The organism is Saccharothrix sp. S26, assembly GCF_021390395.1.
Lineage (GTDB): Bacteria > Actinomycetota > Actinomycetes > Mycobacteriales > Pseudonocardiaceae > Actinosynnema.
The window spans coordinates 224541-334894 of the sequence record NZ_JAJUWT010000007.1 but is presented as its reverse complement, the minus strand read 5'-3'; the positions used below and the strand labels follow the sequence as shown (position 1 = coordinate 334894).

The window sequence follows — 110354 nt, the reverse complement described above, 5'->3', positions numbered from 1 at the left end:
TCGAGCAGCTCGCGCAGCGTGACGCCCATCGGGGCCTCGTACTGGCCGGGGCGCTCGACGTGGCCGGACAGCGAGAAGATCTTCGGGCCCGGCGAGCGCTCGCGGCCCATGGTGCGGAACCAGTCCGCGCCGCCGTTGACGATGTAGGGCACGCTGGCGATCGTCTCGACGTTGTTCACCACGGTCGGCGAGGCGTACAGGCCGGCGGTCGCCGGGAACGGCGGCTTGAGCCGGGGCTGGCCGCGCTTGCCCTCCAGCGAGTCCAGCAGCGCCGTCTCCTCGCCGCAGATGTAGGCGCCCGCGCCCGCGTGCACGACCACGTCGAGGTCGAAGCCCGAGCCGAGGATGTCCTTGCCCAGGTAGCCCGCCTCGTACGCCTCGCGCACGGCCGCGTGCAACCGCCGGATCACGTGCAGCACCTCGCCGCGCACGTAGATCGCGGCGAAGTTCGCCCGGATCGCGTACGAGGTGATGATGATGCCCTCGATCAGCGAGTGCGGGTCCGCCATCATCAGCGGGATGTCCTTGCAGGTGCCCGGCTCGCCCTCGTCGGCGTTGATGACGAGGTAGTGCGGCTTGCCGTCGTTCTGCGGGATGAAGCCCCACTTCATGCCGGTCGGGAAGCCCGCGCCGCCGCGGCCGCGCAGCCCGGAGTCCTTGCACTGCTGGATCAGCTGGTCCGGGTGGGCCTTGAGCGCCTTGCGCAGCGCCGTGTACCCCTCCAGCTGCTCGTAGGTCTTCAGCGTCCACGAGCGCGGTGACAGCCAGCGCTTGGTGAGGACGGGAGTTAGCTTGTCGACCACGTCGGCTCCCCTACCTACTTCTTCTCCGGCAGCGGCGGGAACTCCGCGTTGTCCGGCATGGCCGGCGCGGTCCAACCGCGTTCCGCGGCGATCTTGGCCCCGCGCACCGTCTCCGGCGCGGCCGACGGGCCGTCCAGGTCCGCCTCCCGGCCCTCGAAGAACCCGGCCAGTTGCAGCTCGGCCTGGCGGAAGTCGGTCAGCGGCGCACCCCGCGTCGGGTGGGGCTTCTCCCCCACCTGCAAGGACTTCACCAGCTCCAGCGCGCCCTCGGGCGTCTGGTTGTCGAAGTACTCGTAGTTGACCTGCAACACCGGGCCGAGGTCGCAGGCCGCCAGGCACTCGGCGTGCTCCAGCGTGATCGAGCCCGGCGTGCCCGGCTCGCCCGCGGTCTCCTCGTGGCCCACGCCCAGGTGGTCCTTGAGCTTGGCGTAGATCGCGTCACCGCCGAGCGCGGCGCACAGCGTGTTCGTGCAGACGCTCACCAGGTGCTCACCGCACGGGCGGCGCTTGTACATGGTGTAGAACGTCGCGACCGCGCTGACCTCGGCGTTGGTCAGGTCGAGCTGGTCGGCGCAGAACGTGATGCCGGCCTGGCTGACGTACCCCTCGACCGACTGCACCAGGTGCAGCATCGGCAGCAGCGCCGACCGGGACTGCGGGTAGCGCGCGATGATCGCCCGCGCCTTGTCCACGATCGACTGGTCGAACACACCGGTGTCGGCGACGTTCTCCGTCACCAGCCGCCGAGTCTCGACGGGGTCGAGCGCGGAGGCCTCGTAGACCTCTTCGGAAGTGCTCATCGGTCACAACCACCCATCACCGGGTCGATAGAGGCCACCGACGCGATGACGTCGGCGACCATGCCGCCCTCGCACATCGCGGGCATCGACTGGAGGTTCACGAAGCTGGGTTCGCGCACGTGCACGCGCATCGGCCGGGTGCCGCCGTCGGAGACGATGTGGTAGCCCAGCTCGCCGCGCGGCGACTCGATCGGCACGTACACCTGGCCCGGCGGCACCGCGAAGCCCTCGGTCACCAGCTTGAAGTGGTGGATCAGGGACTCCATGGACTGGCCCATGATCTTGCGGACGTGCTCCAGCGAGTTGCCCATGCCGTCCGAGCCGATGGTCAGCTGCGCGGGCCACGCGATCTTGGCGTCCTCCACCATGACCGGGCCGGGCGTGAGGTTGTCCACCGCCTGCCGGACGATCCGCAGCGACTGGTGGATCTCCTCCAGCCGCAGCCGGTAGCGGGCGAACGAGTCGGCCTCGTTCGCCGTGGGCACGTCGAACTCGTAGTTCTCGTAACCGCTGTAGGGCTCGACCTTGCGCAGGTCCCACGGCAGGCCCGCGGACCGCAGGATCGGACCCGTGATGCCCAGCGCGAGGCACGCGTCCACCGGCAGGTAGCCGATGCCCGCGAGGCGGTTGCGCCAGATCGGCTGGCCGGTGAGCAGCTTGTCGTAGTCGGGCAGCCGGGAGTCCATCACCGCGATGAAGTCCTTGATCCGCTGCTCCGCGCCCTCGGGCAGGTCCTGCGCCAGGCCGCCGGGCCGGATGAACGCGTGGTTCATCCGCAGGCCGGTCAGGAACTCCAGCAGGTGCAGGACCTCTTCGCGCTCGCGGAAGCCCGCGGTCATGCCGGTCAGCGCGCCCAGCTCCATGCCGCCGGTGGCCAGCGCCACCAGGTGCGAGCTGATCCGGTTGAGCTCCATGAGCAGCACGCGGATCGTCTGCGCCCGCTGCGGCACGGTGACGCCGAGCAGCTTCTCGACCGCCATGCAGTACGCGGCCTCGTTGTGCAGCGGGGCCAGGTAGTCCATGCGCGTCACGAACGTGACGCCCTGGGTCCAGTTGCGGTACTCGAGGTTCTTCTCGATGCCGGTGTGCAGGTAGCCGATGACGCTGCGGGCCTGGGTGACCGTCTCGCCCTCCAGCTCCAGCACCAGGCGCAGCACGCCGTGCGTGGAGGGGTGCTGCGGGCCCAGGTTCATGACGATGCGCTCGTCACCCGCGGCCTCGGCCAGCACCTCGTCCCAGTCGCCGCCGGTCACCGTGTAGACGGTGCCCTCGGTCGTCTCGCGCGAACCCGCGTACGCGTCGGGGTTCGACGTGGTGCGGTTGGCCTCGTAGGAGTCGCTGTCCCGACCGGCGCCGTCGGTGGCGGTGCCGGTGGTCACGTCGGAAATACGCTCGGTCATGAGTAGGACCGCCTCTGGTCTGGCGGGGGGATCTCCGCGCCCTTGTACTCCACCGGGATGCCGCCGAGCGGGTAGTCCTTGCGCTGCGGGTGGCCGTCCCAGTCGTCCGGCATGAGGATCCGGGTGAGCCCCGGGTGGCCGTCGTAGACGATGCCGAACATGTCCCAGGCCTCGCGCTCCTGCCAGTCCGCGGTCGGGTAGACCGAGACCACGCTGGGGATGTGCGCGTCGTCCACGTCGACCGCGACCTCCAGCCGGATGCGCCGGCGGTAGGTCATCGACGTCAGGTGGTAGACCGAGTGCAGCCGCTGCGGCGCGTCGGCGCCGTAGTCCACACCGGACACCGAGCTGCACAGCTCGAAGCGCAGCGCCGGGTCGTCGCGCAGGATGCGGGCCACGTCGACCAGGTGCTCGCGGCGCAGGTAGAAGGTGATCTCGCCGCGGTCCACGGTGATCTGCTGGACCGTGTCGGCGGGCAGGCCGCGTTCCCGGAGGGCGCCCAGCAGCTCGTCGGCGACCTCGTCGAACCAGCCGCCGAAGGGCCGCTCGGACGGCGCGGCGACGTGGGCGGGCAGCCGCAGGCCGCCGAAACCGGAGGTGTCGCCGGTGCCGGAGATGCCGAACATGCCCTGCCGCGCCTTGCCCGCGACCACGCCGCCGTGCGCGAGGTGCTCCTCGTGCTCGGCCTCGCTCATGCTCGCCGAGCTGAGCGCCTCGCCGTTGCCGGGAGTGCCCGCGCCGGGGGCCTGCTCGACCTCTTTGCCGCTGTTCTGACCGGCGTTGGTCTCATCTGGCATTGCCGCTCACTTCTTCGCAAAGCGCTGGGAGGACGGGATCAGGTCCGTGGTGCGGCCCGACTCGGCCAGCGCCGCGGCCCGGGTCGCACCCAGCGGCTCGTCCATGATCTTCGCGTGGATCTTGAGGATCGCGTCGATCAGCATCTCCGGCCGCGGCGGGCAGCCCGGCAGGTACATGTCGACCGGCACGACGTGGTCCACGCCCTGCACGACCGCGTAGTTGTTGAACATGCCGCCGCTGGAGGCGCACACGCCCATGGCGAGCACCCAGCGCGGCTCCGGCATCTGGTCGTAGATCTGCCGCAGGACCGGCGCCATCTTGTTGGTCACCCGCCCCGCGACGATCATCAGGTCGGCCTGGCGCGGCGAGGCGCGGAAGACCTCCATGCCGAACCGCGCGAGGTCGTAGCGCGGGCCGCCGGTGGTCATCATCTCGATCGCGCAGCACGCCAGGCCGAAGGTGGCGGGCCACAGCGAGGACTTGCGGGTCCAGTTGACCAGCTTCTCCACGCTGGCGAGCAGGATGCCGTTCGGGAGCTTCTCTTCGAGACCCACTTCGATCTTCCCCCTCAGTTCCAGTCGAGGCCGCCGCGACGCCACACGTAGGCGTACGCGAAGCCGACCGTCGCGACGAACAGTGCGATCTCCACCAGGCCGAACAGGCCGAGCCGGTCCGCGGAGACCGCGAACGGGTAGAGGAACACCATTTCGATGTCGAACAGGATGAACAGCATCGCCGTGAGGTAGTAGGCGACCGGCATGCGACCGCCGCCCACCACGGGTTGCGGTGACGGCTCGATGCCGCACTCGTAGGCGTCGAGCTTCGCGCGGTTGTAGCGGCGCGGGCCGATGTACGGCGCGGCCGTCACCGAGAACAGCGCGAAGGCCCCGGCGAGGACGAACATCAATACGAGGGGGAGGTAAGGGTCCAGCACTCTCCGTCGTCCTTTCCTCGCGTCACGGTGGTGGTGCACCGCTGACCGTTGCGCACCCTAAAGGGTGTTCTTGCGGCCTCCGGAGGTTAGGCGGGCCTAACAATCCGCAGGTCGCTTGTGAAACACTTCACAAGCCATCCCAGCCGGTTGTGAAGTGATTCACAAGACCTGAGGGCCAGTGTAGAACGTCACACACAGGCGTGACGAGCCCCCCTGCCATAGGCGCTGACCTGCACTTTTTCGGTGCAGATCAACAGTTGGGCGAGCCATCCGTGAACGGGACCACACCGAAAACGAAACAGCACCGTCCCGAAGGACGGTGCTGCGTCGGTTAGCGGAGTGCCGTTACGCCGTTGGGGCGAGTTTCGTCGCGGCGGTGATGATGCGGTCGAACGAGTCGCCGTCCTTCGGGTCGTAAAGGCCCGCGAGGAGCTTCAGGACCAGCCTCATCAGCGTCTTGCGCGGCAGCCCGTACTTCGTCGCCGTGCGCATCACAGTGGGGTTGCCGATGAGCTTGCTGAAGATGTTGCCGAGCCGGTAGTAGCTGCCCAGGGCCTGCTCGATGCGCACCGGGTAGCCGTGCAGCGCGCGCTCTCGGCTCGCGCCCTGACGCGCCAGCGCCTGCACCACGGTCTCGGCCGCGATCCGGGCCGACTCCATCGCGTAGCCGATGCCCTCGCCGTTGAACGGGTTGACCATGCCGCCCGCGTCACCGACGAGCAGCAGGCCGTCGCGGTAGTGCGGCTTGCGGTTCAGCCCCATCGGCAGGGCCGCGCCGCCGATCTTGCCGGTGGCGTTCTCCTCGCGGAAACCCCACTCCTCCGGGGTGCCGTCCAGCCAGCTCTTGAGCAACGCGCGGTAGTCCGTGGTGCCGTAGGCCTTCGAGGTGCTCAGGATGCCCAGGCCGACGTTCACCGTGCCGTCGCCCATGCCGAAGATCCAGCCGTAGCCGGGCAGCAGCACGTCGTTGGCGCGGTCCCACAGCTCCAGGTGCGACTCCAGGTAGTCGTCCTTCGTGCGGGGGCTGGCGTAGTAGCGGCGGACCGCCACGCCCATCGGCTTGGCGTCGTCCTTCTGGATGCCGACGCTGAGGGCCAGGCGGGCGCTCACCCCGTCGCAGGCCAGCACGATCGGGGCGCGGTAGGTGACCGGCTCCTTGCCCGGGCCCTGCTTGGCCTGCACGCCCACCACGCGGCCGCGCTCGACCAGCGCGCCCGTGACCGTGGTCTGCTGGTGCATCCGCGCGCCCGCGGCGACCGCGGTGTTCGCCAGCATCTCGTCGAAGTCCTGCCTCGGGCGCACCAGGCCGTAAGGCGGGAACGTGGCCAGCTCGGGCCAGTCCAGCTCCAGCGTGACGCCGCCGCCGACCACGCGCAGGCCGCGGTTGTGCAGCCAGCCCGCTTCCTCGCGGGTGTCGATGCCGAGGTCGATGAGCTGCTTGACCCCGCGCGGGGTCAGGCCGTCGCCGCACACCTTCTCGCGGGGGAAGGTGCTCTTCTCCAGCAGCACCACGTCCAGGCCCGCGCGTGCCAGGTAGGTGGCCGCGGTGGAGCCCGCGGGCCCCGCACCGACCACGATCACCTCGGCGTCCTCGCCTGCCTTGCGGCGGCTGGGAGTCGTCATCCCCGCTCCTTGTGCCCGTGTTCACAAAGTCCAGCGCGAGTCTACTTGCGGGTCGCTGAGGGCTTTGCGGGCTCGGCGCGCCGCGCGGGCGGCCCGTTAGGCGGGCGGTGCGGGCTTCGTGCCGCGGTGCAGCGCCACCATGCCGCCGGTGAGGTTCATCCAGGCGACGTCCTCCCAGCCGGCGCGGGCCACGATCTCGCCGAGCGCGCGCTGGTCGGGCCACGTGCGCATGGACTCGGCGAGGTAGGAGTACGCCTCCGGGTTGGAGGACACGAACCGGGCGATGAGCGGCAGGAGGCGCAGCAGGTAGCGCATGTAGACGAAGCGGAAAGGGCGGAAGGTGGGCGTGGAGACCTCGCACACCACGAGCCGCCCGCCGGGCTTGACCACGCGGGCCATCTCGCGCAGGGCGGCCTCGGTGTCGTTGAAGTTGCGCAGGCCGAAGGACACCGTGACGGCGTCGAACGAGTCGTCGGCGAACGGCAGGCGCAGGGCGTCGGCGGCGACCTTCGGCACCGGTCGGTGGGCGCCGCCCAGGAGCATCCCCAACGAGAAGTCGGCCGCCACGCACCACGCGCCCGACGCGGCGTACTCGACCGTGGACACCGCCGTGCCGGCGGCGAGGTCGAGCACCTTCTCGCCGGGCCTGGCGTCCAGCACCCGCCTGCTCCACTCGCGCCAGCGCCGGTCGAACCCGAGCGTCATGACCGAGTTCGTCCGGTCGTAGCCCCTGGCCACGCCGTCGAACATCTCGGCGACCTCGCGGGGGTTCTTGTCCAGACCTGCACGCGCCATGCCGGAAGCCTAAGTGACGCCCCCACCCCCCGCGCGCGAGTCCTACGCTCAGAACGCGAGTGTCCTACGTTCAGAACGCGTGAGTCCTACGTTCAGAACGCGAGAGTCCTACGTTCAGAACCCCCGAGTTGAACGCTCAGGACCGACCGGCGTGTTCTGAGCGTTGAATTCGGGTGTTCTGAACGTAGGACACTCGCGACGCGAACGTAGGACTCGCGCGGGGTCAGGTGGCGCGCAGGGCGGTCAGCATGCCCGTGACGGCGGCTTGCCACGGGTACTGCTCGGCGCGGGCCCTGGCCGCGGAACGGCGGGTCGGCTCCGGGTGGTCCAGCAGGGCCGTCACGGCACCCGCGAACGCCGGGGCGTGGTCGGGCACGGCGGCACCGCAGCCCGGCTGGACGATCTCGCGCAACGCGGACGAGGCGGAGACGACGACCGGGGTGCCGGAGGCCAACGCCTCGAGAGCGGCCAGGCCGAACGTCTCGTGCGGGCCGGGGGCGAGCGAGACGTCGGCCGAGGCGAGGAGGTCGGCGACGGCCGAACGCCGGTCGACGAAGCCCAGGAACGTCACCGGCAGCCCGGCGGCACGGCGTTCCAGCGCCTCGCGGCGCGGCCCGTCACCGGCGATCACCAGCCGCACGTCGTGCCCCGCCGCGTGCAGCTCGGCCGCCGTGTCGACGCTGCGCTCCACGTGCTTCTCCGGCGACAACCGCCCGCAGTGCACGAGCAGCGCGTCCGCGCCCCGCGCGAGGTCCGCCTTCAACGACCGGTCGTGCCGGGTCGGGGTGAACGTCCGCAGGTCGACGCCCAGCGGCACGCGCGCCACGTTGCGCGCGCCGATCCGGTCGAACTCCTCCCGCGCGAACTCCGTCGTGCACACCACCGTGTCGTAGGACGCCGCCATCCGCGCGTTCGCCCAGTCCGCCCCCTGCCGGGCCAGCGGCGGGGGCAGCAGGAACTGCTCCAGCAGCCGGTCCAGCCGCTCGTGCGAGATCACCACGCTGGGCACGCCGCGCTCCGCCGCCCACCGGCCCATCCCGCGCAACGTGAGCCGGTCCGACACCTCCAGCCGGTCCGGCGACAGGTGGTCCAGCAGCGCCCGCACGCGCCACGGGTCCACCGCCCGGTACCCGCCCGCGCCGGGGATGCGCGGCGCGGGCAGCGTGATCCGCCGCACGCCCGGCGACAACCGCTCGTCGGCGTGCGCCGGACCGGGCACGACCAGCGTGACCTGGTGGCCGTTGGCCGCGTAACCGCTGCCGAGGTGGTGCAACGCCGTGCGCAACCCACCCGAGCGCGGACCGTAGAAGTTGGCCAACTGGACGATCCTCATGCCGCGCGGCGCTCCGGCAGGTCCAGCACGGCCGCGTAGTGGCCGAGCAGCTCGTCGCACACCGCCGACCACGTCCGCCCGCGCACCCAGCGCCGGGCCGCCTGCCCGAACTGGCGGCGGCGCAACGGGTCGCCCAGCTCGACCACGGCCCGCCGCAGCTGCTCGTCGTCGGAGAACAGGTACCCGGTGTTCGGCCGCACGAGGTCGCGCGGCCCGCCCGCGTCCGGCGCGACCACCGGCACGCCGCTGGCCAACGCCTCCTGCACGGCCTGGCAGAACGTCTCGTGCGGGCCGGTGTGCACGAACACGTCCAGGCTCGCGTAGGCCGCGGCCAGGTCCGCGCCGCTGCGGAACCCGAGGAACGCCGCGCCGGGCAGGTCCCGCCGCAACCGCGCCTCCTCCGGTCCCTCGCCGACCACCACCAGCCGCACGCCCGGCAGGTCCGCGAGCGCCGCGAGCCGGTCCACCCGCTTCTCCGGCGACAAGCGGCCGACGTAGCCGACCAGCAGTTCACCGCCCGGCGCGAGCGAGGCGCGCAACGCGTCGTCCCGCCGGGAGGGGTGGAACAGCTCGACGTCCACCCCGCGTGCCCACCGGTGCACGCGCGGCACGCCGTGCTCCCGCAGCGCCTCCACGGCCCACGTCGACGGCGCGAGCGTGCGGTCGGCCTGGGCGTGCAGCCGACGCGTCCACCGCCACGCGGCGCGGGCGGTGAGGCCGAGGCCGTAGTGGCCCGCGAACCCGGCGATGTCGGTCTGGTAGACCGCGACCGTCGGGACGCCGAGCTTGCGTGCCGCGGACAGGCCGCGCGCACCCATCACGAACGGGCTCGCCAGGTGCACGACGTCCGGCCGGAAGTCGGCCAGCGCGGTCAGCACCTTGCGCGTGGGCACCCCGACGGGCAGCGAGCTGAACCTCGGCAGGTCCACCGACGGCACCCGCACGACGGGCGTGCCGCGATGGTGGTCTTCACCCGCGCCCGGCGCGACGACCAGCGCCCGGTGACCGTGCGCCCGCAGGTGGTCCAGCACCCGCAGCACGGAGTTGGTCACCCCGTTGACCTGGGGGAGGAAGCTCTCGGTGACGATCGCTACGCGCACGCCGATCACCCTGCGGTGCGAAGGACACGGCGGCGTGACACCTCGGCGAACGCCCGCCGAACTCCTCGCGTCGCGGTTGACGTTGGCCCCGGGTTCACCTGGAGTACGCGACTCGGTCACTCCGTGCGGTGACACTAGGTCGGCATGACCGTCTTGTCGTCCCGACCCGCGCAGCCCGTCGATCCCGGCCTGGTGTCGATCGCGCTGGAGGTAGCGGGCCGCCTCGCCAACGACGCGTCCGACGTGATCATGGCGACCGCGGGGCGCGGCGCGCGGCCCGACGACGACGCCTCGCCGTTCGACTGGGTGACCGACACCGACCGGACGTTGGAGCGGCACACGCGGCGCGTGCTGACGGCCGAGTTCCCGCGCATCCCGGTGTTCTGCGAGGACACCGACCCGGACGTGGCCAGCGACGCGGAGTTCCGCTGGGTGGTGGACCCTGTCGACGGGACCGCGAACTACGTCGCCGGCGTGCCGTGGTGCGCGTACAGCCTGGCGTTGGTCGACCGGTGGGGTCCGGTCGTGGGCGTGGTCGCGGACCCGTACCGGGCCCAGATCTACGCCGCCGCGCGGGGGCGCGGCATGAGGGCGAACGGGACGCCGGTGCGGCTGGGTGACCAGGCGGTCAGCTCGATCGTGTGCACGGAGATGACGCGGACGGGCCCGTGGCCGGGCATGGGCGAGTTCATCTCGCGGGCCGCGGTGGCGGGCACGGGCGTGCGCGTCCTGGGGTCGAAGGCCCTGGCCGTCGCCCAAGTGGCCCTGGGCCACGCCGCGGCCGCCGTGCTGGACAGCTACCACGAGTGGGACGTGGCCGGCGCGGTCGCCCTGGCCGTCGAGTCGGGCGCGGCGGTGCTGGACCGCCGGGGCGAGGACACCGCCCTGCCGGTGGACGGCCTGCTCGTCGCCATGCCGGAGGTCGCGGAGGAAGTCCTGTCCTGGTGGCAGGCGTCAACGGCTCGTTAGGCCGTTTGGCGGATCGCTCCTGCTGTGTATGCTCGGTCACGCCAGGCCCAGTAGGGTCTGGAAGTGAACCCGGTTCACCGTCCGGACGGTCGTTTGCCGGGTTTCGCGCTGTTCAGGGTCATCGGAGCCGGTGAACGCCCTCGATCAGCCCCGCCACCCGACGCCTCCACTCGCCACCTGCGCCGTAGCACCACGCGATCGCGTCGCTGGCCCACAACATGGGATCCTCGTGCGGGCGGAAGTGCTCGTGGTCGAGGGCGAAGACCTTGCGCCTCACCAACGCCAGCGTGTGGCGGTCGTCGGCGCCACGATCTCACCTCGCCGAGAGTCGCCCTCCTTCTTGAAGTGCAACCGGCGTTGTCCCGGCTTCACCTTGGCTCGCAAGGCGGTCCGCGCGGGATCGAGTTCCCGGGGCTGGGCATCACCACCGCGACCAGCTAGGTCGAGCCGCTGCATTCGGTCTAAACGTTGCCCAGGTGGGGCAGTTGTTGTTCCAGGACTTCCAGGTCCGTGCGGACCGCGTCGAGGGACGTCTGGTTCAGCAGGCGCAGGGCGGCTCGGCCCACCTCGTCCTCGAACGAGGTGAAGTCGCGGACCGCGGCGTTCAGGCGTTCGGTCACCGGGTGGTTCTGGTCGGCGTCCAGGGCGCGGCCCAGGTCGGAGAGGCGGCGGACGTCCGGCAGTTCGGCGGCGAAGCGGGCGGCGATGCGGGCCAGCCAGTCGCGGGCCGGGGACGGGGGGACGGTGGCCACGGCCGCGTGCACCCGGCGCACGGCCAGCTCGCAGCGGCCCGTCATCGCCGACCAGCGGTCGTGCTGCGGAGGTGGCGGCGGCACGGCCAGCGGCAGTGGGGGCGGTGGTGGGGGTGCCAGTGCCGGGCGTCGGCGGCGGACCGCGCCGACGAGCAGGCCCACCAGGGTGCCGGGCACGCCGCCCATGACCACGCCCACAATGCCGGACGCGATCAGGCTCACCGCCACGTTCACCTCGCCGTCCGGCGAGGACGGCAACGAGATGCCGAACATGATCAGAGCCGTCATCAGCGCCGTGCCGATGAGCAGTCCCCACAGCGCCGCTCGTGCCATGGGCCCCAATATGCCAGGTCAGGCGTCGTAATCCACGGTAACGGCCGAGCTGACGGCCACCGACTGGCACGTCAGCACGAAGCCCGCCTCCACCTCGGCCGGCTCCAGCGCGTAGTTCCGCCGCATCTCCACCTCGCCGGAGGTGACCAGCGCGCGGCACGTGCCGCACACGCCGCCCTTGCACGCGAACGGCAGGTCGGCGCGCACCCGCTGGGCCGCGTCGAGGATCGGCACGTCCGCCGGCAGCGGCACCTGCGTGGTCCGGCCGTCCAGGATCACGGTCGCCGTGGCGGCCGCGGCCGAGGACGGTTCGGCGCGGCGCGGCGGGGGCGGCGGCTCGTCCACGTAGAACAGCTCGTGGTGCACGCTGGACGAGGACACGCCCAGCGAGGCCAGCACGTCCTCCGCGTCACGCACCATCCCGTACGGCCCGCACAGCCACCACTGGTCCACGTCCGCCCACGGCACGACGGTGGAGAACAACGCCCGCAGCTTCGCCGCGTCCAGCCGCCCGGTGAACAGCTCGACGTCGCGCGGCTCCCGCGACAGGACGTGCACGAGCTGGAACCGCGCCGGGTAGCGGTCCTTCAAGTCCGCCAGCTCGTCGGCGAACATCACCGTGTCCGCACGCCGGTTGCCGTACAGCATGGTCACCGCGGCGCCCTCGGCCAGCACCGACGCGGCGATCGACAACGCGGGCGTGATGCCCGACCCGGCGACCACCAGGCCGTGGTGCGACCCGCCGGACGGGGTGAAGCCGCCCTGCGGCGGCAGCACCTCCAGCACGTCGCCGCGTTGCAGCCGGTCCACCATCAGGCTGGAGAACAGCCCGCCGTCCACCCGCCGCACGCCGATCCGCAGCGGACCGCCGGCGGGCGCGCAGATCGAGTACGACCGCCGCTCGTCGCCGTTGCGCACGGTCAGGTGCTGCCCCGGCGCGAACGCGAACTCCCCGGCCAGCGACGGCGGCACCTCGAACGTCACCGCGACGGCGTCGGAGCACAGCCGCTCGACCGACGCGACGGTCAGCTTGTGGAACACCGGCCGCGCCATCAGATCTCCTTCACTTGCTCGAACGGCTCGGCGCAGTCCGCGCACCGGCGCAGCGCCTTGCACGCCGTCGACCCGAAGCGCGACACCTCCGCGGTGCGCGGCGACCCGCACCGCGGGCACGGCACCCGCCGCGACGGCGGCGTCAGGTTCAGCGGCACGGGGCCGACCGCGCGCGGCCCCAGCCGGGACGGCGGCGCGATGCCCGCCTCCCGCAGCTTGCGCAACCCGTCCTCGCTGATCCAGTCGGTGGTCCACGCGGGCGACAGCGACAGCCGCACGTCGACCTCCGCGTACCCGGCCGCCAGCAGCGACCGCCGCAGGTCGGCGGCCATCTCGTCCAGCGCCGGGCAGCCCGAGTAGGTGGGCGTGATCGTCACCGACACCCGCCCGCCGGACTCGGTCACGTCGCGCAGCACGCCGAGGTCGGCCAGCGTGAGCACCGGCAGCTCCGGGTCACGGACCCGCGCGGCGACTTCCAGCGCCGTGCTCACCACTTCGCCCCCGGCAACGACCGGTGCAGGTGCTGCATCTCGGCCAGCAGGTAGCCGAACGCCTCGGTGTGCACGCCGTCGCGCCCGGCCAGCCCGTTGACCCGCGCCGCGGGCACGTCCGCGGGCCGGGTCAGCCCGGCCGCCGCCAGCACCTCGTCCAGCACACCGTCCACTTCGGACCGCAGCTCGGCGGGGTCGACCGCGACGCCGGCCAACCGCAGCTCCACGGCGTGCGGCGTGAACAGCTCCGCCAGGAACGGCCACACGCGCTCCAGCCCGGCCCGCACGCGCCGGTGCGACTCCTCGGTGCCGTCACCGAGCCGCACGACCCACTGGGCCGCGTGGTCGCGGTGGTAGGCCAGCTCCTTCAGGCCCTTCGCGGCCACGGCCGCCAGCACCGGGTCGGCACTGGCCCGCAGCCGCGAGTACTGCGCGAGCTTCCACGACGAGAACACCAGCAGCCGGGCCATCGTCGTGCCGAAGTCACCGCCCGCGAAGGGCCCGCACTCGATCTCGGCCAGGTGCACGTTGCGGAAGTCGCGCTCGTCGCGCAGGTAGGCCAGCGCGTCCTCGTCGCGGCCCGCGCCCTCGACCTCGCCCGCCCTGGTCAGCAGCATCCTGGCCTGGCCGAGCAGGTCGAGCGCGATGTTGGCCAGCGCCACGTCCTCCTCCAGCTCGGGCGCGCGGGAGCACCACTCGGCCAGCCGCTGCGACAGCACCAGCGCGTCGTCGCCGAGCATCAGGCAGTACGCGGCCAGGTCGGCGCGGTCGACGTCGGGCACCTCGCGGTCGACGCCGGCCAACGGCTCGGCGAACCCGGTGCCGAACGCCCAGTGCGCGTCCTCGTGGCCGTCGATCAGGGATTCGTAGGCGTTGTCGAAGCTCATAGGTGCGGCACGTCCTCGGGGATCTCGTAGAACGTGGGGTGGCGGTAGACCTTGTCGCCGCTGGGCTCGAAGAACGGGTCCTTCTCGTCCGGCGACGACGCCGTGATCGCCGCCGCAGGCACCACCCAGATCGACACGCCCTCGTTGCGCCGGGTGTAGACGTCACGCGCGTTGCGGACGGCCATCTCGGCGTCCGGGGCGTGCAGCGACCCGACGTGCACGTGGTTCAACCCGCGCTTGCCGCGCACGAACACTTCCCACAGCGGCCACGACGAGCTCATGCCACACCCTCCCGCACCGCGTGCTTGGCGGCGTGCGCGGCCGCCGCCGCGCGCACCCATTCGCCGTCCTCGTGCGCCTTGCGCCGGTGCGCGATCCGCTGCGCGTTGGTCGGCCCGTTGCCGCCGACGACCTGCCAGAACTCGTCCCAGTCCGGCTGGCCGAAGTCGTGGTGCCCGCGCTCGGGGTTCCACCTCAGCTCCGGGTCGGGCAGCGTCACGCCCAGCTTCCGCGCCTGCGGCACGGTCATGTCCACGAACTTCTGCCGCAGCTCGTCGTTGGTGTTGCGCTTGATGCGCCACTTCATCGACTGCTCGGTGTTGGACGACTCGGCGTCGGGCGGGCCGAACATCATCAGCGACGGCCACCACCAGCGGTTCACCGACTCCTGCACCATCGCGCGCTGGGCGTCGGTGCCGGACATCATCGTCATCAGCAGCTCGTAGCCCTGCCGCTGGTGGAAGGACTCCTCCTTGCAGATGCGGATCATGGCCCGCGCGTACGGCCCGTAGGACGTGCGGCACAGCGGCACCTGGTTGCAGATCGCCGCGCCGTCCACGAGCCAGCCGATCACGCCCACGTCGGCGTAGGACAGCGTCGGGTAGTTGAAGATCGAGGAGTACTTCTGCCTGCCCGAGATGAGCTTCTCGGTCAGCTCGCCCCGGTCCGCGCCCAGCGTCTCGGTCGCGGCGTACAGGTACAGCCCGTGCCCGGCCTCGTCCTGGACCTTGGCCAGCAGGATGGCCTTGCGGCGCAGCGACGGCGCGCGGCTGATCCAGTTGCCCTCGGGCTGCATGCCGATGATCTCGGAGTGCGCGTGCTGCGCGATCTGCCGGATCAGCGTCTTGCGGTAGCCGTCGGGCATCCAGTCGCGCGGTTCGACGCGCTGTTCGGCCGCGACGGTGCGCTCGAACTGTGCCTCCAGGTCCATGGAGGCGATGTTACACCTGGAGGCCGATTTACGGCATAACTGTCACAAGCCGCGGTGCCCGCCTGGTCGGCGCCTGCCGTTGCGGGCGCACCACCAGGCCAGGGGCGCGAGCACCGCCCACACCGCGAGCAGGAACGTGCCGACCGGCAGCAGCGCGAGCACGGCCGTCCGGCCGGCCACCCGGACCACCTCGGGGTCGGACGTGTCGTACTCGATGCGCACCAACTGGCCCGGCTCCAGCCCGTCCGGGTACAGCAGGCCCTGCGACGGGCTGTGCACCGCGCCGTCGGGCGTGGCGAAGCGCACCACGGTCCGCTGGAACGACACCGAGACCACCTCGGCGGTCGCCTTGCCCAGCCGCTTCTCGATCATCAGGTCGTCGCGCCAGCACGCCGCGACCAGGATCACCCCGATCAACGTGACCACCGCGCCCAGCACCACCAACGACCGGCTGACCAGGAGCCAAGCTTTGGGGCGGGCACCCGTCCGCACTGCGTCGTCCACCACAACGGAGCAGTCTAGGGCGGCCTCCGCGCCAGATCTCAGCGAAGAGTCCATACCCTCGACGCCGTGACCTCAGCTCCTGCCTCGCGGACCCGACAACGGCTGCGCGTGCACACCAGGCGCGTCGCGGGCGACAACCTGCTGGGCAGGCTGCCCGCGCCGACCGGTGCGCTGAGTTGGGTGCGCGACGGAACGGGCCTGGTCGGGTGGGGCGAGGCGGCCCGGTTCGAGGTGTCGGGGCCGGACCGGTTCGCCGCCGCCGACCGCTGGTGGCGCGAGTTCACCGACGACCTCGACGTCGACGACGAGCTCGGCGTGCCCGGCACGGGACCGGTGGCGTTCGTCAGCATGGCGTTCTCCGACCGGCCCGGCCACTCGGTGCTCGTCGTGCCGGAGGTCGTCATGGGCCGCCGCAACGGGTACGGCTGGCTGACCACCATCGGCGACAGCGGCAAGCGGCGGGTCGAGCCGGTGCGCAAGCCGTCGGAGGTGCGCTACAGCGACGGGCAGGTCTCCGTGACCGGCTACCGGGAGGCCGTGCGCGCGGCGGTGGAGCGGATGCGCGCCGGCGAGCTGGACAAGGTCGTGCTGGCGCACGACCTGCTGGCGGTCGCCGACATCGGCATCGACCACCGGTTCGTGCTGGAGGGCCTGGCCCGCCGCTACCCCGAGTGCTGGGTCTACGCCGTGGACGGCCTGATCGGCGCCACGCCCGAACTGCTGTTGCGGCGCAGCGGGTCCGTGGTCGACTCACGGGTCCTGGCCGGCACGACGTGGCCGCACGACGGCATGTCCGACGACGAGCTGGCCGACGCGCTGATGTCGTCGGGCAAGAACCGCGACGAGCACGAGTACGCCGTGGCGTCGCTGGTGCAGACCCTGCGGCCGTTCTGCGACACGATGTCGGTGGAAGGTCCGTCGGTGCTGCGGCTGCCGAACGTCTCGCACCTGTCCAGCGACGTCATCGGCACGCTCAGCGGCTCGCCGTCGCTGCTCGCGCTGGGCGAGGCGCTGCACCCCACGGCGGCCGTCGGCGGCACGCCCCGCGCGGACGCCATCGCCGTGATCGAGGAGCTGGAGGGCATGGACCGGGGCCGCTACTCCGGCCCGGTCGGCTGGATCGACGGCAACGGCGACGGCGAGCTGGGCATCGCGTTGCGCTGCGCGCAGGTCGACGGCCGCACGGCACGGCTGTTCGCGGGCTGCGGCCTGGTCGCCGAGTCCGACCCGGACTCCGAGGTCCACGAGGCGCACGCCAAGATGCTGCCCTTCCGGGAAGCCCTCGAAGGCATGTGACGCACCTCACCGGGACGGCCGAGGGCACCGCGGCCAACCGGTACGTGACCACAGCACTGGACAAACCACCCGACCTGCGCGGGCCGGACGTCACGGCCGCGTTCGCCGACCTGTTCGACGCGCACGCGCGGCAGATGCGCGGTTACCTGGCCGGCCGGGTCGGCGACGCGGCGGCCGACGACCTGGTCGCCGAGACGTTCCTGGTGGCGTTGAAGCGACGCCACAGCTACGACCCCGAGCGCGCGCCCGTGAAGGGCTGGCTCTACGGGATCGCCACCAACCTCGTGCGCGAGCACCTGCGCCGGGAGGCGCGCGGCCGGCGTGCCGGGCTGCGCGCGGTCGGCCGCCCCGAACCCGACCACGGCGGCGCGGTCGCCGACCGGGTCGACGCCCAGCGCCACACCGGACTGCTCGCCCGCGCCCTGGCGGACCTGCGCGACCCCGACCGCGACGCGCTGCTGCTCACGTCGTGGGCCGGGCTCACCCCGGCCGAGGTCGCCGCGGCGCTCGGCGAGAACGACAGCACCGTCCGCTCCCGGTTGCACCGGGTCCGCACCAGGCTCCAAGCCCTGCTCACCGAGGAGGACCGCGATGCGTGAACTCGACGACGCGCTCGACCAGCTCCACCACGACGTCCGCACCGCCGACGTGCCGCTGGACGCCGTGCGCGCCCGCGTCCTGGCCGCCGCGGCCGACTCCACCGGCCGCAAGCGCCGCGGCGGCACCTGGTGGCTCGCACCGGTCGCCGTCGCGGCCGCGGTGGCCCTGATCACCGGCGTGGTCACGACGGGCAACAGGAACGCCCCCGCGGCCGGCACGTCCCCCGACGCGCCGGTGAACGTCGAGCCGCTGTCCGCGCGGGAGTACCTGACGAAGGCGGCCGACGCGATCACCGCCGTCGACCAGCCGTTGGCACCCGGCCAGTACCGCTTCGTCGCGGTGCACGGGTGGTACTCGCACAGCGTGGTGACGGGCGACCCCGTCGGAGCGCCGGAGCAGCCCGGCGGCTACACGTACCTGGTCGAGTCCCGCTCCGGGACGTGGATCCCCCAGGACGTGACCGAGGAGTGGGCGACCCAGCGCATGTCGCCGGGGGGCGTGAAGTGGCTCGGCGGCACGGTGCCGCAGTCCGAGGCGCCGGTGCCGGAGCCCGACGCGTCCGGCGAGCGCCGCGGCCGGTGCGGGCTCTTCTTCCCCGAGTCCCAGCCGAAGAAGGTCTGCGCCGACCTGGAGGACCGGGACGACCCCGAGTTCTACACCCGGCTGCCCCGTGACCCGCAGGCGCTGCTCCAGTGGCTGCGGGAGTCCACGACCCAGGGCGGCGGCGAGCCGGCCGCGGTGTTCCACTGGGCCTTGCAGCTGCTGAGCACCGGCCTGGTCCCCGCCGACCTGCGCGCCTCGCTCTACCGGGCGCTCGCGCTGCTCGACGGCGTCACGGTCGCCGACGGCGCGGCCGACCTCGACGGCCGGGTCGGCGTCGCGGTCACCGTCGAGGACGTGCACGAGCGGCGCGAGCTGGTCGTGGACCCGGCCACCGGCGACTTCATCGGCGAGCGCACCGTCACCGGACCACAGCCGCACAAGTCCTACCTCGCACCGGGCACCGTGACGGGCTACAGCTCGATCACCACGAAGGTCGTCGACGGGATCGGCCGGACCGGCTGACCCGCGGAAGGGCCGCCCCACCACGAGGGCGGCCCTTCCCCCGGCTCAGTGCTGGTGACCCGCGAGCAGCTCGCGCGTCTCCTGGATCTTCTTGAACGACTTCGGCTCGGTCACGGCCGCGGCCCGCGCCGCGAACCCGGTCGCACCCGGCGCCACGGCCGGCTTGCCGGGCGTGAACAGCCAGGTCCGGAACAGCTCGTCGAGCTGCTTGCCGGACAGCCGCTCGGCGAACGCGATGAACTCGTCAGTCGTGGCGTTGCCGTTGCGCTTGGCCGCCGGCCACTCGCGCAGCAGCCGGAAGAACGCCTCGTCGCCGATCTCGGCGCGCAACGCGTGCACGGTCAGCGCGCCCCGGTCGTACACCGCGCCGTGGAACTGGTTCGCCGCGCCCGGGTCACCGGGCAGGACCTGCCAGAACGGGCTGTCGGCCGGGTAGGAGGCGTAGACGAAGTCCGAGTTCTCCTGCACCGTGCCCTCGCCGACGTGCTCCGACCACAGCCACTCGGCGTAGCTGGCGAAGCCCTCGTTCAGCCAGATGTCCTTCCAGCCCTTCACCGACACCGAGTCGCCGAACCACTGGTGCCCGACCTCGTGCGCCACCACGTAGGTGTTCGAGCCGCGGCGGAAGAACGCGGCGTCGTAGGTGGAACGGGTCTGGTTCTCCAGCGCGAAGCCGATGCCCGGCGTCGCCACGCCGCCCTGCGCCTCGAACGGGTAGGGCCCGAACTGCGACTCCAGGAACTCCGTCACCTCGGGCGTGCGCTCGATGCTGGCCACGGCCGCGCCGTAGTCCGCGCCGAGCCGCTCGGAGTAGGCGTTGAGCACCGGCTGGCCGTTCGGCGCGGTCGACTGGCGGATCTCGAACTGGCCGATCGCGATGAACGCCAGGTACGTGGCCATGGGCTCCACGTGCCGGTAGCGCCACCGGGTCCAGCCGTTGATCTGCTGGGTCGTGCCGCCGAACGTGCCGTTGGAGATCACCTCGACGCCGGTCGGCACGGCCACCGAGATGTCGAACTTCGCCTTGTCGGTCGGGTGGTTGTTGCTCGGGAACCACCACGGCGCGATGTCGGGCTGGTCGATCGCCAGCGCGCCGTCCGGCGTCCGCTTCCACGACGTGTAGCCGTCCACCGCGTAGGAGGAGGGCACGTCGGAGTACGTCACGACGACCGTGACGTTCGAGCCCTCGCGCAGCGTGCCGCGCGGGTCGACCACGAGTTCGCCACCGGACTGCGAGAACGCGGCGACCTTGTTGTCGACCCGGACGGAACTGACCTTCAACAGGAAGTCGAGGTTGAACCGGCTCAAGTCCTGGGTGGGTTTGGCCAGGATCGTCGTGGTGCCGGAAAGCGTGTCGCTCGCCGGTTGGTAGTTGAGCCTGATGTCGTAATGGGAAACGTCGTACCCGCCGTTGCCGGCATTCGGGTAGTAGGGGTCGCCGATGCCCGGTGCTCCCGGCTGGGCCGCCGTCGCCGTGCCGGCGAGGAGGAGCAGGGACGCCGCGGTGGCGGTACCGAGGGTCAGCTTCGCTCTCAGGGACATGCGGCGAAGCTAGTCGCGGCCCCCGGCGGGCTGTACCCCCGACGGTAGGATTTCGACTATTGGAATGCCGTTGACACTGCGGCCTTCAACCGCATGTGCAGATCGCGCAATTCGTGTCGGCGCGACCGGATTTCCACCACCCGGATTCCGCTGGGTCGGTCGAGCGCGCGTCTCAGCTCCTCCGGCGTCCTGGCTTCGGTGTGCGGCACGTGGTGCGCCGCGCACAGCGACGCCAAGTCGACGCCGTGGGGCGTGCCGAAGACGCGTTCGAAGGTCCGCTCGTGCTCCTTCGCTCCCTGCTCCAGCAGCGCGAAGATGCCGCCGCCGTCGTCGTTGAGCACCACCACGGTCAGGTCGGGCCGCGGCTCGCCGGGCCCGATCAGCAGGCCGTTGGCGTCGTGCAGGAACGTCAGGTCGCCGATCAGGGCGTAGGTCGGGCCGCGGGTCAGCGCGATGCCCGCCGCGGTGGACACGCTGCCGTCGATGCCCGCCACGCCCCGGTTGGCGTAGGTGCGGACGTCCCGGCGCGGCTGGGCGACCAGGTCGACGTCGCGGACGGGGTTGGACGAGCCGAGGAACAGGTTCGCGCCCGACGGCAGGGCGGCGACCAGGTCGCGCGCCACGTGCAGGCCGGTCGGCCACGCCTGCCCGGCCAGCAGGTCGTCCACCACGTCGGCGACCGCCTTGTCCGCGTGCTGCCACGCGGTCAGCCAGTCGTCGTCCACCTCGTGCTCGCCCAGCACCAGGTCGGTGGACGTGTGCGTGGCGGTGAACTGCGGGTCGGGCCAGTCCGGCTCGTCGGACAGCACGTGCACGACCGGGGTCCGCGCGATGAGCTTGAGCACGCCCCGCGACAGCGTGGCGCGGCCGACGACGACCACGGCCTGCGGTTGGAGGCGGTCGGGCAGCCCGCCCGCGTTGAGCAGCAGCGCGCCGTGGCGCAGGCCGTGCCCGGTCGGTTCGGCGATCACCGGCCAGCCGGCGCGTTCGGCCAGGTCGGACAGGTCTTGCTCGGTGTCGCCGACGATCACCAGGGTGCGCGGGCCGAGGTGGTCGGCGGCGTGCGTCGAGGTGGTCGTGCGGCGGGCCGTGCGGGTCCACGGCACGTCGAACGGTCGGCCGTCCAGGCTCTCCGGCCAGTCGTCGTCGCCGTCGGGCACCAAGGGCTCGCGGAACGGCACGTTGACGTGCACCGGGCCCCGCTCGCGCGCGGTGGCCACGGCGCGGCACACCAACGAGCGCCACAGTCCGTTCTGGTTCGCACGGCGTTCGGCGATGGGGAACTGGAGGGTGTCGATGCCGAAGATGCGCTGCTGGTCCACGGTCTGGCTCGCGCCCGTGCGGTACAGCTCGACCGGGCGGTCGGCGGTCAGCGCGATGACCGGGACGCCCGCGTGCCCGGCCTCCAGCACCGCGGGGTGCAGGTTCGCCACGGCGGTGCCGGAGGTGCAGGTCACGGCGGTGACGTCGCCGCTGCCCCGGGCCAGGCCGAGGGCGAGGAAGCCCGCGGTGCGCTCGTCCACGCGCACGTGCAGGGTGAGGCGTCCGGCCGCCGCGGCCTCGTGCAGGGCGAACGACAGCGGCGCGTTGCGCGATCCGGGGCTCAGCACGACGTGCCGGACGTCGTTGCGGATCAGCTCGTCGACGAGCACCCTGGCCTGCGCGGTGGACGGGTTCACCCGGACATTGTCGCTCAGCGCGCGACCAGGTGATTCCCCGCGCTGAGCCGGACCGCGCCGCCTCCCGGCCCGCGCGCGGGCATATTGTCCCTGCCGTGGCAGATCAGGACGTTTCCGAGCTGTTCGACCCCGCCCGCTGGAAGCCGGTCGAGGGGTTCGACTTCACCGACATCACCTACCACCGCGCGGTCGACCAGGGCACGGTGCGCATCGCTTTCAACCGGCCCGAGGTGCGCAACGCGTTCCGGCCGCACACCGTGGACGAGCTGTACCGCGCGCTGGACCACGCGCGGATGAGCTCGGACGTCGGGTGCGTGCTGCTCACCGGCAACGGGCCGTCCCCGCGTGACGGCGGCTGGGCGTTCTGCTCGGGCGGCGACCAGCGCATCCGCGGCCGCAGCGGCTACCAGTACGCGTCGGGCGAGACGGCCGAGACGATCGACCCGGCCCGCGCGGGCAGGTTGCACATCCTGGAGTGCCAGCGCCTGATCCGGTTCATGCCGAAGGTCGTGATCGCGGTCGTCCCGGGTTGGGCGGCGGGCGGCGGGCACAGCCTGCACGTGGTGTGCGACCTCACGTTGGCCAGCGCCGAGCACGCCCGGTTCAAGCAGACCGACGCCGACGTCGGCAGCTTCGACGGCGGCTACGGCTCGGCGTACCTGGCCCGGCAGGTCGGCCAGAAGTTCGCCCGCGAGATCTTCTTCCTCGGCCGCGCCTACACCGCCGAGGACATGCACCGGATGGGCGCGGTGAACGCGGTCGTGCCGCACGCGGAGCTGGAGTCCACCGCGCTGGAGTGGGCCAAGGAGATCAACGGCAAGTCGCCGACCGCGCAGCGGATGCTGAAGTACGCGTTCAACCTGATCGACGACGGCCTGGTCGGGCAGCAGATCTTCGCGGGCGAGACCACGCGCCTGGCGTACATGACCGACGAGGCCGTGGAGGGTCGCGACGCCTTCCTGGAGAAGCGCCCGCCGGACTGGTCCGACTACCCCTACCACTACTGATGATCACCTTCGAGCAGATGCGCGCCGCCCTGACCGGGGGCGGCCCGGTGGTGGCCCAGGACGGCGACCGCGCGCCGTTGCGCGGCTGGGAGACCTCGGCCGTGCTCGCGGTCTCCACGTCGGGGTCCACGGGCGAGCCGAAGACGGTGCTGCTGGGCGCGGACGCGCTCACCACGTCCGCCGAGCTGACCCACGCCCGCCTCGGCGGGCCGGGCAAGTGGCTGCTCGCCCTGCCGACCTCGCACATCGCGGGCATCCAGGTGCTGGTGCGGTCGGTCGTGGCGGGCGTCGAGCCGGGCGTGATGGACCTGGCCCCCGGTTTCCGCGCCGCCGACTTCGCCGTCGCGGCCCGGCCCGTGCTGGCCGAGCCGGGCAGGCACTACACCGCGCTGGTGCCCACGCAGCTCGCCCGCCTGGTCGCCACCGAGGGGCCGGGGCTGGCCGCCGTACGGCAGTTCGACGCCGTGCTGATCGGCGGCGCGGCCACGCCGCCCTCCCTGCTGGAGCGGTCACGGCGGCTCGGGGTGCGGGTGGTGACCACCTACGGCATGAGCGAGACGGCCGGCGGCTGCGTCTACGACGGGCTGCCGCTCGACGGCGTGCGCGTGCGCCTGGCCGAGGGCCGGATCGAGCTCGGCGGCCCCGTGCTCGCGCTGGGCTACCAGGGCGGCGAGCCGTTCGGCGAGTGGTTCCGCACCGGTGACCTCGGGCGGATCCGCGCAGACGGCACGTTGGAGGTGCTGGGCCGGGCCGACGACGTGATCATCAGCGGCGGCGAGAACATCGCGCCCACGCGGGTCGAGCGCGTGCTCGCGGCCCAGCCCGGGGTGCGGGAGGCGTGCGTGGTGGGGCTGGCCGACCCGGAGTGGGGTCAAGTGGTGGCGGCGGCCGTCGTGCCCGAAGATCCGGGTGACCCGCCCGACGCGGACGAGCTGTGCGCGGCGGTCGGCGACGTGGTGGGCCGGTTCGCCATGCCGAAGCGGGTCGTGTTCGTGTCGGAACTGCCGTTGCGCGGGCCGGGCAAGGTGGATCGGAAGGCGGTCGCTAGCTCGTTTGGGTGAGTTTCTGTCTTATTAGCAAGATTGTTGGTTGACAGCTAACCACGCCAGGCGATTGGCTCGGCTGCGCCGGGACGCGCGGCCCTGCCGCGGTCACCACCGCACCGCGCCGTCCGGACGAGGAGTGCTGCGATGACCAGGCGCTACCTGATACCGCTCGCCCTCGCCACCGTCCTGACCGCGGGACTCGCGGCGCCCGCCGCGGCCGCGGGCGAGGTCGGGTGGCGAGCCGATCTGTCCACCGTGGACGCCGACGACAGCGGCGTCACCACGCGCGGCGGCACGGTGCGGCTCGACCGCGCCGCGCCGACGCCCGCCAGCGCGCGGGCGGCCGTGCGCACCGGGTTCCTCCAGCTCGAACCGCGCACGCTCGACGTGCCGGTCAACGCCGTCGCCGCGACCGTGCGCAGCAGCGTCCCCGCCGGCGCGGAGGTCGCCGTGGACGTGCGCGGCGCGCTGGGCGACGAGCAGTGGACCGAGTGGGTCGAGGCGCGGCCCGACGCGCCGGCCGTGCTGCCGACGGCGGTCACGACCGTGCAGGTCCGGTTGGCGTTGACGGCCGAGAAGGTCTCGCCCGAGGTGAGCGCGCTCGACCTGCGGGCGTTCACCACGACCGCGTCCTCCGGCGTGGTCGCGCAGGCCGCGGGCCTGTCCTACCGGGTCTACGCGACCCGCGAGGGCCTGGTCGGCGGCACGACCGCGAACGGGCACGTGATCGTCAGCCGCGACCACTTCGTCGCCCTGCCGTCGCGGCGGGGTCTGTCGGCCAAGGCCACCGGCACCTACAGCGTGCGGGTGTGCGCCGCCAACGGCCGGTGCGAGTGGGCGCCGGTCTGGGACGTCGGCCCGTGGAACACCAAGGACGACTACTGGAACCCGTCGGCCACCCGGGAGATGTGGAAGGACCTGCCCCAGGGCAAGCCCGAGGCGCAGGCCGCCTACCAGGACGGCTACAACGGCGGCAAGGACCAGTTCGGCCGCGCCGTGGCCAACCCGGCGGGCATCGACCTGGCCGACGGCACGTTCTGGGACGGCCTCCAGCTGACCGACAACTCGTGGGTCACCGTGACCTACCAGTGGACCGGTTCCGGCCCGGCCGGCTTCGTCCGCACCGCGGGCGACCCGCTCAACGTGCGCAGCTCCGCGTCGTCGACCGCCGCGCAGGTCGGGCTGGCCGCGAACTACGCCCAGGTGCGGGTCGAGTGCCAGGTCACCGGCCAGTCGGTGACGGGCTCGCAGGGCACGTCGAACATCTGGTACCGGATCGCGGCGGGCAAGTTCGTCGCGCGGGCCTACGTGTCGGGCGTGTCGGGCGCCACGACCTGCTGATCTCGCGACCACCCGGGAGCGGGTCCCCGCGCACCATGTCGGAGGATGTCCGGCATGGCCACAGTCGCCCAGTGGGTATCGGGGACCCGCCCCCGCACGCTGCCGAACTCGATCGCGCCGGTGCTGGTCGGCGCGGGCGCCGCGCACCACATCGACGGGTTCGACCTCCGGTGGGCGGTGCTCGCGCTCGTGGTGTCGGTGGCGTTGCAGGTGGGCGTGAACTACGCCAACGACTACTCCGACGGCATCCGGGGGACCGACGCGAACCGGGTCGGCCCGTTCCGCCTGGTCGGGTCGGGCGCGGCCGACCCGAAGGCGGTGCGGACGGCGGCGTTCGCGGCGCTGGGCGTGGCCGGGCTGGCGGGGTTGGCGCTGGTGCTGCTGACCGGCCGGTACTGGATGGTGGCGTTCGGCGCGGTGTGCATCGCGGCGGCGTGGTTCTACACCGGTGGCCGCAAGCCGTACGGGTACTCGGGGCTGGGCGAGCTGGCCGTGTTCCTGTTCTTCGGCCCGGCGGCGGTGCTGGGCACGTTGTACGTGATGACCGGTGAGGTCACCGGCATCGGCATCGGCGGCGCGGTCGCGATGGGCTCGTTCTCGACCGGCGTGATGATCGCCAACAGCCTGCGCGATATCCCGACGGACGTGCGGGCGGGCAAGCGGACCCTGGCGTCCACGCTGGGCGACCGCGACTCGCGGCGGCTGTACCTGGCGCTGGTGTCGATCCCGTTCGTGATCACGCCGGTGATCGGCCTGCGGGTGCCGCTGGCCCTGATCGGCTTCCTGGCCCTGCCGTTGGCGATCATCGGCGCGCGCCGGGTGCTCAACGGCAGCAAGGGGCGTGACCTGATCCCCGTGCTGCGCGACACCGGCCTGGCGATGCTGGTGTGGGGCATCGCCGTGCCGGTCGCGCTCGTGCTGGGCTGAGCCGGGTTCACCGCTCGTTGCCCGCGCGGAACCAGTCGAGGTAGTCGGCGACCGCGCGTGCGGTGCCGTAGGCGGGTTCGTAGCCCGTGTCCTGCCGGAGGCGGGTGGTGTCGAGCCACGTCGGCCGGTCCGCGCCGCCGGTGGGCAGGTCGACCCGGGCGTCCGGGACGACGACCTTGATCGCGGCGATGATCTCGGCGTTGGACGTCGCCCGGCCCGAGGCGACGTTGTAGGTGCGGTGGCGCAGCCGCGGCGCGGTCTGCAGGAGCGCGATGGCGCGGGCGCAGTCCTTCACGTAGCAGAGGTCGAGCGAGTCTTCCGCGTGCGCCGGACCGGGCAGGGTGGAGAGGTCGGGCGTGGTGCCCTTCGCGGCGGCGCGGACGAGTTCGGGCGCGGCGAAGAACAGCGCACCGTGCGGGTCGCGCGGTCCCCAGATGCCGGAGATGCGGTAGTCGACGACCTCGATCCCGGTCTCCGCGGCCAAGTGCTCGTTGAGCAGCTCGCCGATCTTCTTGAACCTGGGGATCAGGTGCGGTGACGTCATCGGCAGCGGCAGGTCCTCGCTGAGCGCGCCCTCACCGGTGACGCCCGAGTAGACGCCGATCGTGCTCGCGACGCCCACGCGGGGCACGCCCCAGCGCCGGGCGGCTTCCAGGACGTTCAGCAGGCCGCCGAGCGCGGTGCGCGTGGCCTCCACCGGGTCGTCCGCGCCGGGCGGCCACGGCATGGAGCCCGCCAGGTGCACGATGCCGGTGATCCCGTGCCGGCTGCCCGCGTCGAGTAGCGAGGCGAGGTCGGTGATGTCGGCCCGTTCCACGACGACGCGCTCGCCGGCGAACTCGGCCGGCACGTCCGCGGCACGGCGCTGCACGAGCACGCAGCCCTCGCCCGCGTCGAGCAGCGCTCGCACGGTGTGCGAGCCGATGAAGCCCAGGCCCCCGGTGACCAGGATCATTCTCGTAGCCTTCCTGCCGTTCGACTGATTATCAGTTCTACTGACAATCAGACTAGCGATAGGATCGGCGCGTGGCAAGGACGGACGGGCCCGGCCCGGAACTGAGCGGGAACCTGGTCTACCTGCTCAAGCACGCGCACCTGCGGATGGCGGAGCTGCTCAACGAGGCGTTGGCGCCCCACGGCGTCGAGGGCCGTGAGCTGGGCGTGATGTTGGCGCTCGCCGGTCGGGCGCCGATGTCCCAGCAGCAGGCGGCGCAGCGGCTCGGCATCGACCGCACGACGATGGTCGCGCTGCTGGACGCGCTGGAGGGCAAGGGCCTGGTGTCACGTCACCCGGACGCCGAGGACCGCCGCCGCAACGTGGTCGAGCTGACCGAGGCGGGCCGCGAGACGCTCCGCCTGGCCGTGGCGGCGAGCGACGAGGCCGAACGCGCGTTCCTCACGCCGCTCACCCCCGAGGCCGCGCGGGAGCTGCGGGAGGCGCTGCACGCGGTCGTGTTCCCGGGGCGGGACGAGGACGCCTGACGTCCGGCTACCAGGCGTCCTCGGTGAACGAGATCGGCTCGTCGTCACGCGGTTCGGGCTTGGGCGGTGCCACGCGGGGTTCCTCACCGCGGCACAGGGCGGACAGGGCCTCGCGGTCCGCCTCCAGCGCCGCCTTCACGCCCCGGTCGTCGGCGGCCTCACCCATGAGCACCTGGCGCCAGCTCAGGTAGCCGCCCGCGATCCGGCGCTGCAACGCTCGCAACTCCGGCGACGCCGCGTTCGACTTCGCGTACTGCATCACCCGCCGCACGTCGTCGGCGGAGGGCTCGCGCCGCGGGTACCGCAGCTTCGCCGCCTCGCGCACGGCCTTGTCGGCGTCGGCGACCGACCTGGCCAGCACGTCCTCCGCCGTCAGCACCTCCGCCGTCCGCCACGCGCTCACCGCAGACCCCTTCCCACGTGCCGATCCCCGCTGCGACGCACGGCACGCGCCGCGCGTTCCCATGAAAGCAAGAATCAGCGGCCCCACACACCGGTCGAGCGGAACCTCTCCAGCGTGGCCAGGTGCGGCTGGAGGTCCATGCCCTGGGCGGCCACCCACTCGTCGTCGTAGTAGGTGTGCGCGTAACGCTCGCCGCCGTCGCACAGCAACGTCACCACGCTGCCGCGCAACCGGGACGCGCGCATCTCCGCGATCAGCTGGAACGCGCCCCACAGGTTCGTGCCCGTCGACCCGCCGACCCGCCGGCCCAGCACCTGCTCGACGTGCCGGATGGTCGCCAGCGACGCCGCGTCCGGCACCTTGTACATCCGGTCGATCACGTCGGGGATGAACGAGGGCTCCACCCGCGGCCTGCCGATGCCCTCGATGCCCGAGCCCCGCGTCCCGGTCAGCGTCGGGTCGCGGTCGCGCCACGCGTCGAAGAACACCGAGTGCTCCGGGTCCACCACGGCCAGCCGGGTGCGCAGCTTGCGGTAGTGGATGTAGCGGCCGATGGTGGCGCTCGTGCCGCCGGTGCCCGCGCCCACCACGACCCACTCGGGCTCGGGCGCGGACTCCATCGCCATCTGCTGGAACACCGACTCGGCGATGTTGTTGTTGCCGCGCCAGTCGGTGGCCCGCTCGGCGTGGGTGAACTGGTCCATGAAGTGCCCGCCCAGCTCCGCCGCGAGCCGCCGGGACTCGTCGTAGATCGCGCCCGGCTCGTCCACGAAGTGGCACTGCCCGCCCTGGCGCTCGATCAGCGCCACCTTCTCCTTGCTGGTGGAGCGGGGCATCACCGCGATGAACGGCAACCCGAGCAACCGCGCGAAGTACGCCTCCGACACGGCCGTCGAGCCGGACGACGCCTCGATCACGGGCGTGCCGCCGACGACCCAGCCGTTGCAGATCGCGTACAGGAACAGCGATCGCGCGAGCCGGTGCTTGAGCGAGCCGGTGGGGTGGGTCGACTCGTCCTTCAAGTACAGGTCGATGCCCCACTCCGGTGGGAGGGGGAAGTGCAGCAGGTGCGTGTCCGCGCTGCGGTTGGCGTCCGCCTCGATGATGTGGACGGCCTCGCACACCCATTCCCTGGTCCGGGAGCTGCATCGGTCTACCGAAGAGGTCACGCCGGCACGATAACTTCTGCGACGTGAACTCACTTCCGATCGACCTGCTGCGCGGCTGCCTGCTGGCCGGCGCGGTCGGCGACGCGCTCGGCGGTTCGATCGAGTTCGACCGGATCGACCGCATCCGGGGCCGGTTCGGGCCCGCGGGCCTCACCGACTACGCGCCCGCCTACGGCAGGCTCGGCGCGATCACCGACGACACCCAGATGACGCTGTTCACGCTGGAGGGCCTGCTGTTGGCCCGCAAGCGCGGCAGCGACCCCGTGCACGAGGTGCGGGTGGCGTACGCGCGGTGGCTGCGCACGCAGGGCGGGCCGGAGGTCAGACCGGACGGGTGGCTGCTGGACGTGCCCGAGCTGCACGACCAGCGCGCGCCCGGCAACACGTGCCTGACCGCGTTGCGCTCGGGCGTGCTCGGCACGGTGGACGCGCCGATCAACGACTCCAAGGGCTGCGGCGCGGTGATGCGCGCGGCCCCGGTGGCGTTGTGGTCCGACGACGTGCGGGAGGTGTTCGAGCTGGCCGTCGCGACCGCCGCGCTGACCCACGGCCACCCCAGCGGGTACCTGTCCGCGGGCGTGCTGGCGGTGCTGGTGCGGCAGGTGCTCGCGGGCGTGGCGCTGCGGCCCGCGATCGAGGTGGCCCGCGCCGAGCTGATCCGGTGGGACGGGCACGAGGAGCAGTTGTCCCTGCTGGACCTGGCCGTGGAGCTGGGCGTGGGCGGGGTGCGGCCGACGCCCGAGGTGATCGGGACGGCGTTGGGCGGCGGATGGGTCGGCGAGGAGGCGCTGGCGATCGCGGTGCTGACCGCGCTGGCCGCCCGCGACCTGGCCGACGGGCTGCTGCTCGCGGTCAACCACTCCGGTGACAGCGACTCGACCGGCGCGCTGTGCGGGAACCTGCTCGGCGCGCGTGACGGCGTCGGGGCCATCCCGGAGCACTGGTTGGAAGCGCTGGAGCTGCGCGACGTCGTCCAGCGCCTGGCCGACGACGCGGCGGACACCTTCGCCGACCAGGGCCGGTCCGGGCTCGACACGCCTTGATCTACATAGGTAGCATTGAGGGGTGGAACCGCTCGGACGCATCGGAGGGGCCACGGTCGACGTGCTGGGGGTGCTGCTCGGCAGCGACCAGCCGCGCTGGGGCCTGGAGATCATCAAGCTGACCGGGCGCCCGTCCGGCAGCGTCTACCCGCTGCTCGACCGCCTGGAACGGGCCGGGTGGGTCACCTCGTCGTGGGACGACGACAGCGAACGCCGCGGCCCGCGCCGCCGGATGTACGTGCTCACGCCCGACGGTGCCCGCGAGGCGGTCAAGGTGTGCGCGAAGAAGGCCAAGCCCGTGCCCGCCACCCGACCGGAGGTCGCCCGATGACCGGATTCACGACCCGACTCGCCCTGGCCGCGGTCCGGGTGGCCGCCGTGCTGCTGCCGCGCGGGCAAAGGGATCGTTACCGGGAGCAGTGGCGCGCCGACGTCGAGGGAGCGCGCGAGCTGGGCCTGGAACCGCTCGGCGTGGCGTTCGGCGCGATCCGGATCGCCCACCGCGAGCGCAAGCCCGTGATGCCGCCGGTCGGGGCGCTGGCGCTGGCCCTGCGGCTGCGCGAGAGCACGAACATCGGCGCGGTGCTGGCCGTCGTGCTGCTGGCCAACCTCGGCGGGGCGATCCTGCTGGTGGTGTAGCCGCTAGGCGGCGTCGCCGCGCAACTGGGCGCGCAGCTTCTCGCGCTCGGCGCGGCGCGCGGACTGCTTCTCCTCCAAGCCCTGCGCGACCCGCGTCCGCAGCCCCTTGAACACGAACATCGACAGCGGCAGCGCCACCACCACGCCCACGGCGAGGGCGACCAGCAGCGGCACGTTCACGAGCACGAGCACCGCGGTGGCCGCGGCGACCATGCCCAGGCGCGCGCAGATGTAGAGCGTCACATCACGACCCAGGTGCACGTCAACCAGGTTACGCGTCGCCCGCGGGCCCGGCCGCCGCGGTGTTGGGTCGGCCCTCGAACCGGGTGGACAGCACGACCGTGGTGCGCGTGCGCGCGACGCCCTGGATGCGCCGCAACCGGCCCAACGAGCGCTCCAGGTCGTCCACCGTGGCGACCCGGACCTTGACGATGAACGACTCGTCGCCCGCCACCCGGTAGCACGACTCGACCTCGACCAGCTCGGCCAGCGCGACGGCCAGCTCGTCGTCGTCCGCGGTGTCGGTGGGGTGGATGCTGACCAGCGCGGTCACGCCGAGGCCGACCGCGCTGGGGTCCACGACCGCGTGATAGCCGACGATGACGCCGGTGGCTTCGAGCTTGCCGACCCGCTCGTGCACGGCGGAGGCCGAGAGGCCCACCTTGCGGCCCAGGTCGGCGTAGGTGGCCCGGCCGTTCTCCCGCAGGGCGGCGATGATCTGGCGATCAAGAGCGTCCACCGGTCACAGGGTAGGCCCACCGACCCCGCCCGGGTGATGGGGCGGGGATGTCCGAACCGCACCCTTCGTCCCTTACTACCTCTTTACCATCACCCAAGCGTTCGAGTACCCGATGGGTGAGGTGCCACGATGCGTCCGGTACGTCTGTTCGCCATCGGGGAGGATGCCGTGACCGTGACGCAGGGACACCACGGGGAGCGCCTGCTGACGCCAGGTGAGGTCGCGAACCTGTTCCGGGTCGACCCGAAGACGGTCACCCGCTGGGCCACCGCGGGCCGGATCGGGTCGATCCGCACGCCCGGCGGCCACCGCAGGTTCCGCGAGTCCGAGGTCCAGCACCTGTTGTCCCAGCTGACCACGGAGGCGACCGAACCCGTTCGGCACTGAACACGTACACCTCCGGGACACGGGTAATCTCGTGGCAAAGGAGGTGGCGACCATGCTCTACCTGCTCGCGGTGATCGGTGCGCTCACCATCGCCGTGCTGCTGTGGCGTGCGTTCGGACCGGACCGGGTCGATACCGCCCCCAGCCGTCGTTTCGTGGCGCCGGACGACGACCCCGACTTCCTGCGCAAGCTCGGTGAGCAGCGCAAGAAGAAGCCGGACGACGAAGAGTGACGCGGAGGGGCCTCGTGGTGAGGCCCCTCGTCGCACGGGTCAGTTGTTCGGGAAGTCGTCGGCCACCGTGGCGGCGAGCTCCAGCAGCGCCAGCCGGGTGTCGGGGGCGAGCTTGTCCAGCTCGATCTCCGCGCCCTCCTCCAGGTGGCTGTCGAACGGGATGCGCACGACCGCGCGGCAGCGCTGGGCGAAGTGCGCGGCCAGCTTGTCCAGGTCGACCTTGCCCGAGCCCGGCCGCACCGAGTTGATCACCGCGACGGACTTCGCGACCAGGTCGCGGTAGCCGTGCGCGTCGAGCCAGTCCAGCGTCGCCGCCGAGGTCTGCGCGCCGTCCACCGAGCCGGACGAGACCAGCACCAACGAGTCGGCCTGGTCGAGCACGCCCTTCATGGCCGAGTGCATCAAGCCGGTGCCGCAGTCGGTGAGCACGATGTTGTAGAACAGCTCCAGCAGCGAGACCGTGCGCAGGTAGTCCTGGTCGCTGAACGCCTCCGACACGGCCGGGTCCTGCTCGGACGCCAGCACCTCGAGCCGGCTGGGCGACTGCGAGGTGTACGCGCGCACGTCGCTGTAGCGGGTGATCTTCGAGGCGTCGCGCAGCAGGTGCCGCACGGTCGCCGTGGTCTCCCTGGGCACCTTCAGCGCCAGCGTGCCGCGGTCGGGGTTGGCGTCCACCGCGATGACCCGGTCGCCGCGCAGCGACGAGAACGTCGAGCCGAGCGTGGTCGTCGTCGTGGTCTTGCCGACACCGCCCTTGAGGCTCAGCATCGCGATCTTGTAGCACCCGCGCAGCGGCTGGTTGATCCGGCTGATCAGCTCACGCCTGCGGATGTCCGCGGGGCTCTCGCCGAGGTTGATCAGGCCGCCGGTGACCGAGTGCAGCGTCTTGCGCCAGCCGGACTGCGGCGGTCGCTTCGCGCGCTTGATCAGCTGCTGCGAGGTGACGTCGCCCGCGGTGGCCCGCTGCGCCTGCGGCGGCTGGGGCTGGACGCTCTGCGGGAAGTTGTTGGGGAACCCGCCCTGGTACTGGTGCGGTCCCGACTGCCCGGGGCCGGGGTACGGGCCGGACTGCCCGCCCGACACCTGGTAAGCGCCGGACTGCCCGCCGGACACCTGGTACGCGCCCGACTGGCCACCCGACACCTGGTACGCGCCCGACTGCCCGCCGGACACCTGGTACGGGCCCGACTGCTGGCCCGCCACGGGGTACGGACCGGACTGCTGGCCCGCCACGGGGTACGGACCGGACTGCTGACCGGCCACGGGGTACGGACCCGACTGCTGGCCCGGCACCGGGTACGGCCCGGACTGCGCCGGGAAGCCACCCGACGGCGGTCCGGTCACCGGGCCCGACTGCGCCGGGTCGAGGTAGACGGTCTGGGGCTCGACGTAGTGGGCTCCCGATCCCGGCTCGACCTGGTAGCCGCCCGACTGGTTCGGGTTGGGCTGCTGCTGCCCCTCCGCTCCGGTCGGCTGCTGCCACGACGGCTCAGGATTCTCGTAGCGACCGGTCACCGCTGGGGTCCTCCCTGAGCGAAGCGGATCGAGACCTCCCCGACCCCACGCGTCCGACGGTAGTCGGCGACGAGTGGTTCCACGACATTGGGTGCGCGCTCGTCACGAGGCGCACCAACAGGTCCGCGCCACCGCCTGCCACGAGGTCTACGCCGATCACCCCACGCCGGCGTACGAGTGCAACCCAGTCGTTACGAGGTTGATGAAGAACAGGTTGAACACGGTCAGCGCGAAGCCGAGCGAGTTGATCCACGCGGCCGGGCGGCCACGCCACCCGGCGGTCGCCCGCGCGTGCAGGTAGGCCGCGAAGACGACCCACGAGACGAACGCCACGGTCTCCTTGGGGTCCCAGCCCCAGAACCGGCCCCACGCCGCCTCGGCCCAGATCGCGCCGCAGATGATGCCGATGGTGAACAGCGGGAACGCGAACACCGTGCTGCGGTAGGCGAGCCGGTCGAGCTGCTCGGCGTCGGGCAGCTTGGCGAACCGCGCCCGGCCCGAGGTCTTGAGCAGGTACAGCACGCTGGCGACGCCGGGCACCAGCAGCACGCCGCTGGACACCGAGATCACCGACACGTGCACCACGAGCCAGTACGACTGCAACGCGGGCTGCACGGGCGCCGCGTCGGTGTAGAGCACGGTGCCGCCGAGGAACATCAGGATCACGATCGGCACGAGCACGAAGCCGCCGAGCCTGCGCACGTCGAACGTGCGCGAGAGCACCAGCCACGTGACGACGGCCGCGAGCGTGAGCAGCGAGCCGTACTCGTACATGTTGCCCCACGGCGCGCGCTCGGTCGCGAGGCCGCGCAGCACCAGCGAAGCGGTCTGGAGCAGCGCGCCGAGGACGGCGAGCGCCACGCCCATGCGGCCGAGGCGCTCGGCGCGGGACCGCTCCGGCTTGGCGACCAGGCCGGGCGTCCACGTGCCGTCGGCCCGCGTGCCGCCCGCGGCGACCGCGCCGGCCAGCTCCCGGGCCTTGGCGGGACGGGCGAACGCGGCCTCGCACAGGTACAGCACCGCGGCCAGGAAGTAGATCGCCACGGCCGCGGCGTAGGTCCAGTCGCTGTAGGTCGCCAGGGTCGCGTTGACCGGCATCAGCTCTCCTCCTTGTGAGCGAGCAGGTCCCGGGAGAGGGCGTCGAACTCCTCGCCGTACCCGGCCTGATCAGTGCGCGCGAGGCCGCCGACCTCGACCACGGTACGCCCGTCCTCGCGCGGGCTCGCCCGCACCCACACGCGGCGGCGCTTGATGCTCAGCGAGACGCCCAGGCCCAGGATGACCAGCACCGAGAACACCAGCACCCACAGCTGCGTCGGGTCGTGCGACACCTGCAACGACACCCAGTCGCGGACGCCGTCGAACCGGATCACGGTGCCGTCGTCGAGGGTCAGCTGCTCGCCCTGCTTGAGGTTCTGCCTGGCGACCTTGGTGAGCTTGCCGTCCTTCACCATCTTCTGGTCGATGGAGAAGATGGACTGGCCGCGACCGGAGTCGGTGCCCAGGTCGCCGCGGTAGACGTCGATCGCGACCGCCGGGTCGTTCGCGGCGGGGAACGCGGAGTCCAGCAGCTCGCCCCGGAACGCGGCGGTCGGCGCGAGCAGGCCGGTGATCGCGAGCTGGCTCTTGCGGCGCTGCTCGGCGTCGGGGACGTTCGGCGGGTCGAACTTGGTCGCGCCCTCCGAGGCCAGCGTGACCAGGTTGACCGGCCGCCACTGGGTCGCGCCGGTGCGCGTCTCCCCGTTGGGGAAGGTGACCGTGAACAGCGGCGTGTAGCCGTGGCCGAGCAGGTAGACCCGGTCACCCGCGGTGCGCAGGGGGCTGTTGACCCGCAGCGGGTAGGGCCGCCAGGTGCCGGTGTCCAGGTCCGCGCCGGACTGGTACTGGATGGCCGCGTCGAAGCTCTCGGCCTGGCCGTTGTGCAGGAACTCGGCCTCGAAGTCGTCGACCCGCACGCAGAACTGGTTGAGCTGCGTGCCGTCCACGCGCAGGCCGGGGCGGAAGGTGTCGTAGTTGTAGACGCCCGAGTTGCAGAACTGGCCACCGTTGGCCTGCACGATGACCTGGCCCTCGTAGCCGAACATCTTGCCCAGCGCGAACGCGATCAGCAGGCCCAGCAGGGAGAAGTGGAACACCAGGTTGCCGGTCTCGCGCAGGAACCCGCGCTCGGCGCTGATCGTGCGGCCGCCGCCCGGCTCGTCGCGGGTGACCGTGCGCCAGCCCTTGAGCCTGCGTTCCGCGTGCTCGATGACGGCCTGCGGCGACGCGGTGGTGTCGGCCGAGGCGTGGTGCGGCATCCGGGCCAGGTTGCGCGGCGTGAGCACCGGCTTGGCCCGCATCTGCTTGAAGTACTCCCAGGTGCGCGGGAGCAGGCAGCCCACCAGGGACACGAACAGCAGCACGTAGATCGCGGAGAACCAGACGCTGGCGTAGACGTCGAAGAACTGCAACCGGTCCAGCAGCCGGCCCCACCAGCCGTTGTCGGCGATGTACTCGTCGACCTTCAGCGAGTTCAGCGACCGCTGGGGCAGCAACGCGCCCGGCATCGCGCCGAGGGCGAGCAGGAACAGCAGGGTCAGCGCGGTGCGCATGGCCGTCAGGCCGCGCCACGTGTTGCGCAGGAAGGCGAGGAGGGCGCTCACTACAACGGCAGTTTCAGGTCGTTGATGACGGCGTCGCGCAGCCAGCCGACGAACTCGCCCCACAGGCCGGTCACCAGGGCCACGCCGACGGCCATCAGCAGCACGCCGCCGAACACCTGCACCTGGCGGACGTGCGAGCGCAGCCAGCCGGTCGTGCGGACCGCCCAGCGCGCGCCGAGGGCGATGAGGATGAACGGCAGGCCGAGGCCGAGGCAGTAGGCGAGCACCAGCACCCCGCCGCGCAGGGTGATCGAGCCCACCTCGGTGCTGCGGGTCAGCGCGAGCACGCCCATCAGGGTCGGGCCGACGCACGGGGTCCAGCCGAGCGCGAAGACCCCACCCAGCAGCGGCGCGCCGAACAGGCCGGCCCTGGGCGTGCGGTGCAGGCGGACGTCGCGCTGGAGGGCGGGCACCAGGCCGATGAACACCAGGCCCATGGCGATCGTGATGACGCCGCCGATGCGCTGGAGCAGCTCGCCCTGGAACCAGAACAGGTCGGTCAGGCCGAGCACCACGAACGAGGTCAGCGCGAACACGACCGTGAAGCCGAGCACGAACAGCAGGGCCGCGCCCGCGACCCGCCAGCGACCCGACTTGGCCGCCTCGCCGTCGGTGACGGCCGGGGCGTCCGCGCCCACCAGGCCCGCGAGGTAGGCGAGGTAGCCCGGCACGAGCGGGACGACGCACGGCGAGGCGAACGAGATCGCCCCGGCCAGCATGGCCACCCCGGTCGCGAGCAGGATCGGGCCGGAGGTGGCCAGATCGGTCGGGTTCACGGGTTCAGCGTAGGTAGCCGCTCTTGACGCCGTGCAGGGGCATCCCTTATGGGCGACCCACGTCACAGGCGAGCGGTGATCCGGTCGGGGTCGTGGCAGGCCGAACGCCGTGCTCAGTTACCCGTCTCGGTGAATGGTTGCACCCGACTACCAACCCTTGTGGGCTAACAGGCCACTGCATAGCGTGACCGCATGAGCGCTCTCCGGCTCGTCCTGCCCGCGCCGGCCGTCGCCTTCGCCGTCGTCGCCGCTTCCCTGCCCGGCGCCGCCGCGGAGCCCGGCGGTCCCGGGGTCGAGTAGGTCGAGGTCTTCTCCCCGGACGGCACGATCGCGCGGACGCCCGTGCCGGTCGCCGTCGAAGCCTCGGCCACGCCGGGTGCGGTGGTCGCCGACGTGGTGGCGATCCAGGAGACCGGCGCGCCCGAGCAGCGGTTCGACCTGGTGTTCGTCGGCGACGGCGTGGACCACGACCCGACCCTGGGCACGGACCGCGACACCGCCCTCGACATGGGGTTCTGGTGCCAGGGCCGCGACCCCGAGACCGAGCGGCTGCTGTGCGTCAACCAGGCCAAGGCGGGCCGGTTCGCCGCGCTCGCGCCCCAGGCCGACCAGGTCATCGCGCTCGGCAAAACGGCCAAGTACGGCGGCGCGGGCGGTGGCGTGGCGACCGCCGCCGACGCGGACGACCAGGCCGGGCAGATCGCCGTGCACGAGCCGGGCCACTCGATCGGCGAGCCGGCCGACGAGTACGACTACCCGTACGACCGGTTCAGCGGCGACGAGCCGACCGAGGTCAACGTGCATGCGCGCGCTCGGCCGCGAGGTCGACCTCGTCGGCCGCGACGCGATGGTCGAGGCGTTCCGGGCGAAGGTGCCCGAGCTGCGGTGACCGCTACTCCGCGGCCAGCTCCTCGACCAGCGGCACCAGGTCGGACGCGATCACGCCGCCGAGGAACGCCGCCGCCACCCGGTGCTGCTTGTCCAGCACGAACGTGGACGGCACGGTGTTGGGCGGCAACCCGCGGAACGACAGCATCGCGCGGCCCGACTCGTCGTAGATCGACGGGTAGGTCAGCTGCCGGTTGGTCATGAAGTCCCGCGGCGACTCGGTCGAGTTCTCCTTGACGTCCACGCCCAGCACCTGCACGCCCAGCGGCCCGGTCTCGTCCTGCACCTTCTGCAGCTCGGGCGCCTCGGTCCGGCACGGCGGGCACCACGCGCCCCAGATGTTGACCACGACGACCTTGCCCGCGTAGTCCTCCAGCGAGATCGTCCTGCCGTCCTCCATCAGGCTCGGACCGGTCAGCCCCTTGATGCCCTTGCGCTCGTCGCCCTCGTAGCGCAGCTTCGTCTCGCCGTTGGGCGCGACGAGCTGGAACTCCGAGCCGGCCACCACCGCGTCGTCCCCGGTCGAGCAGCCGGTGACGAGCAGGAGCACGGCGGTGAGGCCGCCCAGGACCGCGCGTGCCCTCATGCCCCGGTCACCCTCGGGTTCGTCGCGCCGACCGGCTCGGTGTAGACCACCCGCACCAGCTGCTCGCCCTCGAACACCAGGCTCGTCAACGAGGCCAGCGAGCACTCGCGGCGGCGCGGGTCGTGCCACATCCGCTTGCCCTCCAGGAAGCGCCGCAACGTCCAGATCGGCAACTGGTGCGACACGCACACCGCCTCGTGGCCCTCGGCCACCGACCGGGCCCGCTGCACCGCGCCGAGCATCCGGTGCGCGATCCGCAGGTACGGCTCGCCCCACGACGGCCGGAACGGGTTGACCAGCTTCGGCCAGTGCCGGGGCGAGCGCAGCGCGCCGTCGCCGACGGCCACCTTCAGGCCCTCGAACTTGTTGTCCGCCTCGATCAGCCGCTCGTCGGTGGCCAGTTCGAGCCGGTGCGAGTCGGCGATCGGCGACGCGGTCTGCTGCGCCCGGTCCAGCGGGGAGGCCACGACGTGCGCGATGTCGTGGTCGGCGAGGTGCTCGGCCACGGTGAGCGCCTGCCGCTGGCCGCGTTCGGACAGCTTGAAGCCCGGCAGGCGGCCGTAGAGGATGCCGGTCGGGTTGTGCACCTCGCCGTGCCGCAGCAGGTGGACGACGGTTCGGCTCACCGGGTCGCCTCCGCGGCGGCGCGGGCGGCGTGCGGCAGGGCGTCGGCGATGACCTGGAAGTCGTCGTCGGTCATGGCCGCGTTGACGAACCACGCCTCGAAGGCGCTGGGCGGCGGGTACACGCCCCGGTCGAGCAGGGCGTGGAAGAACGGCGGGAAGCGCCACGTCTCGGCGGCCTGGGCGCCCGCGTAGTCGGTGACCTCGGCGTCGGTGAAGAACACGCTGACCAGGTTGCCGGCGAACTGGACGCGGTGCCGCACGCCCGCTTCGGTCAGCGCCGCGGTGAACAGCGCGCCCAGGCGGGTGGCGTTGGCGTCGAGGGTGCGGTAGACGTCGTCGGTGGCGGCGCGCAGCGTGGCCAGGCCCGCGGCGACCGCGACCGGGTTGCCGGACAGCGTGCCCGCTTGGTAGACGGGCCCGGACGGGGCGAGCTTCGACATCACGTCCGACCGGCCGCCGAACGCGGCCGCGGGCAGGCCGCCGGACATGACCTTGCCGAACGTGTAGAGGTCGCCCTCGACGTTCTCCAGGCCGTACCAGCCGGCGCGCGAGACGCGGAAGCCGGTCATCACCTCGTCCATGATCAGCAGCGCGCCGTTGTCCCGGCACAGCCGCTTCAGCTCGGCGTTGTGCTTCGGCGCGATCGCGCCCATGTTGCCCGCCGCCGCCTCGGTGATCACGCAGGCGATCTCGTCGGGGTTCTCGGCGAACGCCCGCTCGACGGCCTCGACGTCGTTGTAGGGCAGCACCAGGGTGTCGGCGGCCTGCGCGCCCGTGACGCCGGGCGAGGTGGGCAGGCCGAGCGTGGCGACGCCGGAGCCCGCCTGGGCGAGCAGCGCGTCCACGTGACCGTGGTAGCAGCCGGCGAACTTGACGACCTTGCGCCGGCCGGTGAAGCCGCGGGCCAGCCGGATCGCGCTCATGGTGGCCTCGGTGCCGGAGTTGACCAGGCGCACCTGGTGCACCGGCGCGACCCGGTCGATGATCTCCTCGGCCAGCTCGATCTCGCCCTCGGTGGGCGTGCCGAACGACAGGCCGTGCACGGCGGCCTCGCGGACGGCGTCGACGACCGCCGGGTGGGCGTGCCCGAGGATCATCGGGCCCCACGACGACACCAGGTCGACGTACCGGTTGCCGTCGGCGTCCCACAGGTGCGGGCCCTCGCCGCGCACCATGAACCTGGGCGTGCCGCCGACCGAGTGGAAAGCCCGTACCGGGGAGTTCACGCCACCGGGGATCACCGCCGCCGCGCGCTCGAACAGTGCCTGGGATCGCGTCGCTGTCACGCCGTCCAGTCTCACACGCCGGGTTCTTCGACCTGCTTCCGACCACGGGTGCGCACGGCGAGCACGGTCTGGCGCACGGCGTCGAGCAGCAGCACGCCCGCGAGCGTGACCAGGGCGACGGACCCGCCGATCCAGTTGCCCTTGAACCGGGTGGACTCCAGCGGCGGGTGGTCGGGCACGGGGTAGCTGTGGTGCACGACACCCCGGTCCCAACACCACACGGCCAGCGCCACGAGCAGCGCGACCAGCACCACCTCGCCGATCGCGATGAGCGCGCGTTTGGGCTGGTGCAGCGTCGGCGCGCCCGGTTCGGGCTCGGGTTCGGGCACGGTCTGGCTCTCGACGGTGGCCGCAGTCACGTCGGTCAGCTTCTCATGCCCGGCCCGGTCGTCAGCCCCGCGTGGCACCGCGCCCGTCCCCCCGTCCCGGATCGCGGTGGGTCAGCAGCTTCCCGATCCCGGCGCGGAGGGCGTCGGCGTCACGTGCCCAGCCCATCACCACCGTGCCGTCGGTCAACCGCAGCGGCACCGCTTCCGTGCCACGGGGCAGGGACCAGCCACCGCCGAGCACCTTCGCGCCCGCGCGCGGTTCGACCCCGTCGACGGCTTCCACGTCACGCAGCGGCAGCTCGTCCCGGCCCTGGTGCAGGGCGACGGGCGTGAGGCGGACGGCGTAGAGGCGACGGCGGCCCTGCACCCACAGGGCGGTGGGCAGGAGGAGGAGCAGTGCGACGAGCAGCCACAGCAGCGGCCGGGTCGAGCCGGTCAGCGCTTCCACGCCGAAGCCGAGCAGGGCGAACACCGGGCCCCACAGCAGCGGCCACCAGGACGTGCCGGGTTCGGCGTACAGGGTCGGCTGGTCCACTGGCGATCAGGTCCCCGAGAAGTACTGGCGGGTGCCGGGCAGGAAGGCGGCCGCGGCCGCGGCGGCGGGCAGGACCAGCCGCGCCACGATCACCACCCAGGTGAGCGCGCCCGCGTCGCCGTCGCGGGAGGCGATGATCGCGGCGGCGAGGGCGAGGACGCCGACGACCAGCGCACCGCCGCACAGGCCGAGCCGGGCGTGGTAGGAGCCACCGAGCAGCAGGACCGCGCCCCAGACGCACGCGATGGCCAGGCACGTGCTGGTGAACAACGCCATGATCGGGCCGAACCCGGCGATCGCGCCGTCCTCGGCGAGGGAGCGGGCGATCGAGCCGACCGGCCAGGAGAGGGCGGTCAGGATCCACAGGGTGAAGGAGGCGGTGACGGCGGTGGGGCGGACCCGCACGGCGGTGTGCTGGTCGACGGCGCGCATCTGGCCGGGGTACGGCTGGCCGGGGTACGGCTGGCCGGGGTGGATGTGAGCGGAGTACTGCCCGCCGGGATTCGGTTGGCCGGGGTAGACCTGGCCGGAGTACGGCTGGGCGGGATACGACCGGCCGGGGTCGGTCTGACCTGGGTAAACCTGACCGGGGTGCGGCCGGCCGGGGTAATGCCGGCCCGGGTCGGTCTGCCCCTGGTAGGTCGGGCCGGGGTGCGGCTGCCCCGGGGTGGTCTGGCCTGGGTCGGGCTGGTCCGGGTGCGTCATCTCGTCACCGCTCTGGCGTAGGCGTTCGACGCGGGCAGGTACATCGCCACGAACCCGAGCGCGCAGACGCCCAGGAACACCCAGGACCAGGCCACGCCCCACATCCAGTGCACGTACGGCAGGCCCCCGGAGGCGAACGCCAGCATCGCCAACAGCCCGAACGCCCCGGCGGGCAGGCTGAGCACGGTGAGCAGGACGCGCGCCCAGTTGCGACCCGAGCGGAGCTTGGCGGCGGCGATCACGAACGGCACGGCCGCCACGGCCAAGGCGAACGCGAACAGCACCGGCGTCAACCGCGCGCCCAGTTCCGCCTCACCCCTGCTCATCGGGGTTTTCCGGTCACGCGCGAGGTCGTCGGTCAGCGCGTCGAGCCCGGTGTAGAACAGGGCAGGCAGGACGAGCACCACGAGCGCGGCCCCCGCGATCCAGCACCACGACGCGACGGTGGTCGTGACCGGTCGGCGGGGCGCGAGGTCGGCCGGGTGCACCGGCGGCATGGGCGCGGGGAGCTGGTAGCCGGGAGGCAGCGGCGTGCTCGACCGCTCCTGCCCGGGCAGGTCCACGTGGTGGAAGGGCGAGGCGAACGGGTCCGGTTCGGGCATGGGTTCTCCGCAGGGTTCAGTGCTGCTTGACCCACTGTGCCGTACCGGGCAGCCACGTGAACGCCAAACCGACCGCGATCAGCAGCAGCGTCACGAGGTTCACCGCGCTGGCACCCGGCAGCACGATCCACAGCACGTGCAGCACGGCCACGCCGGTGAGCACACCGCGTGCCCACCGCCTGCCCTTGCGCAGCAACCACCCGAACAGGCCGTAGCCGATCGCGAAGGCCACGGCGACGACGGTCAGCTGCGTGAGCAGGCGCGGCACCTCGGCCGGGTCGTCGCCGGAACGCACGGCGGCCTGCTCCAGTCGGGCGCGGCCCAGCCACAGCACGACGTTCTCCAGCAGCAGGAACGCGCCGAGGGCGAACCACACCGCGACCGCGCCGCGCACCACCGGTGGCGGCTGCCCGGTCATCCGGCTCGCTTGGCCGAGTCGAAGTAGGCCTTCGAAGCGGGCAGGTACATCGTGACCACGGCGGCGGCCACGACCAGCACGATGATCAGGCCGACCAGCGAGAAGCCGAACAGGTGGTAGAGGAACACGGCCGCACCGATCACGGTCAGCGTGATCCGGGCCCAGTTGCGGCCCGCGCGCACCTTGAACGCGAAGAACGCCATCAGCGCGGCGAGCACGAGACCGATGATCACGAGGAACACCAGGACCGCGGTGACGGCCGATTCGAGCTGCTCCGCCGTGACGCCGGGCGTCGGGGGCGCCTTGCGGGCCTCTTCGATCGCCAGGTCGCGCTGGGTCAGCACCAGCACGGACGACACGACGAGCAGGACCGCGCCGGCCAGCCAGAGGAAGAACGACAGGCGCACTTCCTTGGGTTCGGGCACGACGGGCCGTCCCTGGCCACCGCCGTAGCCGGCCAGCTCCGACTCGCTCAACGGCGGCGGTGCCGGGGTGTACGGCTGCTGCGGAGGCAGGTGATCAGGGTCCTGTGGGGTCGTCACGGTTCAGAACGCTAGGGCGGTCGAGGTGTGCTGTCCACCGCGACGAGCGGCGGACAGCACATCTGTTACCTCAAGGTCAGCTGTGCTTGAAGTAGTGGTTCGAGTCGGACTTGAACATGAAGACGATCGCGCCGACGATCGCGACCAGCGACGCCAGCACCAGCAGGGCCGAGAGCACGCCCAGGAAGCCGAGCGAGAACAGGATCCCGAAGGCCAGCAGGCTGAGCAGGTTGCCGATGACGGCCAGGACGCCGAGCACGGTCAGCAGGATGCGGGCCCAGTTGGCGCCCTTGCGCATCTGCATCACGACCACGATCCACACCACCACGAGGACGAGGCTGAAGATCGTGGAGCCGTAGCTCGGCTCGGCCGCCGCACCGGACACACCCAGCGCCGCCGCGGTCTCCCGGGCCAGATCGCCCGCGATGACCAGGCCGATCAGGTTGCTGAGGATGCTGATACCGGCCGCGACGAGCCACAGCAGGTAGGCGGTGTCCACGGACTTCGGGCGGGCGGGCTGCCGCAGCTCGCTCTCGTTCAAGGGCGGGGCGGGCGGCGGGTAGCCGGGCTGCTGCGGCTGCCCCTGGTTGTACGGGTCATTCGGATGGGTCATGCCACGGACCGTAGGAGTGATGGGGCGTTCCGTCGACCGGTATTCACAACCCGTTAGCTACGGGCGGTGGCAGGTGCCTGACCGATCGCACTGATCGGAAGTACCGGGAAACTGATGTCTGGTACACCAGCGCCACGGCGGTCGCGTCGATCAGCATGGTGACCACGCCGAACGCCAGGTCGACACCGCTGACCACCAGGCCGAACGCCGCCGCGAACCCGGAGACGGCGGCCACCAGCCGCACCACGCCCAGGAAGATCCCGCCGGCGGCGATGACCGTGAGCACGATCCGGGCCCAGTTCTGCCCGGCGGCCATCCGGTTCGCCAGCACCGTGTAGACCAGGACCATCCCGACGCCGATCAGCAGGCCGAAGACGATCCCGCCGGTCGCGGCGGCGTCCAGCTCGTCCTGGCTCAGGGTCGGCTGCTGGGCGCGCAGCTCGCGGATCAGCATCTCGCGGTCGGCGAGCTCCACCACGAACCGGACCATGCCGAGGGCGGCGCTGAGGATGAACAGCCACCGGGCGATGTCGACCAGCTTCGGCGGCGTGGGTCTCGGCGGCTTGGCGCGGGCCGGGGTGGGCGAGGTCATCCGCGGTCCAGCCAGCCGGAGGCCTCGACGGCCCAGTAGGTGAGCACGATGTCCGCGCCGGCCCGGCGGATCGAGGTCAGCGTCTCCAGCACGGTGCGCTCGCGGTCGATCCAGCCGTTGCGGGCGGCGGCCTCGACCATCGCGTACTCGCCGGAGATCTGGTAGGCGGCCACGGGCACGTCGGAGACCTCGGCGACGGCCCTGACCACGTCGAGGTAGGGCAGGGCGGGCTTGACCATGACCATGTCCGCGCCCTCGGCGAGGTCGAGCGTGACCTCGCGGACCGCCTCGCGGGCGTTGGCCGGGTCCTGCTGGTAGGTCTTGCGGTCGCCCTGGAGCTGGGACTCGACGGCGTCGCGGAACGGGCCGTAGAGGGCGGACGCGTACTTGGCGCTGTAGGCCAGCACGCCGGTGTCGGCGTGGCCCGCCTCGTCGAGGGCGTTGCGGATGAACCCGATCTGGCCGTCCATCATTCCGCTCGGGCCGACCACGTGGGCCCCCGCCTCGGCCTGGGCCACGGCCATCTCGCCGTAGACCTCGAGGGTGGCGTCGTTGTCGACCGCGCCGTCGGGGGTCAGCACGCCGCAGTGGCCGTGGTCGGTGAACTCGTCCAGGCAGCAGTCGGACATCAGGACGGTCGAGTCTCCGAGCTCGTGGCGCAGGTCGCGCAGGGCGGCGTTGAGGATGCCGTCGGGGTCGGTCGCACCGGAACCGACCGCGTCCCGCTCGGCGGGCACGCCGAACAGCATGATCCCGCCGACACCCGCCTGGACCGCTTCGACGGCGGCTTTGCGCAGCGACTCGCGGGTGTGCTGGTAGACGCCCGGCATGCTCTGGATCTCGGTCGGCGCGGCGAGGCCTTCCTTGACGAACATGGGCAGGACGAGCTGGCGCGGGCGCACGGTGGTCTCGCTGACCAGGCGGCGCATGGCCGGCGTGGTGCGCAGGCGGCGGGGGCGGTGGGCTGGGAACACTGCGGGTACTCCCCTGTTGCTGCTGCTGCGTTAGGCAAGTCCGGCTCGATTTGACATGGGGCCCTTACGAGCACCCCAGGCAGGCCGTAGCCGGCAGGCCCGGCGGGGAAAAGCGTCCCGCCAGGCCCGGCGGCTCCGACCAGCCTAAGGCACTCGAACCCATGTCAAATCGGGCCTCGGTGGGGCGGTGCGGGTCCGTTGTGGCTCGGTTTCCGAGCCGGCGGAGCCCGCTCGGTCCCTTGTCAGGACCGGCGGAGGCGCTTGGTCTTGCGAGGTGGGGGCAGGGCGCCTTCGGCTCGCAGGCGGGCCGCGTGTTGGGCCAGGGCGTCGACGAGGGCGGGGACGTTGGCGTCCTCCGGTTGGACGTCGACGCGCAGGCCGAACTCGCGGGCCGTTTCGGCGGTCTGCGGGCCGATGCACGCCACCAGGGTGCGGGCGTGCGGCTTGCCCGCGATGCCCACCAGGTTGCGCACCGTGGAGGACGAGGTGAAGCAGACCGCGTCGAAGCCGCCCGACTTGATCATCTCGCGGGTGTCCGCGGGCGGCGGGGCGGCGCGGACGGTGCGGTAGGCGGTGACGTCGTCGATCTCCCAGCCGCGTTCCCGCAGGCCGGCGGCCAGGGTTTCGGTGGCGATGTCCGCGCGCGGGAGCAGGACGCGGTCCACCGGGTCCAGGATGTCGTCGTAGGGCGGGAAGTCCGCGAGGAGGCCCTCGGAGGACTGCTCGCCGGACGGGACCAGCTCGGGGATGATGCCGAAGCTGCGGACCTTGGCGGCGGTCGACTCGCCGACGCAGGCGATCTTCACGCCGGAGAACGCGCGGGCGTCCAGGCCGAACTCGCGGAACTTCTCCCAGACCGCGCGCACGGCGTTGGTCGAGGTGAAGACGACCCACTGGTAGCGGCCGTCGACCAGGCCCTTCACCGAGCGCTCCATCTGGGCGGGGCTGCGCGGCGGCTCGACGGAGATCGTCGGGACCTCGACCGGGATCGCGCCGTGGGCGTGCAGGCGGTCGCTCATCGCACCCGCCTGCTCCTTGGTGCGCGGGACGAGGACGCGCCAGCCGTACAGGGCGCGCGACTCCCACCAGGACAGCTTGGGCCGGTTGGCGACCGCCTGGCCGACCGTGACCACGAGCGGGCCGCCCAGGTCGCCCGCGTCGGCGGCCAGGGAGGCGAGCGTGGTGTCCACGGTGCGCTGGCCGAAGCCGGTGCCGTCGCAGGTCACCGCGACCGGGGTCTGCGGGGCCAGGCCGTTCTCCACCAGGGACGACGCGGCTTCGGCCAGGTGGCCGCCGGTGGCGTGGAGCACGAGCGTGCCGGGGGCCGCGGCCAGGCCGGACCAGTCCGTCACGCCGCGGACGTCGGCCTCGGTGTGGACGGCGCCCAGCGCGACACCCGCGTAGGCGGGCACGGCGGTGCCGGCGGGGACGCCGGGCACCACGTCGAAGGCGATCGTGGTCTTGGAGACGGCCTGCGCCTCCTTGACCACGGAGTCCAGGGTCAGCGGGTCACCGGCGACGAGGCGGACCACGGCGAGGCCGTTCTTCGCCTCGGCGACCAGGTCCTTCGCGACGTCGGCGGGATCGCCCACGGCGGGTCGCACCTCGACGCCGTCGGGTACCAGCGCCACCACCTCGGCCGGGACGTCCGGGTCCGTGACCACGAGCTCCGCCTTGTGGAGCAGGTCGCGGGCCCGGACCGTGAGCAGCCCGGTGTCGCCCGGACCTGAGCCGACGAACGCGACTCGGCCGGGGGTCTTGCGTGCGCGGGTCATCAGGGCACTCCCCATCAACTACGCCCCGCCGGCGACGCGGTGGCGTGGCCGGAGAGGTCGAGCAACTCGGCGGCCAGCGCGCGGCCGAGTTCCTCTGCTGCGGTCAAGTCACCGGTGGCGGACGCACGGAGGAGGTCGCCGTCCTCCGTCGCCATGACCCCGCGCAGGGACAGGCGGAGAACCACGGTCCCGTCTTCGGCGAGGTCTTCCACCACATCGGCCAGTGCGCCGACCGGCGCGCTGCAACCCGCCTCCAGCGCGGCCAACAGGGCGCGCTCGGAAGCGACAGCGGCCCTGCTGGCCGAGTCGTCCAGAGTGGACTGGAGGAGGTGCTCGGTGTCGACGTCGTCGACCCGGCACTCCACTGCGAGGGCGCCCTGAGCGGGCGCGGGGAGCATCTGGATGGGCTCCAAGGTCTCGGTGATCTCGGCCGTGCGGCCGAGGCGGGCGATGCCCGCGCGGGCGAGCACGACGGCGTCCAGCTCGCCGTCGGCGACCTTGCGGATGCGGGAGTCGACGTTGCCGCGCAGGGCGACCACCTCGATGCCCAGGCCGAGGGCGTTGAGCTGGGCGGCCCGGCGGGGTGAGCCGGTGCCCACCTTCGCGCCGGTGGGCAGCTCGCCCAGGGTCAGCCCGTCGCGGGCGACCAGCGCGTCACGCGGGTCCTCGCGGGGCGGGACGGCGGCCAGCGACAGGCGCGGGTCGCGTGCCGTGGGCAGGTCCTTGTACGAGTGCACGGCGACGTCGATCTCGCCGTTCGCGAGCGCGTCGCGCAGCGCCGAGGTGAACACCCCGATGCCGATCTCGGCGATGGGTGCGGACGAGCGGTCACCGGGCGTGGAGATCGTGACGATCTCCACGGTCGCGCCCGCGTCGCGCAGCGCGTCGGCCACGTGGCCGGTCTGCGCGAGCGCGAGGGCGCTGCCGCGGGTGCCGATCCTCAGGGTGCGGTTCACCGCTTCTCACCTTTGGGTTGCGTCGAATGGGGTGTGCTGACGGCGGACGGCGCCTGCGGGTCGAGCCCGAACAGCTCGCGCAGCGCCTCGGCGTACCCCGCGCCGCCCGGGGCGGCGGCCAGCTCCTTCACCCGCACGGTGGGGGTGTGCAGGAGCTTGTCCACCACCCGGCGCACGGTCTTGGCCAGCTCGTCGCGCACCGCGCCGTCCAGCTCGGGCAGCCGCGAGTCCAGCCGCAGCAGCTCGGCGTCGACGACCTCGGCGGCGCGCTTGCGCAGTGCCGTCACGGTGGGCGTGACCCCGGCCGAGCGCTGCCCGGCCAGGTAGGCGCGGACCTCCTCGGCCACGATCTCCGCCGCGCGCAGCGTGCCCTGCCCGGTCGGGGCGTCGGACAGCCTGCGCTGAAGGGTCTCCAGGTCGACCACGCGGACGCCGTCGAGCAGCGTCGCGGCCGGGTCGACGTCCTTGGGCAGGCCGAGGTCGCAGACGACCAGCGGCCGGTCCGGCGCGCGGTCGCCGATGTGCTCCGCGCCGACGACCGTGCCGACCGAGCCGGTGCACGCGAACAGCACGTCCGCCTCGGCGATGGCGTCGGTCAGGGCGTCCAGGCCGGTGGACGTGGCCCGCACGCCGTCCGCGCGCAGGGCCGCGGCCAGGCGTTCGCCGTTGGCGGCGGTGCGGTTGGCGATGACGACCTCGCCGATGCCCGCGCGGCGCAGGTGGGCGGCGGCCAGGCCGCCCATGGAGCCCGCGCCGACGATGAGCGCCTTGCGGTGCTCGAGGCCGCCGAGGGCGCGGGCCGCGTCGGCCAGGGCCTCGGAGACGACGGACGCGCCGGCGTGGTCGATGTCGGTCTCGGTGTGCACGCGCTTGCCCACGCGCAGCGCGTGCTGGGCCAGCTCGTGCAGCGTGCGGCCGACCACGCCCCGCTCGTCGGCGGCGTTGTAGGCGTTGCGCAGCTGGCCCAGGATCTGGGCCTCGCCGACCACCATCGAGTCCAGGCCGCCCGCCACGGAGAACAGGTGCTCGACCGCGGCGGCGGAGTAGTGCACGTAGAGGTGCTCGAACAGGTCGGCGGGCTCGGCGCCGGCCTGGCGGGCGAGCACCTCGACGACCTCGTTCATGCCGCCGTGGAAGGTCTCGACGACCGCGTACACCTCGACCCGGTTGCAGGTCGACAGCAGCACGGCCTCGGACACGCTCGGCGCCTTCAGCAGCTGGTCGAGCACCTTGCCCCGGTCGGTGTCGGCGACCGCGACGCGCTCCAGCACGGGGACGGGGGTGGTCCGGTGGGACAGACCGACGACGAGGACGCTCATGAGCGCACCACCGACCGGCTCGCTACCCGCACGATCACGGGCGAATCACCACCCCGTCCACACCGATGCCGTTGACCACGTCACCGGCGGCCTCGTCAGCCCGTCGCGCGACGTGGAACGACAGGATCTGCATCTCGACCGCCAGGTCGACCTTGCGCACTTCGACGTAGTCCGGCACTTGGAGCACGACGGGTGCGAAGTTCAGGATGCACTGGACTCCGGCGGATACCAAACGGTCGCAGACGGCCTGAGCTGCCTGGGGCGGTGTCGCGATGACCCCGATCGAGACCTCGCGCTCCGCGCAGACGGTCGTGATGTCGTCGATGTGGTCGACCGGGATGCCGCCTACCGGCACTCCCGTGAGGTCGGGGTCGATGTCGAACAGCGCGGCGACCGGGAAGCCGCGACTGGGGAAGCCGCCGTAGTTGGCCAGCGCGTGACCAAGATTACCGATGCCGACGACCGCGACCGAGTGCTTGCGGGTCAGGCCGAGGATGCGCTCGATGTGGCTCACGAGCACCTCGACGTCGTAGCCGACGCCGCGCGTGCCGTACGAGCCGATGTAGGACAGGTCCTTGCGGAGCTTGGCCGAGTTGACCCCGGCCGCGCCCGCGAGCTCCTCGCTGGAGATGGTCGTCACGCCCTGCTCGACCATGCCCGAGAGCACGCGGAGGTAGACCGCGAGCCGCGCCACCGCCGCCTCCGGGATCGCGCGCGCCCGTTCCCGGACGTCGGCGGGCGCTTCGGAGTTGGTGGTCCCCTGTGGGCTGGTCCCGGCCGGGCTGGTCCCTTGTGGGCGGGTCACGACACCGTCACCCTCGCCACGCTGAGCCGCCACGCTGGAACTCCTCGACATCCGTCGCACTGACCCGCCGGGTACCGCCACCAGCGGAGTGATGCACCCACCGTACCGCTTGTGAACGCTTGCACAAAGTTGACGACCGGACCCCGGACCCCGTGGGGTGAATTCGCGGTAGAACCCGTTCGGGTGATCTAGGAGACGGTGAAGAAGACGCTGTGCCAGCCCGTCGCGCCGTCCGGGACGGGCGCCACGCGCGCCTGCGGCTGGGTGACGCCGGCCCGGTCCGCGGCACGTGCCTCGATCGTGTGACCGCCCGGCGGCAGGTCGAGCTCGACGCGCCACATGCGCCACGTCGAGCCGCTCACGTCGTCGCCGAGCGTCGCGGTCCGCCACGGGCCGCCGTCCACCCGGACCTCGACCTTCGAGACGCCGGTGGGCTGGGCCCACGCGATCCCGGTGGCGACCACGCGGCCGGCGACGGTCGAGCCGCGTTCGGGTCGGTCGATCCGGGACATCAGCTTGACCGGGGCGTCCCGCGCCCACCCCCGGTCGAGCCAGTAGCCTCGCCTGGCCTCGAACGTGGTCAGCTCCAGGTCGACCACCCACTTGGTGGCCGAGACGTAGCCGTAGAGGCCCGGCACGACCAGGCGGGCCGGGAAGCCGTGCTCCAGCGGCAGCGGCTCGCCGTTCATGCCCAGCGCGATGAGCGCGCCCCGGTCCTCCTCCAGCACCACGTCGACCGGCGAGCCCGCCGTCCAGCCGTCGGCGCTGGTGGAGAACAGCTGGTCGGCGCCGTCGCGCACGCCCGCTTCGAGCAGGACGTCACGCAGCGGCACGCCCACGAAGTTCGCCGTCGAGATGTAGGGCCCGCCCACCTCGTTGGACACGCACACCATGGTGACCGTGCGTTCGACCAGGTCACGGCGGCGCAGGTCGTCGTAGCGGAGGGTGAGCTCGCGGTCGACCAGGCCGTGCACGCGCAGCACCCAGTCCTCCGCGCGCACGCGCGGCACGCTCAGCGCCGTGTCGATCCGGTAGAAGTCGGCGTTCGGCGTGATGAAGGTCGGGGTGCCCTCGGCGGCGAAGTCCGCGCCCGGCGGCACGGGCGGCGCGGGCGTGGCGGGTTCGAGCGCGCCGACCGCCCGCCGGGACGCCTCGACGTCCACCCGGCCGCCGGCGACCTGGCCCACCAACGCGGCCAGGCCCGTCGCGCCCGAGGCGACCAGGAACGCCCGGCGGCCGTCGGCGGTGCCCGCGGGGTGCGCGGCCCGGCCGTGCAGCCACCGGAAGACGGCCACCCCGGCGGCCAGGGCGGCGACCGGCGCGAGGACGCCCAGTCGGCCCAGGTCCGGGCGGTGCAGCACGGCACCGACGCCGAGCAGGCCCAGGACGACGGCCAGGACCGTGCCGGGCAGCGGCGAGCGCCGGGACAGCAGGCCCGCCGCGACGGCGACGCCCAGCAGCACGACCGCCATGCCGAGCAGCAGCACGAGCTTGTCGTGGGTGCCGAACGCGCGGACGGCGAAGTCCTTCACCGGTTGCGGCGTGAAGTCGATCGCGGTGTTGCCCACCGCGAGGAACGGCGAGGCCGACGGGCCGACCAGCGCGGCGACGAGGTGCCCGGCCGCCAGCGCGGCGGCCACGCCGAGGACTCCGACGAGGGCGGCGGTCAGGCGTGTCATGGGTCAATTCGACACCCTGGCCGGACCGGGCCGCCGAATCCGTAAGCGGCCGGTAATCGTCAGCGCAGGGCCGCGCGCAGGCGGTCCTCCTCGACCGACCAGTACCCGTGCTCCTCGCCGTCGACCAGGATCACCGGCACCCGGTCGCCGTACTCGGCGCGCAGCTCGCGATCGGAGTCGACGTCCTGCACGTCCCACGGCACGCCCAGCTCGCCGCAGATCCGCTCCAGGTCGGCCTTGGCCTGCTCGCAGGCGTGGCAGTCGACCCGGCTCATCAAGGTGACGTGGTGGCTCACGGTGTTCAGGCTAGGGGCAGGCGCAGCCGGGCCCGCGCGAGCTTGCCGGTCGGCGAGTGCGGCAGCGCGTCGGCGAACTCCACCACGGTCGGCACCTTGAACTTCGCCAGCCGTCCCGCGCAGTGGAACAGCACCGCGTCCTCGGTGAGCGCCGCGCCGGCCGCCGGCACGACGACGACCTTCACCGACTCGCCGGTCCGCTCGTCCGGCACGCCCACCGCCGCCGCCTCGGCCACGCCGTCCAGCTCGGCCAGCACCTGCTCGACCTCGTGCGGGTAGACGTTGAAGCCGTTGACGATGATCAGGTCACCCGCCCGGTCCACCAGGTGCAGGTCGCCGTCGGCGTCGAGGTAGCCGACGTCGCCGGTGCGGAACCAGCCCTCGGCGTCCGGGCCGTGCGCGCCGTCGGGCCAGTAGCCGCTGAACAGGTTGTCGCCCCTGGCCGCGACCAGGCCGGTGCCGGGCTCGTCCTCGTCCTGGTCCAGCGGGCGGCCGTCGGTGTCGACCAGCCGCACCTGCACGCCCGGCAGCGCGCGGCCGACCGATCCCGGCTTGGGCGCGCCGCCCGCCAGCGTCGTGGTCAGCACCGGCCCGGTCTCGGTCAGGCCGTAGCCCTCGTAGACGGGCAGGCCGACCGCGTCGCGCATGGCGTCGATCAGGCCGGGCGCCAGCGGCGCGGCGCCCGAGGTGAACAGGCGGACCGTGGCCAGGTCCGCGCGCAGCCGTTCGACGGGCTGGGCCAGGATCGCCGCGTACATCGGCGGCACGCCCACCAGCGTGCTCACCCGGTGCTCGCGGATCGCGGTCAACGCCTGGTCCGGGTCGAACCGCTCCAGCAGCACGGCCGTCGCGCCCGCGCCCGCGACCTGGAGCAGGCCGGGGCCGAGGCCGTAGACGTGGAACAGCGGCAGCGCGAGCAGCACCCGGTCGCCCGCGGTGACCGGTGCGGGCCGCAGCGACGCGCACTGCTCGACGTTGGCCAGCAGCGCCCGGTGCGACAGCATCGCGCCGCGCGGCGAGCCGGACGTGCCGGAGGTGTAGCCGAGCACGGCCAGGTCCTCGCCCGAGCCGATGGCGGCGAACTCCTCGCCGGGTGTCGCGGTCGGCGCGGGCAGCACCTCGACGTCCGCGCCACCGCCGTCGCCGACGAGCAGCTTCGCGCCGCTGTCGGCGACCAGGCGTTGCAGCTCGCGCGTCGGCTGGCCCGGTCCGGCGGGCACCAGCACGCCGCCCGCCCGCAGCACGCCGAACACGGCGACGCAGAACGCGATGCCGGTCGGCAGCCGCACGACCACCCGGTCGCCCGGCTCCACGCCCGCCTGGACCAACCGGTGCGCCTCGCCGTCCACCGCGGCGTCGAGTTCGCCCCAGGTGCAACTGTTCGCAGTCGTGACATCGACCAGGGCCACGTGATTGGGTCCACGGTGCGCGGAGGCGCGAACCAGGTCGGCGATGTTGCTTGCGGAAGCGGTCAACGTGACCTCCTGGTGAACCACAGCGGACCTCAGCGCAGTCTGTCACGCGCGGGCGGAGTCACGCAGTGCCTCCATCCGCGTCGCGGATTCGAGACCGGTTGCCGCTACCTACTACGGAGTAACAACACGTATGCTGCCGGCACGGCGACCCTGTGGAGGTGCCGCGAGCCGATGACCGCACGGGCACGCGAGAACTCCGTCCGAACCATCCGGACGCTCCGCTCGAGGTGGAGCGCGGGAGGGCAGTCCAGCACGATCGACAGCGTGGAGAGCAACGCGGCGGACGAGCCGTGGAACCTGGTCCGCGCCGCTCAGGGCGGCGACACGGACGCGTTCGGCGCGCTGTACGACCGCTACGTCGACGTCGTCTACCGGTACGTGCTCTTCCGGGTCGGCGACCGCACGCTGGCCGAGGACGTCACCAGCGAGACGTTCCTCCGCGCGCTGCGCAGCATCGGGTCGATCAGCTACCAGGGCCGCGACGTCGGCGCCTGGTTCGTCACGATCGCGCGGAACATCGTCTTCGACCACGTGAAGTCCAGCCGCTACCGGCTGGAGGTCACGACGGCCGAGCTGGCCGACAACCGCGAGGTCACGGACGGTCCCGAGCAGGAAGTGCTGACCGACGCGACCAACGCCGAACTGCTCCGCTGTGTCGCCCAACTGGGTGACGACCAGCGCGAATGCATCACCCTCCGCTTCATCCAGGGGTTGTCCGTGGCCGAGACGGCGGCGAGGATGGGCCGCAACGAGGGCGCGATCAAGGCCCTGCAACACCGAGCGGTGCGCCGGTTGGCCCAGCTGCTGCCCCCGTGGCTGCGGTGAGATCACCGTCGCACCACTCGTCACCCGCGTAACCCCGGGACCACCCGGTTCGTTGTCCGGGGCAGGATCGCTCGAAACGGTGCGGGATGGTTGGCCAAGCGGGATGGTAGGCAAAGGGATCACGCCGCTGCGGCGGCACAGGCAGCGCGAGCAGTTCGCCCGCGCGGTCGACGCGCATCCCGGTTCCGCGCCGGCCGAGGGCGACGAGTTCGCCGACGAGCTGGCCGTGGTGGCCCTGCTGCGGGAAGCCGCAGTCACGTCGGGCCCCGACGAGGCCGCCAGGGCACGCATGCGGGCCCGCGTCCTGGGCGCGGCCGAGCCACCGCCCACCAAGGTCGACCAGGTCGTGCGGGAGCGCCGCGCGGGGGCGCGCGGCCGATTAGCGGTAGCCCTCGCCGCGGCGCTGTGCCTGGTGTTCTCGCTGGCCGGCATGAGCCTGCTGCTCAGCCGGGACGCGTTGCCGGGCGACGCGCTGTACGGCGTCAAGCGCACCGCCGAGTCGGCCTCGCTCGGCCTCACCTTCGACGAGGAGTCGAAGGGCTACAAGCGCCTGGAGTTCGCCGCCGCGCGCGTCGCCGAGATCGAGACGCTGGTCGACCGGTACCGCGAGTCCGGCGGCGGACCGCTGGGCGGCTACCTGACCGCGCTGACCGACTTCGACGCCGACGCCGCGGCCGGTTCCCGCGTGCTGACCGCGCTCGGCTCGAACTCCGACCGGCGCGCCCTCGAAGGGCTGCGCGACTGGGCCGCGGCGCAGGCCACCCGGTTGACCGAGCTGCGCCCGTCGCTGCCCGCCGAGGCCGCCGACCGCGCCGGCACGTCGCTGGACCTGCTGACCCGCATCGCCGACCGCGCGTCCGCGCTGCACGCCCGCGCCGACTGCGTGTCCGTGACGTCGGGGCAGCTCGACCAGGTGGGGCCGGTGCCCGCGCAGGACGAGTGCGCGGCACGTCCCGTCGAACCGGGCTCGTCGCCGAGCACCCTGCCGCCCGTTCCAGGGACGACCACCGCCGACCCGCCCACCACGACCGGCGAGGCGCCGGGCGGCACGCGCGCGCCGAGCGGCGAGCCGGGCCCGGCGACGACGCCGTCGAACCCGGTCATCCCGCCCACGACGACTCCCGCCGGCCCGCTGCTGCCGCTGCCCACGCTGACCCTCCCGTCGCTGCCGCTGCCCAGCCTCGGCGGCTGATCGCTACCCTGTCCCCATCGGACCGCGGGAGGCGCTGACGTGGTGAAAAGGCGTGTGGTGGAGGGCTCGGCGGAACGGGAGCGGCGTGCCGCGCTGGCCGGCGAGGCCTCGGCCGAGGCCGCGCTCACGATCGCACCGTCCGGGAGCGCACCCACCGACCTCACCGCCGCCGCGTTCTTCGACGTCGACAACACCATGATGATGGGCGCGTCGATCTTCCACTTCGCCCGCGGGCTGGCGGCGCGCAAGTACTTCAAGAACTCCGACCTGGCCGGTTTCGCGTGGCAGCAGATCAAGTTCCGCGTCGGCGGCCGCGAAGATCCCCAGAGCGTGGCCGCGTCCCGCGAGCAGGCGCTGTCCTTCGTCGCCGGCCGGTCGGTCGCGGAACTGGTCTCGCTCGGCGAGGAGATCTACGACGAGCTGATGGCCGACCGGATCTGGGCGGGCACCCAGGCGTTGGCGCAGATGCACCTGGACGCGGGCCAACGAGTGTGGCTGGTGACCGCGACCCCCGTGGAGCTGGCTCAGATCATCGCGCGGCGCCTGGGCCTGACCGGCGCGCTGGGCACGGTGTCGGAGAGCCGGGACGGCATCTACACCGGTCGGTTGGTCGGCGACCTGCTGCACGGCCGGGCCAAGGCGCACGCGGTCCGTGCGCTGGCCGCGAAGGAAGGCTTGGACCTCCGGCGCTGCACGGCGTACTCGGACTCGGTGAACGACGTGCCGATGCTGTCCGTGGTCGGCACGGCGGTCGCCGTGAACCCTGATTCCGGGTTGCGCGAGACGGCTCGCAAGCGGGGCTGGGAAATCCGCGACTTCCGGACCGGTCGCAAGGCGGCGAAGATCGGGGTGCCTTCGGTGTTGGGGGCGGGGGCGTTGGCCGGTGCCGTGGCCGCGACTCTAGCTTACCGTCGTCGTGACCGGTGAATAACATTTCGAAGCTGTCGAAGATGTAAAAGCTTCAAAAGATCAAAAGCGTCCTCGCCGGACGGGCAGATCAGCAGGATGACCCCAACTACCCCGGAATGCTGCGGTTGCGTCGTGGGTCGGGTTTCGTGTCATCCCTGTATTGGGGAAGGGCATCGCGGCCGCACCGCGCCGGACGAGACTGAACCCCCGGACCCGCCGGCGACCCCCGATCCACTCCACTGGACGTCTCTGCCTCAAAAGTAGGGCTTCGTGTCATCCCGCCGACCTGGCGCAGCCCTACCGCACGTGTCAAGGGGGGCGCGGGTTCAGCTTTGCCTGCGGCCTTCACTGTGGGCCGCGCCCCCCTTGATACGTGTGGTAGCCCTTGTGGAGGTCGGTGGGATGACACGAAACCCGGACCCACGACGAAACAGGGACTTCCCGCCGTTGTTGGAGTCATCCTGCTGATCTGCCCGTCCGGCGAGGACGCTTTTAATCTTTTGATCTTCCAACCGCCGGGTCAGACCTAGTAGCGCCTCATCCGAGAAAAACGTTCCGCCGCTGCGTGAGCAACCGGTACAGGGTCTGTTGGATGGTCTCCCGCACCTGATCTGTCAGGTTGAACACCAGCATCGGGTCATCCGCCGCGTGCTCGCCGTAGACATCGGTCCGGATCGGCTCACCGAACTCGATGTACCACTTCGACGGCAACGGGATCGCGCCGAGCGGGCCCAGGAACGGGAAGAACGGGGTCACCGGGAAGTAGGGGAAGCCGAACAGCCTCGCCAGCGCCTTGATGTCGCCGATCTTCGGGTAGATCTCCTCGGCACCCACGATCGAGCACGGGATGATCGGCACGCCGGTGTTCAACGCCGCCGAGACGAAACCGCCGCGTCCGAACCGCTGCAACTTGTACCGGTCCTTGAACGGTTTGCCGATGCCCTTGAAGCCCTCCGGCCACACGCCGACCAGCTCGCCGGACCTGAGCAGCCGTTCGGCGTCCGGGTTGCAGGCCAGCGTCTGGCCCGACTTGCGCGCCAACGCGCCCAGCACGGGCGTGCGGAACACCAGGTCCGCGCCCAGCATCCGCAGGTGGCGGCGCTTCGGGTGGTCGGCGCGCACCGCGAACGCGGTCATCGTCGCGTCCAACGGCAGGGTGCCCGAATGGTTGGCGACGATCAGCGCGCCGCCCTCGCCCGGCACGTTGTGCATCCCGATGGTCTCCACCCGGAACCACTTCTCGTACAGCGGCCGCAGCGGAGGCATCAGGACGTTGTCGGTCAGGTCCGGGTCGAAGCCGAACTCGTCCACCTCGTAGTCGCCCTGGATGCGCCTGCGCGCGAACGCCAGCAGGTCGGCCAGCCGGCGCTCCCAGCCCGTCCCCTCCTGCTCGAGACCCTGCTCGACCTCGACCTCGGCCTCAAGCTCCCGCACCGGCTCGGGATCGGGCGCGGACGGCGGTTCGGGCACGGGAACCGGTCCGGGCGCCTGGCCCGCCGCGCCCGCCGCGCGCCGTCGTCGCGGACCCTCCCGGTCCGCACCGTGCAGCGGGATCACCCGTGCCTCTGCCACGCGTCCACCTCCTCGCCCGTCAGCGGAACCTGGCGGCCAGGTCGAGCACGCCCCGCTCGACCGACGCCACCAGCCCCGGGTCGATGACCGGGCGCAGCGCGCGCCCGCTCACGTAGTCGTCGAACGCCTGCTGAGTGGTCCACCTCGGCGTGAACCCAAACTCGCGCTTGAGCAGCGTCGTGTCCACCACCCGGCCCCAGTTCAGGAACCTCATCTGGTCCGGGGAGAAGTCCACGAGCCTGGCACCGCGGAAGAGCCGGCCCATCGCGGGCACGGCCGCGCTCGGCACGGGCAGGCTGACCCGGCCCGCCCGGCGGATGGCCTGCGACAGCATCAGCACGCCGTCACCGCCCACGTTGTACACGCCGGGCAGGTCGTGCAGCGTCGCCCGTTCCAGCACCGCCAGCGCGTCCTCGGAGTGCAGCAACTGCACCCTGGCGTCGTACCCCATCACCGTCGGCACGACCGGCAGGGCGAAGTACCTGGTGAGCACCGTGTCGATGCGCGGGCCGATGAAGTTGGTGAACCGCAGCGCGGTGACGTCGACGTCGGGCCTGCGGCGCGCGAACCCGCGCACGTAGCCCTCGACCTCGACCGCGTCCTTGGCGTACCCGCTGGACGGCAGGTCCTTCGGACCCATCTCCTCGGTGAACACCGCCGGGTCGCGCGAGCTGGAACCGTACACGGCGCTGGTCGACTTCACCACGAGCTTGCGCACGTGCGGCGACTTCTGGCACGCGGCCAGCAGCTGCATCGTGCCGATGACGTTCATCTCCTTCATCACGGTCCGCCCGGCCGGACCGGCCGGGTTCGCCGTCACCGACGCGTGCACGACCGTGTCGACGTGCGCGGTGGCGATGACCTTCGCGATGAGGGGGTTGCGGATGTCGGCCCGCACGAACTCGGCGCGGCCCATGCGGCGCGCCAGGTCGCGTGACGGTGGTTCGGTGTCCACGCCGAGCACGCGTTCGATGTCCGGGTTCGCCGCGAACCGCGCGGCGAGGTGACCGCCGAGGTAGCGGCTGCAACCGGTGACGAGGACGACCTTGGGCGCCATGCGACTCCCTGTGCGGGTGGTGCGACTCGACGATGCTAACCGGGATCCCGCAGCGGGATCGGCCGCGGAACGCGGTCTTGACGCAGGTCACCGAGGCTTTACCGGTGAATCACCCGGATGGCGGGATGACGGCGCACCGCCGGAGGAGGTCACCGCACCGACCGCCCGACGAGGACACCGCCAGTCCCGCGACCGTGACGGCCGGGGACTGGCGGTGTCGAGAACCCGCAGGGGCTACTTGCCGCGCTTCCTGCGCTGCACCCTCGTCTTACGCAGCAGCTTGCGGTGCTTCTTCTTCGACATGCGCTTGCGGCGCTTCTTGATGACCGAGCCCATGCGGGTTCCTTCACTACTAGACGTCGGGGTCTCCACGCGCCGGTGGAGACACCCGTCAAGTGGGCGCGCCGACACCAGGCACGAACGGCCTATGAGTTTACCCGGCTGCCCGGACGGGCCCTCACCCGGCGTCGAAGTAGGCGTTGCGCAGGTACTCGTGGACCGCCTTCTCCGGCACTCTGAACGACTTGCCCACGCGCACCGCCGTCAGCTCACCGGAGTGGACCAGGCGGTACACCGTCATCTTCGACACGCGCATCATCAGCGCGACCTCGGCGACCGTCATGAATCTGACTTGACCGAGTGACTTCTCCTCCGCAGGCATGGATCACCGCGTCCTTCGACACGCGTCGTGCCGTCGGCTTCCCCACCGACGGTTCGACACGCACGTGCTCCCTTGAGGGTAACGGGACGGGTGGGACTGGTGCGACGGCCAATGGCGGTATCAGTCCACCTCGTGGGCGCGTCCCAGTTCCACCGAACGGTCGCGTGCCGCCTCCAGCGCCGCGAGCATCGCCGCGCGCACGCCGTGCCGCTCCAGCTCCCGGATGGCCATGATCGTGGTGCCCGCGGGCGACGTGACGGCCTCGCGCAGGATGGTCGGGTGCTGCCCGCCCTCGTTGAGCATGGCGGCCGCGCCGACCGCCGACTGGATGATCAGGCTGCTGGCGAGGTCGCGCGGGATGCCGAGCAGGATGCCCGCGTCGATCATGGCCTCGACCAGGTAGAAGAAGTACGCGGGGCCGGAGCCGGACAGCGCGGTGACGGCGTCCTGCTGGTTCTCCGGCACGCGGGCGACCTTGCCGACCGTGGTCAGCAGCTCCTCGACCAGGTTCAGGTGCTCGTCGGTGGCGTACTCGCCCGCCGAGATGGCGCTCATCGCCTCGCCGACGAGCATCGGGGTGTTCGGCATGACCCGGACGACCGGCGTGTGGTCGGGCAGCCTGCGCTCGAACAGCGCCGTCGGCAGGCCCGCGCACAGCGACACCACGAGCGTGCCGGGCTTGAGCACGGGTGCCAGCTCGTCCAGCAGCGGTTCGATGTCCTGCGGCTTGACCGCGACCACGAGGACGTCGGCGCGCTGGGCGGCGCCGGGCACGTCCAGGCCCTCCACCCCGTACCGCTCGGTGAGGGCGGCGGCCCGTTCCGGGTGCTTCTCGGTGAACAGCAGGTCGTCGGCCTTGCGCCCGCCTTGCAGCAGCCCCGACAGCAGCGCTTCACCGATCTTGCCTGCCCCCAACACGGCGATGGTCGTCATGCGCCAAGCGTGCCACGGTGGCGCAACGCCGATACCGCAGGTACCCGGGTCAGGTCGCGGGCGTCAGCGCCAACTGCCGCGCCTGGCACACCAGCCGCCCGGTCGAGTCGATCACCACGGCGTCCTCGTCGAACCACTGCCCGTGCACCGCGCTGCACGACACCCGCACGCGCAGCCACCCCGGCGCGGGGTCGGCCCGCAGCAACGCCGTCAGCTGCACGGTCGGCGACCACCCGAACCGGCCCAGGTTGAACGTCACCGGCATCGTGATGTCCCCGGCGACCAGCGCGAAGTACGGGTCGGGCCGCTCGCCCAGCGGACGCGCCCACAGCCGCAGCACCAGCGGGTCGCCCACCCGCCCGTTGAGGAACCCCGCGCCCTTCTGGTCCAGCCGCACGTCGCACACCGCGCCCAGCTTGTACACGCCGCCGGCGCCCATGGACGCCAGGTCGATCGCGTCCGCGGGCGGCGCGGCGGGCATCTCCGGCAGGTCCGCGTAGTCCGGCGGGGCCGTCGGCAGCCGGCCGACCGTCACGGACGCCTCCACGCAGCTGCGCCCGCGCTGCTCCAGCGTCGACGTCACCACGGTCGCCGTCCGCCCCGCCTTGCGCACGTGGGTCCGCACCAGCGCGGGCCCCACCTCGGGCGCGCGCAGGAACTGCGAGCTCACCGCCAGCGGCGCGAGGTCGTCGGCCCCCGGCACGGCCGCCCGGGCGCTGTCCACCGCCGCCCGTGCCACCAGGGCCAGCAGGAAGCCGCCGTGCGGCTTGGGGCCGACCGTCCACTCGGCGGGCAGGGACGCGGTGTACGTGCCGTCGCCGAGGGGGCGGACCGCACTGGCTACCGAGAAGGACACGGGGCTCCTCACGAGCGGCTGACCAGCGAACGCAGGAAGAAAGCGACGTTGGCCGGGCGTTCGGCGAGCCGGCGCATCAGGTACCCGTACCACTGCCCGCCGTACGGCACGTAGACGCGCACGACGTGCCCCTCCGCCGCCAGGTGCCGCTGCTCGGCGGGCCGGACGCCGTAGAGCATCTGGAACTCGAAGTCGTCGACCGACTTGCCGTACCAGCGGGCGCGCTCGCCGATGATCTCGATCAGGCGGGGGTCGTGGGTGGCGAACATCGGGTAGCCGGAGCCGGCCAGCAGGACGTTGGCGCAGCGCACGTAGTTCAGGTCGACCTCGTGCGGGTCGAGGTGGGCCACCGACGGCGGCTCGGCGTACGCGCCCTTGCACAGCCGGACCCGCGTGTCGGCGAGCTCGCGCACGTCGTCCAGGGTGCGGCGCAGGTACGCCTGGAGCACCGCGCCGACCGACGGCCAGTGGCGGCGCAGCTCGGCGAGCACGCGCAGGGTCGCGTCGGTGGTGGTGTGGTCCTCCATGTCGACGGTGACCGTGGTGCCCGCCTGCTCGGCGGCGGCGCAGACGCGGGAGGCGTTGTCCAGGGCGAGCGTCTCGCCCAGGCCGAGGCCGACGGCGGACAGCTTCACGCTGACCTCGGCGTCCGCGGCGAGGCCGACGTCGTGCAGCTGGTCGAGCAGCTCCAGGTAGGCGCGCACGGTGCGTTCGGCGGTGGCGCGGTCGGTGGTGTCCTCGCCGAGGCGGTCGAGGGTGACGCGCAGGCCGTTGCCGATCAGCCGGCCGGCCGCGTCGATCGCGTCGGCGGTGGTCTCCCCGGCGACGAACCGGCGCACCACGTCCCGGCTGATCGGGGCGGTCGCGACGACCCGGCGCACCGCGTCGTTGCCCGCGGCGGCGAGGATCAACGTGCGCAACGGGTTCACGATCAAGACCCTAGCCGCTGACCGGCGCGGGAGCGGCCGCGAGTTCGCCGTCGGTCGACCCGAGCGTTGAATTCAGGGGTTCTGAACGTAGGACACACGCGTTCTGAACGTAGGACACGCGCGACGCGAACGTAGGACTCTCGCGTTCTGGACGTAGGACTCGCGCGGGGGTCAGAGGTGGAGGCGGGCGAAGAGGAGCGATTCGGAGAGCAGTTCGGCGCGTTCGGCGGCGGTGCGGGCGCGGCGGGTGTTGACCTCCAGCACGACCTGGCCGGTGAAGCCCGTGCGGGTCAGGTGGGACAGCAGCTCGGCGCACGGCTGCGTGCCCCGGCCGGGCACCAGGTGCTCGTCCTTGGGCAGGCCCGAGCCATCGGCCAGGTGCACGTGGGTCAGCCCTTCGCCCATGCGCTTGGCCAGCTCCATCGCGTCCACGTGCGCGGCGGACGCGTGCGACAGGTCCAGCGTGTAGTTGCGGTGACCGACGTCGGTCGGGTCGATCGACGGGCGGAACGCCGTGACCTGCACCGACCGCCCCCGGCCCAGCGGTCGCCGCACCGGGAACATGTTCTCCACCGCGATCGCCACGCCGCTGGCGTCCTCCAACGACGAGACCAGCTCGGCGAACCCCTCGGCGTAGCGCCGCTGCCACACGAACGGCGGGTGCAGCACGACCGTGCGCGCACCCAGGTCGGACGCCGCCTGGACGCTGCGCCGCAGCCGCTCGGCCGGGTCCGGCGACCACACCCGCTGGCTGATCAGCAGGCACGGCGCGTGCACGGCCAGCACCGGCACCCCGTAGCGCTTGGACAGCCGGTCGACCGCCTTCACGTCCTGGCTCACCGGGTCGGCCCACACCATGACCTCGACCCCGTCGTACCCCAGCTCCGCCGCCGCCTCGAACGCGGCGCCCGCGGGCTGCGGCCAGACGGCCGCGGTGGACAGGCCGACCGGGATCAACTGTTCACCAGCAGCATCGCCGCGGGCGACACCGTCACGATCAGCCCGACCAGCACGGCCAGGACGGTGGTCTGGAGGTCGTCCGCGCGGCGGATCTTGCGGACCATCATCACCAGGCCGACGGTCACCGCCAGCGCCACGACCAGCGCCGCGGGCGCGGCCGTGCGCCACAGGAAGTTGAAGCCCAGCCACAGCGCCGCGCCGCCGATCACGCCCGCCGCGAGCTGGCCGATCATGAGCAGCCACTCCTTGCCGGCGGAGCGGTCGGCGGGCCGTTCGTCGTCGAGGTCGTCGTCGAGGTCGGCCAGCCCGGCCGGCTCGTCGTCGTCGAGGTCGCGGCGCTGGAAGTCACGGCTCGGGTAGTCGTCGTCCTCGTCCTCTTCGTCGAGGTCGACATAGGGGTGGAACGCCGTGCTCTCCTGCTCCACCACCTCTTCGGGCTCGTCGTCGCCGAACCAGTCCTCGGCGGTCTGGTCGGGCAGCGGGTCGGGCAGCCGCGGCGGCGCGGGCGGCACGATCAGCACCGACTCGGTCGGCAACGACTCCAGCGGCACGTTCGGCGTCAGCTTGTCGGTGATGCGCGGCATCACCTCGGTGGCGGGCTCGCGCACCGGCGGCTTCACCGCGGGCGGCGCGCCGGGCGGCACGGGCCGCACGAGGTTCGAGCGCGACGGCTCGGGCTTGACCGGCGGCGCGGGCAGGCTGGGCCGGGACGGTTCGCCCTGGTAGTCGGCCACGACCGGCGGCACGACCCGGGTCTCCTCGGCGGGGTCGACCTCGGGCGCGCGTCTGCGCCCGGTCTCGGCCTTCTGCGGCGGCTCCAGCCGCGCGGGCGGCGGTTCCAGCCGGGCGGCGGGCGGCTCCAGCCGGGACACCGGCGGTTCCGGGCGCGCGGCGGGCGGCTCCGGCCGCGACAGCGGGGGCGGTGGCGGCTGGTAGGCGGTGCGCTCGGCGTCGACCGACCGCTGCCGCTGCGGCAACGGCGGTGGTGGTGGTGGTGGCGCGGCGGGCGGCGGCTCGGGCTCGTCCCGGATCGCGCGCAACCGACCGCTGTCGGAGTTGACGCGGTCGATGATCGCCTGCGGAGCGGTGTCCGAGGTCTCTTCGGCCCGGCGCCGTCGCCGACGCGGCGTCACCTCGCCGGAGCCCCCGCCGTACTGGGCGAGCAACTCCGCGACGGTGCGCTGGGTCTGCTCCGACTCGCTCTCTCGACTCATCAACTCCACCGTGCCCCGTGGCGGCCAGTCCGTCCAGTGTCACCCGTCCGGCGGGTGTGGTCCGGCGGGGTGTCCAGGTCCGAACCGTCAGTGTGGTCCAGCCGACGCAGGATGACACCTTCCCGCAGGGCCCAGGGGCAAATCTCCAGCTCGGCCAGTGACAGGGCTCGCATCGTGGCCTCCGCCACCAGAGCGCCCGCCACCAGCTGGTGAGCGCGGCTGGAGCTCACCCCTTCGAGCTCGGCCAGGTCGGCCGCGGACATCCGGGAGATGAACGCGATGAGCTGCCGCAGCCCCGAGTCGGTGAGCACGCGCCGCGCGCGCGGACCGGCCGACGACGGCGCCGCGCCGGTCAGCCTGGCCAGCGTGCGGAACGTCTTCGACGTCGCGACCACTCGATCGGGTGTACCCACTCGACGGATCTTCTTCGCCACCGGCGCCAGCTGGTCGGCCAGCCACTCGGTGGTCTCGCGCACCTCGGCCCGGGTCGGCGGGTCGTGGCGGAACCGGGTCCGGGTCAGCCTGCCCGCGCCCAACGGCACCGAGAACGCCTCCTCCGGCTCCTCGTCCACGCCGACCGCCAGCTCCAGCGACCCGCCGCCGATGTCCAGGCACAGCAGCCTGCCCGCCGACCAGCCGTACCAGCGGCGCACGGCGAGGAACGTGTACCGCGCCTCGTCCTCGCCCGACAGCACCCGCAGGTCCACGCCGGTCTCGGCGCGCACGCGCTCCAGCACGTCGGCGGAGTTGCCCGCCTCGCGCACCGCGGACGTGGCGAACGCCATCAGGTCCTCGCAGCCCAACCGCTGCGCCGCCGCCTTGGCGGCGGCGACGGCACGCACGAGCTGGTCGGCGCCCTCGCGGCCGAGCAGCCCGGCGCCGTCCAGCTGCTCCGCGAGGCGCAGCACGGACTTCTCCGAGCTCATCGGCGTCGGGTGGGCACCCCGATGAGCGTCCACCACCAAGAGGTGGACGGTGTTGGACCCGACATCAAGCACCCCGAGGCGCACGCGGTGCACCGTACCTGGTCGGGGTGGTCAGGATTCGAACTTGTATCCCAGTCCGCGCACGGTGACCAGGTGGCGCGGGGCCGACGGGTCGGGCTCGATCTTGGACCGCAGCCGCTTGACGTGCACGTCCAGGGTCTTGGTGTCCCCGACGTAGTCCGCGCCCCACACCCGGTCGATCAGTTGGCCGCGGGTCAACACCCGGCCGACGTTGCGCAGCAGGTACTCCAGGAGGTCGAACTCCTTGAGCGGCAGGCTCACCTCGGCGCCGTCCACGGTCACCACGTGCCGCTCGACGTCCATCCGCACCGGGCCCGCCTCCAGGACCTGCGGCAGCAGCTCCTCGGACTCGCCGCCGCGGCGCAGCACGGCGCGGATGCGGGCGATCAGCTCGCGCGCCGAGTACGGCTTGGTGACGTAGTCGTCCGCGCCCAGTTCGAGGCCCACGACCTTGTCGATCTCGCTGTCCCGCGCCGTGACCATGATCACCGGCACGGCCGAGCGCGCGCGCAGCTGCTTGCAGACGTCCGTGCCGCTCATCCCGGGCAGCATGAGGTCCAGCAGGACGATGTCGGCGCCGTTGCGGTCGAACTCCTCCAGCGCCTCCTGGCCGTTGGCCGCGAGCGCCGCGGTGAAGCCCTCCTTGCGCAGCAGGAAGGCGAGCGGATCGGAGAAGGACTCCTCGTCCTCCACGATGAGCACCCTGGTCACAGCTCTCCTCCGTGGTTGCCGCCCGCGCCGCTCGGCACGGGGCTCGCCAGCTCCTGCTTGGTCAGGTCCTGGGTGGGCTCGTCCTGGTCGGGATGAGCCGGGATGCGCAGCGTGAACGTGGAGCCGGTGCCCGGCAGGCTCCACAGCTTCACCTCGCCGCCGTGGTTGTTGGCGACGTGCTTGACGATGGCCAGGCCGAGCCCGGTGCCGCCGGTGGCGCGCGAGCGGGCCTTGTCGACCCGGTAGAACCGCTCGAACACGCGGGTCTGCTGGTCCTCGGCGATGCCGATGCCGCGGTCGGTGACGGCGATCTCCACGAAACCGTCCACGAGCTTGCGGCTGACCGACACGGGGCTGCCCGGCGGCGAGTACGCGACCGCGTTCTCCAGCAGGTTGCTCAACGCGGTGACCAGCAACGTCCGGTCGCCCTCGACCTCGAGGCCGCTCGGCTCGTCGGTGGTGATCTCGATGTCGGCGGACTCGGCGGACAGCTTCGAGCGGCTCAGCGCCTCGTCCACGACCACGTCGACCTCGACCCGGCTGAGCTCCGGCAGCTTCTCCGCGCCCTGCAACCGCGACAGCGCGATCAGCTCCGTGACCAGGGTGCCCAGCCGGGTGGCCTCCTGCATGATCTTGGCGCTGAACCGGCGGACCTCCTCCCGGTCGTCCGCGGCGTCCAGCACCGCCTCGGCCAGCAGCGCGAGCGCGCCGACCGGGGTCTTCAGCTCGTGGCTGACGTTGGCCACGAAGTCGCGCCGGGTGGCCTCCAGCCGCACCGACTCCGACTCGTCGGTGGCGTCGACCACGACGAAGCCCTCGGTCAGCACCTTGACCGTGGCGTGCACGGCCTGCGGCTGGCGGCCCTTGATGACCTCGAGCGACGACAGGTCGACCGCGATCACCCCGCCGTTGCGGCGGGCCATCTCGGCGGCGCGCCTGGCCCGGTCGTCCACCCGGTTGTTGCGCACCACGCCGAGCTCCTCGGCGCGGGCGTTGTGCAGCACGACGTCACCGAAACCGTTGAGCACGGCGATGCCGTCGGGCGAGGAGTGGACGACCATGGCCATCAGGTCGGCGACGGTGAGGCCCTTGGGGCGCGCCTCGCGGGTGCGTGCGGTGGCCCGCCCGGCGAGAAACGCGGTGCCGCCGATCAGCAGAGCGCCGATCGACAGGACGAGGTAACCCGTTGCGGTCACGAGCGCATCGTAAGCAGCTCAGCCGGGGTGCGGCCTAGTGCTCAGGCGTGGTTCGTGACTCCTGCGACACCGTCCGGCACCTAAGTTCTCCCGGCAGACGACCGGTGTTCACCCAATCGTGTCCAATTGAGTCAGGTCGTGTTCGGACAGGTGCAGATCGGCCGACGCGAGGTTCTCCTCCAGGTGACGCGTGGAGGACGTGCCGGGGATGAGGAGCACGTTCGGCGCGCGGTGCAGCAGCCACGCCAGGGCGACCTGGCGCTCGGTCGCGCCGTGCCTCGACGCGACCTCGCGCAGGGTCTCGTGCTGCACCGGCGTGAAGCCGCCGAGCGGGAAGAACGGCACGTAGGCGATGCCCTCGGCGGTGGTGCGGTCGAGCATCTTGTCGTCCTGGCGCGCGGCGACGTTGTAGAGGTTCTGCACGCACACCACGGGCGCGATCGCCAGGGCCTGGTCCAGGTGGTGCTCGTGGACGTTGCTCAGCCCGAGGTCGCGGATCAGGCCCTGGTCGCGCAGCTCGGCGAGCACGGCGAACGGCTCCTCGACCGACTCCGGGTCGTGCTCGCCGCCGATGCGGAGGTTCACCACGTCGAGCCGCTCCAGGCCGAGTCGGCGCAGGTTGTCGTGCACGGCCTCGCGCAGCTCACGCGGCTCGCGCGCGGGCACCCAGTCACCGTCCGGGGTGCGCCGGTAGCCGACCTTCGTGACGATGGTCAGGTGCTCCGGGTACGGGTGGAGCGCGGCCTTGATCAGCTCGTTGACCACGTGCGGGCCGTAGAAGTCGCTCGTGTCGATGTGGTCCACGCCCAGCTCGACGGCGCGGCGCAGGACGGCCTTGGCGTTCTCCGGGTCGGCGGGCGGGCCGAAGACGTGCTTGCCCGCGAGCTGCATGGCGCCGTACCCGACGCGGTTGAGGTTCAGCATGGTGTCCACGATCGCCGTCAGCGATCAGGCCCGCTGGGATTGGCAGCTTGCTGCCATGCTCGTTGACGTGGAGACGGTGACCGTGGTGCGCGGCGAGGCCGAGCTGTACGAGCGGACGGCGCACCTGTTCGCGGCGACCAGGACCGAGCTGCTGTGCGCGGCGAACGCCCTGCGCACGTGGATGGGCACGCACCCGCGCACCGGCATCGCGCAGCACCCGCCGGGCCTGCGGGTGCGCAAGCTGTTCCGGCTGAGCACGCTGCTCGACCCGAGGTGGGCCGACCACGCGCGGCACATGGCCGACCACGGCGCGGACGTGCGGGTGACCGCGCACGACGTGAACGAGACGATCGTGCTGGACGGCCGGGTGGTGATCCTGGCGGGCGACGAGTCGCACGGGCCGCGCAGCTACAGCGTGATCACGCAGCCGGAGGTGGTGCACGGCATCGCGTCGCTGTTCGAGGCGGCGTGGCGGGCGGGCACCGAGCTGGCCGTGCACGAGGCGCGGATGGCCGAGCTGCGGGCGTTCATGCCGGGGGTGCTGGACGCGTTGAACGAGGGCTGGACGGACGAGACGGCGGCACGCGCGCTGGGCGTGTCCCTGCGCACGTACCGCCGTCGCGTGGCGGAGCTGATGGCCGCCCTGGGCGCGTCGTCCCGGTTCCAGGCCGGGGCGCGGGCCCGCGAGCTGGGCCTGGTCTGACTACCGCCCCTGGTTGGCGACGGCCTTGATGGCGTCCGCCGCCGCGTCCGGGTCGAGGTACTCGCCGCCGGGCTTGAGCGGCTTCAGCTCGTCGTCCAGGTCGTAGCGCAGCGGGATGCCGGTGGGGATGTTCAGGCCCGCGATCGCCTCGTCGGAGATGCCGTCGAGGTGCTTGACCAGGGCGCGCAGCGAGTTGCCGTGCGCGGCGACGAGCACCGTCCGGCCGGTGCGCAGGTCGGGCACGATCGCGGACTCCCAGTACGGGATCATCCGCTTGACCACGTCCAGCAGGCACTCGGTGAGCGGCAGGTCGGGGCCGAGGTCGGCGTAGCGGGGGTCGCTGTCCTGGCTGAACTCGGTGCCGGGCTCGATCGGCGGCGGCGGGGTGTCGTAGGAGCGGCGCCAGAGCATGAACTGCTCCTCGCCGAACTCCTCCAGCGTCTGCTTCTTGTTCTTGCCCTGGAGCGCGCCGTAGTGGCGCTCGTTGAGCCGCCAGTCCCGGCGGACCGGGATCCAGTGCCGGTCGGCGGCGTCGAGGGCGAGGTTGGCGGTGCCGATGGCCCGCCGCAGCAACGACGTGTGCACCACCTCGGGCAGCACGCCCGCTTCGCGCAGCAGCACGCCGCCGCGCTTGGCCTCCTCCACCCCCTTCTCCGAGAGGGGGACGTCCACCCAACCGGTGAACAGGTTCTCCGCGTTCCAGACGCTCTCGCCGTGGCGGAGCAGCACCAGCGTTCCGACAGCCATGGGCGTCAGCCTGCCAGATGGACCGGCCGGCCTCACGCCGGTGGCAGGTGTGATCTTGATCGGTGCAGCCGAGCGGCCGGGTCGGGCCTCTCGCGGGCCCGACCCGAAGCCCGATCAGCCGCCGAGCGCGCCGCCGCCGAGGCCGCCGAGGCCGCCCAAGCCGCCGAGGGCCCCGCCGCCCAGGCCGCTGCCGAGGCCCGAGGTCGTCTGGCCCACCACCGCGCCGAGCGCCGTCTGAAGCGCGGCCAGCGGGCTGGTGCGGGGCACCTCGTCCATCGCGGACGCGTTGGCGGTCGGTGCGACGAGCAGGACGACGGCGGTGGCGCCGGCCGCGACGGCCAGCCTTCCGAGGATGCGCATGCGTGTGTTCTCCGATGTGTGATTCCGATTCGCACCCGACATGGTTGTGGAACGCGACCGGTCCGGCTCGCCGAGCAACCGGGATCAACACCATCGGGTGGCCCCGACCGCGCGCTCACCGCCGGGGCTCCCGCGAACCGCCTCAGGCCGACGCTCCCGCCTCCCGCGCCCGCGGGTCCTCGAGGGGGTTGTGTCCGGTGGGGCCGAGTCGATCGCGTGGGAGTCGGAGGGGCCGGTCTCACCGGGTGCCGATCCAGGAGTGGGACATCGTGCCGGGCAGCAACCGGGTCGCCACCGTGCAGGAGGCGTGCAGAAGGCAGGGCGCGTAGCGAGGCCCCCGGCGTGATCTCCGCCGGGGGCCTCCTTGTTCAGCCGTGGTTCAAGCGGCTCACCTGCGCCAACCCGTCACGTGATCAACTGGCCTCGCGGGCGCGGAGGTCCTTGCGCAGGATCTTGCCCGAGGCCGACTTCGGGATGGCCTCGATGAACTCCACGACCCGCACCTTCTTGTGCGGGGCGACCTGGGAGGCCACGAACTCCATCACGCCGGACTCGTCCAGCGCCGCGCCCGGCTGGCGGACGACGAACGCCTTCGGCACCTCCTCGCCCTCCTCGTCGCGCACGCCGACCACGGCCGCGTCCGCGATCTCCGGGTGGGTGAGCAGCAGGGCCTCCAGCTCGGCGGGCGGTACCTGGTAGCCCTTGTACTTGATCAGCTCCTTGACCCGGTCGACGATGCTGACCAGGCCGTCCTCGTCGATCACGGCGACGTCACCGGTGTGCAGCCAGCCCTCGTCGTCCAGCGTGGCGGCGGTGGCCTCGGGGTTGTTCAGGTAGCCCTTCATGACGTTCGGGCCGCGGCACCACAGCTCGCCGCGCTCGCCGACGCCGACGTCCTCGCCGGTGGCCGGGTCCACGAAGCGGCACTCCATGTTCGGCGCGATGACGCCCACCGTGCCGACGGAGATGTCGTCGCGGCCGTCCGGGATCGCGTGGCTGACCGGGCTCATCTCGGTCATCCCGTAGCCCTGCGAGACGCGGCAGCCCAGGCGCTCGGCCACGGCGGCGGCGAGGTCGACGTCCAGCGGCGCGGCGCCGGAGAAGATCGTGTCGATGCCGGACAGGTCGTACTGGTCGACCAGCGGGTGCTTGGCCAGCGCCACGGCGACCGGCGGCGCGATGTAGACGCGGTCGGTGCGGTGGTCCTGGATCACGCGCAGGAACTCCGGCAGGTCGAACTTCGGCAGCGTCACCACCGTCGCGCCGACGTGCAGGCCGTTGTTCATCAGCACCTGCATGCCGTAGATGTGGAAGAACGGCAGCACGGCCAGGATCTTCGTGTGCTCGCCGACCTTGAGCAGCGGCCCGCACTGGACGATGTTGGCGACCAGGTTGCGGTGCGTCAGCATCACGCCCTTGGCCCGGCCGGTCGTGCCGGACGAGTACGGCAGCACGGCCACGTCCTCGGCCGGGTCGATCGACACCTCCGGCGTCGGCTCGGAGTTCGCCAGCAGCGACGACAGGCTGGGGTAGCCCTCGGCGGCGTCGAGCACGACCACGTCGGAGATGCCCGCCTTCCGTGCGCCCGGCGCGGCGTTGGGCAGCAGCACGGACACCGTGAACAGCATCTTCGCGCCCGCGTCGGCGAGTTGGTGCGCCACCTCGTCCGCGGTGTAGAGGGCGTTGATGGTGGTGGCGGTCGCGCCCGCGCGCAGGATGCCGTGGAACACGACCGCGTAGTACGGGGTGTTCGGGCTGAGGATGCCGACCACGTCGCCCTTGCCGATCCCCCTGGCGGCCAGCGCGGCGGCCAGGCGGTCGACCGCGCCGGCCAGTTGTCGGTACGTCAGCGACGCGCCCGAGGTGCCGTCGACCAGGGCCACGCGGTCGGCCCGCCCGCCGAGGTCGGCGAACAGCAACTCGTGCAGCGTGACGTCCGGGACCACGACATCGGGGTACGGACTGCGGAAGACCATGCGGCTGCCTCATTCATCCAGGGGGCCGGGATCCCGCCATCGTGAGTCAAGCCACATTCCCGGTCAAGGCACGCTACAGCGTTACTTAACTCGGCTAAGAACACACGAACGGACTAGCGCCACCCCTTGTGGGGATCACCGGCGATCTGCCAAGTTGGCAGGGCCTCGCGGGTCGGCTCCCACGCACTCCGCTCGACCGGCGCGGCACCCTCCGCGGTTCGCAATCCCCCCGTCGGACCGCGGACCCGCTGGGAATCCCGGGCTCCCCCCGCCCGGATCCACCGCAGCGGGGACTGACGCGGGGCGGCTTGAACTCGCGACTCCCCCTCTCTCCCAAGCCGCTCCGCGCTCCCGCGCGATGTTGCTCTCAGTAGACTTTTCGTCAGGAAACGTCGCACTACCGGGTGTCACGACGTGCCGGCGGGCGCGGCCTTCCGACGCCGCCGCCACCACAGGAAGCCGAACAGCGGCAGCCCCAGCACCACCGCGAACGGCAGCACGGCACCCAGCACCACCAACAGCCAGGCGAACGCCTCCACCAGCGCCTCCCAGCCACCGGCGAACGCCGCCAGGAAGTCGTTCTCGTCCTCCACCACCGCCTGCGCGCCCACCCCGGTGATCACCACGGTCAGCGTCGACATGGCGACCTGGCCCTTGAGCGCCTCGTACCGGCGCTGCAACGACTCCAGCTCGGACTGCCGGTTGGTCAGCTCGGCCTCGATCTGGGTGATCTCGGACGTCGTCGTGGCGCGGTCGAGCAGCCCTCGCACCCGCTCCACGCTGGCCCGTTGGTTGGCCAGCCGCGCCTCGATGTCCACGACCTGCTCGGTCACGTCCTCGGTCTGCAGCTCGCGCTTGCCGACCTCGACGCCCTCCAGCCGGGCGATCGACTCCAGCACCGGGTCCAGCCGGTCACCGGGCACCTTCACCGTGACCGACGCCCGGTTGGTCTGCGACCTCTCCTGCGCCGAGTACCCGCCCTGGGCCATGACCAGGTCCTTGACCTGGGCCAACACCGCGTTGGAGTCCTGTGCCCGCAGCTCGACGGTCGCCGTGCGCACGAGCTGCCGGTTCTGCTGCGCCGACGTGCCCGCCTGCTGCGCCTCACCCGTGCCCGAGGACTCCTGCTTCGGCGGCGTGCCGCCCCGCTGCGCGTTGTCCTGCGCCGGCGCGTTCGCCACCGCCGGCAGGTCGGCCCCCGACCCCGACGAGTCCGCCCCGCACCCCGCCAGCGCCACCGCCGCGAAAGCGGCGACCACCAGCCCCACCCGTCTGCCCATGTGACCCTCCCTGGTTCGCGGTCACCGGTGGGACGGGTCGCGGGCTCACCCCCGTTGCGCCGGGGTGATCACGATTCGGACACCAGGTGCCGGAAGGCCTGGAGGTTGGCCAGCGACTCGCCGCGCGAGACCCGCCAGTCCCACTCCCGCTGGATAGCGCCGGCGAACCCCAGCTCCAGCAGGGTGTTGAAGTCGCCGTCCGCGGCCTCCACCACCTGCCCGAGCACGCGGTCCAGCTCGTCCGGCGTCACGGCGTGCAGCGCGACCCGGCCGACCAGGTAGATGTCACCGGTGGTGTCGATCGTGTAGTGCACGCCGTACAGCCTGGCGTTGCGCCGCAGCAGGAACCGGTACACCTCCTCGTGCGCCTCGTCCGGTTTGCGGCACACGAACGCCTCGACCACCAGCGCGTGCCTGCCGAGCACCAGCCAGCAGTTCGTCTGGAGCTTCTTCGTGCCGGGCAGGGTCACGAAGAACCGGCCCGGCTCCTTGTGCTCGTAGCGCAGCTCGCGGTCGTCGAGCGTCGAGCGGATCACGTCGTCCAGGCTCAAGCGAAGACCTCCTCGCGGAACACATCACGGGCCTCGGCGTACCCGGCGAGCAGTGATTCAGTCGTCCGGTCCCAGGAGAACCGCCGGGCGTGGCCCACGGCGTTGCTGGCCAGCTCCTCGCGGTGCGCGGGGTCGAGCACGATGCCCGACAGCACCCGTGCCCAGGTCCCGGCCTCGTGCCCGTCCACCAGCGCACCGGACACCCCGTCGCGCACGGCCACCGGCAGCCCGCCGACCGCCGCCGCGACGACCGGCGTGCCGCACGCCTGCGCCTCCAGCGCCACCAGCCCGAACGACTCGTTGTGGCTCGGCACCGCCACCACGTCGGCGGCCCGGTAGACCCGCGCCAACGCCTCACCGCCCTGCGGCGGCAGGAACCGCACCACGTCCGAGATCCGCAGCTCGGCCGCCAACCGCACCAGCTCGTCCGGCGTCTTCATGCCCGACCCGGACGGCCCGCCCACCACCAGCACCACCAACCGCGACCGCAGCCCCGGGTCCCGCGCCACCATCTCCGCCGCCGCGCGCAGCAGCACGTCCGGCGCCTTCAACGGCTGGATCCGCCCCACGAACGCCAGCACGAGGGACTCCGGCCGCAACCCCAACGCCGCCCGCGCCCCGTCCCGGTCACCGGGCGTGAACCGCTCGAGGTCCACCCCCGGCGGCACGACCAGCACCTTCGCCGGGTCCGCGTCGTAGAGCTTGACCAGCTCGGCGGCTTCGACGTCGGTGTTGGCCACGAGCCGGTCCGCCTCGGCGACGACCTGCTCCTCACCGATCACCCGCATCCGCGGCTCGGGGGTGTCGTCGGCCGCCAGCGCCAGGTTCTTCACCTTCGCCAACGTGTGCGCCGTGTGCACCAACGGCACCGCCCACCGCTCCCGCGCCAACCACCCGACCTGCCCGGACAGCCAGTAGTGCGAGTGCACGACGTCGTAGTGACCGGGCTCGTGCCGCGCCTCGGCCCGCAGCACGCCCGCCGTGAAGGCGCACAGCTGACCGGGCAGCTCCTCCTTGCCCAACCCCTCGAACGGCCCGGCGACGACGTGCCGCACCGTCACCCCGGGCGCGAGCTCGGCCACCGGCGGCAACTCCGACGACGTCGCCCGCGTGAAGATCTCCACCGCGATCCCCCGCCGCGCCATCCGCGTGGCCGTCTGCACGATGTAGACGTTCATCCCACCGGCGTCACCGGTGCCGGGCTGCTCCAACGGCGAGGTGTGCACCGACAGCACCGCGACCCGCTTCACCGGGAGACCTCCGCGACGAACCCGGCCAGGTCGGCGGCGAAGCGCTCCGGTCGTTCCAGGAACGGCACGTGGGCAACTCCGTCGTAGCGGCGCAAGTCGGCTCCGGGGATCAGGGCCGCCGCGTACTCCCCGGCGACCGGGTCGACCACCTCGTCGGCGGTGCCGTGCACCACCAGTGTCGGCTTGTCCACCGACTCCAGCACAGCGGCGCTGTCCACGTCCCGCCGGAACACCTCGCGCCGAACCCGCGGCGGCACCCGCAACGCCGTGCCCAGCATCCGCTGCACCACGTCACCACCCAACCCGGGCGCCTGCTCACGGCAGAACCGCGCCAACGCCGGCACCGCCACCTCCGGGTCTTCCGAGAACGCCGCGGGCAACGCCTCCCGCATCACCTTCCCGGTCCGGCCCCCGACCCGCTCGGGCCCGATCTCGGTGATCGCCCCGACCAACACCACCCCGTCGACACCCACGGTCCCGTGTACCCGCAGGTAGTCCGCGATCACCAACCCGCCGTACGACCACCCGACGAGCACCGCGGACCTCCCGACGTGGTCCAGCACGGCCTTGAGGTCCGCCGCCCAAGCCACCGACTCGCGATACCCGTCACCCACCACCTCCGACCCCCCGTGACCGCGCAGGTCAGGCGCGTACGTGCGCAAGGAGGGCAGGGGCGACCACACCTCCCCCGACTGCGCCCAACCGTGCACCAGCACGACCGCCGGCGCATCGACCGGCCCGGACTCGCGGACCGACAGCCGGACGCCCCCGGCCTCGAGGAGAGTGTTCTGCACGACCTACGACAACGCCCAGGTCATCCCATCGCTTCCCGAAGCAAGCGATTTCACGCCATCGCCCTCCACCAACCGGCCACAACGGACCCGGAACCAGCCCACCGAGGCCCGATTTGACATGGGTTCGGGTGCTTTAGGCTGGTCGAAGCCGGGAGTGCCCGTAAGGGCCCCATGTCAAATCGAGCCGTACTCTCCCCGGCCTCGACCCAACCCGAGCCCCCGACTCACAGCGCCGACATCGTCTTCCACTGCTCCCACGGGATCTGCCAGTCGTACCAGTCGTACTGCGCCGGCAACGTCGTGATCGCCCCGGTCACCTCCACCGGGTCACCGACCAACGCGCTGTCGTAGTACGCCTTGGCATCGGCCTCCAACAAGTTCGCGCACCCGTGCGACGAGTTGACCCGCCCGATGTTCCCCGCGTTGTCGTTGTTCTCGTGGATGAACTCGCCGTGGTTGGAGAACCGCACCGCCCACTTCTTCACCACGTTGGTGTAGCCGTACCGCGGGTTGTCGAAGCTCCACGAGTCGAACTTCTGCATCACCACGAAGGTGCCGTTCGGCGTGGTCAGCTCCGGGTCGTCGTCCTTGCCGAACGACGCCGGGTACGTGGCCACGGTCTGCCCGTCGCGCTGCACGACCAGCTGGTGCGACGGCGTGTCGATCTTCACGACCTGGTTGCGCCCGATGGTGAAGTCGCTGGTCACGTCCGCGCGCCCGTACGCGCCGCCGCCGTAGGGCACCCCGTACAGCTTCGCCTCGACGTGGATCCGGGTGTTCGCGGGCCAGTACTTCTCCGGCCGGTAGTGCACCTCGCGGGGGCTCAGCCAGGCCCAGCTGCCCTGCACGCCCGCCGAGTTGGTCACCGTCAGCGCCTTCTCCACCGTCGCCCGGTCGGCGACGTCGACGTCGAACTCGACCTTGATCGGCACGGCGACGCCCAGGGTCTGGTTGTCGCCGGGGAACAGCGTCGCGCGCACCTGGGACGCGGGGTTGAGGGTGGTGAACGCGCCCTTCAGCTCGACCGGCCGCCCGTCGGTCCCGGTCGCCCGGCCGGCGTAGGAGTAGGTCTTGCCGAAGCCGAGCGGCTCGGTGCTGGTCCAGGTCTTCTTGTCCTCGGAGAGCTTGCCGGCGACCGCCGTGCCCTCGGGGTTGGTGAGCGTGACCTGGTCGATCGCGCCTTCGGCCACGGTGACCTGCACCGGCACGTTCACCGGGGCGTCGGTGGCGCCGTCCGCGGGCGCGGTGGTGAACTTGGCCACCGGCGGGTTGTCGCCGCCGATCGGCTTCGCCGAGCCCTGTTCGACCTTCGCCGAGCAGCCGGCCACCAGGGCCAACCCGACCAGCAGCGCCGCCACTGCCTTGTGCACGTTCCGACCTCGCACGTTACGACCTCCTGATCGAAGGACGTCCCACCCGACCCCCGGTGCGAGTGTTCCGCGTCACACCTCGGGCCCGCACCTAGGATCGCCGGTGTGAACCGTCCTATCGCAGTCGTTACCGGAGCCAGCGCGGGGATCGGTGAGGCCACCGCCCGCAGGCTCGCCGCCGAGGGCTTCCACGTGGTGCTCGGCGCCCGGCGGGTCGACCGCCTCAAGGTTATCGCGGATGAGATCGGGGGCACCGCGGCCGAACTGGACGTCACCTCCGCCGCCTCCGTCGAGTCCTTCCTCGACGCCGTTCCCGCGGCGAACGTGCTGGTCAACAACGCGGGTGGCGCACGCGGCCTGGCCACCGTCGCCGAGGGTGACGAGGCGCACTGGCGGTGGATGTGGGAGACGAACGTGCTGGGCACGTTGCGCGTCACCAAGGGCCTGTTGCCGAAGTTGATCGCCTCCGGTGACGGGCACGTCGTCACCGTCACCTCGATCGCCGCCTACGAGGCCTACGACAACGGCTCGGGCTACACCTCGGCCAAGCACGCGCAGTCGGCCCTGCACCGCACGCTGCGCGGCGAGCTGCTGGGCCAACCGGTCCGCGTGACCGAAATCCTGCCGGGCATGGTCGAGACGGACTTCTCGGTGAACCGGTTCGACGGCGACGTCGACCGGGCGGCCGCCGTCTACCAGGGCGTCACGCCGCTGACCGCCGACGACGTGGCGGACGTGATCGCGTTCGCGGTGACCAGGCCGTCGCACGTGAACCTGGACCAGATCGTGCTCAAGCCCCGGGCCCAGGCGTCGGCCTCCCGCGTCCACCGGACGTGACCAGGCGAACCGCGGCCAGGTAAAGCGTGATCAACCGGACGTGATCAGCTCCACGTCCAACTGGTCGAGCACCGGGCCGATGGGGTTGGCGAACCCCCGGTCCGGGCTCCCGCCGCAGTACAGCCCGACCACCCGGTTCGCGTCGTCCAGCAGCACCGCGCCCGAGTCGCCGTGGTCGGCGAACCGGGGCGTCTCGATCCGGATCTGGTCGTGCAGCGTCCGCACGCCCAGCCCTACCCCGAAGTCCAGCGTGATCGCCGCGTCCGTGGACGCGACGACCCCCTCCGTGACCGCCGTCGTCCGCCCGCGCTTGCGCACCCGGTCGCCCACCCGCGCCAACGCCCGACCCGTGACCGGACCCAACCCGACCACCTCGGGCCGGGCGCGCGGGGTGGTCAGCATGATCGCGGCCGCGTCCACCCGCGACGACAACGCCGCCCGCGCCAACGCGCCGACCCGGTCGTGCACGGGGTGCCCTCCGTCGACCCGCGACGGGTGCACCATCGGGTCGCCGACCGCCCACGCGTCGTCCACGCACGCCACGTGGAACGACGTCAACGCCATCACCGCATGCCTGCGGCGCGGCCGGACCAGCGCGCCGAGCGTCCCGGCCACCACGTAGTCGTCGACCTCCGCGACGTCCGGCGGCACCAGCCGCACCGCCCGGCTCGGCCCGATCCCGATGCCGCCCGCCAGCGACTCGTGCCGCTCCGCCCCGCTCACGCCCTCCGGCGAGGCGATGGTGTGGTGCGGCCAGAACGTGTCCTCGACCACGTCGGTCGGCACGCCGAGCACGTCCGGCGGGATGCCGAACTGCGCGGCGGGCCCCTTGCGGCGGACGAACACGACGATCGCCAGCTCACCGGTCACCCGGCCGCCGACGGTCTTCTCGCCGAGGTCGACACCCACCACACCGGGCCGGCTCAGGAAGTCGTCCTCAACCAGCTTCTTGATCGGCCTGACGGCCGCGCGATCGTCGGGGTAGGCCATGACGACCTCCAACGGGTGCCTCTACCTCCATGAAACGCGCGGAGTGAGGATTCGTCACACGGCGTCACCCGTTCGGCCGGTCAAACACCTCCGGCCACCGCCTCAGCCGAGGTCGCAGCCCACCAGCACCGGTTCCGGGTGCAGCTCCACCCCGAACGCCGCCCGCACCCCGTCGCGCACCTCGCGCGCCAGCTCCAGCAGGTCCTCCGTCGACGCCCCGCCCCGGTTGGTCAGCGCCAACGTGTGCTTGCTCGACAGCGCCACCCGGCCGCCGGGCCCCCGGTGGCCGCGCCCGAACCCGGCCCGCTCGATCAGCCACGCCGCCGACAGCTTCGAGTGCCCGGCACCCGCCGGGTACGTCGGCACGTCCACGTGCGGCCCCAGCCGCTCCGCGATCCGGATCAGCACCCCGGCCAGCGTCGAGTCGTCCAGCATCGGGTTGGTGAAGAACGAGCCCGCGCTCCACGTGTCGTGGTCGGTCGCGTCGAGCACCATGCCCTTGCCGCGCCGCAGTTCCAGCACCGCCTTGCGGGCCGCGTCCGCGGGCACCCGCTCGCCCGGCGCGACACCCAGCACGCGGGCCAGCTCGGCGTAGCGGATCGGCGCGGACTGCCCGCCCGCGGTCAACGCGAACCGCGCCCGCAGCACCACCGCGTGGTCGGTGCCCTTCAGCACGCTCGTGCGGTACGCCAGCCCCAGGCCCTCCGCGGGCACCTGGTGCACCCGACCCGTGCGCCGGTCCAGCAGGTCCACCGACGTCAGCACCTGCGCCACCTCGACGCCGTACGCGCCGACGTTCTGCACCGGCGTCGCCCCGACCAGCCCGGGGATGCCGGACAGACACTCCAGCCCGCCCAGCCCCTGCGCCACGGCCTCCGCGACGACCGAGTCCCAGTCCTCGCCCGCCTCCACGGTCAGCTGCACGAGGCCGTCGCCCAACGGGTCGAGCCGGCGGCCGGACGTGCCGACCGCCACCACCGTGCCGGGGAAGCCCGCGTCCGACACGACCAGGTTCGAACCGCCGCCGAGCAGCAGCAACGGCTCGCCGTCGGCGTCCAGCGAACGCACGGTCTCGACCAGTTCGGCGGCTGTGGTGGCGCGCGTGAACCTCGTCGCGGGGCCACCGAGCCGCAGCGTGGTGCACTCGGCCAGCGGCACACGGGCACTGGAGGGCGGGGTGGTCACGACGGAGAACGGTAGCCTCCGCGACATGGCACGCCGCATCGAGCACCGAACCACGTCCCGCTGGCCCGCGCGGGACGTGTACGCAGCGCTGGTGGACCAGACGTACCTGCGCGACCGGCTCGCCGAGCTGGGTGGCAGCAACCCGGAGCTGGTCGCGTTCACCACCACCGACCAGAGCACGTCCTACCAGCTCAAGCAGGGCGTGCCCGCGGACAAGCTGCCCTCGGTGGCGCGCGGCCTGCTCGGCGGCGACCTGGTCATCGACCGCGCCGAGTCGTGGACCGAGGCGGGGTACGCGGGCACGGTCGAGGTGACGCTGAACGGCGTGCCGGGCCAGCTGGACGGCACCATCACGCTCGCCGACACCGCCGCGGGTGGGAGCGAACTCACCCTCACGGGTCAGGTCAAGGTGGGCATCCCGATCATGGGCGGCAAGCTGGAGGCGATGATCGCCGAACAGGTCGCCCTCCTGCTCGACAAGGAATCCGAGTTCACCGCCGAATGGCTCGCACGCCGCGCCTAGCCGCGGGCCGGGCGCGCGCGCTCGGCCTGCCCACGAGGGGCACCACCAACCCGAACCGCCTGCGCCGGGTCGACCGGTGGGTCGCGCACACCTACCGCGACCTGCTGGCCGGGCCGCAACCGCTGGTGGTCGACCTCGGCTACGGCTCGTCCCCGGTCACCACCGTCGAGCTGGCGGCCCGGCTGCGCGCGGTCAACCCGGACGTGCGCGTCCTCGGCCTGGAGCTGGACGCCGACCGGGTCGCCGCGGGCAAGGAGGTCGCCGACCCGCCGCTGCTGGACTTCCGGCGCGGCGGGTTCGAGCTGGCGGGCGCGCGCCCGCTGCTGCTGCGCGCGTTCAACGTGCTGCGCCAGTACACCGAGGTGCAGGCCGCCGAGGCGTGGGACACCATGGTCGGCCGGCTCGCCCCCGGCGGCGTGCTGGTCGAGGGGACGTGCGACGAGATCGGCCGCCGCTGCTGCTGGGTGGCGTTGACCTCCGACGGGCCGCGGACGTTCACGCTGTCGTGCCTGCCCGCCGACCTGGAGACGCCCGGCGACCTGGCCGAACGGCTGCCGAAGGCGTTGATCCACCACAACGTGCCCGGTGAGCGGGTGCACGCCCTGTTCGCCGAGCTGGACGCGTGCTGGGCGACGTGCGCGCCGTTCGCGCCCTACGGCCCGCGGGCCCGGTGGGTGGAGTCGGTGCGGTTGCTGGCCGAACGCGGCTGGCCCGTGCTGGACGACCGCAAGCGGTGGCGGTTGGGTGAGGTCACCGTGCCCTGGGAGGTCGTGAGTCCCTAGGCTGTGCGGAGTGGACCACGCCGATCTCGTGCAGCACCTGAGGACCGAGTACGCCGCGTTGCGCGCCGCCGCGGTGGCCGCCGGACCGGACGCGCCCGTGCCCACCTGTCCGGGGTGGACCGTGCACGACCTCGTCGACCACCTGGGGCGCACGCACTCCTGGGCGTTGCGGGCCCTGCACACGCCGGTGGACGCCGAGTGGCCCAAGCCCGACGACCGCCCCGCCGACTTCGACGAGCTGCTCGACTGGTGGGACAAGAAGTTCACCGAGCTCGCCGACGCCCTCGCCTACACCACGTCGAACACGCCCGCGTGGACGTTCACCGGGCCGAAGACCTTCGCCTTCTGGTCGCGCCGGCAGGCGCACGAGACCGCGATCCACCGGCTGGACGCCGAGCACGCCCGGCACGGCGCGGACGTGCCGTCGCTGCTGTTCGACGTCGAGTTCGCGGCCGACGGGGTGGACGAGTTCCTGACCCGGATGCTGGTGCGCGCCGCCCAGCGCAAGCCGGTCGAGCGCGCGGGCCGGCTGCTGTTCCACGCCGCCGACGCGGGCCGTGCCTGGGAGGTGCGGCTCACGCCCGGCGAGCCGCCGCAGGTCGGGCCGATCACCGGTGCGGCGACCGACGAGGACGCCACCGTGGCGGGCACCGCCGACGCGCTGTACCGGGCGGTCTGGGGCCGGCCGAGCGGCGCCATCACATCGGGTGACAGGTCACTGCTGGACGGGCTGCCGCGATTGTAGATACTTCCGGTCGTGCCCCTGCCTGAACGACGTTACGTGATCACCTTCGGCTGCCCCGACCGCACCGGCATCGTGGCGCGGATCTCCTCGTTCCTGGCCGAGCACGGTGGCTGGATCGTCGAGGCGGCCTACCACACCGACACGACCACCAACTGGTTCTTCACCCGCCAGGAGGTGCGCGCGGACTCGCTGCCGTTCGACGTGGACGAGCTGCGGTCGCGGTTCGCCGAGGTGGCGCGGGACCTGGGCGCGCACCCCGGGTCGTGGCGCGTCTCCGACTCCGGCGAGCGCAGGCGGGTGGTGATCCTGGTGTCCAAGGAGGGGCACTGCTTGTACGACCTGCTGGGCCGGGTGGCGTCGCACGAGCTGGACGTCGACGTGGCCGCGGTCATCGGCAACCACGCCGACCTGGCCGGGATCACCCGCGCGCACGGCATCCCGTTCCACCACGTGCCGTTCCCGGCCAACGACCCGGAGGGCAAGGCGGCGGCGTTCGCGCAGCTGCGGCAGCTCGTCGACGCCCACCAGCCGCACGCGGTGGTGCTGGCGCGGTTCATGCAGATCCTGCCCGCGGAGCTGTGCGCGGACTGGGCCGGGCGGGCGTTGAACATCCACCACAGCTTCCTGCCGTCGTTCGTGGGCGCGCGGCCCTACCACCAGGCGCACAGCCGGGGCGTGAAGCTGGTCGGCGCCACGTGCCACTACGTGACCGCGGACCTCGACCAAGGGCCGATCGTGGAGCAGGACGTGATCCGGGTCGACCACACCGACTCGATCAACGACATGGTGCGCAAGGGGCGTGACATCGAGAAGGTCGTGCTGGCGCGCGGCCTGCGCTGGCACCTGGAGGACCGCGTCCTGGTGCACGGCAACCAGACCGTCATCTTCTGACGAAACCCCGATCCGGGCGGATCCGGCGCACGTAGGCTGCGCCGGTGCGCACCGAGTACACCGACCTGGAGCAGGTCCGCGCGGCGACCGAGCTGAGGCACGCCGTCCTCGTCGGGCTCGACCTGGGCGAGGAGGAGCTGCGCGTGCCGATGGACGGCGCGCTGTTCCTTGGCTGCACGCTCTCGCCCCTGGCCCAGCGGCGTGCTGCGGCGGCCGGGGCGCTGGTGTTCCCGGCCATCCCCGACCTGCCCTACGACGTGTACCGGTCGCGGCTGTACACGCCGGCCGAGCTGTTCGCCGGGTTCGACCCCGACCGCCCGGTCACCTACGCCGACACCCCGGACGCCCTGATCTACCAGCACAGCCGCGCCCGGGGGCACAACCCGGACCCGCTGCACGCCCTGGCCGAACGCCTGCACGACCACGCGATCACCGAGGCGTTGGCCGACGCGCTGCCCGAACGGCCGGTCGCCGTGATGGGCGGGCACGCGCTGGGCCGTGACACCGACGGCTACCGGCGGGCCGTGGGGCTGGGCGCGGCGCTCGGCGAGGCCGGGTTCACCGTGCTGACCGGCGGCGGGCCGGGCGTGATGGAGGCCGTGCCGCTGGGCGTGCGCGTCGGCGTGGACGAGCCGACGTTGAAGGACCTGGCGAAGGCCCCGAAGTTCGGCGGTGACGCGGAGTCCATCGGCCGCTGGATCGCCGCGTGCCCGACCGACCTGCCCGGCTCCGACCCGTCGGGTTCGGGCAGGCCGCGCACGATCGGCATCCCGACCTGGTTCTACGGCCACGAGCCGCCGAACCCGGCGTGCGAGCTGCACGCCAAGTACTTCGCCAACTCGGTGCGCGAAGAGGGCCTGCTCACCGTCGCGACCGGCGGCATCATCTACACGCCGGGCAGCGCGGGCACCGTGCAGGAGGTCTTCCAGGACTACTGCCAGAACCACTACGGCTCGGTCGGCCCGGCCGCGCCGATGGTGTTCCTGGGCGAGCGGTTCTGGGTCGACGAGGTGCCCGCCGCGCCGCTGGTGCGGCGCCTGGCGGCCGGTCGTGAGGCCGAGCGCTGGATCCTGGTCACCGACGACGCCGACGAGGCCGTCGCGTTCCTGCGCGAGTACGCCGCCTAGCGGGCCAGGCCCTCGACCACCTCCGCGCCGGGCAGCTTCGCCAGCACCTCGCCGGGCACGAGCAGCTTGCTGCCGCGGATGCCGCTGCCGATCACCAGCTCCGGCGCGGCGGCGACCTCCGGCGACAGCAGCACGGGCCAGTCGGCGGGCAGGCCGACCGGCGTGATGCCGCCGTACTCCATGCCGCTGAGCGTCACCGCGTCGTCCATCGGCGCGAACGACGCCTTGCGCGCGTCCAGCCGCCGCCGGACCACGCCGTTGACGTCCGCGCGCGTGGTCGCCAGCACGACGCACGCCGCGTACCGGACGGTGTCGCCGCGCTTGCCCGCGACGACGACGCAGTTCGCCGACGCCTCCAACGGCGAGCCGTAGTGCACGCAGAACTCCGCCGTGTCCGCCAGCGCCGGGTCGATCTCCGCGACGGCGAGCCTGCCGCCGTCGGCCATCGACCGCAGCGCGGCGGCGACCGGGTCGGCCACCAGGTCCAGCCGGTCCAGCGCGGGCAGCGGGGTCAGGGTTCCTGCGATGGTCCACACACCGACCATCCTGCCGGCCGCGCTTGACGTTGACGTTGCGTCAACCCCTACCGTGGTCGGCACAGGGAGGGAGCACGGTCATGGCCTGGTCGATCGCGCAGGTGGCGCGGATGTCGAAGGTGACGTCGCGGACGCTGCGGCACTACGACGCGATCGGCCTGCTGGAACCGGCCTGGGTCGGTGACAACGGCTACCGCTACTACGAGCGGGAGCAGGTGCACCGGCTCCAGCGGATCCTGCTGCTGCGCGACCTGGGGCTCGGCCTCGACACCGTGGCGGAGGTCCTGGACGGGCGGCACCGGGCGGTCGACGTGCTGCGCGACCACGCGCGGTGGCTGGCCGCCGAGCAGGAGCGGCTGGCGAAGCTGGCCCGGACCGTCTCCCGCACGATCGAGGAGCTCGAAGGAGGTGAAGAGATGAAGATGGAGGAGCTGTTCGACGGCCTCGACGCGGACCGCCAGGCCCGCTACGAGGCGGAGCTGGTGCGGCGCTACGGCGAGGGGGTCCAGCAGCACGTCGACGAGAGCAAGCGCCGCATGAAGGGCTGGAGCAAGCCCGACGCCGACGAGTTCAAGGCGGAGTGGCAGTCCGTCGTCGCGGCCTACGCCGAGTTGTTCGACGCCGGTGTCGCGGCCGACGCGCCGCGGGCGCTGGAGGTGACCGACCGGCACCACCGGTGGATCCTGCGGGCCTGGACGCCCGACCGGGAGTCCTACACCGGCCTGGGGCAGCTGTACGTGGACGCGCCGGAGTTCAAGGCGCAGTTCGACGCGCACGCCGACGGGTTCGCCGAGTACGTCCGCGACGCGATCGCGGCGTACGCGGCGGCCAGGCTCTAGCGGGTCCACGGGGAGGTGCACATCCCCGTGGACCCCGGTCCGAGCTCGTCACGACCCGCTGGGGAGGTCGTGGAGCCCGAAGGCCTTGAGCGCCTCGCGGTTGAACGCGGGCAGGTCGTCGGGCTTGCGGCTGGTGACCAGCGTCCACCCGGCCATGTCGCAGACCCGCACCTCTTCGTCCGACCAGTCGCCGCCCGCGTTGCGGATGTCGGTGGCCAGGCTCGGGAACGAGGTCAGCATCTTGCCCCGCACCACGTCGGCCTCCACCAGCAACCACGGCCCGTGGCAGATCGCCGCGACCGGCTTGCCCGCGGCGACGTGCTGCTTGATGAACCTCACCGCGTCGCGGTCGAGGCGGAGGTTGTCCGAATTGGCCACCCCGCCCGGGATCACGACGGCGTCGTAGTCCATGGGGTCGGCGTGCGCGAACGGCACGTCCACGTCGAACGTGTCGGCCGGCGTCAGGTGGTCGTACGCCTGCACCTGTCCCAGCTTGGGCGCGAGCAGCCTCGGCACGGCACCGGCCTTCTCCACGTGCTGCCAGGGCTCGGTCAGCTCGACCTGCTCGATGCCCTCCGTGTCAACCAGGAATGCGATCCTCTTCTGTTCGGCCATGTGGTTCGGCTACCCGCGCAGGAAGTCGAGCAACCACCTTCTGACCTCACCGCGGTGGGTCAACCACGACGGCACGAGCTCCAGCCTGCCGTTCGGGAACGCGGCCGCGACCTGCTTGGCCACGTCCTCGGGGTGCAGCGGGTCCTCGGTCGCGCCGATCACCAGCACCGGTGCCGTGACGCGCGCCAACACCGCCCGGTCGGGCACCGCTACCTGGCCGGGCAGCTCGGCGAGCGCGCCGTCGAGCCGGGCGAACGCCTGCCGCCGTTGCGCCTGGTAGTCCGGCGGGCCGCCGACGGCGGTGATCGCCTCCTCGCGGCCCGGCATCCGGCGCGGCTCGTCCAGCACCGCGGGCAGCAGCAGGGCCACCCGGTCGAACGCGTCGGGTTCCTCGGCGAGCAGGGCCAGCAGCGCGCCTGCCGTCAGCGACACGCCGAGGGCCCGGGTCGCGCCGGTCTCGCGGGCGACGGCGCGCAGGTCGGCGGCGATGCGGCGGTAGGTCCAGTAGCCCTCGGGCGCGTCCGGCGCGTCGCCGTGCGAGGGGAGGGTGACCACGACTTTCGTGCCCGGCAGGCCGGAGGCGGGCAGGCGGGCCTCACCGGGTGTCGCGCCCAGGCCGTGGCCGACGAGCGTGACGGGCGCGCCGGAGCCGAAGCTCCGGTGCGTCACCACCGCGGGCCGCGCTGGACCTCGATCAGCCGGGGCCGGACGTCGACCACGTACACCGTGACCGCGACCAGCCCGGCGAGCCAGAACATGCCGCCGGCGGAGAACGGGTGGAACAGCAGCAGCGCGAACGCGCCGCCGCCGGTGATGCCGAGCCACGCGGGCTTGGTCATGCGCTCCGCCGCCGTGTAGGCGTCGGCGCGCTGCGAGAGCGCGTGCGCGAAGGCGAACACGCCCATGACCAGCGCGGCGTAGTACACCGCGAACATGACCCAGAAGTCCAGGTAGAGCGGACTGAAGGGCGGGAACGTTGGCAACACTCCTCCAGCCTACGTGCGCGACGCGCTCGCGGTACAGACGAAACGGGGCGTCCCTGGTGGGACGCCCCGTGACCGACGGTCACTCGGTGGGGTCGGCCGGCTTCTTCGCCGTGGTGGCACGGGTGGCCCCGGTCTTGGTCGGGGTCGCGGGCTTGGCGACCGGCTTGGCCGCGGTGGCCTGCTTGGTCGCGGCGGGCTTGCGCGGCGCGGCCTTGCGGGTCGTCTCGCGCACCTCGGCGGCGACCCCGCCGCCGACCTCGACCACGGTCTCGGCCAGCTTCTCGCTCGCGTCGTCCAGGTCGTCGGCAACCTTCTCACCGGCCGCGCGGGTGCGGCGCGAGACCTTGCCGAGCACGTCGTCGGCCAGCACGCGGGCGTCGGCGGCGGCGGCCTCGGTGCGCTTCTGCGCGGTCTCGACGGCCTCCTCGACCTGGTGCAGCGCCTTCTGCAGGCCCGGCTGGCTCTTCAGCTTCTCCAGCGCCTCCTCGCCGTGCTGGGCGAGGAACTGGTAGAGGTTCAGCGCGGACTGCGTGTAGGCGTCCACGACCTTGCGCAGCTCGGCCGGGTCCAGCCGGTCGCGCAGGTCCTTCTTCAGGTCGGCGGTCTCGGCGGCGCTCTTCGCCGACTCGGCGCGCTCGCGGGCCTTGTTCAGCGCCTCGATGACGGCCTTGGCGGCCAGGTCACCCGCGCCCAGGGCGGCCAGCAGCGGGGTGCGGGCGGCGGCGACGGCCTGTTCGCCCGCCTTGCGCAGTTCCTCGGTGGTGGGCAGGTTCGGCATGGAGATCAGTCCTCCGGTTTGGTCCTGGTGGCGGTGTTCTCCCGCCGGAACGACTCGTAGACGTCGAGCAACACCTGTTTCTGCCGCTCGGTCAGGTCGGGAGCGGTGACGATGGCGTCGGCGAGGGCGCCGCCCTCGCGCTGCTCCAGGATCCCGGCCTCGACGTAGAGCGCCTCGGCCGAGATCCTCAACCCCTTGGCGATCTGCTGCAGGATCTCCGCGCTCGGCTTGCGCAGGCCGCGTTCGATCTGGCTCAGGTACGGGTTGGAGACCCCGGCGAGCTTGGCCAGCTGCCGCAACGAGATCTTCGCGGTGTTGCGCTGCTGGCGGATGTACTCGCCGATGTCGCGGCCGAGATCGGCCACCGCCTCGTCGATGGACTTGTCCAACTTCGCGGCACCTCCTCGATCCGCTTCCGACCGTACGCGGAGGTGCTAGCTGTTGCAAGCGCTCTGCTAGCGACCGGCACGTGTGCTCGCCCACAGCGCTACGGTGGACGACGTGGACGTCGCGGCGGACCTGCGAGCACGGCTGGCCGAGTCGCTCGTCGCCGCGCGCGTGCTGCGCGACCCGCGGTGGGTCGAGGCGTTTCGCCAGGTACCGAGGCACGTCTTCCTGCCGGGGTTCTTCGTCCAGCGCCCGGACGGCGCCTGGGCGCCGGTGACCGCCGAGCACCCGGACCACCTCGCGCTGGTCTACCGCGACGAGGTCCGCGTGACGCAGCTCGACAACGACGACCGCGCGTGGCAGCAAGCACTCGCCACGGGAGCCGTGCCCGGGGTACCCACCAGTTCGTCGAGCATGCCGACGATCATGGCGATCATGCTGGAAGCCCTGGCCGTCGCGCCGGGGGACCGGGTGCTGGAGATCGGCACGGGCACCGGCTACAACGCCGCCCTGCTCTGCCACGCGCTCGGCGAAGAGCGGGTGACCTCGATCGACGTCGACCCCGGCGTGCTGGCGCGAGCCGAGGCGCGGTTGACCGCCGCCGGTCACCACCCGACGTGCGTCGCGGGCGACGGCGCGCTCGGGTACCCGTCGCGCGCCCCTTACGACCGGGTGCTGGGCACGTGCGCGGTGTCACGCGTGCCCGTGCCGTGGCTGGAGCAGACCGCGCCCGGCGGGCTGATCGTGACCACGCTGAACCGGCCCGTCGGCGCGGGTCTCGTCCGGCTGACCGTGCGGGACGGGCGGGCCACCGGCCGCGTGCTGGTGGAGGACGGTCGGTTCATGCCGTTGCGCGCGCACCGGCAGGCGTGGGCCGAGGAGGCGTTGTCGGCGGCGCTGACCGCGGAGCCGACGACGTCCCGCACGACGCTGCTGTCCTCGCGCACCGCGCTGGACCCGGCGAGCCCGTTCGAGTTCTTCGCCGGCCTGGCGCTGGCCGAGGTGGCGGTGGCGGGCGACCCGGTCCGCCTGGCGCACGCCGACGGCTCGTGGGTCCGGCACCGGGGCGCGGTCGTGGACCAGGGCGGTCCCCGCGCTCTTTGGGACCTCGTCGAAGACGCCTACCGGCAGTGGCGCGCGCTGGGCCGGCCGCGCCGCCACCAGTTCACCTTCACCGCGACCCCGACCTCGCAGCACTTCGCCCTGGACGGCACCACCCTGACCTGGCCCCTCCCGTGAGTCCTACCTCCAGCACCCGCGTGTCCTACGTTCAGAACGCGCGTGTCCTACGTTCAGGACCCCCGAGTTCAACGCTCAGAACGCGGCGGGCCGGTCAGTCGAGCAGTTCCTCCAGGAAGCTGCGCCTGCGGCGCGGCGGGTAGTGCGGGTCGTAGTACCCGGCCGGGTACACCTGCGGCGGCGGCGAGGCGGGCACCGTGCCCGGCGGCGGCTGGTACGGGGGCGGTGGGCCGACGGGCTGTGCGCCGGGCGGCGGCTGGTAGGGCGGAGGAGGGCCGGCCGCGGGTGGCACCGCGGCGGGCGGAACGGCGGCGGGTTGCACTGCGGCGGGTGGCGGCTGCTCGCCCTCGACCGGCGTCCTCTCGGCTGACGTCCCCTCGACCGGCACGGCCACGGTCGGATCGGCGGCGGCCACCGGCACGGGCGTCATGGGCACCGGGGTCATGGGCACCGGCGTCATGGGCACCGGCACGCCCTCCGGCCGGTACGGCTGCGCGTAGTGGGCCCGCTCGGCGGCGATGATCTGCTCCAACTCGCCGCCGTCCAGGAACACGCCCTTGCAGTTCTCGCACTGCTCGATGTGCACGGAACCACGGCTGATGGTCCGCATGAGGTCCTGGCATTTCGGACAGATCACGTCATCGAGGGTACGCACGACACAGGGGTGACCGTGTCACCACCAACAGTGATCGGTCAGTCATGATGCGGTGGTGTCCAGATTCCGCCAGCGGGCCGTGCTCACCGGGTGCGTGCTGGCCGCCGTGCTCGCCGCGGCCGGCCTGTTCGTCACCGACTACGGCATCGACCCAGACCTGTGGCTGATCGGCCTCGCCCTCGGCTTCCTGGCCCTGCTCGCCGCGCTGGACCCGTGGCTGCACCGCAGGCGCGCCGCGGGCCTGGCCACCGACGAGAACCTCGACGCCGCCGCGAGCGCCCTGTCCCGCGCCCTGCACGCCCAGTGGAACGAGGAGTGCCGCGCCCGCGGCCTGCAAGACCACCTCCTCGACCTGCACTGGAGCGCCGTGCGGGGCGAACCGGGCCACAGCGACGCGGTGGTCCGCGCGTTCCACCGCAACCCGCGCATGGTCTTCCTCGGCGAGCCCGGCGCGGGCAAGAGCACGACGGTGATGCTGCTCACCATCGGCCTGCTCGACCGCCTCGTGGACGGCCCGGTGCCGTTCCTGCTGCCGCTGTCGACGTGGGACCCGGAGGCGGAGGACGTCCGCACCTGGATGACCCGGCGGCTGTACGAGGACCACCCGGCGCTGCGCAACACCGAGCTGTACGGCAGCTACGCGGGCGACCTGCTGGTCGAGCAACGCCGGATCTTCCCGGTGCTCGACGGCCTGGACCAGATCCCGCCGCAACAGCGGGCCGACGCGCTCGATCGCATCAACCGCGCGTTCCCCGGTTCGCACCCGCTCGTGCTCACCTGCCGCACGGACGAGTTCGCCGAGACTGCCGCCGCGGTACCGAACGCGCAGGTCGTCGAGTTGCAGCCGCTGGACCTGGAGGAGGTCGCGGGCTACCTGCGGTCGGTGTCGGACCCGGTCACCGCGGCCCGCTGGGAGCCGGTCTTCCTGCACCTGCGCGACGAGCCGGACGGCCGGCTGGCCGAGGCGCTGTCCACGCCGCTCGCGGTGTGGTTGGCGGGCGTCGTCTACGGCTACGGCGAGCCGAGCGAACTGCTGGACCGCGCCCGGTTCCCCGACCGCGTCGCCATCGAGAACCACCTGGCGGACCTGCTGGTCAACGGCGCGTTCGGCGATCGGGGCGTGGCGCACCAGGCCCGTGCCAGCCAGGTCTGGCCACGGGAGAAGGCGGCCCGCTGGCTCGCGTTCCTGGCCGGCGAGATGCGTCGGCGTGGCGTGCGCGAGCTGGGCTGGTGGGAGCTGCGCCGCTCGGTCGGCGCCACGTGGCTGGCGCTGCTCGGCGCGATCGCGCTCGGCCTGATCGGCGGGTTCGGCGTGGCGTGGTTGATGGCGTACGCGAGCACGCCGAAGCTCGCGCCGATCACCGGCCTGGCCGCCGGGGTCGCGGTGGCGGTGGCGGCGCTGTACGCGTCCGGGCACCGCGTGCCGAAACCCAAGCTGGGCGTGTGGCGCAGCCTGGTCGTGGTCAGCGGCGTGCTGGGCACGGCGGCCGGCCTGGTGTTCGGTGCGCTGTACGGGCTGTCGGCGGGCCTGGTGGTCGGCCTGGGCATCGCGGTGGCGGTGGCGCTGCGGTTCGGTTTGGGCAGCAGCGCGGAGCTGAGCCACCCGTCCAGTCCCAAGTGGACGATGGCGCGGGACCGGATCGCGGTGTGGACGGGATCGCTGGTGCTGGCCGTGGTGTTCGGCGCGGCGGCCGGGCTGGTGTTCGGGCCCACGCAGTCCGGCATGGTCGGGCTGGGCCTGGCGTGCGGGCTGATGCTCGGCTTCACGTTGTCCGTGCTGCACCTGCGCTGGTGGTGGTTCACCGTGGCGCGGATCTGGTTGGCGATGCGCGGCAAGCTGCCGTGGGAGCTGATGGTGTTCCTGGAGGACGCGCGCAAGCTCGGCGTGCTGCGGCAGGCGGGCGCCGCCTACCAGTTCCGGCACGCGCTGGTGCAGGACCGGCTGGCGGGCGACCGCCCGTCCGCGGTGAGGTCAGACGCTGAGCTTGCGTAGCCGCGAGATCGCCTCGTCCAGCACCTCGTCGCGCTTGCAGAACGCGAACCGCACCAGGTGCCGCCACTGGTCGGGGTGGTCGGTGAACACCTGCACCGGCACCGCCGCCACGCCGATCCGCTCCGGCAGCTCGCGGCACAGCTGCGCGCCGTCGGTGAAGCCCAGCGGCCGCACGTCCGCGGTGATGAAGTAGGTGCCCTCGCTGGGCCGCACCGCGAACCCGGCGTCGGCCAGGCCGTCGGACAGCCTCGACCGCTTGTCCTGCAACGACGTGCGCAGGTCCTCCACCCAGCCCAGCTCGTGCCGCAACGCGTGCGCCACGGCCGGTTGGAACGGCGCGCCGCCCACGAAGGTCAGGAACTGCTTGGCCGCGCGCACCGCGCCCACCAGCTCCGCCGGGCCGCACGCCCAGCCGATCTTCCAGCCCGTGCAGTTGAACGACTTGCCCGCACCGGAGATCGTGACGGTCCGCTCGGCCATGCCGGGGAACGTGGCCAGCGGCACGTGCTCCAGGCCGTCGAACACCAGGTGCTCGTACACCTCGTCGGTGATCGCCACGAGGTCGTGCTCGACGCACAGCGCGGCCACGGCGGCCAGCTCGTCGCGGTTGAGCACCGTGCCGGTCGGGTTGTGCGGTGAGTTGACCAGCAGCGCCCTGGTGCGCGGGCCGATGGCGGCACGCAGCGCGTCGACGTCCAGCCCGAGCCGCCCCGTGCCCGGCTCCTCGACCAGGCCGACCGTGCGGCGGGTCGCCCCGGCCATCGCCACGGACGCCGCGTAGGAGTCGTAGTAGGGCTCGATGAGCACGACCTCGTCACCGGGCTCCACCAGCGCCAGCAACGTCGCCGCGATGGCTTCCGTGGCGCCGACCGTCACGAGGATCTCGGTGTCGGGGTCGTAGTGCGTGCCGTAGCGGGCCCGGTGCTCGGAGATCGCCTGGCGCAGCTCGGGCATGCCCGGCCCCGGCGGGTACTGGTTCAGCCCCGCGTCGATGGAGGCCTTGGCCACGTCGAGCATCCCGGCCGGTCCGTCGGTGTCCGGGAAGCCCTGCCCGAGGTTCACCGCCCCGGTGCGCGTGGCCAACGCCGTCATCTCGGCGAAGATCGTCGAGGTGAACGGCCTCATCCTGGTGACTAGCGCTGGTGCCCGCACAACGTCGAATCTTCACGGACAATGGCGGCGTGGAGCAACTGACCCCCGCTGACCAGCTCAAGCGCCAGGGCCTGCGCCGGATGAAGCTCGTGGCGACCGGCTTCTTCCTGGCCGCCACCGCGATCTTCCTGGTGGCCCTGCTCTTCGAGGACGGCGGCCCGGCGTGGGTCGGGTACGTCCGCGCGGCGGCCGAGGCGGGCATGGTCGGCGCGCTGGCCGACTGGTTCGCCGTGACCGCGCTGTTCCGCAGGCCGCTGGGCCTGCCGATCCCGCACACGGCGATCATCCCGACCCGCAAGGACAGCTTCGGCGACGCGCTGGGGTCGTTCGTCGGGACGAACTTCCTGTCCGAGGCGGTGGTGCGGGACAAGCTGCGCCGAGCGGGCATCGGGCGGCGGCTCGGCGAGTGGGTCGCCCAGCCGGAGCACGCCGAACGGGTGACGTCGGAGCTGGCGAACGTCGTGAAGGGCGCGGTGACCGTGCTGCGTGACGACGACGTGCAGGCCGTGGTGGAGCAGGCGCTGGTGCGGCGGTTGGTCGACCAGCCGTGGGGCCCGCCGCTGGGCAAGCTGCTGGGTCAGGTGCTCACCGACGGCGCGCACCACAAGCTCGTGGACCTGGTGTGCGACCGGGCGTACGACTGGGTGCGGGACAACTACGAGAAGGTCATGGGCGTGGTGTCGGACCGGGCCCCGTCGTGGTCGCCGAAGTTCGTCGACTCGCTGCTGGGCGACAAGGTCTACACCGAGCTGCTGAACTTCGCGTGGGCGGTGAAGACCGACGTCAACCACCCGATGCGGTTGGCGGTGGACCAGTTCCTGATCGAGTTCGCGTCCGACCTGCGCACCGACCCGGCGACCATGCAGCGCGCCGACCAGGTCAAGCAGCAGCTCGTGACGCACCCGGACGTGCAGCGGCTGATCGGGTCGGCGTGGGGCACGGCGAAGAAGATGCTGCTCGACGCGGCCGAGGACCCGTCGTCGGAGCTGCGCAAGCGCGTGCGCGAGGGGCTGGTCGCGTTCGGCCGGCGGATGGTGGACGACGAGTCGCTGCGCGCGAAGGTCGACGGGTGGCTCGAGAGCGCGGCGGGGTACGTGGTGACCAACTACCGCGACGAGATCACCACGTTGATCACCGACACCGTCGAGCGCTGGGACGCCGAGGAGACCTCGCGCAAGATCGAGCTGCAGGTCGGCCGCGACCTGCAGTTCATCCGCATCAACGGCACGGTCGTGGGCGCGCTCGCCGGCCTGGTGATCTACACCGTCGGCCAACTGGTGACCTGAGCGTTGAACTCACCGGTCGCGAACGTAGGACACACGCGTGCCGAACGTAGGACTCTCGCGCGAGTCCTACGTTCGGAACGCGCGTGTCGAGCGTTCAGGTCATGCTCAGCGCGCGGCGTTCCCGCCAGTTGCGCGCCTTCTCGCGGTTGCCGCACGTCTGCATCGAGCACCAGGTGCGCGAACGGTTGCGCGAGCGGTCGAAGAACGCCCACCGGCAGTCGTCCGCCTGGCAGATCTTGAACCGCTCCCACGACCCGAGCACGACCAGCCGCGCCGCCGCGCCGAGCACCGCGCCGAGGGCGTCGGTGGCGGACATCGTCGGCACGCCGTGGCTGAGGTCGACGCGGATGAAGCCCGCGACGGGGGTGGGATCGGGTCCGTCGTGCCGTTCACCCAGCGAGGCCCGCAGGCAGGTGCGGGCGGCGCGGACCTCGTCGGGATCACCCGCCCGGCCCAGGCCGCGTTCGGCGACCCACGCGCGCCAGGCGGCGGCGCTGTCCAGGACGTCCGTGCCGAGCTCGAGGTCTCGGGTGTTCAGGAAAGCGAGCAGCAGCTCCACATCGTGTTCCGCATCGCCGGCTCGACCCTGCGTGAAAGCCGCGTGGTCCCAGCCGGCCGCCAGACCAGTCACCCCTCCACTGTAGGCGTCGCCGACCCCCGATGTGGCGAAGTAACCGTCATACCACCGTGATCGGTTAGCCCGAGTGCCCGTTCGGACCAGTGGTCCCGCTGCGCCGATCGGGCTATGAACCCGGTGTATACACCGTGTGTATAGTCCCTCTCATGTCGATCGGACACACCCTGCTGGGCTTGCTCGAAAAGGGCCCCCGACACGGTTACGACCTCAAGAAGGCCTACGACGAGCGCTTCGGCCACGACCGCCCGTTGCACTACGGGCAGGTCTACACCACGCTCTCGCGCCTGCTGCGCAACGGCCTCGTCGAGGAGGCGGGCGTCGAGGCGGGCGACGGACCGGAGCGCAAGCGGTACGCCATCACCGACGCCGGCGTCACGGACGTCGAGCACTGGCTGGGCACGCCGGAGAAGCCGGAGCCCTACCTGCAGAACACGCTGTACGCGAAGGTCGTGCTCGCCCTGCTGTCCGGTCGCAGCGCCGACGAGGTGCTCGACGTCCAGCGCGCCGCCCACCTCAAGACGATGCGCGAGCTGACCAAGCGCAAGGCGGCGGGCGACCTCGCCGACCAGCTGATCTGCGACCACGCCCTGTTCCACCTCGAAGCCGACCTGCGCTGGCTGGAGCTCACCGCCGCGCGCCTCGGCCAGCTCAAGACGGCGGTGACGCGATGAGCGGCGACCCGACCACCGGCGCGGACGGGGCCAGGGCCCTGTTGGAAGCCGTCGACCTGCACAAGTCGTTCGGCCCGACGCCCGCGTTGGACGGCGCCGGCCTGCGCGTGCGCGCGGGCGAGGTGGTGGCCGTGATGGGCCCGTCGGGCTCCGGCAAGTCCACCCTGCTGCACTGCCTGGCCGGCATCCTCACCCCCGACCGCGGCACGGTCCGCTACCGCGACGTGGAGCTCAGCGCGATGGGCGACGGCGCGCGCAGCGAGCTGCGGCGCACGGACTTCGGGTTCGTGTTCCAGTTCGGCCAGCTCGTGCCGGAGCTGAGCTGCCTGGAGAACGTGGCGCTGCCGCTGCGGCTGGGTTCGGTCAAGCGCAAGGAGGCCGAGTCGCGGGCCCGCGAGTGGCTGGAGCGGCTGGAGGTCGCCGACGTCGCCGACAAGCGCCCCGGCGAGACCTCCGGCGGCCAGGGCCAGCGGGTGGCCGTGGCCCGGGCCCTGGTCACGGGACCGCGCGTGGTGTTCGCCGACGAACCGACGGGCGCGCTCGACTCGCTCAACGGCGAACGCGTGATGCAACTGCTGGTCACCGCGGCGAAGGAGACCAACGCGGCGGTGGTGCTGGTGACGCACGAGGCGCGGGTGGCGGCCTACTCCGACCGCGAGGTCGTGGTGCGCGACGGCCGGTCCCGCGAGATGGAGCCGGTCACGTGACGCGGTGGTTCACCGACCTCGTGCTCGGCGTGCGGCTCGCGCTGGGCGGCGGGCGCGCGTCCTGGGTGCGGCTCGCGCTCACCGGCGCGGGCATCGGCATCGGGGTGGCCGTGCTGCTGGCCGCCTCCTCGGTGCCGACGGTGCTGGCCGAACGCGCCGAGCGGCAGGCCGCGGTCGAGCCCGCGGGCGGTGAGCCCGCTGGTGGCGAGGCGGCCTCCGGCGACGTGCTGTACTCGACGTTCTGGAACACCACCTACCACGGCCGCTCGATCACGGGCCGGTTCGTGAAGGCGACCGGGCCGGACGCGCCGGTGCGACCGGGCACGTCGAAGGTGCCCGACGACGGCGAGATCTTCGTGTCGCCCGCGCTGGCGGAGCTGATGGCCTCGCCGGAGGGCGAGCTGCTGCGGGAACGGTTCCCGCAGCGGGTGATCGGCACGATCGGCCAGGACGGCCTGAACGCGCCGCAGGACCTGGTGTTCTACGCCGGTGACGCGAGCCTGACCGAGGACGCGGGCGACCCGATCAGGGCCTTCGGCGGCCAGCGGCACGACCGCGAGCTCGACCCGATCCTGTCCGTGCTGATCATGGTCGGCGTGGTCGCGCTGCTGTTCCCGGTGCTGGTGTTCGTCGGCATCACGACCCGGTTGGCGGGCGCCGAACGCGACCGCAGGCTGGCGGCGTTGCGGCTGGTCGGCGCGGGCGCGCAGCGGGTGCGGCGGATCGCGGCGGGCGAGGCGCTGCTGGGCGCGGTGGTCGGCCTGGCCGTCGGCGCGATGGTGTTCTTCGCCACCCGGCGGTTCGTGGCCGAGATCCAACTGCTGGGCGTCAGCGTGTTCGTCAGCGACCTGACCCCGACCGCGCCGCTCGCGGTGCTGATCGCCGTGCTGGTGCCGGTCATGGCCGTGGTGACCGCGGTCGTCGCGATGCGCCGCACGGTGATCGAGCCGCTGGGCGTGGTGCGGCGGACGAAGCCGGTGCGCCGGGTGCTGTGGTGGCGGCTGGTGCCGATCGCGCTCGGCGCGGCGGCGCTGCTGACGCAGGCGGGCGCGTTCGGCGGCACGGTGAGCAGCGGGTCCGCCGAGATCGTCATCTCCGGGATCATCCTGCTGCTGCTGGGCATCCCGGTGCTGCTGCCGTGGGTGGTCGAGCGCACCGTGGGCCGGCTGCGCGGCGGCGCGCCGTCGTGGCAGCTCGCGATCCGCAGGCTCCAGATGGAGAGCGGCACGGCCGCCCGCGTGGTCGGTGGCGTTGCCGTGGTCCTGGCGGGTGGGATCGCCCTGCAATCGGTGATGGCCAGCGCGGAGAGCCAGGTCATGGACCAGCCGGCCCCCGAGGTGGACCGGGGCCGCCTCACGGTCAGCCTCCAGCAGACGACGCCGGAGCTGACCGAGCAGACCCTGGGCCTGTTGCGCAGGTCGGTCGGCGTCGAGCGGGTGCACCCGCTGCGGACCGTGGCGTTCAAGTCGGGCGAGGACTACTTCTCGGCGACGGTCGGCACGTGCGAGGTGCTGCGGACGGTGGCGACGCTGCCGAGCTGCGCGGAGGGCGACTCGTTCCACGTCGCCTCGTCGTCGGGGCCGCGGGCCGGGCACCCGAAGGTCGACCCGGGACGGCCGGTCAAGGTGTTCGCGAGCGACCAGGAGCAGGAACCGAGCCTGCCGTGGACGGTGCCCGCGTTCACCGAGGTCGTCGGGCCGGAGGACGACCCGATGAAGGTCTCCGGGCTGATCGTCACGCCGTCGCTGGTGGCGGACCTGCCCGCCGAGGTGGGCTTCACCCGGGTGCTCGTGGGGGTCGACCCGGACCAGCCGGACATCGCCGAGCACGTCCGCAACGCCCTGGCCCCGATGACGTGGCGGGCCTACACGTCGTACTTCGGCGAGGTCGACGTGTCGGACCGGGTCAAGGAGTTCCAGAGCATCCGGCAGGCGCTGCTGGCCGGCTCGCTGCTCACGCTCATGCTGGCCGGGGCGAGCCTGCTCGTGCTCGCGCTGGAGCAGGTCCGCGAACGCAGGCGTCCGCTGGCCGTGCTGGCCGCCAGCGGTGTGCCACGTGGCGCGCTGGGCCGGTCCCTGCTCTGGCAGAACGCCGTGCCGCTGCTGCTGGCGCTGGTCGTGGCCGTCGGCGTGGGTGGTGGCCTGGCCGTGCTGCTGCTGCGGATCATCTCCCAGCCGATCGTGCTCGACTGGCCGGGCATCGGCGTGCTCAGCGCCGCCGCCGCGATGATGGTCGTGGTCGTGACCCTGCTGTCGCTGCCGTCCCTGCGACGGGCCACCGGAGCCCTCGGCCTGCGCTCGGAGTAGGTCGAGGCGGACGTCGCCGCCCCTGACGCCCCCAAGCCCGGGGCGGCGACGTCACCCGAACTCGGCCCACCGAAGCCACGCGACGGCTCCCCGAGACGTCTGAAGAGATGTGACCCCATTTCCGCACCGCCCCGACCACGTCGCCCGCACGGGTGGCCGCAGCGCCCGGGGCGTGGTCCGATGAGGTGGGCGGCCGACCTGGTCCTCGGCATCCGGCTGGCGGTCGGGGGCAGCCGGACGTCGTGGGCCAGGTTGGCGCTCACCGCCGCCGGCGTCGGCCTCGGCGTCACCGTCCTGCTGCTGGCCGCCTCGATCGGCCCCGCGCGGGAGGCCAAGTCGCACCGCGTCCAGGCCGCGTCCCTCGACCCGGCGACGGCGAACCCGAAGCTCAAGGCCCGGCACGTGAGCGTGTCGTGGCAGGGCCGCCTGATCACCGGCGTGGAGCTGGCCGCCACCGCGCCCGACGCGCCCGCGCCGCCCGGCGTCGGCCGCATCCCGGGACCGGGCGAGCTGGTCGTCTCACCCGAGCTGCTCGACCTGATGCGCACCGACGAGTCGGTCCGCGCCCGCTTCCCGGAGAGCGTCATCGGCGTGATCGCCGACGCGGGCCTGCCCAGGCCGAAGTCCCTGATCTTCTACGCGGGCCTGCCCGACGCCCACCACGACGGCGCCCAGCCCGCCGCCGGGTTCGGCAGCGACCAGCCGCCCGCCACCCTGCTGCCGATCTACCGGCTGCTGATGGTCGCCGCGATCAGCGCCCTGCTCGTGCCCCTCGGCATCTTCGTCCTGGTCGCCACCCGCCTGGGCGCGACCGGACGCGGGCAGCGCCTGGCCGCGATCCGGCTGGTCGGCGCCTCCCGCACGCAGCTCCGCTGGATCGCCAGCGGCGAGACGCTGACCGGGGCCGTGCTCGGGCTGTTCGTCGGCGTGGCGCTGTTCTTCGCCGCCCGGCCGCTCGCCCGGTTCATCGAGGTCGAGGGGGTCGGCTTCTTCCCCACCGACCTGCTGCCCGACCCGCTGCTGGGCGCGGTGATCGCGGTGGGCGTGCCGGTGGTCGCGGTCGTGTCCGCGCTGCTGGCCCTGCGCACGGAGGACGTGGGCCCGCTCGGCCTGTCCCGCGCCGTCGAACTGCCCCGGCACCGCGCGTGGTGGCGGTTCGCGCTGATCGGCGCGGGCGCGGCGGCGATCCTGGCCACCTCGGCCGTCGGCGGCTACTGGGAGGTGATGTCCGACGCGCGGCCGGCGATCGGGCTCGGCGTGGGCATCGCGCTGGTCCTGGCGGGCACGGGCGCGGTGCTGCCGTGGCTGGTCGGCCAGGTCGCGCACCGCGTCGAACCCGACGGCATCGCGCCGCTGCTCGCCCTGCGCACCCTGCGGTTCGACTCGGGCACGCCCCGCGTGCTGTCCGGGGTCGTGGTGGTGCTGACCGGCTCGTTGACGTTGCAGGTCCTGCTCGGCGTGGCGGCCCAGTTCACCGCCGCGCCGCCGTCGGACGCGCCGGACCGCTGGGTGCTCAACCTGCCGCCGCGCACGCCGGTGCGGCCGCTGGAGGAGGCGATCGCCCTGGTCGGCGGCGTGCGGCAGGTCAGCGAGGTGCGCGTGCACGTGGCCGACCGCGTGGTCGTCACCAGCACCGACTGCGTCGAGATCGCCGAACGCCTCGGCGTCCACGACTGCGTGACCGGCGCGGCCTACCTGGTGGACCCGACGGCGAAGCCGGAGCCGGGCACGAAGCTGCGGATCAACGGGCAGGACTGGGTCGTGCCGCGCTACCGGGAGGCGACCGGCGACCTGTGGGGGCTCGTCGTGGCCGGAGGAGCCGATCCCGTGCTGGCCTCCCTGCCCCCGACGGAGCTCGTCGTGCGGGGCGACCCGGACTCCTCGTTCGGCGACCGCCTGCTGGCCGCCACCGGCCGCGCCGACCGCGGCGTCACGCTGCGCCGCCAGGTCGAGGCCGGGCAGGTCGAGCTGTTCACGTCCCTGCGCAGCGGCGTCATCGGCGGCTCGGTGCTGCTGACCCTGCTGGCCGTGATCGGCCTCGCGGCGGCGGCCGTGGACCAGGTCTTCGAACGCCGCCGCCCCACGGCGGTGCTGGCCGCGAACGGCGTGCCGCCGAGGGTGCTCGCCGTGTCCGCGCTGTGGCAGTCGGCCATCCCCGCGGCGCTCGGCATCGCGCTGGCCATCCCGGTCGGACTCGGCACCGCGTGGCTCGTCGCACCCGCCGGCCGGTTCCGCGTCGACTGGACCGAGATCGCCACCACGGTCGCCGCGGCGGCGGTCGTCGTGCTCGTGGTGTCGCTGTGCACGCTGCCCGCGCTGCGCTCGGCCATCCGCCCGGCCGTGCTGCGAACCGAGTAGCGACGCGCGGCAACGATCACCGGTTCCCCCGACCACACCATCGTGCGGCAGCGGTATCCCCAGGTCAGACCCGGTGCTCTCACTGGGCATGCGAGAGTGCGACAACACAGAGCTGCTGGTGCGCGCCGGTCGCGGTGACGCCGCCGCGTGGCACGAGATCGTCCGCCGGTACGTGCGCCTGGTCTGGGCGGTGCCCCGCTCGCACCGGCTGGCCCCGGAGGACGCGGCCGACGTCTGCCAGGCCACCTGGCTGGCGCTGGCGGAGAACCTGTCCCGCATCCGGCGGCCGGAGCGGCTGGGCGCGTGGCTGGTCACCACCACCCGGCGCGAGACGCTGGCCGTGCTGCGGCTGCGCGGTCGGGAAGCGCCACTGGACCCGTGGGCGGCGAGCGCCCCCGATTCGGGGCCGACGCCCGAGGAGGTGGCGCTGGGCCGTGACGACGGGCTGTGGCGCGCGTACGCGACGTTGACCGACCGGTGCCGGGAGATCCTGCGGTTGGCGGCGTTCGCGCCGGAGCTGTCGTTCACGCAGGTGGCGGAGGCGGTCGGGATCCCGGTGAACAGCCTGGGCGCGACCCGCGGCCGGTGCCTGGAGCTGCTGCGCCGGCGGCTGGGCGTGGTCCGGTGATCGGCTCGACGGGCACCGACCGCCACCTGCTCGACGCGCTGGCCGCCGCGGTGGACGCGCTCGACCCCGCGCCGGCGTCGCTGGCGGTCCGGGCGTGGGCCGCGCTGGGCGAGCGCTCCGACGCGACGCCGATGCCGGTGCTGGCGGACTCGGTGGTCGACGAGGTGTCCGGTGGCACGCGGGAGCTGGTGTTCGGCGGGCTCGACCTGCGGCTCTCCCGCGCGGTCGGCGGACTGCGGGTGCACGGGGTGGTCCGGGGCGCGGCGGTGGTCGTGGTGCGGTGGCCGGGCGGTTCGGCCAGGACGGTGGTCGACGCGGTGGGGCGGTTCGGCGTCGAGCGGGTGCCGTTCGGACCGGTCCGGTGCGTGGTGCGGCGTGCGGGCCGTGATCACGCCACGCCGTGGGTCGTCGCCTGACGGCACGGGAGTCACTGTGCGCTGCTAGTCGCCTGATCGAGGGACGTCCATGTGGGTGAGCGTCATCGTTGGGGTAGAAGTCGCCGGTCAGGCGTCCACACCGGACACCACCCGGCCGTCCACACCGGACATTTCGTGCCGTCACCCCTTCAGGTGGACACGACAGACTGTGTTCAGGGACCGGTGGGACAACACGGACAGCCGCACGGCACCGCCCTTCCGAGTGGGTTCCGCCGGAGAACGTTCGAAAATGCGGTTCCCAGTGCTAGACATAGCAGAACGTCGACCTCGAACGGTCCGTCCCGTTCGCCTTACCCCGGAACGGTGGTGATCCACAGTGGCAACTCCCTACGCGGTGCGCCGCGGCGGATCGCTGCTGCTCCGGACGCTGGCGGTCAGCGGGTTCGCGGCGGCGGCGTGGTTCGTGTGCGCGGGGGTGGCGGCGGCGGGTGAAGACCACTCGGACGAGGTAGCGAAGCCGCTCGACGTGGTGAACCTCGCGCTCGGCAGGCCGCAGTCGGCGGCCGTCGACCAGGCGGTCGAGCACGTCCTGCCGGCGAAGCTCGCGCCGTTCGCGTCCGTCACGCCCACCGCTCAGCCGATCGGGTCGGCTCAGCCGATCGGGTCGTCCGCCGCGGTCGAGCTGTTCGCGGGTGACCTCGCCGTGGCCGTCGCCCCGGCCCCGCTGTCGGTCGTGCCCGAGCCGGAGTCCTTCCGCTTCCCGGACCCGGGCGCCTACTCCGACACCGGGGCGCAGAGCTACTCCGGGTACGGCTACTCGGACCCGGAGTACGGCTACGCCGACCCGGCTTACGGCTACGCCGACGGTTCCGGCGAGTACGGCAGCGCCACCGGCTACAGCCACTCGGGCGCGGTGTCGAACACGATGCCCGCCCCGCTGTACGAGGCGAAGGTGGCCGCGAAGGCCGCCGCCCGTGAGGCGGCGGCCCAGGCCGGCACGCCCGTGCCGGAGCCCGTGGTCCCCGTGACCGCGCCGGCGCGGCTGGACGTGCCGGCGCAGTTCACGCCGATCGCCGCGCCGTCGCAGGCCGCCACCCAGGTCACCCCGGACGCCGAGGTGGTCTGGGAGGCCCCGCAGCCGAGCGCCCCCGCGCCCGCGCCGAAGCAGGCCCCCGCGCCGAGCGCGCCGACGGCGTCCTCGGGCAGCGCGGACAGCGGCGGCGGCCACCGCGGCGGCGTGCTCGCGTCGCTCGCCGGCCAGTCGGACCTCAAGCCGTTGGTCGCGTGGTCGGCCGAGCGGTGGGACGACGGTCGTTCCCCCGGCAGCGTTCCCGGGCTGCCCAGCACGTCACCCGACTGAGGTCCGACGGGATCCGTGTGTCCTGAGCACGCGCGGCTACACACCGTCTGACCTGGTCTTTTCTCATTTCTCACGCATGTTCGCGCACGAATCACCAGGCCTCCCGTCCTGCCAACCGCGCCCTGGCAGGAACGGGTGAGGTCCCGTCGCCCGCGCTGCCCCCGCGAGCCTCGGGACCGCACGGGAACCTGCGGCAGGGGACGCCAATCCCTGGAGCGTCCCCGCCGCAGGTCCACGAACCGCCGTCGGGCTCCGGCTCACCGAGGGGCTGCGCCGGACCCGACGGCCGGGAAACACGATCGGGTGATCATGACCCGAAAATGTACGGAAACACCGTTACCGCCCCTCGGTTAAAACATGAGGCCCCCCGCCAACCACCCCCGTGCCCACCCCACGCCACCCGCCCCGGGACCGCCGATCAAGCGACCGGCATCGTGAGGTCGGCATCGGCCCCCAACGCGGACCCCGTGACCGACGCCGCCACCAGCCCGAGCCGACGAACGGCATCCCGCAACACCTCCGGCGACTGCACGAACGGCAACCGCAACCACCGCTCGAACCCGCCGTGCGCCCCGAACCGCGACCCCGGCGCCAAGCGGATCCCGTGGTTCTGCGCCACGACCGCGATGCGGGTGCTCACGGGGGCGTCCAGCTCGCACCACACGCTGAGCCCACCCTCCGGCCGGCGGAAGCGCCACGCCGGGCAGTGCTCGCGCAGGCCCGCCATGAGCACGTCCCGCCGCGCCGCCAACTGCGCCCGCCGTTCCCGCAGCGCCGGTTCGGGGTCGGCCAGCAGCTCGGCCAACACCAACTGCTCGACCACCGCGGAGCCCAGGTCCAGGGCGGTGCGGGTGGAGATCAGGCGGTGGACCACCTCGGCCGACGCCCGGATCCACCCGACCCGCAGGCCGCCCCAGTGGGACTTGCTGGCCGAGCCCAGCGTCACGACCAGGTCGTCGGCGAACTTCGCCAGCGGCGGGGGGCCGGTCAGCGGGTCGCCGTCCAGGTCCAGCTCGACGACGGTCTCGTCCACTACCAGCGGGGTGCGGGCGCGGCGGGCCGTGTCGGCCAGTTCGGCGCGGCCCTCGGCGTCCAGGCGGTGCCCGGTGGGGTTGTGGAAGTCGACCACGACGTAGGCCATGCGCGGTGCGGCCTGGCGGAGGGCGGCGGCGATGCCGGGCAGGTCCCAGCCGGTGTCGGTCATCGCGACCGGCACCGGGATCGCCGAGACGGCCTTGATCGCGTCCAGCGCGTTCGGGTAGCTCGGCTGCTCCACCAGCACCCGGTCACCCGGTCCGGTGAACAGGCGCAGGGTCAGCGCGAGCGCGTGCTGCGCGCCGCTGGTCACCACGATCTGGTCCGGTGAGGTCGGCAGCCCGCGCGCGGTGTACCGGTCGGCGATGCGGCGGCGCAGCTCCGGCACGCCGTGCTCGAAGTACCCGTGGTCGGCCAGGTGGTCCGGCAGGTAGCGCCTGACCTGGTCGAACGCCGCCAGCACGCCCGGCAGCGCCGGAGGTGCGGCCCGCGCGAAGTCGACCATGCTGTGCCCCACGAGCGGGGTGTCCGGCTCGACCCCCAGCGTCCCCGTCGGCAGGCTGATCCACGACCCCGCGCCACGGCGGCTCGCCACCAGCCCTTCCGACCGCAGCTGGTCCAGCGCGGCGGTGATCATCGTCCGGCTCACCGGCAGCACCTCGGCCAGCTCGCGCTCCGCGGGCAGCCGCGTCCCCGCGGGCAGCCGGCCGTCCAGCACCAGCATCCGGATCGCCGCGGCGAGGTCGGCCGAGCCGTGACGTGCGCCACGACGACGCCACTCGCCGAGCAGTCGGGCCAGCCGAAAGCCCGATATGCGTCCACCTGGCGGGATTTCGGAGGTCATAAGGCCAATTATTGCCAATTGGATCTGGAGTACAAGTCCAATCGCGACGAAAGATGGCCACATGCTCGCCGCACTCACCCAGGTCCCGGTCACCGTCTCGCCCGTCCGCCGCATCCCGCAGCTCCTCGCGGGCCTCTGGCTCTACGGCGCGAGCATGGCGCTGCAGATCCGCGCCACCCTCGGCCTCGACCCGTGGGACGTGCTGCACGAGGGCCTGACCAAGATCACCGGCCTGTCCTTCGGCACGATCACCGCCCTCGTCGGCGTCGCGGTGCTGCTCTGCTGGATCCCGCTGAGGCAGAGACCCGGCGTCGGCACGGTCAGCAACGTGATCGTCATCGGCGTCGCGGTCGACGTCACGCTCGCGATCCTGCCCAGCCCCGCCGACCTGCTGCCGCGCATCCTCTTCCTGACCGCCGGCATCGTGCTGAACGGCCTGGCCGCCGCCGTCTACATCGGCGCCCGCCTGGGCCCCGGTCCGCGCGACGGCCTCACGACCGGTTTCTGCGCGCGGACCGGGACCTCGTTGCGCCTGGTGCGCACCGTGGTCGAGGTGACGGTGCTGGCGATCGGCTGGCTGCTCGGCGGCACGATCGGCGTGGGCACCGTCCTCTACGCGGTCACCATCGGCCCGCTGACCCAGGCGTTCCTCCCCCTGGTCACCTGGGTGAGCGAGCGACCCGCTTCCTGACCTCCACGTAGCTCACCCCGCGCGCCCCCAGCACCTCGGCCACGAGCCCGCGTTCGGCCAGCAGCGCCAGCAGCAGGTGCTCCTGGCCGAGCGTGCTGTGGCCGAGGTCGCGGGCTTCGACCAGGCTGCGCTCCAACGTCTTCTTCGCCGCCGCCGTGAACGGCAGGTGGTTGCCGAAGAACCGCCGCCGACGCCGGCCCGGCACACCGGCCAGCGCGCCTTCGCCGTGCGTGCGCTCCACCGACGCCACGATCTGGTCGACGTCGATGCCGAGCCGCCGCAGGGCCTCGGTGTCGGCGTCGCTGAGCCCGCCCTTGCGCCGGGCGGCGGCGAACGCGTCGACCACCTCGTCGTGCTCCAGCGAGAACTCCGCGAGCACCGGTGCGTCGAGCAGCGCCAACGCGAGGTGCTCCGGTCCGATCTCGGGCGCGTCGAGGCGTTCGGCCTGGACGACGGCCTGGTGGACGGCCTCGCGGGCGGCCCTGGTGAACCGTTCCCCGATCATCGGTCTCCCCCGTGCTTCTTGTGGACGGCCTGCCGGGTGACCCCGAGTTCGGCCGCGATCTCCTGCCATGACCAGCCGCGGGCGCGGGCGTTGCGCACCTGGACGGCTTCGAGCGTTTCGAGCAGTCGGCGCAGCGCGCTCACCGCTCGCAGCCCGACCCTGGGGTCTTGGTCGCCCGCCGCCGAGGCGAGCTCGGTTGCCTCCGTCATGCTGTCAACGTAGGTTGACACAAGCTCGGTTGTCAACCCAAGTTGACGCACTAGGCTCGGCGGGGATGCCGGAGATCACGACCGCCGAACGGCCCGGGGTGGGCCGTGACGGCCTGCCGCGACCCACCGAGGACCGCGTCGTCCGACTGCCGAACGCCGTGGTGCTGCTCGACGGCGCCACCTCGCCGACCCCGCGCGAACGCGACGGGGGCTGGCACTCCCGGCACCTGGCCGAGGAGCTGACCCGCCTCGACGGCGACCTGGCCGACGACCTGGCCGACGCGATCGCCCGCCTGGCCGCCCGGTTCGGCCTGACCCCGGGCGACTCGCCGTCGAGCACGGTCGCGATCACGCGCTGGACCGACACCGCCGTGGACGTCCTGGTGCTGGCGGACAGCCCGGTCGTCGTCTTCACCCGCACGGGTGTCGAGGTCGTCGCCGACCACCGCCTGCGCGACCTCCGCGGCCGGGTCGACCGGATCACCGACTGGCGCAACCGCGAGGGCGGCTGGTGGGTGGCGGAGGCGGAACCGGCCGCCGCGCACCGGGCCGTGCGGGCGAGGTGGCCGCGCGAGGAGGTCCGCGCCGTGGTGATGGCGACCGACGGCGTGTCCTGCGGGGTGGACGACTACGGCTTGTTCGCCGACTGGCAGAGCGTGTTGGACATCACGTCGGAAAAAGGGCCGGAAGCCGTGCTGGACGAGATCCGCGGTGCCGAAGCGGGTGACGCGGATCGCCGGAAGTGGCCGCGCGCGAAAGTGCACGACGATCAGGCGTTGGCGGTCATCCGATTCACGCCCGGTAAATGAGAAAAGCCCCTCGCGCTCAGCGGAGGGGCTTTCTCGAACGATCTGGTGGCCAGGGGCGGGGTCGAACCGCCGACCTACCGCTTTTCAGGCGGTCGCTCGTACCAACTGAGCTACCTGGCCAGGTAGCGGCTCGACCTAGCGGCCGAACAGCCTTGCGACCCAGACGGGACTCGAACCCGCGACCTTCGCCGTGACAGGGCGACGCGCTAACCAACTGCGCCACTGGGCCTTGCTCACTTCTGCCTTGCGGTCTCACTGTACAGCGTGCCCCCAACGGGATTCGAACCCGCGCTACCGCCTTGAAAGGGCGGGGTCCTAGGCCGCTAGACGATGGGGACCTGAATCCTCCGGCAGCCCTTGGGCCACCTTCTTTCCCAGGCCCTCCACGCTGTCCGGTGGAAGCATCGTAAGCATAGGGCACAAGGGTCCACACCTCCAAAACGGGGGGTGCACACGTTGTTGACCTGCGATTCCACCCCGGCTCGCGATCGTTCACGCGCCCGTCGGCGGGACGTGCCGCGTCACGCCGGCCCCGGAAGCACCGCGACGACACGGCGGCCCCTCCGGGAACGACGCGTCCCGAAGGGGCCGTGACCGTGACGTCCTACCGCTGGACCGGCGGCACGCCCCCGTCCTCACCCGGCGTGAGCCCGAGCATGTCGAGCAGCAACCGGCAGTCCTCGGCGCTGGTGGCACCCCGCGCCACCGACAGCCGAGCCCGGTGCACCCGCTCGTCCGAGATCCGCGACGGCTCACCGGTTCGCTGGGCCGGCACCCCACCGCCGCCCGGCCTGGACATCGTGTCGTCCTGGTTCCACAGGAACTGACGCACTTCAAGGGACCCGCTCATGACGCCTCCCCGACTTGAGGTTGGCGCGAGGCTAAGCGAGCCCGTCGAACCGCCGCAGCCCCCCGGAGAGTGATTCAGGGGCGACGCAGCGTCACTTTCCGTGTAGGCCACTTGGTGTCAAGCGCCGCGTGATGTGCTTGTCGCGAACGAGGAGGGTGCAACCCATGACCGAACCGGTACCGGGGCAGACGCCGGAACCCACCGAGCATGAACCCGCCGAGGGGGAGACCACCCCGGCGGGGCCCGCGGCGGCGAACCCGCAGGAGCTGTTCGGCAGCCTGTCGCTGTCGGCGATCGAGGCCGACATCGACCGGCTGATGAACGACAAGATGAGCCAGTTGGACGGGATGCTCGCGGGACTGGAGGACCTGGTGCAGCGCCTGGAGGGCGAGATCACCAACCTGGAGGCGCCGCCCGACGGGCCCGACACCGCGGGATCGGACGCCCCGAAGGGGTAGTCCCGGCGGCGCGGCCGGGCAAGGGGTTCGGCCATCGCTTACCTGAAGATTTCGGGTCAACCCACTCCCC

The 110354-nt window shown here is 72.5% G+C and carries 122 protein-coding genes, 3 tRNA genes and 1 pseudogene (1 of these 126 only partly in view); 39 read left to right on the top strand and 87 right to left on the bottom strand.

Annotation, left to right across the window (positions count from 1 at the left end; all coding sequences use genetic code 11):
- The 10 genes from nuoF to LZG04_RS14045 form a co-directional block, all read right to left on the bottom strand.
- Nucleotides 1-803, bottom strand: the 5' portion of a protein-coding gene (gene nuoF / locus LZG04_RS14090) for an NADH-quinone oxidoreductase subunit NuoF (protein ID WP_233816896.1). It extends 478 nt beyond the left edge of the window; 803 of the gene's 1281 nt are visible here — the first part of the coding sequence; the start codon lies at nucleotides 801-803; the stop codon falls past the left edge of the window.
- A gap of 14 nt (nucleotides 804-817) precedes the next feature.
- Entirely contained in the window at nucleotides 818-1603 is a 786-nt protein-coding gene (gene nuoE, locus LZG04_RS14085) for an NADH-quinone oxidoreductase subunit NuoE (RefSeq protein ID WP_233816894.1), read from the bottom strand.
- Entirely contained in the window at nucleotides 1600-3003 is a 1404-nt protein-coding gene (locus LZG04_RS14080; RefSeq protein ID WP_233816892.1) for an NADH-quinone oxidoreductase subunit D, read from the bottom strand. The genes nuoE and LZG04_RS14080 overlap by 4 nt, the downstream gene beginning before the upstream one ends.
- Nucleotides 3000-3698 (bottom strand): NADH-quinone oxidoreductase subunit C, encoded by a 699-nt coding sequence (locus LZG04_RS14075; RefSeq protein WP_233816953.1) that lies wholly within the window; start codon nucleotides 3696-3698, stop codon nucleotides 3000-3002. The genes LZG04_RS14080 and LZG04_RS14075 overlap by 4 nt, the downstream gene beginning before the upstream one ends.
- A 108-nt stretch (nucleotides 3699-3806) precedes the next feature.
- Nucleotides 3807-4355 (bottom strand): NADH-quinone oxidoreductase subunit B family protein, encoded by a 549-nt coding sequence (locus LZG04_RS14070; protein WP_106616888.1) that lies wholly within the window; start codon nucleotides 4353-4355, stop codon nucleotides 3807-3809.
- Between the two features lie 14 nt (nucleotides 4356-4369).
- On the bottom strand, nucleotides 4370-4735 hold the full coding sequence (locus LZG04_RS14065) for an NADH-quinone oxidoreductase subunit A (RefSeq protein WP_053715312.1): 366 nt from the start codon (nucleotides 4733-4735) through the stop codon (nucleotides 4370-4372).
- 345 nt (nucleotides 4736-5080) lie between these two features.
- Nucleotides 5081-6358, bottom strand: a complete 1278-nt coding sequence (locus LZG04_RS14060) for a geranylgeranyl reductase family protein (protein WP_233816890.1) — start codon at nucleotides 6356-6358, stop codon at nucleotides 5081-5083.
- 96 nt (nucleotides 6359-6454) lie between these two features.
- Entirely contained in the window at nucleotides 6455-7153 is a 699-nt protein-coding gene (locus LZG04_RS14055) for a demethylmenaquinone methyltransferase (protein WP_233816888.1), read from the bottom strand.
- Between the two features lie 223 nt (nucleotides 7154-7376).
- Nucleotides 7377-8486: a glycosyltransferase gene (locus tag LZG04_RS14050; protein ID WP_233816886.1), complete on the bottom strand. Its 1110-nt coding sequence runs from the start codon at nucleotides 8484-8486 to the stop codon at nucleotides 7377-7379.
- On the bottom strand, nucleotides 8483-9586 hold the full coding sequence (locus tag LZG04_RS14045; RefSeq protein WP_233816884.1) for a glycosyltransferase family 1 protein: 1104 nt from the start codon (nucleotides 9584-9586) through the stop codon (nucleotides 8483-8485). The genes LZG04_RS14050 and LZG04_RS14045 overlap by 4 nt, the downstream gene beginning before the upstream one ends.
- Nucleotides 9587-9730: 144 nt before the next feature.
- Here LZG04_RS14045 and LZG04_RS14040 point away from each other — a divergent pair, with 144 nt between their 5' ends.
- The gene (locus LZG04_RS14040) at nucleotides 9731-10555 is read left to right on the top strand and encodes an inositol monophosphatase (protein WP_233816882.1); all 825 of its coding nucleotides are present in this window, start codon (nucleotides 9731-9733) and stop codon (nucleotides 10553-10555) included.
- A 118-nt stretch (nucleotides 10556-10673) separates the two neighbouring features.
- On the opposite strand, the gene LZG04_RS14035 is transcribed toward LZG04_RS14040, so the two are convergent.
- The 8 genes from LZG04_RS14035 to LZG04_RS14000 form a co-directional block, all read right to left on the bottom strand.
- Nucleotides 10674-10832, bottom strand: a complete 159-nt coding sequence (locus LZG04_RS14035; RefSeq protein ID WP_233816880.1) for a hypothetical protein — start codon at nucleotides 10830-10832, stop codon at nucleotides 10674-10676.
- Between the two features lie 184 nt (nucleotides 10833-11016).
- A complete protein-coding gene (locus LZG04_RS14030; RefSeq protein WP_233816878.1) occupies nucleotides 11017-11640 on the bottom strand; it encodes a hypothetical protein in 624 nt (207 codons plus the stop codon).
- Nucleotides 11641-11658: 18 nt separating this feature from the next.
- Nucleotides 11659-12693, bottom strand: a complete 1035-nt coding sequence (gene paaE, locus LZG04_RS14025) for a 1,2-phenylacetyl-CoA epoxidase subunit PaaE (RefSeq protein WP_233816876.1) — start codon at nucleotides 12691-12693, stop codon at nucleotides 11659-11661.
- Nucleotides 12693-13184 (bottom strand): 1,2-phenylacetyl-CoA epoxidase subunit PaaD, encoded by a 492-nt coding sequence (gene paaD / locus LZG04_RS14020; protein WP_233816874.1) that lies wholly within the window; start codon nucleotides 13182-13184, stop codon nucleotides 12693-12695. The genes paaE and paaD overlap by 1 nt, the downstream gene beginning before the upstream one ends.
- Complete coding sequence (gene paaC / locus LZG04_RS14015; RefSeq protein ID WP_233816871.1) at nucleotides 13181-14071, bottom strand: 1,2-phenylacetyl-CoA epoxidase subunit PaaC; 891 nt, start codon at nucleotides 14069-14071, stop codon at nucleotides 13181-13183. The genes paaD and paaC overlap by 4 nt, the downstream gene beginning before the upstream one ends.
- A complete protein-coding gene (gene paaB, locus LZG04_RS14010; RefSeq protein ID WP_106616896.1) occupies nucleotides 14068-14352 on the bottom strand; it encodes a 1,2-phenylacetyl-CoA epoxidase subunit PaaB in 285 nt (94 codons plus the stop codon). Before paaB ends, paaC begins: the two co-directional genes overlap by 4 nt.
- Nucleotides 14349-15281 carry a 1,2-phenylacetyl-CoA epoxidase subunit PaaA gene (gene paaA, locus LZG04_RS14005; protein WP_233816869.1) on the bottom strand — a complete coding sequence of 311 codons (933 nt, stop codon included), beginning with the start codon at nucleotides 15279-15281 and terminating at the stop codon, nucleotides 14349-14351. Before paaA ends, paaB begins: the two co-directional genes overlap by 4 nt.
- Nucleotides 15282-15323: 42 nt before the next feature.
- The gene (locus tag LZG04_RS14000) at nucleotides 15324-15788 is read right to left on the bottom strand and encodes a DUF3592 domain-containing protein (RefSeq protein WP_233816867.1); all 465 of its coding nucleotides are present in this window, start codon (nucleotides 15786-15788) and stop codon (nucleotides 15324-15326) included.
- A 63-nt stretch (nucleotides 15789-15851) separates the two neighbouring features.
- Here LZG04_RS14000 and LZG04_RS13995 point away from each other — a divergent pair, with 63 nt between their 5' ends.
- The 3 genes from LZG04_RS13995 to LZG04_RS13985 are packed head-to-tail and all read left to right on the top strand — an operon-like array spanning nucleotide 15852 to nucleotide 18746.
- Nucleotides 15852-17081 carry an isochorismate synthase MenF gene (locus tag LZG04_RS13995; protein ID WP_233816865.1) on the top strand — a complete coding sequence of 410 codons (1230 nt, stop codon included), beginning with the start codon at nucleotides 15852-15854 and terminating at the stop codon, nucleotides 17079-17081.
- Nucleotides 17078-17680 carry an RNA polymerase sigma factor gene (locus LZG04_RS13990; protein WP_233816863.1) on the top strand — a complete coding sequence of 201 codons (603 nt, stop codon included), beginning with the start codon at nucleotides 17078-17080 and terminating at the stop codon, nucleotides 17678-17680. The genes LZG04_RS13995 and LZG04_RS13990 overlap by 4 nt, the downstream gene beginning before the upstream one ends.
- Nucleotides 17673-18746 carry a CU044_5270 family protein gene (locus LZG04_RS13985; protein WP_233816861.1) on the top strand — a complete coding sequence of 358 codons (1074 nt, stop codon included), beginning with the start codon at nucleotides 17673-17675 and terminating at the stop codon, nucleotides 18744-18746. Before LZG04_RS13990 ends, LZG04_RS13985 begins: the two co-directional genes overlap by 8 nt.
- A 45-nt stretch (nucleotides 18747-18791) precedes the next feature.
- Here the strand turns inward: LZG04_RS13985 and LZG04_RS13980 are convergent, their stop codons facing one another.
- Nucleotides 18792-20288 carry a M1 family metallopeptidase gene (locus LZG04_RS13980; RefSeq protein WP_233816858.1) on the bottom strand — a complete coding sequence of 499 codons (1497 nt, stop codon included), beginning with the start codon at nucleotides 20286-20288 and terminating at the stop codon, nucleotides 18792-18794.
- Between the two features lie 56 nt (nucleotides 20289-20344).
- On the bottom strand, nucleotides 20345-21967 hold the full coding sequence (menD, locus tag LZG04_RS13975) for a 2-succinyl-5-enolpyruvyl-6-hydroxy-3-cyclohexene-1-carboxylic-acid synthase (protein WP_233816856.1): 1623 nt from the start codon (nucleotides 21965-21967) through the stop codon (nucleotides 20345-20347).
- Between the two features lie 95 nt (nucleotides 21968-22062).
- Here menD and LZG04_RS13970 point away from each other — a divergent pair, with 95 nt between their 5' ends.
- The 4 genes from LZG04_RS13970 to LZG04_RS13955 all read left to right on the top strand — a co-directional run bounded on the left by LZG04_RS13970 (nucleotide 22063) and on the right by LZG04_RS13955 (nucleotide 26288).
- Nucleotides 22063-22974 (top strand): 1,4-dihydroxy-2-naphthoyl-CoA synthase, encoded by a 912-nt coding sequence (locus LZG04_RS13970; RefSeq protein ID WP_233816854.1) that lies wholly within the window; start codon nucleotides 22063-22065, stop codon nucleotides 22972-22974.
- Nucleotides 22974-24035: an o-succinylbenzoate--CoA ligase gene (gene menE / locus LZG04_RS13965; protein WP_233816851.1), complete on the top strand. Its 1062-nt coding sequence runs from the start codon at nucleotides 22974-22976 to the stop codon at nucleotides 24033-24035. Before LZG04_RS13970 ends, menE begins: the two co-directional genes overlap by 1 nt.
- Before the next feature lie 129 nt (nucleotides 24036-24164).
- On the top strand, nucleotides 24165-25361 hold the full coding sequence (locus LZG04_RS13960) for a hypothetical protein (protein ID WP_233816850.1): 1197 nt from the start codon (nucleotides 24165-24167) through the stop codon (nucleotides 25359-25361).
- Between the two features lie 54 nt (nucleotides 25362-25415).
- Nucleotides 25416-26288 (top strand): 1,4-dihydroxy-2-naphthoate polyprenyltransferase, encoded by an 873-nt coding sequence (locus LZG04_RS13955; protein WP_233816848.1) that lies wholly within the window; start codon nucleotides 25416-25418, stop codon nucleotides 26286-26288.
- Between the two features lie 7 nt (nucleotides 26289-26295).
- On the opposite strand, the gene LZG04_RS13950 is transcribed toward LZG04_RS13955, so the two are convergent.
- Complete coding sequence (locus tag LZG04_RS13950; protein ID WP_233816846.1) at nucleotides 26296-27243, bottom strand: NAD(P)-dependent oxidoreductase; 948 nt, start codon at nucleotides 27241-27243, stop codon at nucleotides 26296-26298.
- A 71-nt stretch (nucleotides 27244-27314) separates the two neighbouring features.
- On the opposite strand from LZG04_RS13950, the gene LZG04_RS13945 reads away from it, so the two are divergent.
- A complete protein-coding gene (locus LZG04_RS13945) occupies nucleotides 27315-27770 on the top strand; it encodes a MarR family winged helix-turn-helix transcriptional regulator (RefSeq protein ID WP_233816844.1) in 456 nt (151 codons plus the stop codon).
- A gap of 7 nt (nucleotides 27771-27777) precedes the next feature.
- Here the strand turns inward: LZG04_RS13945 and LZG04_RS13940 are convergent, their stop codons facing one another.
- Together LZG04_RS13940 and LZG04_RS13935 are read right to left on the bottom strand one after the other, a co-directional pair.
- Nucleotides 27778-28173, bottom strand: a complete 396-nt coding sequence (locus tag LZG04_RS13940) for a hypothetical protein (RefSeq protein WP_233816842.1) — start codon at nucleotides 28171-28173, stop codon at nucleotides 27778-27780.
- Nucleotides 28174-28247: 74 nt separating this feature from the next.
- Nucleotides 28248-29342, bottom strand: coding sequence for a PLP-dependent cysteine synthase family protein (locus tag LZG04_RS13935; protein WP_233816840.1), 1095 nt, complete (start codon nucleotides 29340-29342; stop codon nucleotides 28248-28250).
- Nucleotides 29343-29365: 23 nt separating this feature from the next.
- Between LZG04_RS13935 and LZG04_RS13930 the strand changes: the two genes are divergently transcribed.
- Genes LZG04_RS13930 through LZG04_RS13920 form a run of 3 tightly spaced genes read left to right on the top strand, consistent with a single transcriptional unit; the run spans nucleotide 29366 to nucleotide 31024 of the window.
- Complete coding sequence (locus tag LZG04_RS13930) at nucleotides 29366-30385, top strand: ADP-ribosylglycohydrolase family protein (RefSeq protein WP_233816838.1); 1020 nt, start codon at nucleotides 29366-29368, stop codon at nucleotides 30383-30385.
- Between the two features lie 22 nt (nucleotides 30386-30407).
- Nucleotides 30408-30716, top strand: a complete 309-nt coding sequence (locus tag LZG04_RS13925; RefSeq protein WP_233816836.1) for a PadR family transcriptional regulator — start codon at nucleotides 30408-30410, stop codon at nucleotides 30714-30716.
- Nucleotides 30713-31024, top strand: a complete 312-nt coding sequence (locus LZG04_RS13920; protein WP_233816834.1) for a hypothetical protein — start codon at nucleotides 30713-30715, stop codon at nucleotides 31022-31024. The genes LZG04_RS13925 and LZG04_RS13920 overlap by 4 nt, the downstream gene beginning before the upstream one ends.
- 3 nt (nucleotides 31025-31027) lie before the next feature.
- Here LZG04_RS13920 and LZG04_RS13915 read toward each other — a convergent pair whose 3' ends face one another.
- Entirely contained in the window at nucleotides 31028-31285 is a 258-nt protein-coding gene (locus LZG04_RS13915; protein WP_308199079.1) for a DUF4229 domain-containing protein, read from the bottom strand.
- A 10-nt stretch (nucleotides 31286-31295) separates the two neighbouring features.
- Nucleotides 31296-31763, bottom strand: coding sequence for an Lrp/AsnC family transcriptional regulator (locus tag LZG04_RS13910; protein ID WP_233816832.1), 468 nt, complete (start codon nucleotides 31761-31763; stop codon nucleotides 31296-31298).
- Nucleotides 31764-31892: 129 nt separating this feature from the next.
- Between LZG04_RS13910 and LZG04_RS13905 the strand changes: the two genes are divergently transcribed.
- Both LZG04_RS13905 and LZG04_RS13900 read left to right on the top strand, forming a co-directional pair.
- Nucleotides 31893-32150, top strand: coding sequence for a BldC family transcriptional regulator (locus tag LZG04_RS13905; RefSeq protein ID WP_233816830.1), 258 nt, complete (start codon nucleotides 31893-31895; stop codon nucleotides 32148-32150).
- Between the two features lie 52 nt (nucleotides 32151-32202).
- The gene (locus tag LZG04_RS13900) at nucleotides 32203-32382 is read left to right on the top strand and encodes a hypothetical protein (protein WP_077011223.1); all 180 of its coding nucleotides are present in this window, start codon (nucleotides 32203-32205) and stop codon (nucleotides 32380-32382) included.
- 39 nt (nucleotides 32383-32421) lie between these two features.
- Here LZG04_RS13900 and LZG04_RS13895 read toward each other — a convergent pair whose 3' ends face one another.
- From LZG04_RS13895 to LZG04_RS13880, 4 genes are all read right to left on the bottom strand, one after another.
- Complete coding sequence (locus LZG04_RS13895) at nucleotides 32422-33897, bottom strand: MinD/ParA family protein (RefSeq protein ID WP_233816828.1); 1476 nt, start codon at nucleotides 33895-33897, stop codon at nucleotides 32422-32424.
- Nucleotides 33898-34053: 156 nt separating this feature from the next.
- The gene (gene ccsB / locus LZG04_RS13890) at nucleotides 34054-34995 is read right to left on the bottom strand and encodes a c-type cytochrome biogenesis protein CcsB (protein WP_233816826.1); all 942 of its coding nucleotides are present in this window, start codon (nucleotides 34993-34995) and stop codon (nucleotides 34054-34056) included.
- Nucleotides 34995-36488: a cytochrome c biogenesis protein ResB gene (locus LZG04_RS13885; RefSeq protein ID WP_233816949.1), complete on the bottom strand. Its 1494-nt coding sequence runs from the start codon at nucleotides 36486-36488 to the stop codon at nucleotides 34995-34997. Before LZG04_RS13885 ends, ccsB begins: the two co-directional genes overlap by 1 nt.
- A 50-nt stretch (nucleotides 36489-36538) precedes the next feature.
- Nucleotides 36539-37258 (bottom strand): cytochrome c biogenesis CcdA family protein, encoded by a 720-nt coding sequence (locus LZG04_RS13880; RefSeq protein ID WP_267936339.1) that lies wholly within the window; start codon nucleotides 37256-37258, stop codon nucleotides 36539-36541.
- Nucleotides 37259-37822: 564 nt separating this feature from the next.
- Between LZG04_RS13880 and LZG04_RS13875 the strand changes: the two are divergent.
- A pseudogene (locus tag LZG04_RS13875) lies at nucleotides 37823-38065 on the top strand (M64 family metallopeptidase); the annotation flags it as partial.
- A gap of 142 nt (nucleotides 38066-38207) precedes the next feature.
- Here the strand turns inward: LZG04_RS13875 and LZG04_RS13870 are convergent.
- From LZG04_RS13870 to LZG04_RS13780, 19 genes are all read right to left on the bottom strand, one after another.
- On the bottom strand, nucleotides 38208-38789 hold the full coding sequence (locus tag LZG04_RS13870; RefSeq protein ID WP_233816822.1) for a TlpA disulfide reductase family protein: 582 nt from the start codon (nucleotides 38787-38789) through the stop codon (nucleotides 38208-38210).
- A complete protein-coding gene (locus tag LZG04_RS13865) occupies nucleotides 38786-39415 on the bottom strand; it encodes a histidine phosphatase family protein (RefSeq protein WP_233816820.1) in 630 nt (209 codons plus the stop codon). Before LZG04_RS13865 ends, LZG04_RS13870 begins: the two co-directional genes overlap by 4 nt.
- A complete protein-coding gene (gene hemL, locus LZG04_RS13860; protein WP_233816818.1) occupies nucleotides 39412-40701 on the bottom strand; it encodes a glutamate-1-semialdehyde 2,1-aminomutase in 1290 nt (429 codons plus the stop codon). Before hemL ends, LZG04_RS13865 begins: the two co-directional genes overlap by 4 nt.
- A gap of 11 nt (nucleotides 40702-40712) precedes the next feature.
- Nucleotides 40713-41060, bottom strand: coding sequence for a hypothetical protein (locus LZG04_RS13855; RefSeq protein ID WP_233816816.1), 348 nt, complete (start codon nucleotides 41058-41060; stop codon nucleotides 40713-40715).
- A 31-nt stretch (nucleotides 41061-41091) separates the two neighbouring features.
- Nucleotides 41092-41565, bottom strand: coding sequence for a hypothetical protein (locus LZG04_RS13850; protein ID WP_233816814.1), 474 nt, complete (start codon nucleotides 41563-41565; stop codon nucleotides 41092-41094).
- 6 nt (nucleotides 41566-41571) lie between these two features.
- Nucleotides 41572-42270, bottom strand: a complete 699-nt coding sequence (locus LZG04_RS13845; protein ID WP_233816812.1) for a hypothetical protein — start codon at nucleotides 42268-42270, stop codon at nucleotides 41572-41574.
- Nucleotides 42267-42872, bottom strand: a complete 606-nt coding sequence (locus LZG04_RS13840) for a hypothetical protein (protein ID WP_233816810.1) — start codon at nucleotides 42870-42872, stop codon at nucleotides 42267-42269. The genes LZG04_RS13845 and LZG04_RS13840 overlap by 4 nt, the downstream gene beginning before the upstream one ends.
- A gap of 16 nt (nucleotides 42873-42888) precedes the next feature.
- Complete coding sequence (locus LZG04_RS13835) at nucleotides 42889-43290, bottom strand: hypothetical protein (protein ID WP_233816808.1); 402 nt, start codon at nucleotides 43288-43290, stop codon at nucleotides 42889-42891.
- Nucleotides 43287-43832 carry a hypothetical protein gene (locus LZG04_RS13830; RefSeq protein WP_233816806.1) on the bottom strand — a complete coding sequence of 182 codons (546 nt, stop codon included), beginning with the start codon at nucleotides 43830-43832 and terminating at the stop codon, nucleotides 43287-43289. Before LZG04_RS13830 ends, LZG04_RS13835 begins: the two co-directional genes overlap by 4 nt.
- A 76-nt stretch (nucleotides 43833-43908) precedes the next feature.
- Nucleotides 43909-44445: a hypothetical protein gene (locus LZG04_RS13825; protein ID WP_233816804.1), complete on the bottom strand. Its 537-nt coding sequence runs from the start codon at nucleotides 44443-44445 to the stop codon at nucleotides 43909-43911.
- A 43-nt stretch (nucleotides 44446-44488) separates the two neighbouring features.
- On the bottom strand, nucleotides 44489-45037 hold the full coding sequence (locus LZG04_RS13820; RefSeq protein ID WP_233816802.1) for a hypothetical protein: 549 nt from the start codon (nucleotides 45035-45037) through the stop codon (nucleotides 44489-44491).
- Nucleotides 45034-46011, bottom strand: a complete 978-nt coding sequence (gene hemB / locus LZG04_RS13815; protein ID WP_233816800.1) for a porphobilinogen synthase — start codon at nucleotides 46009-46011, stop codon at nucleotides 45034-45036. The genes LZG04_RS13820 and hemB overlap by 4 nt, the downstream gene beginning before the upstream one ends.
- Before the next feature lie 242 nt (nucleotides 46012-46253).
- Entirely contained in the window at nucleotides 46254-47786 is a 1533-nt protein-coding gene (locus LZG04_RS13810) for a bifunctional uroporphyrinogen-III C-methyltransferase/uroporphyrinogen-III synthase (protein ID WP_233816797.1), read from the bottom strand.
- 14 nt (nucleotides 47787-47800) lie between these two features.
- On the bottom strand, nucleotides 47801-48742 hold the full coding sequence (gene hemC, locus LZG04_RS13805) for a hydroxymethylbilane synthase (protein ID WP_233816795.1): 942 nt from the start codon (nucleotides 48740-48742) through the stop codon (nucleotides 47801-47803).
- Nucleotides 48739-50061, bottom strand: coding sequence for a glutamyl-tRNA reductase (locus LZG04_RS13800; protein ID WP_233816793.1), 1323 nt, complete (start codon nucleotides 50059-50061; stop codon nucleotides 48739-48741). Before LZG04_RS13800 ends, hemC begins: the two co-directional genes overlap by 4 nt.
- Nucleotides 50062-50095: 34 nt before the next feature.
- Nucleotides 50096-50899 carry a redox-sensing transcriptional repressor Rex gene (locus LZG04_RS13795; RefSeq protein ID WP_233816791.1) on the bottom strand — a complete coding sequence of 268 codons (804 nt, stop codon included), beginning with the start codon at nucleotides 50897-50899 and terminating at the stop codon, nucleotides 50096-50098.
- A gap of 155 nt (nucleotides 50900-51054) precedes the next feature.
- A complete protein-coding gene (locus LZG04_RS13790; RefSeq protein ID WP_233816789.1) occupies nucleotides 51055-52545 on the bottom strand; it encodes a molybdopterin-dependent oxidoreductase in 1491 nt (496 codons plus the stop codon).
- Between the two features lie 59 nt (nucleotides 52546-52604).
- Nucleotides 52605-52841: a glutaredoxin family protein gene (locus LZG04_RS13785; protein ID WP_211363549.1), complete on the bottom strand. Its 237-nt coding sequence runs from the start codon at nucleotides 52839-52841 to the stop codon at nucleotides 52605-52607.
- A gap of 5 nt (nucleotides 52842-52846) precedes the next feature.
- Nucleotides 52847-54316 carry an AMP-binding protein gene (locus tag LZG04_RS13780; RefSeq protein ID WP_233816787.1) on the bottom strand — a complete coding sequence of 490 codons (1470 nt, stop codon included), beginning with the start codon at nucleotides 54314-54316 and terminating at the stop codon, nucleotides 52847-52849.
- 171 nt (nucleotides 54317-54487) lie between these two features.
- Between LZG04_RS13780 and LZG04_RS13775 the strand changes: the two genes are divergently transcribed.
- The 3 genes from LZG04_RS13775 to LZG04_RS13765 all read left to right on the top strand — a co-directional run bounded on the left by LZG04_RS13775 (nucleotide 54488) and on the right by LZG04_RS13765 (nucleotide 57260).
- Nucleotides 54488-55141, top strand: a complete 654-nt coding sequence (locus LZG04_RS13775; protein ID WP_233816785.1) for a sigma-70 family RNA polymerase sigma factor — start codon at nucleotides 54488-54490, stop codon at nucleotides 55139-55141.
- A gap of 103 nt (nucleotides 55142-55244) precedes the next feature.
- On the top strand, nucleotides 55245-56333 hold the full coding sequence (locus LZG04_RS13770; RefSeq protein ID WP_233816783.1) for a DUF5667 domain-containing protein: 1089 nt from the start codon (nucleotides 55245-55247) through the stop codon (nucleotides 56331-56333).
- Between the two features lie 39 nt (nucleotides 56334-56372).
- Nucleotides 56373-57260, top strand: coding sequence for an HAD family phosphatase (locus LZG04_RS13765; RefSeq protein ID WP_233816781.1), 888 nt, complete (start codon nucleotides 56373-56375; stop codon nucleotides 57258-57260).
- A gap of 519 nt (nucleotides 57261-57779) precedes the next feature.
- Here LZG04_RS13765 and LZG04_RS13760 read toward each other — a convergent pair.
- The 13 genes from LZG04_RS13760 to LZG04_RS13700 form a co-directional block, all read right to left on the bottom strand.
- Nucleotides 57780-58814, bottom strand: coding sequence for a lysophospholipid acyltransferase family protein (locus LZG04_RS13760; protein WP_233816779.1), 1035 nt, complete (start codon nucleotides 58812-58814; stop codon nucleotides 57780-57782).
- Between the two features lie 19 nt (nucleotides 58815-58833).
- Nucleotides 58834-59871 (bottom strand): NAD-dependent epimerase/dehydratase family protein, encoded by a 1038-nt coding sequence (locus tag LZG04_RS13755; protein WP_233816777.1) that lies wholly within the window; start codon nucleotides 59869-59871, stop codon nucleotides 58834-58836.
- 234 nt (nucleotides 59872-60105) lie between these two features.
- Nucleotides 60106-60207, bottom strand: coding sequence for a 30S ribosomal protein bS22 (locus LZG04_RS13750; protein WP_015105422.1), 102 nt, complete (start codon nucleotides 60205-60207; stop codon nucleotides 60106-60108).
- A gap of 121 nt (nucleotides 60208-60328) precedes the next feature.
- Nucleotides 60329-60532 (bottom strand): helix-turn-helix domain-containing protein, encoded by a 204-nt coding sequence (locus LZG04_RS13745; protein ID WP_053722699.1) that lies wholly within the window; start codon nucleotides 60530-60532, stop codon nucleotides 60329-60331.
- 120 nt (nucleotides 60533-60652) lie between these two features.
- Nucleotides 60653-61465: a pyrroline-5-carboxylate reductase gene (gene proC / locus LZG04_RS13740; RefSeq protein ID WP_233816775.1), complete on the bottom strand. Its 813-nt coding sequence runs from the start codon at nucleotides 61463-61465 to the stop codon at nucleotides 60653-60655.
- Nucleotides 61466-61514: 49 nt separating this feature from the next.
- Entirely contained in the window at nucleotides 61515-62321 is an 807-nt protein-coding gene (locus LZG04_RS13735) for a thioesterase family protein (protein ID WP_233816772.1), read from the bottom strand.
- 8 nt (nucleotides 62322-62329) lie between these two features.
- Nucleotides 62330-63250: a proline dehydrogenase family protein gene (locus LZG04_RS13730; protein WP_233816770.1), complete on the bottom strand. Its 921-nt coding sequence runs from the start codon at nucleotides 63248-63250 to the stop codon at nucleotides 62330-62332.
- 171 nt (nucleotides 63251-63421) lie between these two features.
- Nucleotides 63422-64207 carry a sugar phosphate isomerase/epimerase gene (locus LZG04_RS13725; protein ID WP_233816768.1) on the bottom strand — a complete coding sequence of 262 codons (786 nt, stop codon included), beginning with the start codon at nucleotides 64205-64207 and terminating at the stop codon, nucleotides 63422-63424.
- Nucleotides 64204-65424, bottom strand: coding sequence for a hypothetical protein (locus LZG04_RS13720; RefSeq protein WP_233816766.1), 1221 nt, complete (start codon nucleotides 65422-65424; stop codon nucleotides 64204-64206). Before LZG04_RS13720 ends, LZG04_RS13725 begins: the two co-directional genes overlap by 4 nt.
- Nucleotides 65424-66434, bottom strand: a complete 1011-nt coding sequence (locus LZG04_RS13715; RefSeq protein ID WP_233816764.1) for a Ppx/GppA phosphatase family protein — start codon at nucleotides 66432-66434, stop codon at nucleotides 65424-65426. Before LZG04_RS13715 ends, LZG04_RS13720 begins: the two co-directional genes overlap by 1 nt.
- Before the next feature lie 27 nt (nucleotides 66435-66461).
- Nucleotides 66462-67142, bottom strand: a complete 681-nt coding sequence (locus tag LZG04_RS13710; protein WP_233816762.1) for a response regulator transcription factor — start codon at nucleotides 67140-67142, stop codon at nucleotides 66462-66464.
- Entirely contained in the window at nucleotides 67139-68338 is a 1200-nt protein-coding gene (locus LZG04_RS13705; RefSeq protein ID WP_233816760.1) for a cell wall metabolism sensor histidine kinase WalK, read from the bottom strand. Before LZG04_RS13705 ends, LZG04_RS13710 begins: the two co-directional genes overlap by 4 nt.
- 108 nt (nucleotides 68339-68446) lie before the next feature.
- Nucleotides 68447-69262 carry an oxidoreductase gene (locus LZG04_RS13700; protein WP_233816758.1) on the bottom strand — a complete coding sequence of 272 codons (816 nt, stop codon included), beginning with the start codon at nucleotides 69260-69262 and terminating at the stop codon, nucleotides 68447-68449.
- Between the two features lie 55 nt (nucleotides 69263-69317).
- Between LZG04_RS13700 and LZG04_RS13695 the strand changes: the two genes are divergently transcribed.
- Entirely contained in the window at nucleotides 69318-69965 is a 648-nt protein-coding gene (locus tag LZG04_RS13695) for a DNA-binding response regulator (protein ID WP_233816756.1), read from the top strand.
- Here LZG04_RS13695 and LZG04_RS13690 read toward each other — a convergent pair whose 3' ends face one another.
- The 8 genes from LZG04_RS13690 to LZG04_RS13655 all read right to left on the bottom strand — a co-directional run bounded on the left by LZG04_RS13690 (nucleotide 69966) and on the right by LZG04_RS13655 (nucleotide 78293).
- Complete coding sequence (locus tag LZG04_RS13690) at nucleotides 69966-70712, bottom strand: phosphoglyceromutase (RefSeq protein ID WP_233816754.1); 747 nt, start codon at nucleotides 70710-70712, stop codon at nucleotides 69966-69968. It abuts the gene before it with no gap.
- A 114-nt stretch (nucleotides 70713-70826) separates the two neighbouring features.
- Complete coding sequence (locus LZG04_RS13685) at nucleotides 70827-71072, bottom strand: hypothetical protein (RefSeq protein WP_233816752.1); 246 nt, start codon at nucleotides 71070-71072, stop codon at nucleotides 70827-70829.
- A 413-nt stretch (nucleotides 71073-71485) separates the two neighbouring features.
- Nucleotides 71486-73048 (bottom strand): 4-coumarate--CoA ligase family protein, encoded by a 1563-nt coding sequence (locus tag LZG04_RS13680; protein ID WP_233816750.1) that lies wholly within the window; start codon nucleotides 73046-73048, stop codon nucleotides 71486-71488.
- A gap of 407 nt (nucleotides 73049-73455) precedes the next feature.
- Entirely contained in the window at nucleotides 73456-74328 is an 873-nt protein-coding gene (locus LZG04_RS13675) for a DUF4349 domain-containing protein (RefSeq protein ID WP_233816748.1), read from the bottom strand.
- 68 nt (nucleotides 74329-74396) lie between these two features.
- Nucleotides 74397-74879 carry a YbjN domain-containing protein gene (locus tag LZG04_RS13670; protein WP_233816745.1) on the bottom strand — a complete coding sequence of 161 codons (483 nt, stop codon included), beginning with the start codon at nucleotides 74877-74879 and terminating at the stop codon, nucleotides 74397-74399.
- Entirely contained in the window at nucleotides 74876-76129 is a 1254-nt protein-coding gene (gene mshA, locus LZG04_RS13665) for a D-inositol-3-phosphate glycosyltransferase (protein ID WP_233816743.1), read from the bottom strand. Before mshA ends, LZG04_RS13670 begins: the two co-directional genes overlap by 4 nt.
- The gene (locus LZG04_RS13660; protein WP_233816741.1) at nucleotides 76126-76923 is read right to left on the bottom strand and encodes an alpha/beta fold hydrolase; all 798 of its coding nucleotides are present in this window, start codon (nucleotides 76921-76923) and stop codon (nucleotides 76126-76128) included. The genes mshA and LZG04_RS13660 overlap by 4 nt, the downstream gene beginning before the upstream one ends.
- 224 nt (nucleotides 76924-77147) lie before the next feature.
- Nucleotides 77148-78293, bottom strand: coding sequence for an Ig-like domain-containing protein (locus tag LZG04_RS13655; protein WP_233816739.1), 1146 nt, complete (start codon nucleotides 78291-78293; stop codon nucleotides 77148-77150).
- 105 nt (nucleotides 78294-78398) lie between these two features.
- On the opposite strand from LZG04_RS13655, the gene LZG04_RS13650 reads away from it, so the two are divergent.
- The gene (locus tag LZG04_RS13650) at nucleotides 78399-79130 is read left to right on the top strand and encodes an SDR family NAD(P)-dependent oxidoreductase (protein WP_233816737.1); all 732 of its coding nucleotides are present in this window, start codon (nucleotides 78399-78401) and stop codon (nucleotides 79128-79130) included.
- A gap of 30 nt (nucleotides 79131-79160) precedes the next feature.
- Here the strand turns inward: LZG04_RS13650 and LZG04_RS13645 are convergent, their stop codons facing one another.
- Both LZG04_RS13645 and LZG04_RS13640 read right to left on the bottom strand, forming a co-directional pair.
- The gene (locus LZG04_RS13645; protein ID WP_233816735.1) at nucleotides 79161-80120 is read right to left on the bottom strand and encodes a S1 family peptidase; all 960 of its coding nucleotides are present in this window, start codon (nucleotides 80118-80120) and stop codon (nucleotides 79161-79163) included.
- A 102-nt stretch (nucleotides 80121-80222) separates the two neighbouring features.
- On the bottom strand, nucleotides 80223-81332 hold the full coding sequence (locus LZG04_RS13640) for a UDP-N-acetylmuramate dehydrogenase (protein ID WP_233816732.1): 1110 nt from the start codon (nucleotides 81330-81332) through the stop codon (nucleotides 80223-80225).
- Between LZG04_RS13640 and LZG04_RS13635 the strand changes: the two genes are divergently transcribed.
- From LZG04_RS13635 to LZG04_RS13615, 5 genes are read left to right on the top strand one after another with little or no spacing between them, the layout of a single operon-like run.
- Entirely contained in the window at nucleotides 81331-81828 is a 498-nt protein-coding gene (locus tag LZG04_RS13635) for a DUF2505 domain-containing protein (RefSeq protein ID WP_233816731.1), read from the top strand. The two genes, LZG04_RS13640 and LZG04_RS13635, sit on opposite strands and share 2 nt — an antisense overlap.
- The gene (locus LZG04_RS13630) at nucleotides 81807-82610 is read left to right on the top strand and encodes a class I SAM-dependent methyltransferase (protein WP_233816728.1); all 804 of its coding nucleotides are present in this window, start codon (nucleotides 81807-81809) and stop codon (nucleotides 82608-82610) included. Before LZG04_RS13635 ends, LZG04_RS13630 begins: the two co-directional genes overlap by 22 nt.
- A 10-nt stretch (nucleotides 82611-82620) precedes the next feature.
- Nucleotides 82621-83355, top strand: a complete 735-nt coding sequence (locus LZG04_RS13625) for a maleylpyruvate isomerase family mycothiol-dependent enzyme (protein WP_233816726.1) — start codon at nucleotides 82621-82623, stop codon at nucleotides 83353-83355.
- A gap of 12 nt (nucleotides 83356-83367) precedes the next feature.
- Nucleotides 83368-84246 carry a formyltetrahydrofolate deformylase gene (gene purU, locus LZG04_RS13620; RefSeq protein ID WP_233816724.1) on the top strand — a complete coding sequence of 293 codons (879 nt, stop codon included), beginning with the start codon at nucleotides 83368-83370 and terminating at the stop codon, nucleotides 84244-84246.
- A 44-nt stretch (nucleotides 84247-84290) separates the two neighbouring features.
- On the top strand, nucleotides 84291-85373 hold the full coding sequence (locus LZG04_RS13615) for an LOG family protein (protein WP_233816722.1): 1083 nt from the start codon (nucleotides 84291-84293) through the stop codon (nucleotides 85371-85373).
- Here LZG04_RS13615 and LZG04_RS13610 read toward each other — a convergent pair.
- Nucleotides 85370-85918 (bottom strand): YbaK/EbsC family protein, encoded by a 549-nt coding sequence (locus LZG04_RS13610; RefSeq protein ID WP_233816720.1) that lies wholly within the window; start codon nucleotides 85916-85918, stop codon nucleotides 85370-85372. The genes LZG04_RS13615 and LZG04_RS13610 overlap by 4 nt on opposite strands.
- A gap of 71 nt (nucleotides 85919-85989) precedes the next feature.
- Here LZG04_RS13610 and LZG04_RS13605 point away from each other — a divergent pair, with 71 nt between their 5' ends.
- On the top strand, nucleotides 85990-86748 hold the full coding sequence (locus LZG04_RS13605; protein WP_233816718.1) for a MerR family transcriptional regulator: 759 nt from the start codon (nucleotides 85990-85992) through the stop codon (nucleotides 86746-86748).
- Between the two features lie 48 nt (nucleotides 86749-86796).
- Here LZG04_RS13605 and LZG04_RS13600 read toward each other — a convergent pair whose 3' ends face one another.
- The 5 genes from LZG04_RS13600 to LZG04_RS13580 form a co-directional block, all read right to left on the bottom strand.
- Complete coding sequence (locus tag LZG04_RS13600) at nucleotides 86797-87363, bottom strand: type 1 glutamine amidotransferase domain-containing protein (protein ID WP_233816716.1); 567 nt, start codon at nucleotides 87361-87363, stop codon at nucleotides 86797-86799.
- A gap of 9 nt (nucleotides 87364-87372) precedes the next feature.
- Nucleotides 87373-88035 (bottom strand): alpha/beta fold hydrolase, encoded by a 663-nt coding sequence (locus tag LZG04_RS13595; RefSeq protein WP_233816714.1) that lies wholly within the window; start codon nucleotides 88033-88035, stop codon nucleotides 87373-87375.
- Nucleotides 88029-88313, bottom strand: coding sequence for a DUF2516 family protein (locus LZG04_RS13590; protein ID WP_374202822.1), 285 nt, complete (start codon nucleotides 88311-88313; stop codon nucleotides 88029-88031). Before LZG04_RS13590 ends, LZG04_RS13595 begins: the two co-directional genes overlap by 7 nt.
- A 115-nt stretch (nucleotides 88314-88428) precedes the next feature.
- Nucleotides 88429-89127, bottom strand: coding sequence for a hypothetical protein (locus LZG04_RS13585; protein ID WP_233816712.1), 699 nt, complete (start codon nucleotides 89125-89127; stop codon nucleotides 88429-88431).
- Nucleotides 89128-89132: 5 nt separating this feature from the next.
- Nucleotides 89133-89516 carry a helix-turn-helix domain-containing protein gene (locus tag LZG04_RS13580; protein WP_233816710.1) on the bottom strand — a complete coding sequence of 128 codons (384 nt, stop codon included), beginning with the start codon at nucleotides 89514-89516 and terminating at the stop codon, nucleotides 89133-89135.
- Nucleotides 89517-89628: 112 nt separating this feature from the next.
- Between LZG04_RS13580 and tgmC the strand changes: the two genes are divergently transcribed.
- Nucleotides 89629-90753, top strand: a complete 1125-nt coding sequence (gene tgmC / locus LZG04_RS13575; protein WP_233816708.1) for an ATP-grasp peptide maturase system methyltransferase — start codon at nucleotides 89629-89631, stop codon at nucleotides 90751-90753.
- A 94-nt stretch (nucleotides 90754-90847) separates the two neighbouring features.
- On the opposite strand, the gene LZG04_RS13570 is transcribed toward tgmC, so the two are convergent.
- Nucleotides 90848-91390: a zf-TFIIB domain-containing protein gene (locus LZG04_RS13570; RefSeq protein WP_233816706.1), complete on the bottom strand. Its 543-nt coding sequence runs from the start codon at nucleotides 91388-91390 to the stop codon at nucleotides 90848-90850.
- 73 nt (nucleotides 91391-91463) lie between these two features.
- Here LZG04_RS13570 and LZG04_RS13565 point away from each other — a divergent pair, with 73 nt between their 5' ends.
- Nucleotides 91464-93401 (top strand): NACHT domain-containing NTPase, encoded by a 1938-nt coding sequence (locus LZG04_RS13565; protein ID WP_233816704.1) that lies wholly within the window; start codon nucleotides 91464-91466, stop codon nucleotides 93399-93401.
- Here the strand turns inward: LZG04_RS13565 and LZG04_RS13560 are convergent.
- Nucleotides 93381-94553 carry a pyridoxal phosphate-dependent aminotransferase gene (locus LZG04_RS13560; protein WP_233816702.1) on the bottom strand — a complete coding sequence of 391 codons (1173 nt, stop codon included), beginning with the start codon at nucleotides 94551-94553 and terminating at the stop codon, nucleotides 93381-93383. The two genes, LZG04_RS13565 and LZG04_RS13560, sit on opposite strands and share 21 nt — an antisense overlap.
- A 29-nt stretch (nucleotides 94554-94582) precedes the next feature.
- Between LZG04_RS13560 and LZG04_RS13555 the strand changes: the two genes are divergently transcribed.
- A complete protein-coding gene (locus tag LZG04_RS13555) occupies nucleotides 94583-95839 on the top strand; it encodes a DUF445 domain-containing protein (RefSeq protein ID WP_374202816.1) in 1257 nt (418 codons plus the stop codon).
- 94 nt (nucleotides 95840-95933) lie between these two features.
- Here the strand turns inward: LZG04_RS13555 and LZG04_RS13550 are convergent, their stop codons facing one another.
- Nucleotides 95934-96470, bottom strand: coding sequence for a CGNR zinc finger domain-containing protein (locus LZG04_RS13550; protein WP_233816700.1), 537 nt, complete (start codon nucleotides 96468-96470; stop codon nucleotides 95934-95936).
- Nucleotides 96471-96622: 152 nt separating this feature from the next.
- Here LZG04_RS13550 and LZG04_RS13545 point away from each other — a divergent pair, with 152 nt between their 5' ends.
- From LZG04_RS13545 to LZG04_RS13515, 7 genes are all read left to right on the top strand, one after another.
- On the top strand, nucleotides 96623-97147 hold the full coding sequence (locus LZG04_RS13545) for a PadR family transcriptional regulator (protein WP_233816698.1): 525 nt from the start codon (nucleotides 96623-96625) through the stop codon (nucleotides 97145-97147).
- Nucleotides 97144-97854 carry an ABC transporter ATP-binding protein gene (locus tag LZG04_RS13540; protein ID WP_233816696.1) on the top strand — a complete coding sequence of 237 codons (711 nt, stop codon included), beginning with the start codon at nucleotides 97144-97146 and terminating at the stop codon, nucleotides 97852-97854. Before LZG04_RS13545 ends, LZG04_RS13540 begins: the two co-directional genes overlap by 4 nt.
- Nucleotides 97851-100160, top strand: coding sequence for an FtsX-like permease family protein (locus LZG04_RS13535; protein ID WP_233816694.1), 2310 nt, complete (start codon nucleotides 97851-97853; stop codon nucleotides 100158-100160). The genes LZG04_RS13540 and LZG04_RS13535 overlap by 4 nt, the downstream gene beginning before the upstream one ends.
- A gap of 180 nt (nucleotides 100161-100340) precedes the next feature.
- Nucleotides 100341-102518, top strand: a complete 2178-nt coding sequence (locus LZG04_RS13530; protein ID WP_233816692.1) for an FtsX-like permease family protein — start codon at nucleotides 100341-100343, stop codon at nucleotides 102516-102518.
- A gap of 88 nt (nucleotides 102519-102606) precedes the next feature.
- Entirely contained in the window at nucleotides 102607-103146 is a 540-nt protein-coding gene (locus LZG04_RS13525; protein ID WP_233816690.1) for an RNA polymerase sigma factor, read from the top strand.
- Complete coding sequence (locus LZG04_RS13520; RefSeq protein WP_233816688.1) at nucleotides 103143-103562, top strand: hypothetical protein; 420 nt, start codon at nucleotides 103143-103145, stop codon at nucleotides 103560-103562. Before LZG04_RS13525 ends, LZG04_RS13520 begins: the two co-directional genes overlap by 4 nt.
- A 337-nt stretch (nucleotides 103563-103899) precedes the next feature.
- On the top strand, nucleotides 103900-104883 hold the full coding sequence (locus tag LZG04_RS13515) for a hypothetical protein (protein ID WP_233816686.1): 984 nt from the start codon (nucleotides 103900-103902) through the stop codon (nucleotides 104881-104883).
- A 418-nt stretch (nucleotides 104884-105301) separates the two neighbouring features.
- Here the strand turns inward: LZG04_RS13515 and LZG04_RS13510 are convergent, their stop codons facing one another.
- Nucleotides 105302-106762: a PLP-dependent aminotransferase family protein gene (locus LZG04_RS13510; protein WP_233816683.1), complete on the bottom strand. Its 1461-nt coding sequence runs from the start codon at nucleotides 106760-106762 to the stop codon at nucleotides 105302-105304.
- A gap of 61 nt (nucleotides 106763-106823) precedes the next feature.
- On the opposite strand from LZG04_RS13510, the gene LZG04_RS13505 reads away from it, so the two are divergent.
- A complete protein-coding gene (locus LZG04_RS13505; protein WP_233816681.1) occupies nucleotides 106824-107453 on the top strand; it encodes a YitT family protein in 630 nt (209 codons plus the stop codon).
- Here LZG04_RS13505 and LZG04_RS13500 read toward each other — a convergent pair.
- Entirely contained in the window at nucleotides 107422-107958 is a 537-nt protein-coding gene (locus tag LZG04_RS13500) for a Clp protease N-terminal domain-containing protein (protein ID WP_233816679.1), read from the bottom strand. The two genes, LZG04_RS13505 and LZG04_RS13500, sit on opposite strands and share 32 nt — an antisense overlap.
- A complete protein-coding gene (locus tag LZG04_RS13495; RefSeq protein ID WP_077010893.1) occupies nucleotides 107955-108167 on the bottom strand; it encodes a helix-turn-helix domain-containing protein in 213 nt (70 codons plus the stop codon). The genes LZG04_RS13500 and LZG04_RS13495 overlap by 4 nt, the downstream gene beginning before the upstream one ends.
- A gap of 65 nt (nucleotides 108168-108232) precedes the next feature.
- On the opposite strand from LZG04_RS13495, the gene LZG04_RS13490 reads away from it, so the two are divergent.
- Nucleotides 108233-108976 (top strand): protein phosphatase 2C domain-containing protein, encoded by a 744-nt coding sequence (locus tag LZG04_RS13490; protein WP_233816677.1) that lies wholly within the window; start codon nucleotides 108233-108235, stop codon nucleotides 108974-108976.
- Between the two features lie 43 nt (nucleotides 108977-109019).
- Here the strand turns inward: LZG04_RS13490 and LZG04_RS13485 are convergent.
- The 4 genes from LZG04_RS13485 to LZG04_RS13470 form a co-directional block, all read right to left on the bottom strand.
- A tRNA-Phe gene (locus tag LZG04_RS13485) sits at nucleotides 109020-109096 on the bottom strand.
- A gap of 35 nt (nucleotides 109097-109131) precedes the next feature.
- Nucleotides 109132-109205: transfer RNA gene (locus tag LZG04_RS13480), tRNA-Asp, on the bottom strand.
- A gap of 36 nt (nucleotides 109206-109241) precedes the next feature.
- A tRNA-Glu gene (locus LZG04_RS13475) sits at nucleotides 109242-109314 on the bottom strand.
- 266 nt (nucleotides 109315-109580) lie between these two features.
- Nucleotides 109581-109826 (bottom strand): hypothetical protein, encoded by a 246-nt coding sequence (locus LZG04_RS13470; protein WP_233816675.1) that lies wholly within the window; start codon nucleotides 109824-109826, stop codon nucleotides 109581-109583.
- A 164-nt stretch (nucleotides 109827-109990) separates the two neighbouring features.
- On the opposite strand from LZG04_RS13470, the gene LZG04_RS13465 reads away from it, so the two are divergent.
- Nucleotides 109991-110284, top strand: a complete 294-nt coding sequence (locus LZG04_RS13465) for a hypothetical protein (RefSeq protein ID WP_233816674.1) — start codon at nucleotides 109991-109993, stop codon at nucleotides 110282-110284.
- Nucleotides 110285-110354: the final 70 nt, after the last annotated feature.

Bases quoted from the DNA above. Each gene is read 5' to 3' on its own strand.
- nuoE (WP_233816894.1), bottom strand. From the start codon at position 1,603: ATGAGCACTTCCGAAGAGGTCTACGAGGCCTCCGCGCTCGACCCCGTC.
- LZG04_RS14080 (WP_233816892.1), bottom strand. From the start codon at position 3,003: ATGACCGAGCGTATTTCCGACGTGACCACCGGCACCGCCACCGACGGC.
- LZG04_RS14075 (WP_233816953.1), bottom strand. From the start codon at position 3,698: ATGAGCGAGGCCGAGCACGAGGAGCACCTCGCGCACGGCGGCGTGGTC.
- LZG04_RS14060 (WP_233816890.1), bottom strand. From the start codon at position 6,358: ATGACGACTCCCAGCCGCCGCAAGGCAGGCGAGGACGCCGAGGTGATC.
- LZG04_RS14055 (WP_233816888.1), bottom strand. From the start codon at position 7,153: ATGGCGCGTGCAGGTCTGGACAAGAACCCCCGCGAGGTCGCCGAGATG.
- LZG04_RS14050 (WP_233816886.1), bottom strand. From the start codon at position 8,486: ATGAGGATCGTCCAGTTGGCCAACTTCTACGGTCCGCGCTCGGGTGGG.
- LZG04_RS14040 (WP_233816882.1), top strand. From the start codon at position 9,731: ATGACCGTCTTGTCGTCCCGACCCGCGCAGCCCGTCGATCCCGGCCTG.
- LZG04_RS14030 (WP_233816878.1), bottom strand. From the start codon at position 11,640: ATGGCACGAGCGGCGCTGTGGGGACTGCTCATCGGCACGGCGCTGATG.
- paaE (WP_233816876.1), bottom strand. From the start codon at position 12,693: ATGGCGCGGCCGGTGTTCCACAAGCTGACCGTCGCGTCGGTCGAGCGG.
- paaC (WP_233816871.1), bottom strand. From the start codon at position 14,071: ATGAGCTTCGACAACGCCTACGAATCCCTGATCGACGGCCACGAGGAC.
- paaB (WP_106616896.1), bottom strand. From the start codon at position 14,352: ATGAGCTCGTCGTGGCCGCTGTGGGAAGTGTTCGTGCGCGGCAAGCGC.
- paaA (WP_233816869.1), bottom strand. From the start codon at position 15,281: ATGGACCTGGAGGCACAGTTCGAGCGCACCGTCGCGGCCGAACAGCGC.
- LZG04_RS13985 (WP_233816861.1), top strand. From the start codon at position 17,673: ATGCGTGAACTCGACGACGCGCTCGACCAGCTCCACCACGACGTCCGC.
- LZG04_RS13980 (WP_233816858.1), bottom strand. From the start codon at position 20,288: ATGTCCCTGAGAGCGAAGCTGACCCTCGGTACCGCCACCGCGGCGTCC.
- menE (WP_233816851.1), top strand. From the start codon at position 22,974: ATGATCACCTTCGAGCAGATGCGCGCCGCCCTGACCGGGGGCGGCCCG.
- LZG04_RS13960 (WP_233816850.1), top strand. From the start codon at position 24,165: ATGACCAGGCGCTACCTGATACCGCTCGCCCTCGCCACCGTCCTGACC.
- LZG04_RS13955 (WP_233816848.1), top strand. From the start codon at position 25,416: ATGGCCACAGTCGCCCAGTGGGTATCGGGGACCCGCCCCCGCACGCTG.
- LZG04_RS13950 (WP_233816846.1), bottom strand. From the start codon at position 27,243: ATGATCCTGGTCACCGGGGGCCTGGGCTTCATCGGCTCGCACACCGTG.
- LZG04_RS13920 (WP_233816834.1), top strand. From the start codon at position 30,713: ATGACCGGATTCACGACCCGACTCGCCCTGGCCGCGGTCCGGGTGGCC.
- LZG04_RS13905 (WP_233816830.1), top strand. From the start codon at position 31,893: ATGCGTCCGGTACGTCTGTTCGCCATCGGGGAGGATGCCGTGACCGTG.
- LZG04_RS13900 (WP_077011223.1), top strand. From the start codon at position 32,203: ATGCTCTACCTGCTCGCGGTGATCGGTGCGCTCACCATCGCCGTGCTG.
- ccsB (WP_233816826.1), bottom strand. From the start codon at position 34,995: ATGCCGGTCAACGCGACCCTGGCGACCTACAGCGACTGGACCTACGCC.
- LZG04_RS13885 (WP_233816949.1), bottom strand. From the start codon at position 36,488: ATGCGCACCGCGCTGACCCTGCTGTTCCTGCTCGCCCTCGGCGCGATG.
- LZG04_RS13880 (WP_267936339.1), bottom strand. From the start codon at position 37,258: ATGCTGGCCGGGGCGATCTCGTTCGCCTCGCCGTGCGTCGTCCCGCTC.
- LZG04_RS13870 (WP_233816822.1), bottom strand. From the start codon at position 38,789: ATGAGGGCACGCGCGGTCCTGGGCGGCCTCACCGCCGTGCTCCTGCTC.
- LZG04_RS13845 (WP_233816812.1), bottom strand. From the start codon at position 42,270: ATGACGCACCCGGACCAGCCCGACCCAGGCCAGACCACCCCGGGGCAG.
- LZG04_RS13840 (WP_233816810.1), bottom strand. From the start codon at position 42,872: ATGCCCGAACCGGACCCGTTCGCCTCGCCCTTCCACCACGTGGACCTG.
- LZG04_RS13835 (WP_233816808.1), bottom strand. From the start codon at position 43,290: ATGACCGGGCAGCCGCCACCGGTGGTGCGCGGCGCGGTCGCGGTGTGG.
- LZG04_RS13825 (WP_233816804.1), bottom strand. From the start codon at position 44,445: ATGACCCATCCGAATGACCCGTACAACCAGGGGCAGCCGCAGCAGCCC.
- LZG04_RS13820 (WP_233816802.1), bottom strand. From the start codon at position 45,037: ATGACCTCGCCCACCCCGGCCCGCGCCAAGCCGCCGAGACCCACGCCG.
- LZG04_RS13810 (WP_233816797.1), bottom strand. From the start codon at position 47,786: ATGACCCGCGCACGCAAGACCCCCGGCCGAGTCGCGTTCGTCGGCTCA.
- LZG04_RS13800 (WP_233816793.1), bottom strand. From the start codon at position 50,061: ATGAGCGTCCTCGTCGTCGGTCTGTCCCACCGGACCACCCCCGTCCCC.
- LZG04_RS13790 (WP_233816789.1), bottom strand. From the start codon at position 52,545: ATGACACGCCTGACCGCCGCCCTCGTCGGAGTCCTCGGCGTGGCCGCC.
- LZG04_RS13775 (WP_233816785.1), top strand. From the start codon at position 54,488: ATGACCGCACGGGCACGCGAGAACTCCGTCCGAACCATCCGGACGCTC.
- LZG04_RS13770 (WP_233816783.1), top strand. From the start codon at position 55,245: ATGGTAGGCAAAGGGATCACGCCGCTGCGGCGGCACAGGCAGCGCGAG.
- LZG04_RS13755 (WP_233816777.1), bottom strand. From the start codon at position 59,871: ATGGCGCCCAAGGTCGTCCTCGTCACCGGTTGCAGCCGCTACCTCGGC.
- LZG04_RS13750 (WP_015105422.1), bottom strand. From the start codon at position 60,207: ATGGGCTCGGTCATCAAGAAGCGCCGCAAGCGCATGTCGAAGAAGAAG.
- LZG04_RS13745 (WP_053722699.1), bottom strand. From the start codon at position 60,532: ATGCCTGCGGAGGAGAAGTCACTCGGTCAAGTCAGATTCATGACGGTC.
- proC (WP_233816775.1), bottom strand. From the start codon at position 61,465: ATGACGACCATCGCCGTGTTGGGGGCAGGCAAGATCGGTGAAGCGCTG.
- LZG04_RS13720 (WP_233816766.1), bottom strand. From the start codon at position 65,424: ATGAGTCGAGAGAGCGAGTCGGAGCAGACCCAGCGCACCGTCGCGGAG.
- LZG04_RS13700 (WP_233816758.1), bottom strand. From the start codon at position 69,262: ATGCTGAACCTCAACCGCGTCGGGTACGGCGCCATGCAGCTCGCGGGC.
- LZG04_RS13695 (WP_233816756.1), top strand. From the start codon at position 69,318: ATGCTCGTTGACGTGGAGACGGTGACCGTGGTGCGCGGCGAGGCCGAG.
- LZG04_RS13690 (WP_233816754.1), bottom strand. From the start codon at position 70,712: ATGGCTGTCGGAACGCTGGTGCTGCTCCGCCACGGCGAGAGCGTCTGG.
- LZG04_RS13685 (WP_233816752.1), bottom strand. From the start codon at position 71,072: ATGCGCATCCTCGGAAGGCTGGCCGTCGCGGCCGGCGCCACCGCCGTC.
- LZG04_RS13680 (WP_233816750.1), bottom strand. From the start codon at position 73,048: ATGGTCTTCCGCAGTCCGTACCCCGATGTCGTGGTCCCGGACGTCACG.
- LZG04_RS13675 (WP_233816748.1), bottom strand. From the start codon at position 74,328: ATGGGCAGACGGGTGGGGCTGGTGGTCGCCGCTTTCGCGGCGGTGGCG.
- LZG04_RS13645 (WP_233816735.1), bottom strand. From the start codon at position 80,120: ATGGCCTACCCCGACGATCGCGCGGCCGTCAGGCCGATCAAGAAGCTG.
- LZG04_RS13635 (WP_233816731.1), top strand. From the start codon at position 81,331: ATGGCACGCCGCATCGAGCACCGAACCACGTCCCGCTGGCCCGCGCGG.
- LZG04_RS13640 (WP_233816732.1), bottom strand. From the start codon at position 81,332: ATGTCGCGGAGGCTACCGTTCTCCGTCGTGACCACCCCGCCCTCCAGT.
- LZG04_RS13630 (WP_233816728.1), top strand. From the start codon at position 81,807: ATGGCTCGCACGCCGCGCCTAGCCGCGGGCCGGGCGCGCGCGCTCGGC.
- LZG04_RS13610 (WP_233816720.1), bottom strand. From the start codon at position 85,918: ATGGTCGGTGTGTGGACCATCGCAGGAACCCTGACCCCGCTGCCCGCG.
- LZG04_RS13605 (WP_233816718.1), top strand. From the start codon at position 85,990: ATGGCCTGGTCGATCGCGCAGGTGGCGCGGATGTCGAAGGTGACGTCG.
- LZG04_RS13600 (WP_233816716.1), bottom strand. From the start codon at position 87,363: ATGGCCGAACAGAAGAGGATCGCATTCCTGGTTGACACGGAGGGCATC.
- LZG04_RS13585 (WP_233816712.1), bottom strand. From the start codon at position 89,127: ATGCCGAACCTGCCCACCACCGAGGAACTGCGCAAGGCGGGCGAACAG.
- LZG04_RS13545 (WP_233816698.1), top strand. From the start codon at position 96,623: ATGTCGATCGGACACACCCTGCTGGGCTTGCTCGAAAAGGGCCCCCGA.
- LZG04_RS13540 (WP_233816696.1), top strand. From the start codon at position 97,144: ATGAGCGGCGACCCGACCACCGGCGCGGACGGGGCCAGGGCCCTGTTG.
- LZG04_RS13530 (WP_233816692.1), top strand. From the start codon at position 100,341: ATGAGGTGGGCGGCCGACCTGGTCCTCGGCATCCGGCTGGCGGTCGGG.
- LZG04_RS13525 (WP_233816690.1), top strand. From the start codon at position 102,607: ATGCGAGAGTGCGACAACACAGAGCTGCTGGTGCGCGCCGGTCGCGGT.
- LZG04_RS13510 (WP_233816683.1), bottom strand. From the start codon at position 106,762: ATGACCTCCGAAATCCCGCCAGGTGGACGCATATCGGGCTTTCGGCTG.
- LZG04_RS13505 (WP_233816681.1), top strand. From the start codon at position 106,824: ATGCTCGCCGCACTCACCCAGGTCCCGGTCACCGTCTCGCCCGTCCGC.
- LZG04_RS13500 (WP_233816679.1), bottom strand. From the start codon at position 107,958: ATGATCGGGGAACGGTTCACCAGGGCCGCCCGCGAGGCCGTCCACCAG.
- LZG04_RS13495 (WP_077010893.1), bottom strand. From the start codon at position 108,167: ATGACGGAGGCAACCGAGCTCGCCTCGGCGGCGGGCGACCAAGACCCC.
- LZG04_RS13490 (WP_233816677.1), top strand. From the start codon at position 108,233: ATGCCGGAGATCACGACCGCCGAACGGCCCGGGGTGGGCCGTGACGGC.
- LZG04_RS13470 (WP_233816675.1), bottom strand. From the start codon at position 109,826: ATGAGCGGGTCCCTTGAAGTGCGTCAGTTCCTGTGGAACCAGGACGAC.
- LZG04_RS13465 (WP_233816674.1), top strand. From the start codon at position 109,991: ATGACCGAACCGGTACCGGGGCAGACGCCGGAACCCACCGAGCATGAA.